Raw genomic sequence first — 110549 nt, 5'->3', positions numbered from 1 at the left:
GGCGAGGTGCCGGTCGGGTTCGTGGTGCTCAAGCAAGGGCTGCAGCCAGACCCTGCGCAACTTGAAGGCGAGCTGGTGGCGCGGGTGCGCGAGGCGGTCGGTGCCATCGCCTCACTGCGCCGGGTGTTCATCCTCAAGCGCCTGCCCAAGACCCGTTCCGGCAAGATCCTGCGCAAAACCCTGCGCAGCCTGGCGTCGAGCCCCGACGTCGCGACACCCCCGACCATCGAAGACCCGCTGGTGCTCGATGAAGTGCGCGCGGTATTCGAGCAGGCCGGTTGCTATGACCAGGAGCAAGGGCGCAAGGCGGCAACCGGGCACTGATCACGCAGGGCCTGCAAACAGAAAACCCCGCCAGGGCAAGCCCTGGCGGGGTGGCAGGAACACTACCTTTGCTAGCCCATCACAGCTGGCGCAACACGCGCTGCAGGGCACCGAGAAACTGCTCGACGTTCTCCGCAGAGAAGCACAGCTGCGGCCGGATCTTCAGTGCATTGTTCTGTGCCCCCGACACACCAATCAGCATGCCTTCATCACGCAGCAAGTTGGTGATGCGCCGGGCCGTCGGGCCATCGGCACTGCCCTCCCCGTCCACCACATCGGCACCGATGAACAACCCTGCCCCCCGCACCTGCCCCAGGCAGGCATGCTCACGGGCAAGCCCTTCAAGGCCCTCCTTGAGCTGAGCGCCCACGCGCCGGGCATTCTCCTGCAAACCCTCGTCCTCAATGACCTGCAGCACCGCAAGCCCCACTGCCGCCGACACCGGGTTGCCGCCAAAGGTGTTGAAGTAGCTGGCGTTGCGGCCAAAACGCTCGAGTATTTGTGGGCGTACCGTCAGCCCCGCCAGGGGGTGGCCATTGCCCATCGGCTTGCCCAACGTCACCAGGTCGGGCACCAGGCCATGGCGCTCGAAGCCCCACATGTGCGTGCCGGTGCGGCCGAACCCCGGCTGCACCTCGTCAGCGATGAACAGCCCACCAGCAGCGCGCACCGCCTCCACCGCCTCGCAGAGGAAGCCCGGCGGGTCGGCGAACACACCATCGCTGGTGAACAGGGTATCGACCAGCAGCGCTGCCGGGCGAATACCATGGCGCTGCATGTCGGCCAGCGCGGCACGCACCTTGGCGGCGAATACCTGGCCCACCCGCTGCGGGTCTTCTGGCACATGCAGGGGGGCATCGACCACACGGATATCGCGGCCCAACGGCACATAGTCACCCACCGAAGGCGACAGCTCGGCGATGGCCGACGTCATCCCGTGATAGGCATAACGGGTCACGATCACCCCGGTGCCACCGGTGTAGTCGCGGGCAATGCGCAGCGCCAGGTCATTGGCTTCACTGCCGGTGCAGGTGAACATCACGTTGCCCAGTGCTGCCGGCATGGTCGCCAGCAGCTTCTCGGCATAATCGAGCACCCCCTCGTGCAGGTAGCGGGTATGGGTGTTGAGCTCGCCCGCCTGCCGGGCCAGGGCCTCGACCACACGCGGGTGGCTGTGGCCGACCGAAGCGACGTTGTTGTACAGGTCGAGGTAGGCCCGGCCTGCGCGGTCGTAGAGCCAGGTGCCGGCACCCCGCACCAGGTGCAGCGGGTTGTCGTAAAACAACTGATAGGCCGGGCCAAGCAGGCGCTGGCGGCGCTCGATCAGGCTGCGCTCGGCAGCGTCCAGGGCCTCAGCCTGTTCAGGCTGGAAGGCATTCACTTTCAACATGGTCGGTCTCCTCAGGTGTCCTGGCGCGCGTCGTCCATGACGATGCTGCCGATGATGTGGTACTTGCGGCGGTCGAAGTAGCGGAAGTACAGGGCAATGGAGCCCCCCAGCGCGAAGCTGGCCGCGACGATCCAAGGGATCAGCCGGAACAGCAGCGACTCGGCCGCGCTGCCTGCGGCAAAACTGAGGTTGGCGAACAGCAGGTAGACCACGTAGAGCATGCCGATGCCGCCCAGCAGGGGCGCGAGGAAGGTCTTGAACCAGTGCGCCTGGGCACGGCGTTGAGTGCCCACATGGAAGTAGCAGACCACGGCAAAGGCGCACAGCGCCTGGACGATGAGAATCCCCATGGTGCCGAGAATGGCCAGCAGCGCGTAGAGGTCGGCGTAGGGGTCTTTACCGGTGAACAGAAACGCCAGGACGATCACCGTGGCGATCAGGCTTTGCACGGTCGAGGCTATGTGCGGTGAACCATGGCGCTCATGGGTGCGGCCCACGGTACGGCCTAGGAACACGAACAGGTTTTCCCGGCCCAGGGCATAGATGTAGCGCGCCGCGCAGTTGTGGAAGGCCATGCCGCAGGCGAACGAGCCGGTCACCACCAGCAGCTTGAACAGGCTCACCGCCCACTCACCCAAGTAGGTGCGGGTCGGCCCGTAGAACACTTCGGCGGCAGTGGCTGGGTCTTGCGCCAGGCGAATGGCCTCGGCAGGCCCGGAGCCAGCGATGGCCATCCACGACACGAACACATAGAACACCCCGATGCCGATGACCGCGATCAGCGTCGCCAGCGGGATGATCTTTTTCGGGTTGCGCGACTCCTCGCCGTACATCGCCGAGGACTCGAAACCGACCCACGACCAGAACGCGAAGAACAGGCCTATGCCCGCATTCGCGCCGATCACGCCCTCGGCGGGTTTGAACGCGTTCAGCGGGTTGATCGACTCCGCGGCCATGCCCTGCGGGCCACCGCCATGCAGCAGCACGGCAAAGGCCATCAGCCCCAGCATCAGGATCTCCAGCACCAGGCATAGCCCAAGCACCTTGGCGGTCAGGGAAATGTCAAAGTAGCTGAGCACGCCATTGGCCAGCAGCATGGCCAGGGCGAACACGATCCAAGGCACGTGCACGCCGAAGACGCTGGCCAGCAGGTCTTCGCAGAAGAAGGCGAAAATGCCCACCAGCGCCGCTTCAAACACGATGTAGGTGAGCGTGACCGCAATCCCCGAGGCCATTCCCACCACCCGCCCCAGCCCATGGGAGATAAACCCATAGAACGCGCCGGTGGCCGTGATGTACTTGGCCATTTGCGCATAGCCGATGGCAAACAGCGCCAGGATGATCGTCGCCACCAGGTAGCCTGCGGGGGCGTACTGGCCATTGCCGCTGCCGATGGCGATTGGCACGTTGCCCAGCATTGCCGTGATCGGCGCCGCCGTCGCCACCGTCATGAACAGCACACCCATCAGGCCCACCGCGTTCTTGCGCAGGCGCTGCACCTGGTGGGGCTGCGCCTGGCCATCGCGCGTGAGTTTCAGTTCACCACTGTAGATCTCGCTCATCAGGATGCACTCCGTTCTTATAGGGTTATGGTGCAAGGCGTCAGGCGAGTGCCTGCAGGGACTCAGGCAGGATCTGCCCGCCGTCGACGATCAGGCTCTGCCCGGTGATGTAGCCGGCCTCTTTCGAGGCGAAAAACAGCGCGGCGTTGGCGATGTCCTCGACGTGGCCGAGGCATTTGAGTGGAATGGACGCAGCCATGCTGGCCTGGTACGCCTCGCCCATGCCCTGCAAGCCCTCGGTGAGGATGTTGCCGGGCAGCACGGCATTGATCGTGATGCCATCGCGCGCCAGCTCGATGGCCGCCGTACGCATGAAGCCCAATTGCGCCGCCTTGCTCGCGCCGTAGTGCGCCCAACCGGGGAAGCCAGTGACTGGCCCGGTGATCGAAGAGGTGAGAATCACCCGGCCATAGGCCGCCCGGCGCAGGTGCGGCAGCGCCGCCTGCACGCACAGGAAGGTGCCTTTGGCGTTGGTATCAAGCACCAGGTCCCAATCGGCGTCGGTCATCTGTTCCAGCGGCGCCGAGGGGAACACACCCGCGTTCGCGCACAACACATCAAGCCCGCCCTGGGCCTGCACCACCTGCTCGATCAACTGCCGCACCGGCTCGCGCTGCGCCACATCGGCGACCAGCCCGATCACTGCCAGGCCTTGGTCGCGCAGGCGGCTGGCCACGGCCTCGACCTTGTCCCGCTGCCGCCCACTGATGGCCACCTTGGCGCCCTGGCGGGCAAAGCCGACGGCGATGCCCAAGCCAATGCCGCTGGTGCCGCCGGTGACCAATACGCTCTTGCCTTGTAGTGAAGTCAGCATGTTCAAGCCCTCGATCCAATGACCTAGCCGGTGATGTGGACCGATGGTGGGCTGACCGGCAGCGGCCGACTTGACCGCAGGGCACAAGTTGCGGGTCGCAAGATCAAATTCTCGATCAGGCCTGGGCGCCTTGTGGCGAGCGGTCAAGATTTCGCGGTTTGCGGTCAAGCCAGTGGCGCGGGGCTCGACTCATGCTGGCAGCCAGACCCCTGCCAACGGAGCGTGCCTGATGACCACCGATATCTCCTCCCACACCAGCCCTGCCGTGCTCGACCGCTTTGCCCAACGTGCGCTGTCGGCCTATGCCGAGGCCTACCAGGGCCAGATCGGGTTACTGGTGCATTCGGAGAACGCCACCTATCAGGTTCAGGGGCAACGGCAACGTTTTGTCATGCGGGTGCACCGCGCCGGCTACCACCAGCAGGCCGACATCGCCAGCGAGCTGGCCTGGCTCGCGGCGTTGCAAAGCGCTGGCCTGGAAGTACCTGTGCCGATTACGGGGCTGGATGGGGAGGCAATTCAGGTTGTCGAGCTGCCCGGCCACGGCCGCCGGTTTGTGGTGCTGTTCCACTGGATCGACGGGGGCGAGCCCGACCAGCAACAACTCAATGCTTCTTTTCGCCGGCTGGGCGCCATCAACGCCCACCTGCACCGGCATGCCCGCACCTGGCAACGACCGGGCAACTTCCAGCGGCTGACCTGGAACCACCAAACCATGCTGGGTGACCAGGGCCACTGGGGCAGTTGGCGTGCGGCGCCCTACCTGGATACACGCGGTAGCGCATTGATCAGCGAAGCCGTGGGCGTGATTGGCGAACGGCTGCACGGGTATGGCGAGGACCCATCGCGCTTTGGCCTGATCCACGCCGACCTGCGTCTGACCAACCTGCTGGTGCAGGGGGACCGCACGCGCATCATCGACTTCGACGACTGCGGCATGGGCTGGTACCTGCATGACCTGGCGGCAGCCCTGAGCTTTTTCGAACACCACCCCGACCTGCCGCACTGGATAGACAACTGGCTGGAGGGCTACAGCACGGTGGCCAGCCTTGACGACTGCGACATCGCCCTGCTGCCAACGCTAATCATGCAACGGCGCCTGCAGCTGCTGGCCTGGACCGGCACCCACCGCGGCACCCCACAGGTCGAGTGCCTGGGCCCGGTGTGGGTCGAACAAACGGTCGAGCTGTGCCAGCGCTACTTGCAGGAGCGCCCGGTGGGCGCACTCGCGCGGGCATGAACGAAACAGTTTTGTAACCAAAGGCTACGCACCCTGTTGGTGCGTCGCCCACGCCTGGCGTGCTCCAGCCCAGCCCGCAAAGAGGTACCCTTGAGCGGCTGAACGGTGTGATTACAGCGTTTCGCGCGGCGTGGAATGAAAATTGCTCCCACCGTTACCCAGCAGCACTCGGTAAACGATCGAGGAGGATTCTACGTGCACGTTGTCCATCCAGGTCCGCTCCACCCCACCGGCGCCCAGCCCGGCAACGCGATCGGCATTCTCGCCTCGGCGGCAACCGGCCTGGTCAGCTTCATCGGCCAGCAAGGCGGCGACGCCGAGCGCATCCTCGGGCGCGCCGGCATCGACTCCGAACGCCTGGAGCACCCGACCCTGAGCCTGGACCTGAACCAGTATTGCCAGGTGTTCGAAGAAGCCGCCCGGCAAACCGGCAACGACAACTTCGGCCTGCGCTTCGGCCAGCAGTTCAAGCCCGACGCCCTGGGTTTGCTCGGCTACGTGGGCATGTGCTCGGCCACCCTGGGCGATGCCTTGCGCAATGTGGTCGACACCTTCCCGGTGCACCAGCAGAGCAGCCTGTTGCGGCTGGAGGCGATGGGTGAGTTCTACCGCCTCGACTACCAGGTGCAGTACGGCGCCATTGTGCGCAGACGCCAGGATGCCGAACTGTCGCTGGGCATGTTCTTCAACCTCATGCGCCACGCGCTGGGCCAGAACTGGACGCCGGAAAAGGTGCTGTTCGAGCACCCGCAACCCGAGGCCTGGCACGAGCACTGCAAAGTATTCGACGCCCCGGTGCTGTTTGGCCAGCCACGCAATTCGCTGGTGTTCCGCCGCAGCGTGCTCGACCGGCCGATGCCCGGCCGCGACCCACGGCTGCTGGCCATCGTCATCGAAAGCATGCGCATGCTCGGCGGCCAGGCCGGCACGACCAACCGACCGGGCATTGTCGATGACGTCAAGACGCAGGTCAGGGCCCTGCTCGGCGACGGCTACCCGAGCCTGGAGCAGGTCGCCGAGCAGTTGCGCCTGCCCAGCTGGACAGTGCAACGCCGCCTGCAGGAGCAAGGCTTGAGTTTTTCAACCCTGATCGACACCGTGCGCCAGGAGCTGGCGACCTACTACCTGCAACAGTCCGCGCTGCCGATTTCCGAGCTGGCCTTGCTGCTTGGGTATTCGGAGATCAGCGCGTTTTCGCGCGCGTTCCGCCGCTGGTTCGATGTCAGCCCCAAGCAGTGGCGCCAGGCGCATAAGGGGCAGACGGTGACGGCGCAGTAGAAGCTGGCGTGGGGCGGCTGGCTAGACTGCCAAGCGAGCCAGACGCTGCAAGGCCAGGGTAGCCTCCGGCGGAATGGCGACCACGGTGTCGCAGTGGGTGCATACGCCTACCAAAAGGTCCTTGGCCACGCCTCGGCCATCGCTGAACGGTACATCACGGCGAGCATAGTGCGTGGGCACTACCGCCCGACAATCCTCGCAAAGTGCCCTGCCGCTATCACCTTCGGAAAAGATCTTCATTGTTTACACTTTCACTGTTGAGCGCTAACGCATCAGCGGTGCTTGCGCATGCCCATGTGCGCATCGTCCATCAGCGCCTTGGCCATTTCGCAAAGAAAGTGCGAGGCCCACACCAGCACAGGTTCGTCGTCCATCACCCCGATGAACGAGGCTCGTCTTGAGCAGTCCATCAGCACCGACGCCTGCTCGATGGCATGGTCACAGCAGTTGCCGGGCTCTACGCGAAACAGGCGCTTGCCCTGTATCACGCCGTCCAGGCACGACGCTGAACCTATGGTCAAACCCAGCGTGCCAGTGCCTTCTGGTAATACCTTGTCCATTGCATATCTCCCTGCGCTGTCGCGCTGAAAACAACGTTCGCAAGCGCGTCGACGCCCGCTGTAGGAGCGGGCTTGCCCGCGAAGGGCTGCAAAGCAGCCCCGGCATCGGTGAATGTCAATGCAGCGTCTGCATGTGCGGCCTGGCCGTGAGTTGCACCTGCGCAACCGCCGATTCCAGCAATGTGCGCACAGCTTCCATTTCGTGCATGACGGCCAGGGTCATGATTGAGGCAGGCGACTTGGGGAGCGTGGAGACGGCGTGGTGGGCGACGGCCAAGGCGCAGAGTACGTACTCCGAGGCCTGGATCAGGGTGTCTTCGAGGTGATGAGGTGTATCGGCGGAGCATGGTGGGTCGGGGACGATCTTGAGCATGGCGAGTCTCTCTAGTTGCACTATTCAGATCGCCACCTGCTCACTTGCAGATGATTGGGTGGCGGCTACATACAGGCCTGCAAGGCCGGGGGCAACTAGAGAGAATGCCCGGCTGGTCCGAGGACCACCCGTACGTAGCCACCATAAAGCGCAGCCGGATGCAAAGCATCTGTGGCTGATGGTGGACTCTTCCTAGTTGACCCTACAGGCTTGCAGACCTGGTCGTTGATTTCTCACCGACGCGGCCAGACTAGAAGGCTCTCCCCCTCACTTCAATGACGCAATGGCCTGCAAAGAGTTATTCAGAAACGCCCTACAAGGAAGAGCCAAAATCTGATGATTTCCGCTAGCTCTGTATCAATTTCGTGCCGCATTTTCCTGCTTGCCTAATACATATGGAAATCCGTATATTCGATTATCCATATGTAAAGAGCACCTCCATGATCACCCCACCCGAGGTCTTCAAGAACCTGGCCGACGAGACCCGCGCTCGCGCCACCCTGCTCATCGCCAGCCTGGGCGAGCTCTGCGTTTGCGAGCTGATGTGCGCGCTCGACGACAGCCAGCCGAAAATCAGCCGCCATCTCGCCCAACTGCGAAGCAGCGGTCTGCTGCTGGATCGCCGCCAAGGCCAATGGGTGTATTACCGCCTCAACCCAGACCTGCCCACGTGGGTGCACGACATGCTGCAGGTGACGTTGCAGGCCAATGCCACCTGGCTGCAGGCGAACACAGCCCGCCTGCAGCACATGGCCGACCGCCCCGTCCGCGCAGCCGCCTGCTGCTGAAGCCGCCACCCCGCGAGAGAGCCTTCCAATGCAAGTCCTGTTCATGTGCACCGCCAACAGCTGCCGCAGCATCCTCAGCGAAGCGCTGTTCAATCACCTGGCACCGCCAGGCTTCGCAGCCGTCAGTGCCGGCAGTTTTCCCAAAGGCCAGGTGCTGCCGCGCAGCCTCACCACCCTGCAGCAGGCCGGCATTTCCACAGACGGCCTGCACAGCAAAGGTAACGATGCCTTCGCCGCCAACCCGCCAGACATCGTCATCACCGTCTGCGACAAAGCCGCCGGTGAACCCTGCCCCGTGTACTTCGGCCCGGCCCTAAAAGCCCACTGGGGCCTGGAAGACCCTTCCGAGGTCGAGGGTGACGAGGCTGCGATTGACGCCGCGTTCAACGCCACGCTGGCCATCATCGAGCGACGCTGCAACGCCCTCTTCGCCCTCCCCTTCAATACCCTCGGCCACGACGAGCTCCAGCGCGAGCTGGACCGCATCGGCACGCTTTAAGGAGGCCCCATGTCCGAGCAACTGCCCAACCTCGACCTGTCCCTGTTCGACGCAGCCCCAGCCGCGCCCCGTGCCAGCGAGCACAAACCGCGCATCCTGCTGTTGTACGGGTCGACCCGCGAACGCTCCTTCAGCCGCTTGCTGACCGAAGAGGCCGCCCGCCTTCTGCAGCATTTCGGTGCCGAGACGCGCATCTTCGATCCCTCCGGCCTGCCGTTGCCTGACGACGTGCCGGTAGAGCACCCCAAAGTGCAAGAACTGCGTGACCTTGTGCTGTGGTCCGAAGGCCAGGTCTGGTGTTCGCCCGAACGCCACGGCGCCCTGTCGGCCGTGTTCAAGGCGCAGATCGACTGGGTCCCCTTGGCCCTCGGCGCCGTACGCCCCACCCAAGGCAAGACCCTGGCCGTGATGCAAGTGTGCGGGGGTTCGCAGTCGTTCAACGTGGTCAACCAACTGCGCGTACTGGGCCGCTGGATGCGCATGTTCACCATCCCCAACCAGTCCTCGGTGCCCAAGGCGTACCTGGAATTCGACGATGCCGGCCGCATGAAATCATCGCCCTACTACGACCGGGTGGTCGACGTGATGGAAGAGCTGGTGAAGTTCACCCTATTGCTGCGCGACCGCACCGAGTTTTTGGTGGACCGCTATTCCGAGCGCAAAGAAAGCGCCGAGCAGCTTACGGCGCGGGTAAACCAACGTTCGATCTGAGTGATTACCGGGGACGACGCGGCTTTAAAGCCGTCCCCGGCCCTTGACGCAACCTGCGGGTATCAGTACGTTTTCAGCCCCTTCCTTTTCGGCCCCCTCTGCAGTGCACCGCCCAGGCGTTAGTTCGCGAAGCGGGCATTCAAGATGCCGACACTTATACGGTCGCCTAATGGCGTGCCGCTACTCCGTTATCAAGTGAACAAGGTTGATTACATGATCATTCGTCAGGCCAACGCCGCAGACCATCCACTGCTGCTCGACATCTGGCTGCGCGCCGTTCGCGCCACTCACCATTTTTTGCAGGCATCCGACATAGACGCGCTGCTGCCGCAGTTGCGCGATGTTTACCTCCCCGCTGTCGATTTGTGGGTCGGGGTCGATGCTGAAGATTGCCCGTTAGGCTTCATCGGGCTGAATCAGGAGCATGTGGAAATGCTCTTTATCGACCCCGACCTGCGTGGGCGCGGCATTGGGCGCGCGCTGCTGGATTACGCACGCGGTTCGCGGCACACGCTGAGTGTGGATGTGAACGAGCAGAACCCGGAGGCTGTAGGGTTTTATCTGCATTATGGGTTTGTGCAGACGGGGCGCTCTAAGGTGGATGGTGAGGGGCGGCCGTTTCCGTTGTTGCATATGAGTTTGCCGAGTTAAACGGTCGAGCTTGATGGGCAGCTGGGCTCGCGGAGCTAAGGCACCCGCGGGCTTTCCATGGAGCGTTTACGCTGAGCGCTTTTAACAGCCCATCGCAGCGGTCCGGCGCCCCGACAAGCCAGCTCCTACAGGAGTAGCGTATTTCGTGTGAGTCTCGCTCACCTGTAGGAGCTGGCTTGCCGGGGCGCCGGACCGCTGCGATGGGTCGCGCAGCGGCCCCCTTGGCCCAAAGTGGCTGGCATTAGGATTTAGCCCGTCTCTCGAAGATCTGCCTCAGGGACACCCGCGAATAACGTACGCGAGACCGAACTGCCCTTCCTTCAATCAGCCCTGAGGGTTACAGGGCCGAGAAAACAGGCTCATCGCACTTTGTAGGCGTTCATACAGGCCGAGGCGCGCTGGCGGGCATCAGCCAGCTTCTCTACCGGCATCTTGTCAACGATCTCCACCAAGCTTACGCGGGCGTCGCTCGCAATCTTCTGCTCGGTGTCCGCATGCGCGTCCGCAGCTGCAGCATTGCGTGTGGCGGTATCAATGGCACAGCGCACCCATGTGTAAGACTGAACGGGATCTGGCCTCACCCCTTTGCCTTCCTGATAAGCGATGCCCAGATGCCACTGAGCCTCCGAAACACCCAGCGCTGCGCCTTTGTGCCACAGATCGACAGCCAAGGATGGGTCGGCCTGCATGCCAAGGCCATAGTAGGCCAGGTAGCCCAGGTTGTTGAGCGCAAGCCGATTCCCTTGCGCCACGGCCTGACGCCACTGCACCACCGCTTCAGGATAGTCCTCGCGCTTGTATGCATCGACACCCAGGCCATAGGCCGAGTCGCCTCGTGATCCGATACGCGTTTGATCGGTGGCAGGGGTTGAAGGGGTGGACGATGTGCAGGAGGTCATCATCAATACGGTAACGATGAACGCAGTCCTGAGGTTCTGATGCACGATGGAATCCTTGCCATGTGTCGGTCGGGGGCGGGACGTTATCGGAAATTGTGCCTGCCAACAAGGTAGCGGTATCGGGCAGGGGCGCAGCCTGTGGGACTTCGGTTATAGAGGCCTAATGTCGCGCCTGCAGCATTCGAAGGACCTGTTTCCGGACGAACCGCGATTTCTCTTGGTAAACTAGCCGTCTTCCACACTTACGCGAACATGGCCGATGTAGCGGGCTTTGCAATCCGCCTCTGCGTGTGCTGTTGCCACGGGAATTTGCTACACGTCGCCGCCCGATTGCTAAATCGCAGCCACCGCTTGCTGAAACCGCCCTGAAAACCCCGAATCCGGTACGAAACACGTTGAACGAAATGACTGCAAAATCAGGCTCTAACCCAGTTGCGACAAGGCCTGAGCCGTCGCGCCGGTTCTCCGTTGCACCCATGATGGATTGGGCCAATTCTTCCTGAAGGTCCCTAATTACGCGACCTCCGGCCCGCACAGCAAGCTCTAGTACCATTTTTGTACCATCCGCTGCCGTTCCAGCGATTCCAAGACCAATGGGAGCGTAAGCCAAGCTCGCCTGAAAAAGTGATTCCGACACGCTCGACAAGCCGCTGTAGTCCCGAAAACCGGCTATCCTCGCCTGAGCCCTTTCAATCGGCCCAGAGACCTCCATGGACGAGAAAGCCGCAATCACAGCAGACACTATGGAGCTGCTAATACTGAACCAAGCTGCTATCAGAGCAGCCCTAGAAGAGCTTTCTCTCTGGGTTAGTCAACGTGGCTCTACCCATATCCATGATAATGTCATGGCTGCTCTAATGACATTGGATACTCATGCGGAAGCTATCTTGACAGGGATCGAACGCTTACGGGAATGAGCCAGAAAGGCAGCTTCAACTGGCCAGAGCAATCTGCAGCGCATTGATTTCTTACCCGATATTTGAGGGCTGCCTTCGGCTTGCCTAACGAATGGAAATATAAATTAGAAAATAGCCTCCCGCCCATCGATGAAACCGGCCTTAAACCGTATCTATTGCTCTAGATGGCTTCCTCGCTATACTGTACATATATACAGCACGGCGAGTGCTGACCATGACGGCCGAAATCATTACCTTCCCGATACCGAGCAAAGACGAAGATATCCCAAAGGAGAGGCAAGAATTTTTTGCGGACCTTCCCTTAGGTTTCCGTTCAGAGCATTGCGAACCTTCACGCCTAGCCCTTGAGTGGAGTGTAGAAGCACTCGCATTTCGTTCGGGCGTTTCACCAGACGCAATCCGCACGGTCGAGCTCGGAAAGGAGCTGCGGCGCGTCACAATGCAGGCACTCGCTTTTGCGCTTGAAGCGGAAGGGCTCATTTTCTTCCCTGGGCACCCTCCCCTGCGTTCTGACGACTGCAGAGGCGCTACACCTGACCCCAGAACCAGAGGCGACTACCACCTGATCGAATGATAGAGCGATCGATGGCTTGGCGGGCCAACCGGACTTTAGTTGAGCTACCCGGCTCGCCTTTTCAGCCCACCCCCACGATAACCGAGTCGTGGCTGTATTGAGCCTAAAAAGCGGGATAGAGATTTGAACCCGCCCGGCGCCCTCCTTAGGCCGCTTTAGGCCAGCAAAACCTGGCGTCACAGTACGCACATTCGGTCTTACGCGGCCCTGAACGGCCCAGTATCTGCCCTAAATTTGCCCTGAGAATTTTCAGCATAACGCCCTGACCACACGCTGATGTGCGGCCTAGCCTGACGCGCTGGACTGCCTTACGACTGCACCCCACAAGCGGCAGCGCAATGCACTCACGCTGGCTCCATAGCCCGAACACACCTGTACTGGCACAATGCGTTCAGACCCTGACACGGATAGGCTTCAGGTTGGCTCACTCGGCCCCACAGGCTCTAGCTCTGTCATCGAGACCCAGGCCCCAAAATCGTATTGCAGATAGGAACGGATCCACTATGAGCAGTCTAGTCCCCAAGCCACAAATGCAGTTAGTTGACCCACAAGCGCAGATGGTCGTTGAGCTGCTGCAAGCCATTGGCTTGCCGCATGAAAATATCATTGCCTCCCAAGAGGAAAGGGCAATTATTGGGCAGGCATTACCGGCATTGATTGAATCACTCCCTCATGATGCCAAACAAGGTGCTAGATACCTTTCAAAATTTGTTGTAGGCGCAGGATTTGGACTTTTTGACTACTCCCTAAATGCGATTTGGAACGAAGTCGTTCTAGACTTACACAAGAAAGTAATAGCTTATGGGCTCGACATCTTTTACGACGCGGCAATCGGAGGAAAAAACAGGGAGTTTTATCAAACGGAAGACGACCTTCGCGCAGTAAAAGACGCAACTCTTCTGGATACATGCCGAAAGCTTGAACTGATTAGTGAGACAACAACAAAAAAACTCAAGCACATGCTCGACATGCGCAACGATATTGGGATATCCCACCCAACAAACTACACAATTAACGCTTACGAGCTTTTAGCGTGGCTTACAAACTGCATCAAAGATGTGCTGAAGGATCGACCAACTGAGTCCGCACTGCAGGTCCAGGCTTTTATCCAGAATCTCCGCACATACACGCAGCCTCTAGACGCAGCTTACCTTGCCAGCATTACTAGCAAAATAAATGAGCTCGCGTCTCATCACTGCGGGAACATCCTCAGAACTATGTTTGGGATCTATGTAGCCGCAGATACGGACCCACAAGTCAGGAAGAATATTTCCCTCCTTTCAGTTCCTGTCTGGCAAGCTAGCAATGAGGATTTCAAATATCGCCTTGGGTTAACTCTCGAAGGTTACAACACTAACCTCCACAAAGACAAATACGAGCTTGGCGTTCAGTTTCTCCAAGCCGTTAATGGCAATGCATTCCGCTCAGGTGCTGAGCGAGCGATTATCGTAGATGGACTGATAGACTCGTTACTAGAAAAACATAATGCTTGGGACAACTTCCACCACGAAGCCCCAGTAGCTGACGACATAATGTCTTACATACACAATCAGCAGGACATTCTTGCGAATTTCGCACCCAAGCTGATTAAGGTTTTCCTGATTTGTCGAATCGGTAACGGCCGGCCATATTGCAGCGGAGTTTCCCCAAGAGGGGCAATTTATTACGATAAACTTCTAGGCTTGCTAGGTGACCAATGGGCGCCTACTGCACTAGCAGCACTCACAAGCTTTGAAATCCAGGTTCAACTTAGTGACGAGCTTTGCCGTAAACAAGCCTGCAAAGCGCTGGAAAAAATCAAAGCCGGCGTGGTCAATCAGCGCCTTCAGGAGTGCATCGACTTTCTCCTGACACACCTTCCAGGTAACGGCAAAGCACCACTAGACAGTAGGTTTAAGCAGCTAACAGCTGGTTATCTGACCTGGTCATGAATCCGCTTTGATTCGACTATTACACACTCCAATTGTGCTGGAGTAGGAATAGAAAAAGGCGCCCAACCCCCAATAAATAGGGACTAGGCGCCTTTTTTGTGTCTGAGCATCTGTGGCTAGGTGAGCATGATTTGGCATGGAATGGCGCACAGCTTGCCCCATTTTTGCCCCACGGCTTCCATTCCTAAGGACACCGAGCTAGCCACTGATCGTGATTCAGAGGACAGGGATCTGCCCGGGCTATAATCCTTGAGCTGGCAAAAGGAGTTTGTCTATGAAACGCGACCGCGCAATGGAAGAACTACGTGCTCTGGTACCGGCAAGTAACCCTCACCTCACACCAGCCGAGCTCGACAAACTTACAGATCTTCAGGTTCTGGAACGGGTCACGAACTCGTTCATAGTGGATGATCAAGGCAGACAAAGTAATGACTGGGAGGTAGTCCAGATGCGGGCGCGCCTCGACAACCTCATCAAGAAACACCGTGCTAAATCCCACCTGCGCTGATCCGGTGTCATCCACCAAGGATAGGGGTTTGTACCCGCCCGGCGCTCTAGATAGCCCACCATAGGCCAGAAAAAACGGCTAATCTTGCATCATTTGCTGGCCCGTTTAGGCGTAAGGCGCCCTAGGTATTGCCCTAGATTTGCCCTAAGAATTCTGGTACCTAGAGTATGAGCATGGATGACCAAACGTCAACGACAGCCGACACACTTGAGCTGTTGCAGCCGAACCAGGTTGCCATCAGAGCGGCTCAACGCTTTCCGGCACAACTAAAAAGTTAGGTCTGAGGCGCAGGCGCGTCAAGTGTAATATTTTGTGCATTATAGAACCGTCCTGTTGTATCAGATGCGCTTACCCAATCCGCGAGCTTGACTGTAAACCCTTTGCCGGCAAAATCCCTGCCAATGAGGCGCAAGTACTCTAGATCAGGCTCGAATGAACCCAACTGAAGTACTTGCTCACCTACAGCCGTAAGCAAGAAGATTTCAAACTTGACAGTTTTTTTGGGGTCCTCATGTTCAAGTATTAGTATCTTGCCATGGGAGACAAAGCCTCGAAGAAACTTATCGTCACGAACTGATTCATATGTTGTTGCGAGTCCAATAGATTCAACACCAGAAATCACGCCCAATTCTTGCATTTGTATAAGCATGGAAAAGGAAATACCATTAGATTCCAAGTGCTCAAGCTGGTCCCGAGCAATGGAACTGGCGATGACATATCTTGCCAATTTACTGATCGTTTCGGCTTCTGTTTTGGAGAGCATTTTCAAAAATTCCAGCGTCCGGATCGAATATCGACCGGGTGCTTTAACCTCACCAGCTAAAACGCTACCCCACATCCGTTGCAGATCCTCATTAGAAACCTTGCCCGCCTGCTCGCGCCACGCGAAGAGCCAGTCATCGTCAACTGGACGATCTGGGGGGAGTTGCCCATCGGCTGCAAGTTGCTCTTCGGCAAAGAGTATGGCTTTCGAGGCATTGATTTCTGATCGAGCTGCTGCTGCAACTGAACTTCTATTACCGTACTCTACGGCTTTAGACAGACCGAGGGTTGGCTCAATCCGTTCGTCAATATCGCACGCTGTCTCTTCAGTATTAGCGAGCAGTAAAGTTCCATCTGAACGAAGTTTTTTCTTGCCAGACCGGATATCAGCGGCGTCTGCCTCTGCTTGTGCTAGCATGAGAATTTCATGTCGACGTATTTCGTTTCGGGCCCGTCCCTCTCGGCCGACTTGCCATGGTGAGAGCAGCGCACCAAGGCCTTTTTCCGTTAATGTTTCCCAAAGCTTTATCACAAGCTTCTCGCCGGGGAGGTCCATGTCATCTCCTGATGGTCTGCGTAATTTTGGCTGCCATGCGCGGGATAATATGGGCATTCGCTTCATCTCGCACTGATTTCACTGGAATGCAAGTGAAGACACGTCCGAATGCCCTTATCCAAGCTTAACTTTAGCAGCCAAAGACAGTGGGTGGGTAGGGATCAGGTTCCGTTTCAACGCTGTCCCAGGCACAAGCAGCCTGATTACATCGATGGCCTAGCGGCCATCCCTCCACGTCGGCGTCGCGGTCCGATACGGTCCTGTTTTTACCCAAACTATTCCCTAAAGATTCAGGGTCAGAACAGCTGGCCAAGCCCGTCTGGTTGCCAGCTCATGATCACCAATTCGCCGGTCACGTCCGCCTTGCCCTGTCGCTGGTTCGTATTGCTGTAGCGGATATCCAGGCACTCGAAGTGGAAACCCTCAAACGCTCGGCGGATGTCCGGGTGGTCGTTGATACTGACCATTACCTTGCCCTTGCACCGGCGCATGAAGTCGGCCATGCGCTCGTACTCCTCGAAGGGGAAGTCGACGTCATAGCCGGCGGTCTGCCAATACGGAGGGTCCATGTAGAAGAACGTATGCGCCCGATCGTAGCGCTCGGCGCAGGCGAGCCACGAAAGATTCTCGACATAGGTACCTGCGAGGCGCTGCCATGCCGCTGACAGGTTTTCTTCAATGCGCAACAGGTTGATGGCCGGCCCAGTGGTCGCGGTACCGAACGTTTGCCCAGTGACCTTGCCACCGAATGCATGCTGCTGCAGGTAGAAGAACCGGGCGGCGCGCTGGATGTCGGTCAGGGTTTCGGGACGCGTCATCTTCTGCCACTCGAAGATCTGCCGGGAACTGAGCGCCCATTTGAACTGACGCACAAACTCCTCTAAGTGGTTCTGGACAACGCGGTAGAGGGTGACCAGGTCACCGTTGAGATCGTTCAGCACCTCCACCGGGGCGGGCTGGGGACGCATGAAGAACAACGCGGCACCGCCGGCGAAGACTTCGACGTAGCATTCATGAGGGGGAAAGAGAGGGATCAAGCGGTCGGCCAGGCGGCGTTTGCCACCCATCCAGGGGATAATTGGAGAGGTCATATGTATGCAAGTCTTTACTGTATGGATAAACAGGTGCTAGGCTCGCCGCGCTTTGTGCACAAGGCAGAGGCCACGGCCGGACTTGCAGGAAGGGTCTGCGGGTTCGGCGGGCCGGGCTGGATGTTGACGCATCCTCCTGGCTCGCCTCTTTTCACTTGGTGACTTCGCGCACGTAGGCCTGGCAGGCCTGCAGTGCGATCAGTCCTCGATCACCGGTGTCGGTGATGCCGATAATTCGTTGAGCATGCGCTGGGTCAAGTTGGGCACGAATGGGTCCATGAACCATGCCTCCGGTGCCGGCGGCTTCTCGCACCCCACCGTCACAACCCGGGGCGGCAAAGGCTCCAGCGTCGACAAGGACTGACAACCGCAAGTCAGCAGTAGCCAGCCTGTCACGCAGGCGAGCTTGAATCTGTTGTGCATCGTTCATCTCCTTCCAATGTGTTTTGCCCTGCTCCTGCAGGCGATCCTCCAGGTCTTTTCGCTGAGTTTTCTGTTCTGCCAGCTGCTCCAAGGCTGCAGCTGCAGCCTCCTCACGTTCTCGACCATGTACCCGATCTCCATCCGCCAACTGCTGGACATAACCTGCGGCCTGCTCAGCCAGCTGCTTTCCGTACTCGCTGGCCTGCCACACCCAGGCGCTTCGGCCGCCGGCATAGAGCCCGACCGCAACAGCCAGAAGTGCGATGCGCCAATTCAGAGACATCACTGCAACACCTCAAGTGCACGCGTGTAGAGCGCCTGGCGATCTTTCAACCCATTCAGGCCACCATTGATGCGGCGCGTGATCGACTCGAAAACCGCGTCATCGGACTGCAGCACCTTGTCAGCCAGGGTATTAAGCCCCGCACGTTGCCAGAACCAGCCGGCCGACAGAGAGGCGTACACAGGCTGTTCGAGCAGATCAGGGGTATTGAGCAAGCGGCTGTCACCGAACAGCGCTTCGCTGCAGGCCTCGTAGTTGTCGCGCCCGGTGATCTGGATCAGCCCACGGCCACGATAGCGCTGACCATCGCCGTCAGCCGCCGGAGTGTTGCCGAGGCGCTGCGCCAGGCGCCCAGTGTCGTACTTGGCCAGGTAGGCATCGTTACCGAGCTCGCGCACATACAACAGCTGGCCAGACTCATGGCCGACTTGCGCAAGGAATGCGGCAATGCGCCGAGGCGTAATGATCGAATACTTACCCATCGTCGCATTGAGTCCAGGAACAAAAACGCCGGCTTTGCGGCCGGCGTTGGGGAGGATCTGCTGCAACTGTTGAACTGAGATAGCCATTGATTTCTCCAGGGTTGGCCATATACGGCCATGAGGGTTAGAGCTGCTCAACCTTGAGCGGCTTTTCGTCTTTCTTTTTCTTGCCCGAGGCTTTGGCCTTGCCCTTCTTGCCGCCGTTGCATTCCACAGTTGTTGTCCAACCGTTCTGGGTAAACACCTGCTCGACGCTGTCCACCAGGTACTCGCCATCGAGCCCGACCTTGAAGCCCAGCGCATTGATCGAACATTCAGCGAACAGGTCGTGTCGACCTGCCATTTCCAGGCGCACGCTGGCGGTGCTGCGGTTAAACGCGGCCAGCCGCGCCTTGGCGGCCTGCTTGGCGGCGGTTTCGTTGGGGTAGATATGGCGGTCGGTATGAACCGACGGCAGGCCATCCGGCGATTCGTCGTTGTCCAGCTGGACGACCTTCAAGGCTCCGGTTTTCGGGTCCTGGTGCTGGGTCTTAACCGCCCTTTGCGTACTGCGATCGCCCAGTCGGAACTGGTAGCGGGAGACATCTGTCTTGTTGATCGTCACGACCTGCAGCGACTTGCCGGACGTACTTTTGCCGCCCTGCCTAGGCATGACCAGCAGCTTGCCTTCAGCCACCTTGGCCGTGCTGTCGTACTGCCGCGCCAGGCGCGTGACAAAGTTGAAATCCGACTCGTTGCGCTGATCGACGCGCTCGACCTTCGTCGTGACGGGGCACACCGGTTCCCAGCCGTTGCGCTTGGCAATTTCGGTGACAATCTGCGAAAGCGGCACGCCCTCCCAGCTGCCGCTTCGAATGGTCTTGCCACTGCCACGCATGTCGCTGGCCTTACCGCGAATGGTCAACTCGTCCGGTGGGCCGGACAGCTGCACCTCGTCGACGGTGTAGGCCCCCACCCGCTTGAGAGGTTGGCCCTCATAGCCCAGCAGGACCTCGATCACCCCTCCTCGCGCCGGTAGTGCGACGACCTGATCGCGGTCGTCAATGCGCAGCTCAAACTCATCCGACGCCATGCCGGGCTTGTCCGAGATCCTCAGCAGCAGCAAGCGGTCATTGATCAGCGCGGTGATGTCCTTGCGGTCCGCGATGATTCCATAGGTTGGTTTCATGCTTACTCCAGAAACAGAAAGCCCCGCATGGGACGGGGCTTCATTACAGGTACGCGGGGTCAGTCGAACAGTTGCAGCAACTCGACCGCCGGTGCCGATAGATCGGGCAACAGGATCAGCAAGCCGGCACGATAAGGCTGCGCCTGCCTGGCCAGATCCGGGTTGGCCTCCAGCACCGCCTCGACGGTGCCGTTGAGATGCCCGTAGTGGTGCTGACAGATCACGTCGAGCAGGTCGCCGTCAGACGTTCTGCATGTCGTTGCCATAACTCACAAACTCCAGGTTAAAACCCTGTTTACGGGGGATGCCGCCTGACAGCAGGTGGCTTTGTTCCTCTTCAATACTGACCAGGCACCAATTGCCCAGCACCTCGCCGTAGCCCGTGACCAGGTTCAGCGGCTGCAGGTTACGGCCAATGGTGCGCAGCACGTTCAACTGCTGCAGGCCGCCCTTGTGATGGGGGAAAATCGCGCCCTTGAGCGTGATCTTTTCCTCACCCAAACCCACGGCCTGCTGCGCCACAGTGCGGCGAAGGCGTTCCTGACCAGCCCAGCGAAACGACGCCTGCCGGCGCAGTTCGTCAAACGCAGCCGTATCGAGGTTGAAGTAATACGGCTGCTTCTTGGGGTCATGCGGCTGGATAATCAGCAGATGCGGGAACGGCGCGACGGCCTCAGGTTGCGGCGTTGTCGTGCCCAACAGGCCGCCGGTGGGCACGATATTGGACAGCGAAGGGCTGACCAAACCCGCCACCCGGCCGGCCTCGGCCGCGACCTTGTCCGCCATCCGCTTGAACGTGCCCAGTCGCTCCTGCACCTGGGTGGCCCCGTTAACGACACGGCTATAGGTCGCGGCCACCTGTCCCACACGGGACTGCGCCACGTTGATACTGCGCACGACCCGGCCGAGCATGGCGCCGACCTCGGGCGGCACGAACGGAATACTGTCCAGCTCCGCCGCAGCGCCCGTGATGCTGCCGATAGCGCCATTAAGGGGTGACAGCATGCCATCCATACTTTTGCGTCCAGCCTCCCCTGCCGCAACCAGTCCCGTCAGGGACGACTCCAGCAGCTCCATGTAGGCCATAAGGCCCTCCTTAAACGTGTGGTTGATCGAATAGCTGAGTCGAGGACATCCGCGCCGATACTTCACGCTGCCAAGCCTCAAACAGCTGCCGCAGCGGCGATTCGATTTCACGAACGACCTGCGCCGGGTCCTTCACATCACCCTGCACATCGATCTTGATATTTGGCGAAAAGGAGAACGCCTGGTCCACCTGCGGTGCCGCTGCAGGCGCAGGCGCGGCTGCCTTGGCTGGCTGTACCAGTTCCGGCATTCGCGGCGCCGGCGGCGTTGCCTTGGCCATCATGTCGCGCACTACATCGCCAAACCCGGCAGGCAGGGTCGCCAACTGGGGGGCTGCCTGGAGTGGCACTGCCTCGCCAGCTGGCTTGGGCTCGCTACGATCGACAACTACTGGCGCCGGCGCCGACTTTGCCGGAACCTCGCGCAGCGTCTCACCCAGCTTGATCGGCGGTGTTTCCGGCGCCGGTTGCGGATGAGCTTGTGGCGGCACCAAGCCAGCGCCAGGGAAACGCACCTTGCTGGCCGTCTGCGCCGGCAGCAGGTACGGGTCCCTGAACTCAGGATCGAGCGGGTCATAGGACACCGGCGGTTCTACCGGCGCCGGCGTGGCCACCGTGCGCACCGTGTCGCCAAGCTTCGCCGGTGCTGCCGGTAGAGGCCGCGCTGGCTCAGGCTCGGCTTCTGACTCTGGCTCGGGCACCGGTTCTGGTTGAATCGGCGGCCGCACCAGGGGCGCACCTGGGAAACGCACCTTGTTGGCGGACAGCGCCGGCAGCAGGTACGGGTCCTTGGACTCAGGATCGAGTGGGTCATAGGACACCGGCGGTTCTACTGGCACCGCCGTGGCAACCACGCGCACCGTGTCGCCAAGCTTCGCCGGTGTCGCCGGCAGGGGCGGCACTGGCTCAGGCTCAGGTTCGGGCACCGGTTCAGATTGAATCGACGACCGCACCAGAGGTGCACGCGGGAAACGTACCTTGTTGGCCGTCAGCGCCGGCAGCAGGTACGGGTCATTGGAGTCAGCATTAAGCGGGGCATTGGACACCGGCGGCTCTAACGGCGCTGGCGTGGCCACCGCACGCACCGTGTCGCCCAACCTCGCAGGTGCCGGCGTTGGAAGCGGTACTGGCTCAGGCTCGGGTAACGGATCTGGCTCGAGCACAGGCTCAGGTTGAGCCGGCGGACGCACCAGCGGTGCACCTGGGAAACGCACCTTATTGGCCGTCAGCGCCGGCAGCAGATACGGGTACTTGGACTCTGGGACGAGCGGGTCATAGGACACCGGCGCCGGCGTGGCCACTGTGCGCCCCGTGTCGCCCAGCTTTGCCGGCGATGTCGGTAGCGGCTTGACGACTGGCTCGCGATTGTCGACCACCGCAGGCTCAGGCATTTGGACTGCAGGCGTCGCCACCGGCACCAACTTGGTGGCCTTGACCAGGTCACGCATCGCATCGCCTAAGGCCGGCGCGAGCGATGCCGGCACAGGCTCGCGGCTAACATCCACCAAGGGCAAAGGCACCTGGACTGCGGGGGCAGGTACCGGCTTGGTGGCATCGACCAGGCCACGCATCAGCTCACCTAGGGCCGGCGCCGGTGATGCCGGCACAGGCTTGGTAACAGGCTCGCGGTTATCAACCACCACGGGCTTAGGCACCTGGACTGCAGGCACCATGACCGGCTTTTCCACTTTCGGGAAAGGCACCGGCTTGGTGGCCTCGACCAGGTCACGCACTGCCTCACCCAAAACCGGCGCCGGCGATACAGGCACAGGCTCGGCAACAGGCCTGCGATTATCAACCACCACGGGCTTAGGCACCTGGACTGCAGGCGCCACGTCCGGCTTGTCCACTTTCGGTGAAGGCACCGGCTTGGTGGCCTCGACCAGATCACGCACCGCCTCACCCAAAGCCGGCGCCGGCGATGCCGGCACAGGCTCGGCAACAGGCCTGCGATTATCAACCACCACGGGCTTAGGCACCTGTACTGCAGGCGCCACGTCCGGCTTGTCCACTTTCGGTGAAGGCACCGGCTTGGTGGCCTCGACCAGATCACGCACCGCCTCACCCAAAGCCGGCTTGGCAACAGGCTCGCGATTATCAACCACGACGGGCTTAGGCACCTGGACTGCAGGCACCCCGACCGGCTTGTCCACCTTCGGTGAAGGCACCGGCTTGGTGGCCTCGACAAGATCACGTACCGCCTCACCCAATTCCGGCGCGGGCGATACAGGAACAGACTTGACGACAGGCTCGCGACGATCGACAAGCACTGGTGGCTGCAGTGCCGGTTCTGACGCCACAGGGAGCGGCACCGATGGCTCAGTCTTGCCCTCCACGCGCTCCTGCGCAGGTTGCAGCGTGGCGCTTAACGCTTCTCCAGGTGCCGTTGGGTTTTCCGACTCGGCCTTGCCTTCGGTTGGCTCATCACCGAACCAACGCTTGCCCAACCAACCGCCCAGCGATTCACCACCCAGGCCACCTAATACGGCCCCTACAGCCCCCCCAACAGCAGTACCGATGACGGGCACTACGGAACCAATAGCAGCGCCGGCCGCAGCACCGGCTAAGGTGCCTGCAAGACTGCCTGCAGCGCCACCGTACCCCTCAGCCTTCTCATCCTGAGATTTGGCATTGATTGCCACATCGATCGCGGCCGCACCGGCATCGACTACGTTGCCACCAGGGAGCCGCTTGGCGAGTCGAGTAATCCCTCGCACCGAGCGCGCCACTTTGCCGAGCTCATCCCCGACGGTTGGGGCCGAAGGCGCCGCGAGCAGACGTTGCGGCCTGACCACAGCAGCCTGGGGCGCCTCGACTTTCGCAACGGGCCGGACCGGAGTGCCCTGTTTCGCCGCACGCCGACGCTCCCGGCGGCGACTTCTACGACTACCGCCGCCAGGTGGCGCTGCCGGGGAACTATTTGCAACACGACTGTCGATCCCTCCGATTGCATCGGCGTTAACCACAAATACACGCTGCGTGTCGCCGCCGCCCGTTACCGGGTCATTGGCCGATGCCGGCTCACTCGCACGGGAAGAAAACACCTTGCCTAGCAGGCCAAGCCCGGTGTCGACCACCTTGCTGCCCGTCTTGGGCAGCTCAATGGGCGCACGATCACTGCGCCCCACTCGACCGGCCAGCCCCTCCAGGCCTCGACCGCGCGCGATGTTGAACACGCCTCGACCGACTTTCAATGCGCTAGATGCGGTCATGAACGCCAGGACCGCCGCCGTAACGCCTCCAACGCCGAGGACAAGCGACGGGAAGCTTTCCGACAATGAGGTGATGCCACGAGCAACCGACGTCAGCCCCTTAGCGGCTAGGTCGGTGGCCGGGCGGATGGCATCGCCAATGCTGCGCATGGCGTCGTCAGCCGCCTGGACCGTCTCAGCCCACTGCTGCGCTGAGGTTTCGCGGCGCTCAGCCAGGTTCTTGTCGAGGATGCCCGAAGCCTTCTTGGAGTCGGCTTTCAACTCCTCGTACAAACCCCGGTTTTGCCCATAGGCAGTGAGAGCCGCCTTGACCTGCATGTCAGCGAAGATATCGCCGGTGCGCAGGGTCTTCTCCAGGGCCTCCAGCGCTGCCTTGGCTTTCTCCGGGTCGACTTCCTTGTCGATCTTAGCCTGGGCATCCTTGATCTTGTTGGCCTTCGCCGGGTCGGTCGCCTCGACGTATTTCATAGCCAAGGCCATGGACGCCTCAATGACGTTCATGCCCTTCTGCAGACCAGTGTTCAGCGAGGCCTGATAATCAATGCCTACATCGCTGTAGGCTTTTTTGATATCGCCAGCGCCGATCTTCTCCATCCAGTTCTTGAAGTTATTCGCCGCCTCGTCCGAACTACCGGCGGTCTTCATCTGGACCTGCAGCATGGAGCCCAGCGAGGTCACCGCATCCAGGCCGGTGATACCGTTTTTCTCCATGCCGGCCAGCAGTTGCGGGAACCACTTGGCCATGTCGCTGGCTTCGAAGCTGCCCGCCTGGCCTTGGTAGGCAATCGCCTCCAGTGCCTGTTGCATGACCTTCGGATCACTGATCTTGGCGTTTTGCTCCAGCGCCTGGATCATTGATGCCGTATCGACACCCGAGGCACCCTGGCCAATGGCGAACTTGGCCGCCACCGGCGCATACGACAGCGCCTTGTCCAGTTCCATGCCGGCACCGACCAGCTGGTTGACCAGGTCGGCCACGTCATTGCGCGCCATGCCGGTGTCTTTGGACGTGTCGATCACCGTCCGGTTAAGCTGCTGTTCCTGCGGCTTATTGACGATATCGGCCTTGATCGCAATGTCACGAATGATCGCCTGATAGTTCGCACTGATCATCGTCGGCACAGCGGCGGCGCCGGTAGCCACTACAGCCTTGCCGATGTTCGACTTGAGCGATTCCTTGCCTGCCTGCAACTGCTGGTGACCCTTTAGCTGCAGGTCAGCCGCCCTGGCCTCTCGGCCTAGACGCTGATACTCCCGACTGAGGCGGCCGACCTCGACGCCCTGCTTGCGCAAGGCATCCAGATTACTGTCCAGCTTGCGTAGCAGCTTGTCAGCACCGGCGGTGCCACTGTCATGCGCGCGCTTCCATTCCTCGCGCAGCTTGATGGTTTCGCCAATGGTACTTTTCAGCACCTTGGCTTTGTTGCCCTTGGCCTCCAGCTTCTCGATGCCGCTTTCGACCGTTTTGAATGCGGCGCCGACCGATGAGGCGACGGCGCCCCCGATCACCAGCGATAGCGCTAGCCTGCTTGCCATCGGTGCCTCCTATTGCGAGCTCAATCTGTGAGCCACCAGACCATGTCCGCATAGGACATGGTCATGATTTCCTCAGGCGAGAAATTCAGTTCAGCAGCAAGCCGTTTGGCGGCTTGCTTCTGCACGGCAGGATCAAAACTCGTCGTCTCGCACCAGAAAGGTGTAACCCGTCGCTACCCGGTTGTAATCCTTGTACGCCAGGCCTTCCAGGTCCCTGACGCCAACCTCGGCCAGCGAGGCGAACAGGTTCAGCTCGCGCTGCTCGTCGTCGCCGTCCGCAGTCCGGGTCGAGTTGCGGATATCGCGCACGGTTGGAGCACGCAGGGTGATGTTGTCGCATTTGATGCCGTTCAGCTCGACCGGCTTGGACAAGGCAATGGTGACGCTTTCAGCGGTCAGGGTAATGAACTTCGGCAGCGGCTTGCTCATGGTTTTGTATCCTTGATTTGGAAGATTGAGTGGAGTGATTAGGAATCAAGACAGGCCAAGGTCGCGGCGCTGGCTAGCCAGCTGGTCGACGCCGTTGATCACACGGGTCATGCCAACCGGGTCGATCTCGTAAATGACCTCGCCGCCGACTTCGAGCTTGTAGTAGGTCACGGCAATGGCGTGCTTGAGTTCGGCCTTGTCGCCGGCCTTCCAGTCACCCATGTCGATCTCTTTGAGCGTGCCGCGCAAGGTAACGATGACCGGCTTGGTTTCCCCCTTCTGGATCTTGTAGGTGCCACGGAACACACCGTTGAAAGCATTACCGTCGGCCAGGCCGAAAAACTTCAGCGATTCCTTGCGCTGGCCGGTGGTGGTGAAGTTGGCTTCCATCTTCTCCATGCCCATGTCCAGCTCGATGGGGATATCCATCCCGCCGGCACGGTGCTCCTCGGTCTTGAGCGTGAGCTTGGGCAGGGTCAGGTTGGGGACGTCGCCGTTAAAGCTGATGCCATCCACGAACAGGTTCAGGTTGGCCAGTGTTTCTGGAATCATTGCCATGTGATGCGCTCCTTAGGCGGCTTGGTCGAGGACTTCGGTCAACCACTGGTTGGTGATTTCGACGCGGAAATTGGGGTTTTCAGCCGGCGGAACGTCGGTAAAGCGGATGTTCCAATACACCTTGCCCTGCTCCAGCGCGCTGACTGTGTTGAGGGCCTGGTCGGCGTAGACTTCAAAGTTGATGATTGCGCCCTGGGCTTTCAGGTCGCGCATGAAGGACTGCAGGCCCTCGGTTACGTCGCGGACGTAGGTCGAGGTGATCGCGCGGTCAACCGCCCACTTGTGGCCGTACAGAATCGCGTCCATGACCATGTCCATGGTCCGCACGCGAGTGACAAACGCCCACTTGGTATCGCTCGACAGCGTGCGGTTGCCCCACAGGCGGAAACCGTCGTCGCGGATGATGGTCGCGATATTGGCGTTGTTGAGCAGATTGGCCCGGCAGGTCTCGTCGCCGTCCAGGTACTCGATGGCGCGGCCGGTACCGGTGATGCCGACGAACTCCTTGTTCGATGGCGAGGCCCAGAAACCGTATTCGCTGTCGGTGTAGGCAAACACGCCAGCGGCCCAGGCCGACGCCGGTGCATCGACAGTCGCATTGGCCGTGCTGTCCCACTGCTGCACACCCGGATCGACCATGTACAGACGCTTGGAGCCGAACAGCTTGGCATAGGTAGTAGCCGCCTCGTCGGTGGTACCAGGCCCGTCGATGATGGCGATAGCACGCAGCTTGGCCGCAATCGAATCCATGGCAGTGGCCACCGCCTGGGTCGCACTGTGCTTGGGCGCCACGATGATGCGCGGCTGGGCGTTGAAACGGCTCTTGCCGTCGAGCAGCGCCTGCAGCCCGGTACGCCTGCCATTGGCCTGCACTCCACCAATGATCGCCGAGGTCTGTGCTGCAGCGTCGGCGCCCTTGGCCACACCGGTGGCGACAATGACCGCCTTGGAGCGAGCATAGATAGCCTGGCAGGCCTTGGTGATAGCAGCCGTTGCGCCAAAGGCGGCAATCGCCTCGTTCTCGCTGGTGATCAACACCACGTCACCGACCTTGGCCGACACGTTCGCGCCCTCGGTAAAGGTGTCCACCAAGCCAATGATCGAGGACGACGGCAGCGAGAGATTGCGCGCGCCGGCGTCGATGTTCGTTACGGTAACGCCGTGAAAGAAGTTTGCAGCCATTTGAAACTCCAGAATGCACAGGGCCGCGTCATGCGCGGCCCGAGGATGGGAGAAATGAAACCGTCAGCGCTGCAGGATCTGCAGCACCTGGACCAGCAGCGCCACGATCAGGCAGGCCACCAGGGGATAGAGGAAGTCGAGGCGCCCGTCAGGCGTCCATCGCCAGATACGCAGGCCGTCGTACCAGCGCAGATTGGCCAGGTGCACCGACTCGGCGTGCGCCAGGTTGCGCTCGCCGTGGGTGTACTCGCGGCCAGCGAAAAAGAAGATGCCGGCAGCGGCGCCGGCCCAGTGGCCAGCCGGTACGCCCAGCAGGGCCAGGCCGCCCCACAGGACAGCCATGATCAGCAAAGCCGCAAGGACATGCTCAAGGTGGGTTCGGTTCATACGTGCCCTCCAGGCACAAAAAAAGCCGCATGGCGGCCTTGGGTGGTCAGTGGATTAAGGAGGTGTCAGACGGGACCGCCGACCCCGTCAATGCTGGCTTGGATGGTGGCAATGGCCTCGTCGGCGATGGCTTCCATGGCGACATGGCTAGGCGCCTTGAGCAGGTCCTGCTTGCCCTTGAGGCGTGCGGCACGGATCGCGTACAGGGCCAACTGCCAGGCCTGCGCCTTGGCCAGAATGCTCTCGGTGGCGGCCTGGGCGTCGAGGTCGGCGGCATCCATCCAGGCCTGCACACTGGGCGGGGCCTCGCCAGTGTAGTTGGCTTGGGCAAATGCCTCGGCCTCCGTGGCGGCGGTCTGGTGCTCCAGGGCGCGCAGGGTATCGCCGGCAAGAACACGGCGCGCCGCATCCGCAGCCTGGTCGACCTGCTCGCTTGCGGCCACCCGCGCGGCGCCGAGAGGTAAGGCAGCGAAGTCGAAGCCAACATACTGCTGGCCGTTGTAGATGACGTTGATTTCAGCGGTTTTCATGAGGGGTCCTTACAGGGTGGCCAGGTTGGTGAGAATACGGGTTAGCGTCTTGACGTCAGTGCCGGCGGCGATACCGTCGATATAGCGGCCAGCGAAGTCGCTCGGGAAACTCACGGCGCCGCAGCCCAGGGCAACGCACGACGACGGCGCACTGACGAGGTAGCCCACGAAGTCGGCGGCCTTCTGCACGGTTACGGCGTTCATCTGAATACCCATCAGCGGCGGCACCGAGAAACTGCCGTAGGTACGCAGGAAGCTGTTCATGCGGTTAGACACCACGGTCGGGGTGACACCCAGCGGCGATGGCAGGGAAATGGTCAGGCCGCGCAGCTCGATGTTGGAGGCCTGCCGCTGCAGCGCGAAGCCACCAAGGCGGGTCTCCAGCGGGCTTTGAGGGTTGGCTGGGTCGGACAACTGCTGGAAATACTTGACTCGCAGGACCTCGACGCCAGTGGCGCCGCTGACCACGACCACCGCGCAGGTGCAGTTGACCTGACGGTTCAGGTCGTAGTCTTTCAGCAGGTAGATGTTGCACAAGCCCGACGACGGGGTCGCCGCAATGGCTCGCTCAATGGTCTTGAACGGCGCGGCCAGGGTGCCCGCGTTGGTGTCCAGACCGATCACCGGGTCAACGTACCAGTCGCGAGTGGTTTCAGGGACGGCGGCGATAGCGGCGTTTACAGCCGACTCGATGCCGGCTTTCTTGGTGTTGAAGTAGTTCAGCAGCGCACGGGTTTCGGTGGTCAGGTTGGCTACTTCGGATTCGAGACTCATGGGGTTTTAAGCTCCGTGGATTTGTGTAACGACTAGGGTCTGCAGCGCAACAGTGGCTGCAGCATTGGAAACGATTGCGCTTAGCAGGCCCTCGCGGTCAGAGTCTTGACGCTGCTCGGCGGCCTTCATGCGCAGCAACAGGTTGGCGATCTGCTCGCCGGCAATGCGCTGCAGCTCAGCCTCGGCGTCGGCCGCATCCTGCTGTTTCAGAGCGCGCAATTGCTCCGCGACCAAGGTGGCGCCCTGAGTGGCATTCAGCTCGGCGAACATTTCGCGGTCGGCATCCTGGCGCCGCTCGGCCGCCTTCATGCGCGGCGTCAGGTCGTTGATCTGCTCGCCGGCAATGCGCAGCTTTTCCGTCGCCTGCTCAATCGCATCACCGCGCTTCAAGCCGCGCAGTTGCTCGGCGATCAACGCCGCCGCTTCGGCCGCCAGCGGCTCGGCAAGGCTCAGACTCAAGCCCGCCTCACCGCTGACGATGGTCACGCTATTGGCCGGCAGCGCGGCCAGCGACAGGTCGTAAGCCAGTAGCACGTCGGTATTGGCCGACTTGTAGGTCAGCGCCTCGGTGGGGTGCGACCAGACCGCCAGCAACGTGCCGTCGCTCAGCAGAAAGCCGACCTCACGCACCCAAAATGCCCGTGCGCCATCGGCCAGCGCGGTCAGGTGCAACAGCGTGCTGCTCAGGCGCTCGCCACCGCTGATAGGGTATTTGGCCACCTGGTTAACCAGGCTTTTCTGCCCATCGTCGGGCGTGTAGCCCGTGCTGCCCAGGGCGATATGGGTGATCTGCGCCGCGATACCGGTGTTGTCGGCGCGCAGGATGGCCGCAAGGCCCGCCTTGGTGATCACAGGTTGTAACGGTGTACTCATTGCACAGCCTCCATCAGCACCCGCAGCACTGCCCGCACACGGGTAGCACAGGCGACCTGCAGGCCTGATTCAGCGTTGATGGGGATGCCTTGCGCCTCGACAAGATGCCGAGACAGGCACCGCGTATTGGCGGCGTTGGCCAGCAACAGGCCCTGCTCAAAGAGCGGCATGGGGACCGACTGGGCCTCGACCAAGCGCCGCTGCAGCGCCCGACCGCGCGAAGCGTTGGCCACCAATAGACCACCATCGAAGCGCGCCCCCAGGCGAAAGTCGTAGTGGCTGCGCTCGTTCTTCGCCGCGTCGATCAGGGCGCGCAAGCGCTCTCCCAACTGCGGCGAAATAATCGAGCCCTCCCCCTCGCGGTTCTCATTCGCCCAGGCCGTGACCTGGAACGTATACGGCGCCGCGTTCGGGATCTGGTGCCACTCCTTGAAATCCGCATTGACCCGCACCGCCCTCAGCACGCGCCGGATTGCGCCGACGGTGCCCTTGGTTTTGTGCACAGGAATCGCCTCGCGGATCAGCTCGCGGCGCTGGGGGTCGGTGTTGGCCGCTTCCCACCCCTCCACCTTCCAAGCCCAACCGAGCCAAGGGAGGAAGTTGGGCGGGCAGCGCGTCGAGTCGGCGACGCCCCGAATGATTTCCGGGTCAATGCCCTGCTCGCTGGCCGCCTCCAGCGAACGCTCCAGCAACGTGGCGTTCTGCGGCAACAGGCTCACATTGCCACCTGTGTGGTCAGCGAGATTGACGTGCAGTTGGGGTAATGCCGCTTATCGCACACCACCCCGTCGGCCGGGTGGGTTAGGTCCACCTTGCTGATGCCCGTTACGTGTAACGCCGCGTAGATGGCCGAAAGCGGCAGCTGACCCTCCAGACGCCTCGCTTCGGCGATCGCCGCATCCAGACCTTGCCGGGCCGAGGCTTTGACCACTGCCGGGTCCGGCCCTGCCTCCACATGCAGGACAGCCTGCACCTTGAAGTCACTGGGTGCTCCGTTCTGCACACGCGGGCGGTCTGTAATCGGCCGCACGCTCTCAGCAGAGAGCGCCGCCTGGACCGTGGCCACCAGCTGGTCGGCCGGCGTGGTACTGACCGCTGCCGCCAGAATGGCCAGTGACACGTCACCGGGCAGCGGACTGACCAAGCCGGCGTCGTAGTTGCAGACCACCACCATGGCGCCATCCGGCAGCAACGCCTTGGCCTCGGCGCTGACCGGCACCCCGGAAAACCGAGGGGAATCCACCGAGACATGCACCAGGTCAGCCGATGAACTCAGCGCGTGGTACTCGTAAGCCCCGCTGCTGCCGGCGACCGACAGCGCTTCCAGTGACAGCCGCGTGCGGTAGCGCAGCGCCTCGTCACCTTCCATCAACGCAGCCACAGGCGGCACCGCATCGGGGTCGGCGGCACGGATGGTCAGCCGCTCGACACCATAGTCAGCCGCCCGGTTGTCCAGGTCGGCCCCCTTGGCATAGGCCAGCGTGCTGGCCTTGGCCGCCGCGTTGACCCGCGCGCGCATCAGCATTTCCCGGTAGGCCATGACCTCCATCAGCTTGACCACCGGGTCGGACTCCAACAGCGCCGTCCACTGGTCGCCCATGTGAGCCCGAAAGATACTCAGCACGTCCTGATACAGCGTCTCAAACTCCAGGGTTTCCACCACGTCGGGCGGGGGCAGCAAAGAAAGATCGATCATGCGCTTACCTCCAGTACGGCAGCGTTGCCCAGGTACTCACCCGTCAGCTGCAGGGTGATCTGGCCGCCGACCACTGCCGTCACCCGGACCCGCTCAAGCTTCAAGCGCGGCTCCCAGCGGACCATCGAGCGCGCCACTTCCGCCTGCACGGCGCTTTTCCAGCCTTCGTTGACCGGCAGGTCGACAAAGCGCCGAAGGTTGCTGCCATAGTCAGGCCGCATGCGGCGACTACCCAAGGGCGTGGTCAGGATGTCCTCAATCGACTGTCGCAGGTGATCGAGGCCCGTCAGTGGCTGGCCGGTTCGCCGGTCCAGGCCAATCATGGTTAGCCGGCCAGCCGCTGCAGGTCGGCATGGCCGCCCAGGAACGCCAGCGCTTCGTCGTCGTCGCCCTGGACGGTCACGCGGTGGGCCAGCACCTTGAACTCGCGCAGGTCGTCACCGGCCTGCAGGAACAACGAGCGCGAGGCATAGGCGCTGTCGGTGAAGGTCACGCCAGCCGGCGTGACAGGCACTGTCGCGGAGCCGGCCGCATCCGTTGCCGCGTCGTCCACAGCGGTTTTCTTGGTCGCCATAAGGCAATGCTCCAGATACGAAAAAGCCCGCGATAGCGGGCTGTCAGTGTTTGTGGTTTGGCGTGTTGCCGGTGGTGTCGATGATGCTTCCCAGGCCGAGGATATTGCCCGCGACCGTCAACTGGCCACTGATCATGACGTTGCCCTGCAGGGTGATCATGGTTGCCTTGGCCGTGATGGCCTGCGCCTCGGCAATGATGGTTTGGGCCTTGGCGCTGATCGCAGTCGACTCGGCGGTGATCGCGTCGTCGGTCACCACCACCTTACTGCTGCCGACCTCGATGTTGACCGTGCCGGTGGGCAACTTGATGGTGTAGCTATTTGCCGCCCAGTCGTAGACCAGAGACCCGCCATCATCGAACCGCCAGACCTCGACATGGTCGCGGTTGTCCGGTTGGGCGCCGGCATTGCCATACAGCCCAGGAATGAACGTGCCCTGCGCCGGCTCGCCGCTCGGACTCACCAGCAAGCCCTGCTCGCCCATGCTCGGCGCACGCCAGTGGCGGGCCTTGCCGGCGGCCACGGCATGCCAGCGCACCCAGGCGCTGGTCCAGTCGCCGCCGTCAGTAACCCGCACCTTGGCGTCGACCAGGTCGACAGCCACGACGTAACAAGGGATCACCACACCAGCCAGCATGCGGTCGTGCTCGGCGCTGGCATAGCTCATGCCATGGCCTCAGGCGACTGGTACAGCCCCTCATTGCCCGGTCCGCTGTCAGGATCAAAGGCGATCACCAGCGGGCCGGGCTCTCGGGGCCACGGCCACTCCTCCTCCCCGAGATAGATCACCTGGGTCCATTCAACCACCCAGACTGCGTAACTATCCAGTTCTGGCCGGCTCCAGTCCCGCTCTGCCCTCACGAACTGAGCGAACTCAACCGCTAAGTCCCAGGACTGCATCCGTAGCAGAACGACCAGTTGGGCCGCAGCGAACGCGACCACGTGCAAGCAATTGGGTACCTCCGCCCCAACGATCACACGTGCCTCGAAGCGAGCATCAACGGCGACTTCCCCTGTACCCGGGTCCTTGTCCGCACTCTCAAGGCCTGCCAACTCCAGCACTACTGCTGGCATGGGCACGATGTCGATCCCATCCGGCATGGTGCCAACATAGGAGAGGCCGGGGATGGCTTCACTTATGTGTTGCTCAATCGCCGCGTAGATCCCAGCGAGGGGTATTGGGTCATCAACCATTGCCTGTTCTCCGCAAATACTTCTGCAGTTCAAAGTTCAGCTCTTGCTCAAGGACCACCTTCAACCGTTCGTGAGCCCGGTTAGTCCAGGCTTCGAAGTGAGGTCGAACGTCATCGAGCGAGATCTTTGCCTTCGCCAGCGGGAAGCGACTGTCGTTCTCCGAAACCCAGCCGGACCGTCGCCCACCCCCACCAGAGACTTCGCTATCCGGATAGTCGGCAGCATCGAAGTGCTTGCTGGCTGTGCGAATCCAGATATCGGGCTTGCCCCCGTATACCTGCCGGTAGAACGCTCCCTCATACCGACGCCCAGCCACCGACACACCTGTCCGGGTTTGGCGAGGACGACCAGCGCGACTGGCTTCGATTGGACGAATACCGAACCACAGCTTGCCTTGCCCATTGCTGCCCATCGGGAAAGCCTTGAGCCGCTGCCTCACAGCCGCGATGGCGATTCGCTCTTGTCGTCCCACCTCACGCGCAACCTGACCGCGAAGCCAACGAAGCGTCTTGTTAATAGCTCGTAGCTGAGCGGCAGCCATAGCCTTGGGCACCAGCTTGGCAAAGTCCTCGAAGCCTTTAACGTCTTGCGGGCTCATCTGCAGGGTCAGCAGCCCTGAACTGGCTGACAACTTATGGTAGCTGCCGACACTCATGGTGTTTTCCTCAGGACAAGCGTCACCAGGCCGTCACCGCCTGGCTCTGTGCGCGTGATGATGTAGCTGCCACCACCGTCCTCGGGCGGCAGATTGACTACCACGCTCTGCCGCGTATCGACACCTGCGTTATCGCCGACGCGGATGACCAGGTGCGGCTCACGCAGGCCGGTATTGATCTGGCCGAGCTTGGGCTGCAGCCACGGCGCCGAAAACATGCCGAGAACCTCGCGACCTTCGATATGCGCAAGATCGCCCAGGACATCGAACACCACCTCGTCGACGTCATCGATCAGGTCGCGAAAAGCCATCGTCAACGCTTCAGGCGGATGATTGCGCGGGGACGAGTGACCAGGTGCAGCGGATTCGACTGCGCCTCACCGTCTACGCCCTTCTTGAATGGCATCATTTCCAACTGGCTGTAGTAAGGCAGCCCCTCGGTATTGACCGTGTCCATGTAGTCGGCCGGCGCGAAACGGGTGATGCACAGGCCGGGTACGCCCTCTGGCACAAGACGGGCCTCGTCATCCGGCACGAAGGAAATGCCGCCCACCTTGCCGCGATAGCGTTCCCAGGTAATGCCGCCGAACTCGAATGCTTCGCGACCATCGGCACGCAGCGCAGCAGCGTATTGTGTACCTTCATAGGTCTTCTTAACGCTTTGATGCGAGATCAGCGCCCGCCAGAAGTTCTTGCCGCAGAACGCTCGCGCACCGTTGCTGGTCGTGGCCCCCAGCGCCTCCTCCTGAGCATCCAGTGCGTCCACACACTTCACCCGAACATCGGTGCCTGCGGTAGCCAACTCCATCTCGATCTCAATCGGTTCGAGTCCGAAACGATCATAGATATTGAGTAGTTCCGTACGGCCGTCCGCATCCAGAACGACGCCGTTCAGAGCGCCCATGCGATGAAACTCATGGGTTGCGTCCAGTTGGCGACGGGCCTTCGCCAAACGCTTGTTGACGACGTCCTGCACTGCCTGCAGCTCGGTTTGCTCACCGAAAGCACGAATGCCCTGGATCTCATCCGCCTTGATGGCAAAGCGCTCAGGGAGATGCACGGTATTGAAGGGCAACAGGATCCGCTTGCTGCCGTTGACCACCAGCCCCGAGGAACCACGCTCACCGGATGGCACCAACGCCAAGGTCTCGCCGTCCTTTTCTACCTGGACAGTCACCGTGGTGACGCCCTCCTCCTCGAACAGCCCCAGCTCGGCCAAGCGCCCTGGCACGAATGGTTGCTCGTTGATCGCAGCGGTCAGCGCTGGGACGGTGAATGCGTTGTCTTCAAAAATATCAATTTCGGCCATGAGCCACTCCAAAAAATGCAAAACCCCGCACAAGGCGGGGCTGGGGTGAAAGGGGTCGCTATTAGCGAACGATGATGAACTGGGCCGCCAGGGCCTTCTCACCATCAGGATCGAGGCCGGTCAGCAATGCTTCGCTCACTTCTGCCAGGCGTACGACAGCACGCCCACGGCGCACCACATCCGAGGACGCGACAGAAGCAAACAGGATGCACTTGGCCGTTTCGCTGCCGTCCTCGGCTTCAGGGCTGTACGGGGTGAACTGCCCGCTGGCAGTGAGCTGACCGAGCACCTGGCCAGCCACCAGGGCATCGCCAGGAGGCAGCTCGATCACTTCGCGGGATATCTTGCCTGCGCCCTCGGACAACAGGAATTCACCGGCATGGACCGGCTCTACGTAGGTTTTGCTCATGTTCAGGCTCCTTGGCCGGTGCGGGATTGTGTGGCCTGCCGACGGGCAGCCCAGATGCTGCTGGGATTGGGTGATTTCGCCTGGACCTTCTCGGGCAGGTCATCAGCAGGCGGCAGGCTGTTGTCGATCTCGAACCCCTTCCCGCCACCGACCAGTTTGTCGAACAACCGCGCCCGCACGGCCGTTGCGTCCAAGCCGGCCTGGACGAACTCAGCGGTCATCTCGGGCAAGCGGGCTGCAACGCAGAGATCCCGTACCGACTTGGCACGGGTCAGTGCTGCCTGCACGGTGGCTTCGTCCGCGAGCTTGGTCGATGCAATCAGCGGCTCGACTAGGTTGCTGATCCCCGCCTTGCTGCAGGCCTGGGTGATCATCAAGGCTAAAGCTGCTGAGTCGCTTGCGTTCGGCGCAGGGGGAGCAGGCTCGCTTTCGGGTTCGGGATCAACCGGCTCGGTCACCCCATCCTTACTGGCCTTGAGCTGATCCAACAGCGCTTGCGGGGTGTTGCGGTAACGCGCCATAGCCGCGCCCTGCCCAAGGCAAGCCTGAACCTTGACGCCATTACCGACCTCATCAGCCAGCCCCAGAGCCACGGCCTCCGAGGCCGTGAGCCAGCTTTCGTCATTAACCAGACGTCTCAGCTCCGCGTCATCGATGTTCGGAGCCTTGGCCTTATAGGCTGCAATCATTGCCTCGAAGGCCTGATCGAGCACGTCCGCCACCCGACGAAGATCCTCGGCATCACCACCAACCCAGGTGTACGGGTTATGGATCATCAGCATGGCATTCGATGCCATGACCACGCGGTGAGCGCCGCAGACAGCCACGCTGCCTGCACTAGCGGCCAAGGCATCGACTCGGCCGGTACAACGCTCACCCAAGCGGCTCAGCGCATTGTGGATGGCAAGACCCTCGAACAAGTCGCCGCCGTTGGTGTTGAAGGCCACTACAATCGGCGAGGTGCCATCGTCAATCGCCTTGAGGTCCTGGATGAACTGGTTGGCAGTAATGCCCCAGGCACCAATCTCGCCGTAAACATAGACCTCAATGACCTTCGCGCCGGCGTCACCCTCCGCCGCCGCTGATGTGATCGAATACCAATGCCCATCCTCGACCTGCGGGAGGGCCTTGGCCTTGTTGAAGATGCGAAACGGCATCAACGGTTTCATCTTTTCCCCTTCTCGTCGGAATCATCCGACTCGTCATCGATTGCCGACAAGCCGTTGTATTTGAGGCCCAATCCATGCGCCCGAGCGATGTCGGCGGCGTTCTCTTCGTCCACGATCTCAGCGTCGGTACCCGAGCGCAGGCACATCTCGCTGCGGGAGGTGAACCCTGCCGCAACTTCGAGCATGCGCGCCTGCACATCCTGAACTGGCTGGATATAGGCCCAGCCCTGTGGCACCCACCGCGTCCGCAGGTACTGGCGGCGGTTCAGGGTGTAATCCACCAGGTCCAGCGCGCCGGCCAGCACCGCCATGTCCATCCAGGCCGCCCGCACCGGGCGACAGAGCTGGTGGACGTAGACTGAGAACTGCAGCTGCTCCAGTCGGCGGCGAAACTCGTTCAGCACCACCCGGATGACACGGTCGTTAACGCCGCGCATATCGCCGGTCATCAGTTCGTAAGGCAGACCCGCTCCAGCGGAGGCAGCCATCAGCTGCTGCCGCATAAAGTCGGGGTAGTTGTTGCCGCCGTCGGGCGGGTCGGAGAATTCGACCTGCTCGCCCGGCCCCAGCTCCTGCATCGTGCCGGGCTCCAGTGCCACCATTGGAGTGAAGGCATCACGGTCATGAACAACCGCTCCGCCGGTGATCATGTCCATTGGCGGGCCACCCAGCCCATCGGGCGCCGGTTTGCGAACAAAGCCGGCGAACAAGTTGGCCACTTCCTGCCGGAAGAGCACCGCGTCGTCGTAGTTGTCCAGGCTGCGCAGGCGCTTGAGGATCGGCGCCAGTCGGGGAACACCACGCAATTGGCCGGGCTCCAACGGCTCGAAGATGTGCAACATCTGATCGGCCGGGACACGCACAAGTGGGTTGTAACCGGCGTTCAGCGAAGCCTTGTCGCTGGGATGGTTGCGGTAGCACCAGTAGGCCACCCTACGGCCAATACCATTGAACTCGATACCGGCACGGATGGTGTTGCCGGTGCGCGTCACCTCGAATTTGTCGTGTGGCACGAACTCCGGCGCGAGACATTGAACCTGCAGCGGCACCGCCAGGCCATCCTCCAGCCTGCGTGGCCGCAAGCGCACGAAACATTCGCCAGACTGCTCAACGGTGCGCGCCACCAGGGCTTGCTGCCCGTAGAAGTCGGTGCGATCGTCGGCGTCCGACTCGTCCACCCAGTCCTCCCACAGCTCCTGCATGGCTTTGCGCAGGGCCTTGTCGAGCAACCGTGGCTGCGGCGTGATACCGGTGCCGATCAGATTGCTGACCCGTTTATCAATAACGTTGGCCGCATACGGGTCATTGCGTACCGCAGCCCGCGAACGTGACCGCAGATTGCGAAGGGCCGGCATAATCAGGCTGTTGGGGCCAGTATCCGGGGCGTCCCAGCCAGAAGAGCGCCGACCTTCGGCGGCACCCTCATAGCTGGCCTTGATCCGCTCGGGCACCAGAAGCCCCGAACGCGTGGAGATGTAGCGGCCGCTCACAGCCCCTTACCCCCATGGTAAAGCCGAACCACGCGGGAACGCGGGCCAGCGGACTGGGACAGTTCGGTGCGGATCAGGTCACGGGCCTTGATCAGCTCGTCTACCGTCCGATACTCCACGGTGCGGTCGCTGTAACGAACAACCCGTTCGCCACGCGCAATCGCACGCTCGACGGCCGCAAGGTGTGCCTGGGTATATGCCATGTCAGCGTCTCTTCAGATAGCCGCTGCTAGAGCTGCGGCGTTGCATTGATTGAGGGGCCGGGCGAGGCGGCGGTGGAGTGGAGCGTGGAGCGGGCCGAGCTGGTGGCGATGTCGCTGAAACAGATTCTTCGTCCGGCTCATCGTCGTCATCGTGTCGGTGCTCAATGATCGGTGGCTTCGCAGGTGACGGCTCATCAAACAGACTCGCCTGAGCCAGCGCCTGGCGCAGCTTGTCCCAGTCCTGCTCGCCATAGCGATGCAGCCCGAGGTAATAGGCCATGGACAAGTTGTACACTTGGAGGTCCAGCGCTTCGTTGCGGTCGGCCTTGCCCTTGACCCACTCGATTCGCTTGTACCCTTTCACATAACGGGCGATCTTTCGTTCCGCCACGCACTGCTGGAAGAACTCGTCGGGAAGGTCCTTGGCGAAGTGCACCGCACCGGGACCCGACTCGAAGCTGTAGCGGTTGTAGATCCAGTCCTTGGCGGTATCAGTACCAATCAGCCACAACTCGGCGCCGTTGCGTTCGGTCTGACCCTTCCAGGTGACATCCACCAGCGAGGGGCGCTGGGCGATTACCGGCTTGCCCGGTTTACTCGCCCCCTTAAGCGCAAAGACGTTGCGCCAGCGGCGCACACGGCAGAACTGATACACCTCGTGAGTGTGATGACCACCGGAGTCAATGCCCGTGGCCAGAATGCCCAGGGCAACGCCGCAAGGATGGCGGTATCTAGCCTTCAGCAGCTCATCAAGCAAATCCCATGTCCGCTGGTCTGCTGGGTCACCAGGTATAACCTGGAAGTCAACAACCCAGCGCTCCATCCCGACGCCCCAGCCGATAACCATCACCTCCAAGCGATTGGCCTGGACGTCAACAGAGCAGGTCAGAACCAATACGCCAACGGTAAGGGTGCCGAGCACATAGTTTTCTTGCAGCGCTCTCGCCTGCAGAACCTCGGCTTTGGTTTGCTCGACCGCACTGTCCCAAACCTTGGCCAAGCGGGTGTTGTAGAACACCTGCATGGGCTCAAGGTCGCCTCGATCCTGAGCGCGCTTGGCCTTCTCAAATTGCTTGGCCAGATCAGCCCATGAGGTCCAACCAAGCGGGGCATACAGAGCGTTGAGGTGGAAACCAACTGTTTCCCCATCGCCCTTGGCGTGCGAACGCCACTCCCCCTGGGCGAGCATCTCACCCTTGTGGTGCTCTTCGATCAGCACATCGCAATCGGGCGAGGAGCACTTGTAGTGGACGGTCTGGAAATCAGCCGAGTACAGCAGACGCTCCCACTCCAGCACCTGCATGTGACCGCAGGCTGGACAGGGCACGTAGTAATATCGCTGGTCGCTCGTCTCGAACAGATCGGCGATGCGTGAAGCACCCTTGATAGTCGGCGAGCTGGAGAAATAAAACTTGGCATTGCGTCCAAAGGTACTGCCCCGCGTCTCCGCTAGATCGACAGGATCACCCTCTTCATCGACATCCACGTCCCAACGGTCGATCTCATCGCCGTAGATGTATCGAGCAGCCAGCTCGGCCAGGTTGGAGGCCGAGCCAGCTGTGGTCGCATACAGCGTGCCGCCCTCGAACTCTTTGGTATCCATGGTGTTGCGAGCATCCCGTGATCGGGAGGCTGCCACTCGCTCTTTCAACTCTGGAGTCGCGGCGATGGTCTTACCGATCCGCGCCGACACCCGCTTGGCCAAGGCCAGGCTAGGAAGCAGCGTCAGGATGTTGGACGGCGCCATGTGGATCAGCGCCCCAATCCAGTTGAGGGCGATCTGCGTTTTCATCAGCTGCGAAGCGACCATGGTAATGACGCGCTTGCAGGGGTGCGCTGGGGAGAGGCAGCGCATGGGTTCACGGGCATAAGGCGTCCGTGCTGTGCGGTATTTGCCGGGCTCGGCTGCGCCGGTATCACGCGGGATCCGCATGTACTCGTCAGACCATTCATCCACCCACAATTGAGGGTCAGGCTTCAGCCCACGGCCATACGCTTCGCGGTACACCTTTGCACCGTCCGCGTATCCGGAGGGCATAGGCTCAGCTCTGTGTTATGGCTTGCTTAAGATCGGCGCCGCTCATCTTCGCCGCATCTTCAAAGACTTGGCGGAACGCGCCCGTAAGGCGTTTTTCGATTTCCCAGGAGTCGCTCATACCCGCCAGTTCTGCGGCGAGCTGCGGAGCAAGGCCGAACACCAGGTCCCGAAGCGTACGGCCAGCAGCGAAGGCGGCATCCTCTACAGACTTGCGCTCGACCAAGTTGCCCTGGACCTTGTTGAACTCAGCCTCGGCGAGCTGGGCAAGGTAGTACTCGCGATGCGCCCTCGCCTTCTGGAAGTCCAGCCCCTTGCCTGGCTGCTGAACCAGTGGCTGCACCGCAGGTGTATCGCCGCCTGGTTGAAGATGGCTGCGCACATCACGCTCGACCCGGTTTTCTTCATGCCGGGCAGCGACGGCAGCCTTGCTCGGGTCGGCGGACTCTGCCAGCAGCGCCTCTGTGGCTTCGACGTCGACCTTGCCGTCGGCGGAGAGCACCAAGCGGTCCTGGCTGGCCAGTTTGGAAACGTAGGATTTCGACCACCCGCGTCGGGCGGCGAACTCCGATTTGGTCAGATGCTGCATGCTGAAATGTCCAGTTCACCCAATAAACTCAAGGGGTTAACCAGTTCACCGCAGTTCACTAAGCTGGTGAACCACCCGCTAACGAAGAAGCGCGGGTTTCCTGCCCCGTACTCAGGCCATGTCGCCAGGGTCCCCGGCATGCCCTATTCCACCTCCCCTGCTCGGGCCCTGGACATTTCACATACGCCCAAGCGTTTCGCGGCCCAACGCTCGTATAAGCCAATGGCTACATCGGCACCGGCCATTGCGGTCAGACACCCAATACCGCCGGCCGTCCAGATCGACATGCCCGCCGAGTAGAGCAGCATGATGGTCGATAGTCCGCAGACGATGCATGCCCCGGATCGCAATGCGATTCGGCGGATCAAAGGCCAGCCTCGAACTCCTGCTTTGTCAGCACGCCACATCTCACCAGAAACGCCACCCACCAACGAAATCACAATGACAAGCCATAGAGGCATATCGATCAGGGCGTGTTGCTCATTAGTCATCAGAGACTCCACTATTGGTTTTTTAAGATCTGAAAGCAGGGAAGAGGATGAACAGTATTACGTTCGTGATGAGCTTACTTGGAGCACTCGGCTCCATCGGAGGAATAGTCGGAGGGTTAGCCACTTGGGTGGCACTGCCCCCTGATAAGCGTATAGAGCTTAAGAACCACATAGCTGCATTCTGGGCTCATTCATTCAAAGCACTGGTAGTGATAGGAGCTTTGCTCACTGCTGGAGCAAACGTCCGAGAGATCTATCTTTTCACCGTCGCTGAGACAGCCCCTTCAAGAGGCGAGATCGTCTTTTTGATCATCACTTGCTGGAACGCATTGATCTATTTCGCATCGGGCGTTGCCCTGTTCACGTTGTGGCGTAAAGAAGTTCACCCGCGCGATTTCCCAATGGACTCACAGACCTAAATTCTTTAAGTGCACTTACGATGAACCCCGCCATTTGGCAGGGTTCATTCGAGCTATGCCTAAGCGCATTTTTGATATCGTGACGCCTTTGTACATGCCACCGGAAAAACCGAAAAGGGGCTATTTTCGGTTCGTCGCAATGTGGTGGCTAAGTAGCGTCGATGTTGCTCACAAGTCGCATAGTCACCCGACGAACGGTTTGCTCACGTACCCGTCCAGCCCTCGCTGCCAAGATGGCAAAGACCTGCAAGTGCATGGCCTTAATCCAGTTCCGGTAGGTTCGGTCGGCGTCCTCAGCCAGCCCAACCTCGCGCATCTGCTCCCGTACCGTTGCTCCATGCAGGTAGCGAAGGTGTGCCAGCTTGGCCAGGATTGCCCCTCGCCCATCACGCCGCTCCAGCTGGACTACCGCTGCGTCGACTTCTGCTGCTGCGTGATCAAGACCAGCACCACCGACCAAGATGCGCGACCCTGACGATCCACCACGCGGTGCGGCGCCCTTCCATTCCATGATGCTGCCCATCTGGCTACCAAGGCTGGCTTCCAGCCCAAGCTGTGCTCGGCGCTCCCCCCAATGCTTCATCAGCTCTCCGATCAGGCGCAGGCGCTCGGCTTGATCGATGAGCTGCGCCATTTCGACCTGGTGAAGCATGAGCTGCACCTGGCTTTGTGTGCGCAATTCCTGATCTTTCGTCATTGCCCGCCCTCCCCAAGCAGTACCCAACAAATATTTAGCCAACCCAACACAAGCCCAACACACTCGAAACCCAATAAATTCAATGGATTAGATCTATCCGTGTTGAGTGTGTTGGGTGTGTTGGGTTTTTCAGGGTTCACGTAGAGATTTCTTACCCCCCCGATACCGCTGTTAGAAAAAAAACGCGTGCGCGCGCGCGTGCGAAAACCCAACACACCCAACACACACTCCCGCAGCGCCAAGGAATTCGGGGCTTTGAACTGTGTTGGCTTGCCAGAACCAACCCAACAACAACCCAACACACCCAACACACTTACCGGCGTAATCATGCTGCAAGCCTCTTGATGTGGTCCCAACCGTCCACGCTCCATCCCGCTAGCTTGGCTCGAGCACGCCACTCGACGACGTTCTTGCCCAGCTCGGCCGACTTCATGGATGGGGGCAGGGAAGGATCACCGTCGCTGGGGAAGAAGAACGCCGCAAAACGCCGCGCGCTGCCATCCGTCCAGGGGATAGCGCGTGTCTTCTCCACCTTCGCACTGAGCATCAGCGAGAACTTGGTGTGGCTCATTGCGTTCTCTTTGTTGTGAGAGCACCACTCAAGGAACATGGCGTACACATCCGAAGTCAGGCAGCACCCCCATAGGCCGTGCCCGAGTTCGCCTGCTCGCCAGAGATAGAAGAAGGTTTGCCAGGCAGTGCGGCTCAGCTCAACCAACCGCTGACGGGCTTCTGTTCTGGGCGGGCGTGTGCGCTGGTTAAAGTCACCGAGGTCTACATCCAGCAGCCAGCCGTACAGGGCCGCTACCCCGCCGTTGGCCAGCTCTCTGGCAATCGCCTTCTGCCGCTCGGCAGGCAAGGTCTCCAGGGGCCACATCACCAGCATTCGGCGATCATCTTCGCTGATCGGCCACGGCATGATCTCGTTACTGAGAAACGCCGAGTTCATGTGGTTGGCCTCCTCCCAACCGTTGATGAACTTCGACTCCATTCGGACCGTCTTGCCGGTGATCATGTGCTTAATCTTGCCGACCTGGTTGTAGCGTTGGTCGCGGCTGACGACTTCTTCGAAGACGGCCCACAGCTTGCCGCTCTGCCAAGCGTTGAAGTTACCTTCCAGCTGCGTCTGCCCAACCGTGGCGCCGTAACGACCGTAGAGCTCACCCATGATGTCCGCGAACAGCAAGCTCTTGCCCGAGCCTTCCATGGTGGAATGGAACAGGATCGCGGTATCCATCTTCGCCCCCATGTTCTGCAGCGGATAGGCGAGCCAGTTCACCAGCCACTCCAGCGCCTCAGCGTCATGGTTGCAGAGGAACGAGATCAGCCAGCGCAAGTTCTCACAGGCGGCGGCGTCCCGCACCGGCTGATGGGGTAAGCCCTCGAAGGTGTTGATGTAAATAGCTGGATCCTTGGTCATCGTCGGGTCGAACACGATATGGTCGACATCAACCACTCGACGATTCGGACTGTTCAGCCAGAGTTGATAGGCATCGCCCAGCGCCATCTTGACGCTCCCCTCGGGTAGACGACGCTTCTTCTCCCGGTCCCAAGCCTCTTTGGTACCGTCGATGTAGACATAGCGATCCAGCGGGTCGAGATTCAGGGCCCCACCCTTCTTGCTCGACATCTTGCGGCCCTGTTCGAGCTCCCTGACCTGCTCGGCGGAGACCAACTTCTTGTCAGTCCTCTCCATCCATTGTTTCGCAAGGGGCTTGCCGACCAGCGCCTCAAAGCCTGATCGCTTCATCGACTGCCCTTTGTCCATGTCCCACACATTCGTGGTGCCTTCGACCAGGGCAAATCGGCGCATAGCACTCTTCAGTACCAGGCCCTCTCCCCCTGCCCCCCCATCGGCCGAGGAGCCAGCCGAGCTGGCAACGGTCGGAACGCTAGTGTCAGGCTGGACAGCTGCATCAGCAGCGGTTCCGCCGTGCCCGGCCTGCTCGACCATCGTTGGGGCACGGGGAAGTTCGCCCAGCGGCGGCGGCGCAGGCGGACGTGACTTGGCATCGATGCCGAGAATCTCCGCAGCCGCCCTAGTCGCTGCACGCTGGTCACCGTTGTGCACCAAGATGCAGAAGACGTCGAAGGCATCGTTTTTGTGTCCGTTGGCCAGCGGGTCCGAGGTATGGTGCGAATAGAGTTTGTGATCCGTGATGCTCACGCCCGGCAGCCCCGAGCTGCTTTGCGGACACAACCACTTCCCGCCCACACGCTTATAGCCATGAGCCTCAATGATCGTGGCGATGTCATGGCGGCGGTTGAACTCGGGGATCACCTCTGGCAGTGAGTCGCCCGATCGGGCGACTACAGGCCTCGGCATGGTGGCTGGTCGAGCCGACGTGACCTGCTTAGGTCGCCACGGGCAAAGCGCCTCTCCTGTCGGCTTGAAATCTTCCCACCCTTGCCAGATAGCCAGCAGCTCAGGCGGCAGCTCAGGGAGACCCTTTGCATCTGGTGCATTACGCCACGTATACGGCTTACCGGTGCCAGGGTGGATGGATGGCGGCAGCACGTCCTGCACCAGGCCGGCGCGCAACTCGAACACTGTGAGCTTCTTGAACGGTTCAGCCGCCAAGCGGAAAGCGGCCTCACGGGCCGCGTCCTTCTGTTCAATAGCGGCCCTAACTTGAACCATGAGCCCTTTATGGATAGTTCCATCGGGGTCATTTTGATTTGGCCACACCAAAGCGTGTTTCTTCAGTTCCACGCCGTCGGGGACGCGAAAGATGATGCGGAAGCGCGCGGGATTGCCCACCGAGGTCGGGTAGGCAGCAGCGAGCGCGTCGACGTCGAGGCCATGCGTCTGCTGCAAAACCAACCGCGTAAACTCGACATCATCAACATCCAGCGAGCAGACGTTACTTGGCCCAAGCACAACACCAAGGTTGTGGCTCGGGTTAGCCTTCCAGAACTGATCGGCACTCGCGGTATCAGTGAAGTAGCCACCAGGCCTGTTCCAGCCGTCACCCGTCGGCCCCTTTTTGCCCGGCTCGATGGGGACCAGGGCAAGACCGAAGGTTTCAATGTAACGCCGCGCCCAATCAGCTGTGGTAGGAGTTGGGCGCTCGCTCATCTGCGGCGCTCCCGCAACTCTTGGCAACTGATGCAAGTTTCGCAGCCCTGCACCAGTTGCTGCCGCTTCAGAGGGATAGCTTCACCACAGTCATCACAGAACTGGGCGCTTGGCTTAACGGGGCGGTTCGCATGCCGCCGAAGCGCAGCCTGCAGCAAGTACTCGGCCTGTTCGCTGGCCATGTCCAACGGATCGGGAATGTTAGCCATTGCAACGATCCTCCATCGCCTGGCGCGCACCGGCCATGATGGAAAGCACCTGGCGGATAACATCCATCCCCCGTTGCTCCAGGTCCAGAACCTCTGCCGGAGTCCAGACGTTGTCGGAGGCCCCATCGTGCAGACTACCTACGAACTCACCCGACTCCTCAAGGAGCTTGGCGACCGCCTTCAGTGCATCATTCGTTGCCGGTACCGGCTCAGGGCGATACCAAACGGCTCCTGCCGGACGGACCAAGGCGTCGAGCAGGCGCGGATCCGCGGTCCACTGCACGATCTCTTCCAGCTCATCAGGGGTTGGCCAACGGCGCTCTTCGTTGTGGTGAAGCTTCTTCTGCAGGGTATCCACCTCAAGCCCCATGTCGAAGGCCAGCTTGGTGATACCACCGCGATAATCACGACCTGCGCGATAAAGCGCCTGCCGCAAGGTGAGGACCGGGCCAGCGCCCGGCAATAGATCGATGCGACTCATAACCGTAAAACCTCGATTTACGGTGTAGTCACAGGAACAGGTAAGACCTATCCTACAACCACGACCGATGTGCTGTGCTGTGCGTCGTCGTCGCTGGACTGGGGAGGTGAGAGGCCCCGGTCCAGCACCTTAATTTCTGGCTTTTCTCAAGTAGGCCCAATCGATATCGGGCCGCATCACTTCACAACGGATCACTCCGTTCGTTTCCCGGTCCAGGCTTACAGCCAAGCCGGCGCTCGCACGACGATTCCCATAAGCCACTTGTTTCAGCTGGCCTGCAGACGTCCCGCAGCGGCGTGCAAAGGCCGCAAGCCCTTCCTTGTCCATCGTTTTCAAGTAGTCGCTAAGCGTCATACACACCTCCATTGGCGGCGAGATTAGCAATTGCTAATCAGCAAAACAATAGCATCTTGTAATTTACTGTTTGCTAACGGAAAGCAATCATCACCGGATGGATATCAACGAAAGGCGTATCGCCTCCCTCCGCAAGATCATGGGGACCATGAGCCAGAAGGAATTTGCCGAGGCTCATGACCTGGACGCGTCGTATCTGTCGCAACTGTTGAACGGCCATCGCAAGCTGGGGGAGAAGGCTGCGCTCAATCTAGAGCTCAAGATCGGGCTTACTGCAGGGACGCTAACCTCTCCACAACCGGAGGGTCCCACTCACAAAGCCCCGGATAACGTTGTTCAGCTCTCGGCGCGAGCCACCAAAGACAAGAACTTCGTCCTGATCCCGTACCTCGACATTGCGGCATCGATGGGGCATGGCAAGGCAGCCCCCTATATGCACATTGAAGTGATCCGCGACATGACCGTGCACCTCGACTGGCTGAGGATGCAGGGCCTCACGTTCTCTAAGGTCGACAACCTGGCGATCATCTCTGGCAACGGCGACAGCATGACTGGGACGTTTGCAGATGGTGACGCGCTGCTGGTTGACCGAGGAATCACCGAGGTCAAAACAGACGCCATCTACGTCTTCACACTGGACGGAGATCTATACATCAAGCGCCTGCAGCGGCTTACAGGCGGACAGCTGAGAATGATCTCGGACAACCCGATTTATCCTCCCATCACCATCGACCTATCGATGATCGACCGCATGCATATTCAGGCCCGCGTGCTGCTCGCCTGGAACGCTAAAAAGCTCTAACGCTCACCTCTTTCCGCAGGTACCGGCCATCAGGCAGGTACTGCTATGTCAAAAATATTTAGCATTTGCTATTGCCGTGTATTTTAGCTTTTGCTAATTTCGACCCGTGTCACCCTCTCACGTAAAGGACACGGACCATGAGATCAGCACAGCACAAAGGACCGGGAACGGTTCTGATCCACCCCACAGCCTGCAGCAGCTTGCAGAAAATCCTGGCATTCCAGCGCCGTACCGGCTTGCAGCTGGTCATCACCGAGGCCGGTACCATTCAGGCCGTCCCCTCGCCATGCGTAGGGGGTGCAGCATGAGCGAATACACCCTCTCCCTGAAGCGAGTGATGCTGCTGCAAAAGACACTGGAAGACGGCGGCACTACTACCTGCCCGCTGCGACGACCAGAAACGACGATGGACGCGGAGATTGAAGTCGAGAACGACAGCCAGGCCCACCGCCTGAGCGTTCGCTTTGGCCCGCTCACCAGCTCGATCACGCTCAAGCGTGGCGACTCTGCCAAGTACATGGCCCTGCGGGACTTTCTCCAAGACGTGGCGAACGGCCGAACCGAATCTGGCCAACTCTCGCAGGAAGACATCGACTTGAGGGAGGCGCTAGACAGCGTAAACACCGTCATCCGCGCCGATCAGATCGCCTACATCACCGCCACCACCAACCCTGAGCTACCGGTTGGTGCAGTAGTGACCAATGACTTGGGCGAGATCTGCGCAGCCGCCACCGGCACTTGCAAAGAGCACCTCGCTCAAATCATTCGCACCCAGCTCAGGCCCGCCCAAGAGGGGCTCGGGGAGCGCGCATGAGCAGCACGCTGGAGCAATTGCGCAGCCAGTGGAGCACGCCCTGCCCCACTTTGACGGCTGTAAGGGAGCACTACTTCTCCCACATCGGGACTGACCGCCGCTTCCGGGAGCTGATCAATAAAGGCCAGATCAAGTTGAAGCTCAAGAAGCTGCACAACTCGGCAAAGGCACAACACGTGATCTACCTCCACGACCTAGCCGAGTACCTCGACCGCCAGGCGGAAGAGACGCAGCAGTCGGCTTAAACCAGACGGCCCCGGTCTACAGGGGCAATCAGCTCGCCGTCGACCTCTCACTTATACCGATGGCGGGCAGTTCGGAGCACAGCACATGCAAACCTACCAATACGCACTCAGCGCCGGGATCGTCTTACTCTTCGTCTTGGCGATCCTGCCCTACTTGCTCGCTGCAGCTCGTCGCGGGGCACATGAAGAAGGCAAGGAAATTGCCTTGGCGGAACGCAACGCCACACATGCCCAGCGGCTCAGAACGCTGAACGAAGAACTGGCAGAACTCGCCGTACAACGCGAAGCCGATCATCGCAAGCACCTCAAGACCGTGGCAAAGCTCAAGCTCACCATCAGCGAGCTCGAGGAGCGAATCATGTCCTACACGGGCATGCCGGTGACCAGGGCCGATTACGAGCTGCTGACAAAGGTCGGCGAAACACTGCAGCTCGCTCATCGCACCATGAAAGCCTTGAAGTCGGATCAGCAGGCGAGCCTGGCTACAGCACAGGCGCTCAGTGTCGATTCGCTCGCCAAGCGCATTCACGCCCAGTTGCGCGGCACCCCAGCTACGGCATCGACTGCGGAGGCTGCAGCATGACCACCGTTATCCAACGAAGCGGCGTCGTTGATGGCCGCATAACCACGCACAAGCATCTCTGGGAAACAGTGGACCCCTACGACGGCGGTTATCACATCTGCAAGAAGTGCAAATTCGGCTCTCAAGGCGAGCGCCTTACGACACCTTGCCCCGTATCCGACGCCGAGTATCACGCCGTCGCTTGGCTCGGCCAGGCCGGGCTGTACCGAACTCGGTTTGAGGCCGTGCGCAACTTCGAGCAGTCCGTAGCGCCGGTTACCGCGGGCGAGTTGTTCAACCTTGCCAGCAAGCAGGTGCTAAGCCAGCTCAGTGAGGGTCGGCAATCCGCTCGACCCAGCAGCGCAGAGCCAAATTCGCAGCAACAGGAGGGCCTTGCGTGAACACAGCCTTTGTTTTAATGGCGCAGTACAACGGCACGGCGATCATCTCGCTCGAACAGGTATGCGCTGACTACTTCACGCACCTCACGCCGCTCGTATTCCAGCGCAAGGTGCTGGCCGGGGAGATCAAGCTGCCAATCACCCGACTTGAATCGAGTCAGAAGAGCGCCCGAGGCATACACATAGCCGATCTGGCTCTCTACTTGGACCAGCAGCGGGACGCTGCGCGCAAAGAGTGTGCGCAATTGAATAAGAGGTAACGGGCAGGTGGATACGAAGATTACACCTACTTGATCAGCATCAGCCTACGCACAGAACATCTGGGTGCAACCCAACCTTCTACTCAGTCGAATTCGCCTCAGTCACCTTGCATCGATAGCCGCGTACAGTCGGCGGCTATCGCCCCGCCTTCTCAAATCACCTGGGCCTGAAATACGGAAATGCGCAAATCCATTACGCCCAAAGCGAAGTGGAGTAAGCGCAAAGGTTTCCTTCGCAGTTTCCAATGCGGCTTTCCCGCGCATAGCCACCCCTGGCAACCGCCTACGTTTCATGTCCCGATAGCTTGCCAAGCGATTCAAAAAGCTTATATGGTTAGGAACCAGTAGCTACCCTTGCCCCCCAAATCACCAGTAGTTCCGACCATTCCATTGAGATTGCAGGGATGTAAAAATGAAAATAAAATCATTGTCAATTGAAAACTTTCGAGGAATAAGCAAGGTTGAGATCGAAAATCTTGGGGACACCATAATTATTGCAGGCCAAAATGGGTCAGGTAAATCCTGTATATTTGACGCAATAAGACTTCTCAAAAGCTGCTATGGTGGATACCAACAGAATGAATGGCAACATTTCTTTGGGGAATTTGCAATTCAACTTCATGGAGGCTCAAGAAATCTTAATGGCTTGTTCAATGATACATCCAAGCCTTTAAAGATAAAATGTGAATTTATCCTCAGGGACAATGAAAAAGAATACATCTCCAGCAATGCCGAAAGCCTTTTAGAACAAACAATATGGCAAACATTACTACCTGAAGCCTTTCAATATGGCGGCCACCACAAGGCGCTATTTTCCGCTCAATTTAGAGAGCGACAACCTGAGGTTACTAACAGGGTATCTCAAGAACTCCCCCTATTAATGGAGGCTCTTTCAAAAAACAGCACACTTGGAATTGTAACTATTGACCCTCAAGGCCACATTTATGTGGAAGATTCCCGCCTTCTTACGGTTGCATTTACCAATTACAAGCCTCGAGACATTGGCGTCATAGACTTTCATGGCGCACAGAGACACTATGGCCGAGAAACAGTTCAAGGTATCAACCTTAACCTAGAGCAAACTAATCAGCAATACAGCCAACACACCCTGTACAACTATAACAACAAATACAATAACGTAAAAAGCGAAATGGCTGGCAATTTCATCAAGGAAATTCTTGCAGAGAAAGCGTTGCCCTCCGGAGGTGACCAATCTTCTTCGCTGACGTCGACACTTAAAGAGCTTTTCGAATCATTCTTTCCGGAAAAAAAGTTTCTGGGCCCTCAACCTACGCCAGAAGGTAGCCTTTCATTTCCAGTCATCACCCCCAACGGAACTGTGCATGACTTGGATGAACTTAGCTCCGGCGAGAAAGAAATTCTATACGGCTATCTTCGCATCAGAAGCTCAGCACCACGTGACTCGATTATCCTCTTAGATGAACCTGAGCTACACCTAAACCCCAGGCTAATCCGAGGACTTCCAGAGTTTTATAGAAAGCACCTTGGCGAGGCACTTAAAAATCAGTTGTGGCTGGTGACGCATTCTGATGCCTTGATTAGAGAGGCAGTAGGGAAACCGGGCTTCAATGTTTTCCATATGAGTCCATGTGGATCAGAACAACCGGGATCATCTCAGCTGAAAGCCTTAACCGTCGGCAAAGATCTCGAGATGGCCACTGCGGACTTAGTGGGGGACTTAGCAGCATATAGGCCGGGCGGCAAAGGATTGATTTTTGAAGGTGGGGGTGATTCTGATTTTGACAAGTCTATCGCCGCCTCTCTTTTCCCCGAAGAGCTTCGAGGAATAAACTTAATTTCAGGGACAAATAAAAATCGGGTTAAGGCGTTACATGAAATCCTTGCTCGCGCCTATGAACGCGGCCACCAGCCTACCAAATATTACGCAATAGTAGATCGCGACTCAGAAACAAGCCCAGATTCGGGCGGAGGGGTAAACCGATTTGAATGGGATGTATACCACATCGAAAACTACCTACTCCACCCAGAGTTTATTTCCGAGGTCATTAACACCCTCAATATGGGAGAGACTCAGTGTAACAAAGACTCTGTGCGGGATAAGCTAAATCAAGCCGCACGCAAAGTAGTGCCGCAAATGATCATACGAAAAATGCGCTCACATGCCAACTCTAAGATCGTACAATCCATTGATCTAGGCTTTTCCCCAGAGACTTCTAATGTCTCTGAAGATTTACACAAAGCCATTACCCGCTCAATGGAGAGGATCAAAAACCAAGCAAACACATCTCTTCTTGAGTCAGAACTCAAAACCTTGGAGAATGATATTCGCACCGAAATGGATGAAAGTTTTACCAATGGGGCTTGGCTGCAAAACATTCCGGGGCGAGACATACTAAAACAATATATATCTATTGAAGGCATCTCTATAAACTACGAGATCTTCAGAAATCTGATCGTAGCTAAGATGGTAGAGAAAGGCTACAAGCCCGAAGGGATGAGCCGAATAATAAATCAAATAGCTAACGACTAGCTTACACATATTAGCCATGAGATACACGGCCAACCTTACGCATCTGACGCGAAGTGAGCCATGATATTCTGGGGAGTGCGCTTCTAACCGAAACTACATTTCGTTTAGGCGAGCCAATGGCGGATCGAGAATGGCCACTCCTGAAATACCCATTGGACCGAGGCGTCTGAATGCTTGTAGCAGATAATGCCGCCTCGTGCCGATCAAACCATACAATGCACTGACGAGATCAGGCCCAACTGACTAATCAATGCAAGTACAAGTTATGGTCAAATTTGCGTCCCCAATCAACTACTCAACCCGGGCGCCTAAGGTTACTGGAGCCTGGATAATCCGCTCTAACCAACTCCATTCCATATATCGATCGCCACGCCCCCTCAGATGGGTATAACGCCGCAGCGAGTTCCAGTCACGATGGCCGGAAACACTTGATACGCGCGGAATATCCCAATCCATTTCGAACAACCGGCTCACACCTTCGTGGCGCAGATCGTGAAAATGCAGGTCCTCCACGCCAACCATCTTGCATGCCCTGGACCAGGCCGTGCCGATTGAGTCGGTGTTGTACGGGAAGATCTCAGCGCACTGACGTGGCATGCTCTGCACAATGGCCCACGCCTCATCCGGCAGATGGCACCACACATCGTTGCCGATCTTCTGACCAGGGTTCTTCATGTCCCGCACCTTCACCGCTTGGCGGTGCTCATCCAGATCTTCCCACAAGATGCGCGCAATCTCGTCCATACGGCGCGTGGAGAAGACGGCAAACGCCACGACCTTCGGCATGTGAATGACAGTCGGACGCCGTGCAAGCATCTCGAAAAAGTGCTCAAGCACCTTGTCGAGTTCTTCAAGCGTTGGCCTGCGATCCCGCTCCCGGCTCTTCATGTTGTAGCCGAGGCGTTTCAGGACAAGGCGTGCGTCGGGCATAGCTTGGGGGTTGATCTCGTACTCCCACGCTGCCCTAGCAAGCGACAACACGGAACCCAGATGAGCCAGATCATTGCCGGCTGTCTGCGGTTTGATGCCACCACCTGCGGGGCTCATACGCCATAGGGCATAGTCCACCAGCACCTGCTGGCTGATGTCGGAGTCGACCATCTCACCCAGGTAGCTGTTCTTAATGGCGTTCAACGTGCGTCGCTTGGTCTCGCCCAGAGGCCGGGCTTTCTCTGCCTCGACCAGGTAACGGTCGATCATCTGCTTGACCGTGTGCCCTACCCGGTTGGCGCGCTCGATAGCACCAGGCTCAGACAGCTCGGTTTCCCGTCGCTTCGCCCAGGCCACTGCAGCCTGTTTGCGGGCGAACGTTTGGCTCTCTTGGTAGACTGTCACCTTGTCGCGATTAATGCGGATCTGGACGAGGTAGCTGCTGCTGCCATCGGCCTTTTTACGCGTTCTGATCGTTGCCATCTGAGATTGGTACACGTCGTCTATCGGTTGGTACATTGTACCAAGCGCTTGGTAAAAACGCCCAAAAACCCCGAAAATTGGTACAAAACACGTTGAACGAAATGACCGCAAAATCAGGCTACAAGCCAGAAATCACGTGCCCTGAGCCGTCACGCCGCTTCAGCGTTGCACCTATGATGGACTGGACAGACCGCCACTGCCGCTTCTTCCTGCGCCTGCTCTCCAAGCACACCCTGCTCTACACCGAAATGGTCACCACCGGCGCCCTACTCCACAACGACGCCCACCGTTTCCTGCGCCACGACGTGTCCGAGCACCCGCTGGCCCTGCAACTGGGCGGCAGCGTGCCGGCCGACCTGGCGGCCTGTGCGCGCCTGGCCGAGGAGGCGGGCTACGACGAGGTCAACCTTAACGTTGGCTGCCCGAGCGACCGGGTGCAGAACAACATGATCGGTGCGTGCCTGATGGCCCACCCGGCGCTGGTGGCGGATTGCGTCAAGGCAATGCGCGATGCGGTGTCGACGCCGGTGACGGTGAAGCACCGTATCGGCATCAATGGCCGTGACAGCTATGCCGAGCTGTGCGATTTCGTCGGCCAGGTGCGCGAGGCTGGGTGCCGGAGTTTTACCGTGCATGCGCGGATTGCGATTCTTGAAGGGCTGTCGCCCAAGGAGAACCGTGAGGTGCCACCTTTGCGCTACGACGTGGCGGCGCAGCTGAAAGCGGACTTCCCGGACCTTGAGATCGTGCTTAACGGCGGGATCAAGACGCTGGCGGAATGCCAGGCGCACCTTGAAACGTTCGATGGGGTGATGCTGGGGCGTGAGGCGTATCACAACCCTTACCTGCTGGCCGAGGTGGACCAGCAGTTGTTTGGCAGCGAGGCGCCGGTGATCAGCCGCAGTGAGGCGCTGGCGTTGTTGCGGCCTTATATCGTGGCGCACATCGAGAGCGGTGGGGCCATGCATCACGTCACCCGGCATATTCTGGGGCTGGCCCAGGGCTTCAAGGGGGCGCGGCGGTTCCGGCAGTTGTTGTCGGCGGATATTCACAAGGCGCCAGAGCCGTTGGTGGTGTTTGATCAGGCAGCGGAGTTAATGCAGGGTCATTGATGAATGAACCAGGGATGGATTGGCAATGAAGAAAAGGCGCACGCGTTCGCAAGGCAGCTTGGGTGTGGCAGTGGCGATCTTTGCCCCGGTGGGCATCATTCTGGCGGTCGCCTCGCAATACCCGACAATGATCGAGCGCAGGGTTGAGGCGAGAAAGGCGCAGGCGCGTGCGGCACAGCCGGCGCCTCGCCCTGAGGGGACCACGCTGGAAATTATCATGCCCGACGGCCAACGGCTCCAGGAAGGGCAATCGGGCACCTTGGGCGAAGCCCTGAAAAGCAGGTAGTCGGCAGCCTTGGGAACCTCGGGGCTGTGGGTGAATCGAATCATCACCTTGCGTAGAACTTCAGGGGCTTGCCTGCTGAGCTGGGCTGAGACCTTGGGGCTGCTGCGTAACCCATTCGCGACGCATGGCCGCGCCCACACGCGGTTTGCCCGAGCGGCTTCGACGGGCCTTGAGCGGCCGCCGGGGCTCGGGTAATGTCGAGCCATTGCACAGGACAGAGCACGCCCATGACCTCCAAGCTGGAACAACTCAAGCAGTTCACCACCGTGGTCGCCGACACCGGGGACCTGGACGCCATCACCCGCCTGAAACCGGTCGATGCCACCACCAACCCGTCGCTGCTGCTCAAAGCCGCCGCCATCCCCGGCTATGCCGACCTGCTCAAGCAGGTAAAAGGTGATGCCAAGGGCGATGTGGACCTGGCCTGCGACAAGTTCGCGGTCGCGGTCGGTTCTGGGATCCTCAAAGTCATCCCTGGCCGTATCTCCACCGAAGTGGATGCGCGCTTGTCGTTCGATGAGCCGGCCCTGCTGGCCAAGGCCCGCCAGTTGATCGCGCTGTACGACGCCGCCGGGGTCAGTAAAGACCGCGTGCTGATCAAGCTGGCCTCGACGTGGGAAGGCATCCGCGCCGCCGAGAAGCTGGAGAAGGAAGGCATCCAGACCAACCTGACCCTGCTGTTCTCCTTCGCCCAGGCCCAAGCCTGCGCCGATGCCGGGGTGTTCCTGATCTCGCCGTTCGTGGGCCGTATCTACGACTGGTACAAGAAGAGCACCGGCAAGGAATACGTCGGTGCCGAGGACCCGGGCGTGCAGTCGGTCACGCGCATCTACGACTACTACAAGACCAATGGCTACGACACCGTGGTCATGGGTGCCAGCTTCCGCAACATCGGCCAAATCGAGCAACTGGCAGGCTGCGACCGCCTGACCATCAGCCCCGAACTGCTGCAGCAGTTGAGCGATGACCAAGGCGAACTGCCGCGCGTGCTCAAGCCGGGCAACACGGGCGAGGCCAAGCAGGTATTGAGCGAGAGCCAGTTCCGCTGGGCGATGAACGAAGATGCCATGGGCACCGAGAAGCTGGCCGAGGGTATTCGCCAGTTCGCGCGGGATCAGGAGAAGCTGGAGAAGTTGATGGCTGAAAAGGCCTGATACATTTTGGGTTTGCCTGACGGGCGGGAAATGTTCAGCATTTTCCGCCCGTTTTTGGTTTGGCGCTAAGGTGCGCCAGGCTTCCGAGGTATTTTGAATTCGATGGCCTATTCGCGGGCAAGCCCGCTCCCACCGGTACCGTGCTGCGTGAATGGGCTGTCTAGCCACCAGAGCTGTTGATGACCTCTTCCCTACCCCTCGTTCTCGCCGGCCCGGTACTGCGCCGCCTGGAGCCACAGCGCCTGGCCATTTGGCTGGTCGCAACGCAACCCTTGCAACCTGAATTTGCCCTTGATGGCGTAGAACACTCGGCCAAGGTCACTTGCCAGGTGATCCCGATAGGCCAGCACGCGTTTATTCATTTGCTGGACATCCACGTTGCCCAGCCGCTCCCCTGCAACCAGACGCTGGGCTACGACCTGCGCATCAATGGCCAGGGCATCGCAGACTGGGCACCCCACATGCTCTACCCCGGCGAAACGCGCCCACACTTCGTGTTGCGTGATCGCCTGAACCATTTGCTGCACGGTTCTTGCCGCAAGCCGCACCACCCCGCCGCCGACGGCCTGCTCTGCGCCGACCGTTTGCTGCAACAGTGCCAACACCCCGAACAACGCCCCGCGGTGCTGCTGATGACCGGCGACCAGGTGTATGCCGATGATGTCGCCGGGCCCATGCTGCGCGCGATCCACGTGCTGATCGAACGCCTGGGGCTGTTCGACGAACAGCTGGACGGTGCAGTCGTCGCCGACAGCGCGGCGCTCTATCGCCACCCGGCCAGTTACTACCACCGCGCCGACTTGCTGCCCGCGCAGGAACGTAACGACAGCCTGCGCGAGCGCTTTTTTGGGGGTAAACGCAAGCCGATCTTCTCGTCCAGCAACGCCGACAACCACTTGGTAACCTTCGCCGAGGTCATGGCCATGTACCTGCTGGTGTGGTCACCTGAACCCTGGCGGCTGGTCAACCTGGACATGCCCGCAGGGCTCACCGATGAACGCCAGGCGCGTTATCGGCAGGAGGTGCCACTGATCGAGGCCTTCGCCGACAACCTCGGCCAGGTGGCGCGGGTAATGGCACACCTACCGTGCCTGATGATCTTCGACGACCATGACATCACCGACGACTGGAACCTCTCGGCCCAGTGGGAAGAAACCGCCTATGGCCACCCGTTCTCGCGGCGGATCATCGGCAATGCGCTGCTGGGCTACCTGCTGTGCCAGGCCTGGGGCAACGACCCGGATGGCTGCGGGCCATTGGTCGAACGCTACCAGGCGCTGACGGGTGCGCCATTGGCCAGCCAGGCACAGGATGAACTGATCGGCGAGCTGCTGCGCTTCCAAGGCTGGCAGTTCAGCCTGCCCAGCAACCCACCCTTGCTGGTACTCGACACCCGCACCCGGCGTTGGCGCAGCGAAACCAGCCTGGCCAAGCCTTCGGGCCTGCTCGACTGGGAGGCGCTGAGCGAATTGCAGCAGGCACTGCTCGATCATCCTTCAGCGATTATCGTGTCGCCGGCACCGATCTTCGGGGTAAAGCTGATAGAAACCGTGCAAAAGGTATTCAGCTGGATGGGCTACCCGTTGCTGGTGGATGCCGAGAACTGGATGGCCCACCGGGGTGCGGCACAGGTGATTCTGAATATCTTCCGCCACTCGCGCACGCCCGGGCATTACGTGGTGCTCTCAGGGGATGTGCATTATTCGTTCGTCTATGAAGTGCTGATTCGACACCGCCAACGCAGCCCGCACTTGTGGCAGATCACCAGCAGCGGGATCAAGAACGAATTCCCCAGGCGTTTGCTGGATGTGCTCGACCGGCTTAACCGCTGGCTGTATTCACCGCGCTCGCCGCTGAACTGGTTTACCAAGCGGCGGGAGATGGAAGTGGTGCCGCGTACGCCCAGCGGTAGCAAGGCGGGTGAGCGGTTGTGGAATGGTGCGGGGTTGGGGCAGGTGTTTTTTGATGAGCAGGGGCGGCCGGCACGGGTGTATCAGCTGGATGCCGGTGGGCGGGATGTGACGGAGTTTATTGGGCCGGAATGAGGGAGTTTTTAGCCTGTAGCGGCCTCTTCGCGGGGCAAGCCCGCTCCCACAGTTGAGATTTAGCGAAGAACCTGTGGGAGCGGGCTTGCCCGCGAAGAGGCCGCTACAGGCAATAAATCAGGACCGCTCCAGCGCATTCACCAGGTCATGAAACGCTTCGCGGTTGGAGTCATTGAGCCCCATGAGGATCTTGTGGGCCTCCAGCACCTTGGAGCGCACCACTTCTTCGTTCTGGTCCTGCGACGGCAAGTCGGTCAGGCACTCTGGGCACGGTATTGGGCGATCGACGATGTTGAACACCTGATCGAAGCCCATGGACTGCAACAACCGGGAAATGTCCGGGTTGGTGGTGACCACAGTCGGCAGCAGCCCCACTTTCTGGCGCGACAGGATCGACAACTTGGCCAGCAGGCCCAAGGTGGTGCTGTCGATGCTCTCGGTTTCAGTCAAATCGATGACGATGGCCGAGAAGTTCAGCGCGGTGAAAATCTTCTCGATCGTCGCATCCAGCGCCGAACACAGGGTCAGGCGCACTTCACCGACGAATTTCAGTACAAAGGTACCGCTTTGCTCGGCGAACTGAATTCTACCGGTACTCATTGAAGGTTCCTGCTCAACACCAATAGGGCGATATCATCCGGCATCTCCCCAAGCGTAGCCAATCCAAATCGTTGCCGCAGCCCATCCAGGCTGCCACCCGCTGCCTTGACGATTTCTGGCAAGGCGGCTTCTTTATCTTTGAGCGTGTCACCTGGCAAAAGGTCCAGAATGCCGTCGGACATCAAGCTGAGGCTGAACACCGGCGGCAGCTCCACCACCAAGTCCTGGTAACTGGCCTCGTCGAACAACCCCACCGGCAGGCCGCGGCCTTCCAGGTAGCGGGTATTGCCCGGGGTGTACAGCACCGGCAGCGGCAGGTGGCCGCCCACGGCATAGGTCAACAGCCCGGTGTCTTCATCGATCACGCCGCCCACCATGGTCACATGCTTGCCCAACTTGCAGTTGATCAGCCCGCGGTTGATGTGGCTGAGCACTTGCGAGGGCTTGAACTCACGCATCTTGCTCCCGCGCTTGAATTCGAACAACAGGCGCGTGGTCATGAACTTCAGCAACACCGTGACGAACGCCGACGAGGCGCCGTGCCCGGAGACATCGGCGAGGTAGAAGGCAATGCGCCGATCATCCACGCGGAAGTAGTCGGCAAAATCACCCGACAGGTACAGCGACGGGATGATCTGGTGCTCGAAGGCAAACTCGCCGGCCACCCAGGGGCTTTCCGGGAGCATGTTCATCTGCACCTGCCGGCCGGCGGTCTGGTCTTCCTGCAACAGGTGCAGGCTGGCCTCCAGCTCGCGGTTGGCGGCTTCGAGCTTGTCGCGGTAGCGCTGGTTTTCCAGCACCAGGCGCGAACGGTCAAGGGCTCGGCGCACCGAGTGCTCGAGCACGGCAAGGTCTTCCAGCGGCTTGATCAGGTAGTCGGCGGCGCCCAGGCGCAAGGCCTCGACCGCATCGCTCATCACGCCGGCACCCGACACCACGATCACCGGCAGCTGCGGCGCGCGCTCGCTGATCTGGCGGATCAGTTCGAGCCCGCCCATCTGCGGCATGCGCAGATCGCAGATCACGAGGTCGGGCTGGTGTTCTTCGAAGACCTGAAGCCCCTGCTGGCCATTACCGGCCTGGAGGACGCTGAAACCACTGTCTTCAAGATAGGCGGCGAGGCTCGCACGGACCACGTCGTCGTCATCGATGATCAGCAGCGTTGCACTGGTTTTCTGCATGTGGGCGAACGGCGCCGATTTAGGTTGGTGCAGCGGTGTCGGCAAGGCTGACGGCCAGCTACGGGAATACTCTGTGGTAACACTCTACTTGAGTTGTAGGACAAGAAGACCCGCCCGGCAACTGTCAGAGGTACCCTGTAAGGCGCAGACGGTACTCCCATCCGCCAGGCGTTTCAAGCGTGCAAGGGTCGACCTCGCTGCTCTTTACAGGGCAAATCACCGAGAGTTATAAGAAAGGCGACCCGCGCAACCTAAAGGGAAGGATGCAGCATGCCTCAGACACCCTCCAGCCACAGCGAAAAACGCGATTTCATCCGCATGCGCATCGACACCGACATCAGCCTGTTGCACCAAGGCCAGGTGATTGCAGCGGTGTGCCTGGACCTGTCCAGCGGGGGCATGCAAGTGCAGGCGCCGCAGCGTTTTCAGGTAGGGGATACGCTTGAGGTGAGGATCGATTCCGATCACAAGGCGCTGAAAGGCCTGCATGCCAGCACCGAGGTGGTGTGGATCGCCGACCAGCCCGACGGGCAGCAGAAATTCGGCCTGCGCATCCTGGCGATGCATTAACGCTGGGGCTGCTTGGCAGCCCCGATGGCTTAAATCAGAAACAATCAGAAATCATCTTCGACTTCGCCGTCCTTTACCTTGAACTCGCGGTTCTGCAGGTAGGCGTTGCGAATGAAGATGTACTTGTCGCCCTGCATCAGCTTCTCAGCCGACAACAGGCTGGCACGGGTATCGACGACATCAACCGCGAGGCTCGTGTTACGCGTCGGTACGTGGTTGATGTAGCGGTAGGGCTCGGTGTAGCTGTCCGGGTACTTGGCCAGGCCGTCACGCACGGTGCTTGGGCCCAGCAACGGGATAACCACGTAAGGGCCACTGCCCACGCCCCAGTAACCCAAGGTCTGGCCGAAATCTTCGTCGTTGCGCTGCAGGCCCATCTTGGTGCCGACGTCGAAGAAGCCACCCAGGCCAAAGGTGGTGTTGACGATCAGCCGCGCCGTGTCCACGCCCGCCGCATGCGGCTTGAGCTGCAGAATATTGTTGGCCAGGTTGGTGACATCGCCCAGGTTGCGGAAGATGTTGTGGATGCCATCTTCGAGGAACTGCGGCGTCACTGCCTGGTAGCCCTTGGCCAATGGCTTGAGGGCATAGGTGTCGACCGTATCGTTGAACCTGAAGATCGGGCGGTTGACCGCCTCCCAAGGGTCTTCCTCGGTGGCCGCTTGGGTGGCCGCCACGGGCGCCAGCAACAAGCTGGCGCAGACACAGGCCTGGGTGACTCGTTCGATCACACCGGCACCGATCCTACGCATAGATGTCTCTCCATCGAATTTCTTGGCCGCAGCCGCACCGGGCGTGCTGCTGATAAGGCGCAAGTATAAGGGCTTGCGGGCTGATCACCAGCATTACACATTTTTGCTCAAGATTTTGTGAACGTATGTTGCCTCGTCATCGGCTGGTAACAATAGCGGCATAGCCTGCGGACTATTTCAGGGAAGTTGCCATGCACGATGCGTCCGCCTTCACTGCTGTGCTGTTTGGCCTGCGTGGCTGCCTGGTCCAGGGTGCTAACGGCAACCCCCTGCCCGCGCCCGGCGCCCTGGCAACGCTCACCAGCCTGCGCCAGCGCCAGGTGCCCTGCATCTGGCTGGACGACCTGACTGCCACACAGGGCAAACGCCTGGCCACTGTGCTGCCCGACTGGCTGCCGGGGCACGCGGTCAACGGCGTGCGCTGGCCCGCGCCAAACGCCTGCTGGCAGGCGCTGATGGCACTGGAAAGCGCGCGCCTGGATGGCTGCGTACTGGTTAGCGGTGACCCTGCGCTGCTGCAATCGGGCCTAAACGCCGGCTTGTGGACCGTGGGCCTGGCGGCCTGCAGCCCGCACTGCGACCTCAGCTCCCGGCATTGGCAAGCCATGAGCCAACAGGAACAAGACCTGGCCCGTGGCAAGGCCACCCTCGCGCTGTTCAGCCTGGGCGTACACTCGGTGATCGATCACCTCGAAGCCCTGGACACCTGCCTGCAGGACATCGCCCAGCGTCGGCGCAAGGGCGAAAAACCCTGATACAGCACCTTTGACGCGGATCATGCAAAGCGGCTGCGAGTGGATTACATTGAAAGCAGGCCAGAACCTTTGCCGCTTCGCTGAGGTCCATGGCTTGCCAAGCCATTGATGGAGAAAAGCCAATGCCTGCCCGCGAATTGCAAGAGCGACTGAACAGCTTGCGCGAGCAACTGGACCGTAACGTACCGCTTTCGGAAGAGGAACTGGCCGCGCTGCATGAGGAAGCCAGACAAATTGAAGCGCAGCTGAAGCTTGAGGAAGCCACACCTGACAACAACCTGGTGGATGGCGTGAACCTGGCGATCGAGCGCTTCGAAGCCGATCACCCGGACCTGACCGCTACCCTGCGCAGCATTGCCAACTCGCTGCACAGTATGGGTATCTGAACAGCTGGGGGCGCTTCGCACCCCTTTCGCGGGCAAGCCCGCTCCTACAGGACAGCGCGGTCTAAGGACTGCACTAAAACCTGTGGGAGCGGGCTTGCCCGCGAATGGGGCGCGAAGCGCCCCCAACGGCGGTGATTTTACTGCCGAACCAGCCGCCCATTCACCGGGCTGATCGCCCCCATGCTGCGGTACGGGTTGATATCCAGCCCACCCCGGCGCACATACCGCGCATACACCGTCAAATGCTCCGGCTGCAGCAGCTTCTTCAAGTCCAGGTAAATCCGCTCCACACACTGCTCATGGAAGTCGGCATGCTGCCGGAAGCTGATCAGGTAAGTCAGCAGGCTGGCAGGGTCCAGCGCCCTGCCCTTGTACTCGACCACCACACTGCCCCAATCCGGCTGGCCGGTGACGGGGCAGTTGGACTTGAGCAAATGGCTGTGCAGGGTCTCTTCAACCACACGCTGCGCATCACAACGCAGCAACTCCGGCTGCGGCTGCTCATAGTTGCTGATGGCCACATCCAGCGCGTCGATGCACTGCCCCGGCAATGCCACAACGCCCTGAGCCTCCACCTCGGCCAACGTGCGAACCTTGACGCCGACCGGCTTGCCAGCCGCCGCAGACAAGTCTTTCTCCAGGCAGGCCTGCAGCTCGCCAATCGAGGCAAAAACCGTTTGGTTCAGCGAGTTCAGGTACAACTTGAACGACTTGGACTCGATGATATTCGGCGAGTCTGCAGGAATGGCGAACTCGCCGATCGCCACCACCGGCTTGCCCGACGGCAGCAGCCACGACAGCTCGAAGCAGTTCCAATAATCCACGCCCTGCCACGGCAGGGTCTGGGCAGTAACGCCCAGCTCGGCCCACTTGGCGGTACGCGGGATCGGGAACAGCAGCTCAGGGGAGTAGGTAGCGATGTATTCGCTGGACTTGCCCAGCGGGGAGTGTTCGGCGGCGGGATGCATGGAAACTGACCTGAAGGTTCGAAATGCCCCTAGTTTACCGTTTTTGCGCCCCGCCTTGGGCCTGATGTCACTCGATGGTCAATGGCCCGACCATCCCCGCCTGGTAATGCCCAGGTACGTTGCAGGCAAACTCGATGGGTGCCGACTTGCGGAACGTCCACGTCAGTTCGGCACGCTGGCCAGCCGGTACCAGCACGGTGTTGCCCCCGCCGTGGCCGTGGCCTTCGCCGTGGTTCATCTGGCCGTGGTCCATGCCTTCATGGTTCATGCCTGCGGTGAACAGCTTGCCTTGCATCGCAATCATTTCTTTCTGGTGCTCGGCATGCATGGCCTTGTCGCCCAGGTTGAATTCGTGGGGCAACTTGCCCTCATTGATCAACACGAAGCGCACCGTCTCGCCCGCCTTGACTTCCAGGCTTTTTGGTTCGAAGGCAATGTCCTTGAGCACCACCTCGACCGTACGGGTGGCCTTGCCAGCCGGGGCAGGCTCGCCAAAGGCGAAACTGTCGGCACTGCCCGCAAACGTGGGCAGGCTTGCCATGGCAAGGGCGGCGGCGATGAACAGGCGTTTCATGATGACTCCAAAATACACAACGTGATGAGAGCACCTTAATCAGGTGGGGCTGGCGGCTACCTGACGGGAAGATTACAACTTTGTCAGTTTGGGCGAGCGCCGACATCGTCACGTATCATTTCCCGGTAGACGCTGCGCCCCCTCCAGAACTGTGGACACTGCATGAAACTGTTGATCGTTGAAGACCAGGCCCGCACCGGCCAGTACCTGAGCCAGGGCCTCAGCGAGGCAGGCTTCGCCACCGAACTGGCGGCCGATGGCGAAACAGGCCAACACCTGGCACTGACCGGCGACCATGACTTGCTGATCCTCGACGTGATGCTGCCAGGCCGCGACGGCTGGCAGATTTTGCACGCAGTGCGCCAGGCCGGCCTGGACACCCCCGTGCTGTTCCTGACCGCCCGCGATGCGGTAGAAGACCGTGTGCACGGCCTGGAGCTGGGCGCCGACGATTACCTGGTCAAGCCGTTTGCCTTTTCCGAACTGCTGGCCCGTGTACGCAGCCTGCTGCGCCGTGGCGCCAGCCCGAGCCAGGACACCACCTTGAGCCTGGCCGACCTGCGCCTGGACCTGATCCGCCGCCGCGCCGAGCGCGCCGGCCAGCGCATCGACCTGACCGCCAAAGAGTTTGCCCTGCTCGAATTACTGCTGCGGCGCCAGGGCGAGGTGCTGCCCAAATCGCTGATTGCCTCGCAGGTCTGGGACATGAATTTCGACAGTGACACCAACGTCATCGAAGTGGCCATCCGCCGCCTGCGCCTGAAAATCGACGACCCACACGCCAGCAAGCTGATCCACACCGTGCGGGGCATGGGCTATGTGCTGGAGGAGCGTCAGGATTGATGCGCCGACTTTCCCTCGGCAGCCGCCTGGCGCTGCTGTTCGCGGCCTGCACCGCTGCCGTTTCGCTGGGGGCCGGCGTGCTGTTCAGCCGTGCCAGCGAGCAGCACTTCATCGAACTCGACCAACAGTTGCTGGAATCTCGCCTGTCGCTGTTTCGCACGCAGCTGGCCGGCGTCGTCGGGCCCGCCGAACTGGGCGCCCGCCTCCCCGCCCTGCGCGATGAACTCAGCCACCAGGCCGACTTGGCCCTGCGCATCAGCGGCCATGACGGTACGCCGTGGTTCGACAGCCGCACGCAATTGCCCGACACCACGCCACCCTCTGGGCTTGCCACTCTGCACACCGACGGCGCCGACTACCGCAGCCTGGCCATGCCCCTGAACCCGGCCGACCCGCAGTCTGCGCAGCTGACCCTGTACCTCGACATCACCCACCATCAGCACTTCCTGCAGGGCATGCAGCGCCTGATCTGGCTAACGGTCGGCCTCTCGGCCCTGGCCACCGCTCTGCTCGGTGCCTGGGCCGTACGCCGGGGGCTGAGGCCGCTGCGGCAGATGGGCCAGGTTGCGGCCAGCGTGTCGGCCCGCTCGCTGACCACCCGGCTGCCAGTGGCGCAGATGCCGGAAGAGCTGGCCGAACTGGCCACCACCGTGAACGCCATGCTGCAGCGCCTGGACGATGCCTTCCAGCGCCTGTCGGCATTCTCCGCCGACATCGCCCACGAACTGCGCACACCACTGTCCAACCTGCTGACCCACACCCAGGTCACCCTCACCCGCCCGCGCAGCCTTGAGGAATACCGCGAGGCCTTGCATGGCAACCTGGAGGAGCTGCAGTGGATGGCGCAGATGATCAACGACATGCTGTACCTGGCCAAGGCCGACCATGGCCTGCTGGTGCCTGGCCAAGCCACGCTGGCACTGCATGAAGATGTCGATGCATTGCTGGAGTACTACGCGCCGCTGGCCGAGGACCGCGACGTGACGCTGCTGCGCGAAGGCCAGCTGCTGTTGCAGGGCGACCGCCCCATGCTGCGACGCGCATTGTCGAACCTGCTCGACAATGCCTTGCGCTTCACCCCACCCGGTGGGCAGGTACGCGTGACGCTGGAGCCTGGGTTACGGGTTTGCGTGGCCAATACCGGGGCGGCAATCGCACCGACTGCATTGCCCCGCTTGTTTGACCGGTTCTACCGGGTGGACCCGGCGCGGCGCGAAGGCAGCACGGAGCACGCCGGGTTAGGGCTGGCGATCACCCGGTCGATCGTGCAGGCACATGGTGGGAGTATTCGGGCAGAGTGCGAGGGTGGCTGGACGCGGTTTGTGATCGAGTTACCTGGCAATCAATAGAACTGCAGCTCCTGCATCGGCGTGTAGGAGCAGCCTTGTGCTGCGAAGAGGCCGGTGCAGGCTGCAGCAATCTGCTTTGCCTGCACCGGCCTCTTCGCAGCACGAGGCTGCTCCTACAATGAACGCGAATCAGCGTTTCAAACCGCCAGACCAATCGCCGGCTGCACCTGGGATGCCCGATACGCCGGGTAAATGGTCGCCAAGAAGCTCATCACCAACCCCGCCGCACAGATGATCACCACATCGCCCCACTGCAGTTCCGACGGCAGGCTGCTGATGAAGTACACGTCCGACGTGAAGATATGCTGGCCGCTGACCCGCTCCAGCCAGCCAACGATCTGGCTGACGTTGAACGCGGCAATCACCCCCAGCACACCGCCGATCAAGGTCCCGACAATACCGATCAAGCTGCCCTGGACCATGAACGTACCCATGATCTGCGCAGGCGTGGCACCCAGGGTGCGCAGGATGGCGATATCCGGCCCTTTGTCGTTCACCACCATCACCAGCGTGGCAATGATGTTGAACGCCGCCACTGCGATGATCATCATCAGCAGCAGGCCGATCATGGTCTTTTCCATCTTCATGGCGCTGAACAGGCTGCCCTGGGTGTGCGACCAGTCATCGGCACGGTAGGCATCGCCTAGGCCGGCCGCGATGGCTTTGGACACCTGCGGCGCCGCATACAGGTCATGCAGCTTGAGCCGCACGCCTTGTACCTGGCCCGGCGCCCAACGCTGCATTTCGCCCGCATCGGCGACGTGAATGTACGCCTGGGAGCCATCCAGCTCTGCACCGACTTTGAAGATACCGACCACGGTCAGGCGCTGCATGCGCGGGGTGATGCCACCCGGCGCCTTGCTGATTTCCGGCACGATCAGGGTCAGCTTGTCGCCCGTGTTCAAGCGAAAACGCCGCGCGCTCAGTTCACCGAGCACCACGCCAAACTCACCTGGTTTCAGGTCCTGCAGGCGGCCCTGGACAATATGCTGGCCGACAATGGAAACCTTGCCTTCCTCTGCCGGGTCGATGCCGCTGACCTGGATCGGCTGCATCGCGCCCTTGTACGAGAGCATGCCTTCCATTTCGGTGATTGGCGCCGCGGCCATCACCGCCGGGTCCTTCAGCGCGGCATCGGCGACGGTGCGCCAGTCATCCAGCGGCTGCACGCCAAGGATACTGGCATGGGGCACCAGGCCGAGGATGCGCGAGCTCATCTCGCGCTGGAAGCCGTTCATTACCGACAGCACCACGATCATCGCCAGCACGCCCAGCGACAGGCCGATCATCGAGGTCATCGAGATGAACGAGATGAAATGGTTGCGGCGCTTGGCACGGGTGTAGCGAGCACCAATGAACAAGGGCAAGGGTCTGAACATGTAAAACACCCAATGAAAGAGTTGCGGGGCGGCTCAGGCCACCCCGTGCAAGCGGCTCAGATCGCCACCAGGTGACCGTCGTCGAGTTTCAACACACGGTCCATCTGGCGCGCCAGGTTGAGGTCGTGGGTCACCACCAGGAACGCGGTACGCGAAGCGCTGGACAGCTCCTGCATCAGTTCCTGGATGCCTTGGGCGGTGTGGTGGTCGAGGTTGCCGGTCGGTTCGTCGAGCATCACCAGGCCTGGGCGGTTGACCAGGGCGCGGGCGATCGCCACACGCTGGCGCTCACCGCCGGACAACTCGGCAGGCTTGTGGTGCAGGCGGTGGCCAAGGCCGACGCGCTTGAGCAGAGCCTCGGCGCGCTCACGCGCCTCGGGGATGGCGGTGCGGCCGATCAACAGCGGCATGCACACGTTCTCCATGGCGGTGAACTCAGGCAGCAGGTGGTGGAACTGGTAGACGAAACCCAGTGCCCGGTTGCGCAACAGGCCACGCGCCCGCTCACCCAGGGCCGACAGCTCCTCGCCCGCCAGCCAGACACTGCCCTGGGTAGGCGTGTCGAGGCCGCCAAGCAGGTTGAGCAAGGTGCTCTTGCCAGAGCCCGAGCTGCCGACGATGGCCACGCGTTCACCCGGGTGCAACTCCAGCTGCAAGCCAGACAGCACCTGCACCGACTCCGGGCCCTCGTCGTAGGACTTGCCCAGGTTGCGGCAACTCAGAACGGCTTTATCACTCATGCGCGACTCACTCATAACGTAGCGCCTCTGCAGGCTGGGTGCGGGCCGCACGCCAGGCCGGGTACAGGGTGGCGAAGAAACTCAGGACCAGTGCCGCGGCACAGACCATGTACACGTCATTGGCCATGATCTGCGACGGCAGGTAATCAATGAAATACACGTCGGCGTTGAGGAACTTGTGCCCGATCAGCTTCTCGATGCCGGCAATCGCTGCACTCACGTTGAGCGCGGCAAGAATGCCAACGCCGGCGCCGATCAAGGTGCCGATCACCCCGATCACCGTACCCTGCACCATGAAGATGGCCATGATCTGCCCAGGCGTGGCGCCGAGGGTGCGCAGGATCGCGATGTCGCCGCGCTTGTCATTGACCACCATCACCAGGGTGGAAATGATGTTGAACGCCGCCACCGCCACGATCAGCAGCAACAGCAGGCCGATCATGGCCTTTTCCATGCGGATCGCCTGGTAAAGGTTGCCATGGGTGCGGGTCCAGTCACGGCTGTAGAACTCCTGCTCGCCCAGCTGCTGGGCAATAGTCCAGGCCACGCGCGGCGCCTGGAACAGGTCGTCGAACTTCAGCCGCAGGCCTTGCACCTGGTTCGGTTTCCAGCGGTGCAGGCGGGACAGGTCGCTGATGTTGGTCAGGCCCAGGTAACCGTCGATTTCGCCGGCGCCCACGTGGAAGGTACCGACCACGGTAAAGCGCTTCATGCGCGGGAACATGCCGGCCGGGGTCACGCTGACCTCGGGGGCGACGAAGGTCAGCTTGTCGCCGATGGCCACACCCAGCTTGGCGGCGGCCTTGTCGCCGATCATGATGCCCCACTCGCCCGGTGCCAGCTGGTCGAGACGGCCTTGCTGGACGAAGTTGTCGATGATCGACACCTCGCGCTCGCGGGCCGGGTCGATGCCATTGAGCAGCACCTTCTGCACCTTGCCTTCATGGGTCAGCAGGCCCTGCATCTGGGTGAAGGGCGCTACCGCCACCACCTGCGGATTCTGCTTTACTTGTTGGGCAAGCGCAGGCCAGTCGTCAAGCGGCTGGCCGCTCTCGAGCGTGGCATGGGGAATCATGCCGAGCACGCGGGTACGCATCTCGTGGTCGAAACCGTTCATGACCGAGAGCACCACGATCATGACCACCACGCCCAGGGCGAGGCCGATCATCGAGGTCAGGGAAATGAACGAGACGAAGTGATTGCGACGTTTGGCACGGGTATAACGCGTGCCGATGAATGCGAAAAGAGGTCTGAACATGTCGGGGCTTGTTCGGATGAAAGGGAACGTCCTTGTGGCGGGGCGCTTACGGCGGCTTTACACTCGGACCACCGCCGCTACCATGGGTTCGCCATGACGACATTAGACGAAGAAGATCGCCGCGAATACTACCGCATCGCAGATCGGATCGCACTTCAAATCAACCCCTTGAGCGCGGCTGAAGCCCTTGACCCAGAAGTGTTGCAGGATGATTCGCCGCTGTTCAACCTGCTCAGCGAGCTGCACCTGTCCGACTTCGAAGCCCAGCACCTGCTGCGCCAGCTGAGTGACAAGGACCGCACCCTGGCGGCGTTTTTGCGCGCGCAAAGCAAACGCCTCGACCTGCTCAGCGCCGTGGTCGCGCAAACCCTCATCGGTGAGGTCGGCCAGCCGCAGGCAGTGGTCATCTCCGAAGGCGGCATCGAGTTCACCCAGGCCCAGGCCATCGACCCCGACACCCGCGTGAAGGTGAAGATGGTGCTGATGCCCCGCGCCCACGGCCTGCTGCTGCGCGGCAAGGTCACCCACTGCGACCCACGCCCTGACGGCGGCTTTGAGGTCGGCACCGAATTCATCGACATGACCGACGCCCAGCGCCAACTGCTGGCCCGATACATCCTGCAGCGCCAGCAACAACAACGGCGCCAGCAGTTGGAGCAGAATGACCCTGCCTCCTGAGCCTCTTCCCCTTGAATTGAAGGAACGAACGTGACCCTGATCTACGGCCATCGCGGCGCCAAGGGCGAAGCGCCCGAGAATACCCTGAACAGCTTCCGCCAGTGCCTGTCCCACGGCGTCAATCGCTGTGAACTGGACTTGCACCTGTCGGCCGACAACGAACTGATGGTGATCCACGACTCGACGCTCAAGCGCACCACCGGCCGACGCGGCAAGGTGGTCGAGCACCCGGCAGCCGACCTGGTCACCTACGACGCACGCAAAGGCGGCCCGGGCCATGTGCAGCCCTGCCCTATCCCGAAACTGGAAGAACTCTTCGAAAAATGCGCCTTCGAGCATTGGCAGCTGGAGGTCAAGAGTGCCTCGCGCACCCGCGCCGCCACCACGGTGCTGGCCATTCGTGAACTGGCCCAGCAGTACGGCCTGCTGGACAAGGTCACCATCACCTCGAGCTCACGCGACGTGCTAGGCGCCGCACAAGAGCTGGTACCCGACGTGTCTCGCGGGCTGGTGGCCGAATACGCCTGGCTCGACCCACTGAAGGTCGCGCAAAACTACGGCTGCGAGTTGCTGGCTTTGAACTGGACACTGTGCACCCCAGAGCGCCTGCTCAAAGCCCAGGGCCAGGGGTTGCATGTGTCGGTGTGGACAGTCAACGAACCGGCACTGATGCGCCGGCTCGCTGATTTTGGCGTGGACAGCCTGATTACAGACTTTCCCGGTTTGGCCAAGACCACCCTCGGGTAGGGCTGAAATCGGTATCCCCGACCGGCTCAGGCCACCGGTCGGAGCCGCTTAAAAAAGCCGGTTCAGGCCGTCGTAGGCAGCTACCCGATAGGCTTCGGCCATGGTCGGGTAGTTGAACGTGGTGTTGACGAAGTACTTCAGGTTATTCAGCTCGCCCGGCTGGTTCATGATCGCCTGGCCGATATGGACGATTTCCGAAGCCTGGTAGCCGAAGCAGTGCACGCCGAGGATTTCCAGGGTTTCGCGGTGGAACAGGATCTTCAGCATGCCCTGTGGCTCGCCGGCGATCTGCGCGCGGGCCATGCCCTTGAAGAAGGCCTTGCCCACTTCGTACGGCACTTTGGCCTGGGTCAGTTCCTGCTCGTTCTTGCCGATCGAGCTGATCTCCGGAATGGTGTAGATACCGGTCGGCACGTCATTGACGAAGCGCCAGCTGCCATTGTCGACGATGCTGCCCGCTGCCGAACGGCCCTGGTCATGGGCGGCACTGGCCAGGCTCGGCCAACCGATCACGTCACCGGCACCGTAGATGTTCGACACGGTGGTGCGGTAGGCCTCGTCGACCTCGATCTGGCCACGGCTGTTGACCTTGATGCCGATGTTTTCCAGGCCCAGCTTGTCGGTGTTGCCGGTACGGCCGTTGCACCACAGCAAGGCGTCGGCCTTGATCTTCTTGCCCGATTTCAGGTGCAGGATCACACCGTTGTCCAAGCCTTCGACCCGGTCGTACTCCTCGTTGTGGCGCACGGTGATGTTGTTGTTGCTGAAGTGGTAGCTCAGCGCCTGGGAAATTTCCGAATCCAGGAAGCTCAGCAACTGGCCACGGTTATCGACCAGTTCGACCAGCACACCCAGGCCGCTGAAGATCGAGGCGTATTCGCAACCGATCACACCGGCGCCGTAAACGATCAGTTTGCGCGGGGTGTGGCTGAGGCTGAGGATGGTGTCGCTGTCATAGACGCGCGGGTGGTGGAAGTCGATGTCGGCCGGGCGATACGGGCGCGAGCCGGTGGCGATGATGATCTGCTTGGCGTTGAGCTTTTCGACCACTCCGTTGGGGCAGACCACTTCGATGGTCTGCTCGTCGGCGAAGCTGCCGGTGCCGAAGAACAGGTCGACACGGTTGCGAGCGTAGTAGCCGGTGCGCGAAGCGACCTGCTTGGCAATGACCTTTTCGGCGCTCTTGAGCACGTCCGGGAAGGAGAACCAGCGCGGCTCGCCGATGGCGCGGAACATCGGGTTGGTGTTGAACTGCATGATCTGCCGCACCGAGTGACGCAGTGCCTTGGACGGGATGGTGCCCAAGTGGGTGCAGTTGCCGCCGACCTGGCGACGGCTGTCGACCATCGCCACCTTGCGCCCTGCTTTGGCGGCGTTCATTGCCGCGCCTTCTCCGGCCGGGCCGGAACCCAGCACCACTACGTCGTAGTTGTAGACAGCCATGCGTACTCCTTCAGAACTGGCCCGCGAGTCACGGTGGCTCGCGGGGCGCGATCATGTCGCCGGGGCGCCATGAGAAAATTCGGTTGCAGTCTAATCAAGCGTGAACGCCGCGCACATTAACCCTTGGTCGCGTCGTAGGCCAATTTTGCCTGCACTACATGTGGTTCACCGATTCCCTGGCGATCATCCATCCTTGCGCTTTCACTCGCCTTTCATTGCCCGCGCAAACGCTGGGGTCGCTCGGGAGACGAAGCCACCCTCGGCCCGAGTCACCAATACGGCGGCAAGGTTATGGCTGACGGCGAAATCCCAGCCGCGCTCGGGGCCGAGAATCAGCAGCAGGGTCGAGAACCCGTCAGCCTTCAGCGCCGAGGCGTCGAGCACAGTGGCCGCAGCCAGGTCGTGCGCGACCGGGCGCCCGAGACGGGCATCGAAGGTGTGCGAATAGCGCCGGCCATTCTGCTCGAAATAGTGGCGATAGTCACCCGAGGTCGATACCGAAAGGCCATCCACCGGGATGACTTGGCGGGCGATCTGGCGGTCTTCACGGGGCAGCTCGAGGGCGATGCGCCACGGGCTGCCATCGGGTTTGCGGCCAACCGCCTTGAGCTCGCCGGTGGCTTCGGCGATGAAACTGCTGATGCCCATGGCCTGCAGGCGCTGGGCGATCAGGTCAACCGCGTGGCCGGCAGCGATGCTGTTGAAATCCAGCTCCACCGGGGCATCCTTGCACAATGCCTGGCCTTCGATGCGCAGGTGCTGGTAGCCCACGCGCAGGCGCGCCTGGGCCAGGGCTCGCGGGTCGGGCACCTGCTCGTGACGGGCCTGGGGGCCGAAGCCCCAGAGGTCGAGTAGCGGCTCAATAGTGAGGTCGAAGGCGCCGGCACTTTGCGCCGCCAACTGCTGGCCGAAGCGGACCAGGTCGAGCATGTCTGATGGCAAAGCCAGGCATTGATTGGTCGGCAGCTGGTTGAACTGGCTGACAGTGGAATCGCTGCGGTAGGTGGAATAGTGCTGGTCGATGTCCTGGAGGATGGTTTCGACGGCTGCCTGTACCTGGGCTGGGGCCGGGCCACCGGGGGCGCGGACGTACTGGATGCTGTAGCTGCTGCCCATGGTCGGGCCGCCCAGGCGCTCCAGGGTCGGGCCCTGGTTGCAGGCGGTGAGGAGCATCAGGATGAACAGGAGGGCTGTGCGCAAATTCGGGCTCTCGGTCGCCGACACTGGCCTCTTCGCGGGTAAACCCGCTCCCACAAGGTAGTGCACCGCCCTCAAGGACGCAGGCGAACCTGTGGGAGCGGGTTTACCCGCGAAGAGGCCAGTAGAGACAACATAAATGCTAGGCAAAAAAAACGGGAACCCGAAGGTTCCCGTTTTTTCATTGCCTTACAAGCGAATCAGCGTGGAAACGCTGGCGGGTTCACACCGGCCATGTCTTCCATCACACGAACCACCTGGCAGCTGTAACCGAATTCGTTGTCGTACCAAACGTACAGCACAACGCGGTTGTCGTTGGCGATGGTCGCCTCTGCGTCAACCACACCGGCGTGGCGCGAGCCGACGAAGTCGGTCGAAACCACTTCCTGCGAGCTGACGAAGTCGATCTGCTTGTGCAGCTCCGAGTGCATGGCCGTCTGGCGCAGGTACTCGTTGATCTCTTCGCGGGTGGTGGGCTTTTCCAGGTTCAGGTTCAGGATAGCCATCGAGACGTTCGGCGTCGGTACGCGAATCGCGTTGCCGGTCAGCTTGCCCTTCAGCACAGGCAGTGCCTTGGCGGCTGCAGTGGCGGCACCGGTCTCGGTGATAACCATGTTCAGCGGCGCGGCACGGCCACGGCGGCTGCCCTTGTGGAAGTTGTCGATCAGGTTCTGGTCGTTGGTGAACGAGTGAACGGTTTCGACGTGGCCGTTGACGATGCCGTACTTGTCGTTGACAGCCTTCAGCACCGGCACGATGGCGTTGGTGGTGCAGGAAGCAGCCGAGATGATCTTGTCATCGGCGGTGATTTCACCGTGGTTGATGCCGTGCACGATGTTCTTCAGCGCGCCCTTGCCAGGTGCGGTGAGGATCACGCGGGCAGCGCCCGGGCAGGCCAGGTGCTGGCCCAGGCCGTCGGCGTCACGCCATACACCGGTGTTGTCGACGATCAGCGCGTTGTCGATGCCGTACTGGGTGTAGTCGACTTCGCTCGGGTTCTTGGCGTAGATAACCTGGATCAGGTTGCCATTGGCGGTGATGGTGTTGTTGGCTTCGTCGATGGTGATGGTGCCATCGAACGGGCCGTGCACCGAGTCACGGCGCAGCAGGCTGGCACGCTTGACCAGGTCGTTCTCGGCGCCTTTGCGCACGACGATGGCACGCAGGCGCAGGCCGTCGCCACCACCGGTCTTCTCGATCAGGATGCGCGCCAGCAGGCGGCCGATGCGGCCGAAACCGTACAGGACGACGTCAGTGCCTTTACGGGCCGAAGCGTTCTGTTGGCCAACTACGTCAGCCAGCTCTTCACGCACGAACTGCTCGGCGCTGCGGCCGTTGCCTTCCTGCTTGAACTTGTTGGCCAGCTTGCCCAGGTCGACCGAAGCGGCGCCCAGTTTCAGCTCGCTCATGGCCTTGAGCAGAGGGAACGTCTCGTGGACAGACAGTTCGGTCTCGTCGGTCTGACGATGACGCGCAAAGCGGTGGGCTTTGAGGATCGAGATAACCGAACGGTTGATCAGGCTGCGGCCATAAATCGAGCTCACCACGTTGTTGTTGCGGTAGAGCTGACCGATAAGCGGGATCATCGCTTCAGCCAATGCTTCACGATCAATCCACTCACCAAGACACTGGTCGGGCTTCTGAGTCACGGGAACCTTCCACATGTAGGGACAGAAAAAAGGGGCTACATTATGACGCCCCAACGCGGAACGGGCAATGAGCGCCTGTCGCGGCAGCCAGAGCCAGTGTTCATGGCCTTTGGAGCCTGACAGCAGGCACCGGCACCGGTACAATCGGTGTCTTTGCCGCAACGCTTGGAGTGCAATCTCCCGTGTCAGTTCTGCGCCTACCGCAACTGTCGGCCACGGCCGGCAAACAAACCTGGGGCAACCTGCCCGGTGCCGCCCTCAGCCTTGCCATTGCCGAAGCCGCCAGCAGCGCTGGCCGCTTTACCCTGCTGCTGACCGCCGACAGCCAGGCCGCCGACCGTCTGGAACAGGAGCTGCGCTTCTTTGCCCCAGACCTGCCGGTGCTGCCCTTCCCCGACTGGGAAACCCTGCCCTACGACCTGTTCTCGCCGCACCAGGACATCATCTCCCAGCGCATTGCCAGCCTGTACCGGCTGCCGGAGCTGAGCCACGGCATTCTCGTCGTGCCGATCACCACCGCCCTGCACCGCCTGGCGCCAACCCGCTTCCTGCTGGGCAGCAGCCTGGTGCTGGACATCGGCCAGACCATCGACGTCGAGCAAATGCGCACGCGCCTCGAAGCCAGCGGCTACCGCTGCGTCGACACCGTTTATGAACATGGCGAATTCGCCGTGCGCGGCGCGCTGATCGACCTGTACCCCATGGGCAGCAAGCTGCCCTACCGCATCGACCTGTTCGATGACGAAATCGAGACGCTGCGCACCTTCGACCCCGAGACCCAGCGCTCGATCGACAAGGTCGACTCGGTGCGCCTGCTGCCGGCGCGCGAATTTCCGATGCAAAAAGAGGAAGTGACCCGCTTCAAGGCGCGCTTCCGCGAACGCTTTGACGTCGACTTCCGCCGCAGCGCGATCTTCCAGGACCTGGCCAGCGGCATCATTCCCGCCGGCATCGAGTACTACCTGCCGCTGTTCTTCGAAGACACCTCGACGCTGTTCGACTACCTGCCCAGCGACACCCAGGTGTTTTCCCTGCCGGGCGTCGAGCAGGCCGCCGAGCACTTCTGGAACGACGTGCGCGGGCGCTACGAAGACCGCCGTGGCGACCTGAGCCGCCCGCTGCTGCCGCCTGCAGAGCTGTTCCTGCCGGTGGAAGACTGTTTCGCCCGGCTCAAGCAATGGCCGCGGGTGGTGGTCAGCGCCGAAGACGTCGAGGCTGGCGCCGGCCGTGAACGCTTCCCGGCACGCCCCCTGCCCGAACTTGCCATCGAGGCCAAGGCCAACCAGCCACTGGCGGCGCTGTCCAGCTTCCTTGACCAGTTCCCTGGCCGCGTACTGTTTACCGCCGAGTCTGCGGGCCGTCGCGAAGTGCTGCTGGAACTGCTCGAACGCCTGAAACTGCGCCCGCACACCGTCGAAGGCTGGACCGACTTCATCACCGGCTCCGAGCGGCTGGCGATCACCATTGCCCCGCTTGACGAAGGCCTGGTGCTGGACGACCCGGCCCTGGCCCTGATCGCCGAGAGCCCGCTGTTCGGCCAGCGCGTGATGCAGCGCCGGCGGCGCGACAAGCGCGGCGAGACCGCCAACGATGCGGTGATCAAGAACCTCACCGAACTGCGCGAAGGCGCACCGGTGGTGCACATCGACCATGGCGTGGGCCGCTACCTGGGCCTGGCTACCCTGGAAATCGACGGCCAGGCCGCCGAGTTCCTCACCCTGGAATACGCCGAGGGCGCCAAGCTGTACGTGCCGGTGGCCAACCTGCACCTGATCGCCCGCTACACCGGCAGCGATGACGCCCTGGCACCGCTGCACCGGCTCGGCTCCGAGGCCTGGCAGAAGGCCAAGCGCAAGGCCGCCGAACAGGTGCGCGATGTCGCCGCTGAGCTGCTCGACATCTATGCCCGCCGTGCCGCGCGCAAGGGCTACGCCTTTGCCGACCCTGCTGCCGACTACGCCACCTTCAGTGCCGGGTTCCCCTTCGAAGAAACCCCCGACCAGCAGAACGCCATCGAAGCCGTACGCGCCGACATGCTCGCGGCCAAGCCGATGGACCGCCTGGTGTGCGGCGACGTGGGCTTCGGCAAGACCGAAGTGGCCATGCGCGCGGCCTTCATCGCCGTGCACAGCGGCCGCCAGGTGGCGGTGCTGGTGCCCACTACCCTGCTGGCCCAACAGCACTACAACAGCTTCCGCGACCGCTTCGCCGACTGGCCGGTAACCGTCGAAGTGATGAGCCGTTTCAAATCGGCCAAGGAAGTCGCCAGCGCCGCTGCGGACCTGGCTGAAGGCAAGATCGACATCCTCATCGGCACCCACAAGCTGCTGCAGGACGATGTGCGCTTCAAGGACCTGGGCCTGGTAGTGATCGACGAAGAGCACCGCTTTGGCGTACGCCAGAAGGAACAGCTCAAAGCCCTGCGCAGCGAGGTGGACATTCTCACCCTGACCGCCACGCCGATTCCGCGCACCCTGAACATGGCCGTGGCCGGCATGCGCGACCTGTCGATCATCGCCACGCCGCCCGCCCGACGCCTGTCGGTGCGCACCTTCGTCATGGAACACAACAACAGCACGGTCAAAGAAGCCCTGCTGCGTGAACTGCTGCGCGGCGGCCAGGTGTATTACCTGCACAACGACGTGAAAACCATCGAGAAGTGCGCTGCAGACCTTGCCGAACTGGTCCCGGAAGCGCGTATCGGCATCGGCCACGGCCAGATGCGCGAGCGCGAGTTGGAACAGGTGATGAGCGACTTCTACCACAAGCGCTTCAACGTGCTGATCGCTTCGACCATCATCGAGACCGGCATCGACGTGCCAAGCGCCAACACCATTGTCATCGAGCGCGCCGACAAGTTTGGCCTGGCCCAGCTGCACCAGCTGCGTGGCCGGGTCGGCCGCAGCCACCACCAGGCCTACGCCTACCTGCTGACGCCAGCGCGGCAAAAAGTCAGCAGCGATGCCGAGAAGCGTCTGGAAGCCATCGCCAACACCCAGGACCTGGGGGCAGGCTTCGTGCTGGCCACCAACGACCTGGAAATCCGCGGCGCTGGCGAACTGCTGGGCGAAGGCCAAAGCGGGCAGATCCAGGCGGTCGGTTTCACCCTCTACATGGAAATGCTCGAACGCGCGGTCAAGGCCATCCGCAAGGGTGCCCAGCCAAACCTCGAACAGCCACTGGGTGGCGGCCCGGAGATCAACCTGCGCCTGCCGGCCCTGATCCCCGAGGGCTACCTGCCCGATGTGCATGCACGCCTGATCCTCTACAAGCGCATCGCCTCGGCCGCCGACGAAGAAGGCCTCAAGGACTTGCAAGTCGAGATGATCGACCGCTTCGGCCTGCTGCCGGAGCCAACCAAAAACTTGATGCGCCTGACCTCGCTCAAGCTGCAGGCGGAAAAGCTCGGCATCAAGAAAGTCGATGCTGGCCCCAACGGCGGCAAGCTTGAGTTCGAGGCCGAGACACCGGTCGACCCGCTGACCCTGATCAAGCTGATCCAGGGCCAGCCCAAACGCTACAAGTTCGAAGGCGCCACCCAGTTCCGCTTCCTGGTACCGATGGAACGCCCCGACGAACGTTTCAACACCCTTGAGGCGCTGTTCGAGCGCCTGACCCCACAGTCTGCCTAAGGAAGATCCATGCGTGCCATCCGTTGCCTGACCCTGCTGCTGGCGCTGTTCGCGCCAGCCGCCTTCGCCGAAGGCCTGTATCAGGTAGAAATGATCCTGGTGCGGCAAAACAGCGTCCCCGCCTTCACCAGCCCGTTCGCCCCCGAAGACTGGAGCGCCGGTGCGCCGCGCCTGGACAAGGCCGCCGAACGCCCACTGGGGCTGGACGATGAAACCACCCGCCTGCAAGCCACCGCCGACTACACCGTGCTGATGCACAAGGCCTGGCAGCAGCAGGTCGGCAGCGAACCCAGCCGCATCGCCCTGGGCGAAGGCGAAGAGCAGTTCGGCCACTTCCCCATCGAAGGCAACCTGAGCATCGCCGAAGGCCGCTTCATCGCGGTGGAGGCCAACTTCTGGGTCAACCAGCTCGACGGCAACGGTAGCGTGCTGCGCAGCGAGCAATTCAAGCAGAGCAACAGCAACGTGAAGGGCGGCCAGCTGACGTTCCTCGACGGCGGGCACCTTGCGGTGCTGTTGAAGGTGACGCCGGCCGGGATGCGCAAGCTGCCAGAGATGGACCCGGAGATGATGGAGCAGTGATGTGAGCGAGACCGATGCGCAGTTCTTTATCCGGGGGCTTGACACCTGGAGGTTCGCGTTTGACCGCACTACGCTGCAACGCGGCTTCGACTATGCAGAGGAAGGCAGGAGTGAAATCGTATCGATCCTGGACCTGACCATCCGCGCGCAGTGCATAGGCTCTGGCGGCCGCGCCTACTATCAACGCATCACGCTGGACTTGAGCGATGATAGCTTTGAGTGCGAGGGCACTTGCTCGTGCCCGGTCGGTAACAATTGCAAGCACTGTGCAGCGGCGCTCTATCTGCTTGAACGTGGCCCGGACTGGGTCGAAGGCACACCTGACGAACCCCTTGCCGTTACGCCAGCAGCGCAGCAGTCCCTAGAACTGCCCCCCGAACTCGCACATTGGGTCGAGGCCTTGGAAGTACCGGCAGCCCTTGCCACAGAACCCGCCAAGCGCAAAGGCCCTGCACTCTACTACGTGGTGAGCAACGACCATGGCCAGTGCATGCTCAGCGTGTTCAAAGGTACCCGGCAGCCCGATGACAGCTTGAAGCTGGGCCGGCCCAGTTCGATGCCCGAGCTCATCTACTACACACCCAAGTACGTGACCGATGAAGACTTGCGTGCGCTGCGGCTGATCGATGCCCTCAGCAAGGATTACAGCCTGCCCGTCGCACGCCTGGAAGGCAAAAAGGGCGCCGAACTCTACGAGTATGCCCTCGCCACCGGCCGCTTGCTGTATGGCCAACAGCAGAAACCCCTGGCCCAAGGCCCCGACCTGCACGCCGAATTTCGTTGGGTTCGGCTGGACAACGGCAGCTACCGCGGCGCCTGGCACCATGCTGAAAATACCCACATGCTGGCACTGCCGGTCGACCCCCTCTATTACGTCGACCCACACAGCGGGCAGACCGGCAAACTGCTGCATGACCTTGACCCGTTCATTGCCAGCCAACTGGCCAGCGCCCCGACGGTTCCCGAGCACCTGATCATCCCCCTGAGCCATCGCTTGAACGCATTGAACCGCCAGGTTCCGACCCCCACCAAGGTCCGTAGCGAGCAGATCGACACGATCGAGCCTCGCCCTCACCTGACCCTGGGCAGCCTCGAGTACAGCGCCTACATGCCCAAGACCGGCCGCATGCAGCGCCAGATGCAGCACCGCGCCGCGCTGTCGTTCGACTACGATGGCCTGCGCGCCAGCGGCAACGACGACAAACCGTTGACCCGCCTGGTGGATGCCACCAGCCAGCGCATTCGCCGCCAGCCCAAGGCCGAACAGGCGCTGCGCAAGACGCTACGCGACCTCGGCTTCAAGGCCGCCACCCGGCAGAGCAAGGCCCTGCCCGACAGTGCGGGCGAGATGCACCAACTGCCTGATGACGAGGCCTGGCTGCACTTCGCCCGCAACGGCTTGGCACAACTGCGTGAAGCCGGCTGGGTGATCGACATCCACCGCGATTTTTCCTTCAACCTGCACGAGGTGGACGACTGGTACGCCAGCATCGACGAAGCCCCCGGGCATGAATGGTTCGATCTGGAACTGGGCATCGTGGTCGATGGCCAGCGCCACAGCCTGCTGCCGATCGTGCTGCAGTTGCTGCGCAGCAACCCGGAGCTGCTGCGCGCCAGCGAACTGGCCCGGCGCAGTGACGACGAACACTTGCTGATCGACCTTAACCGCGGCCGCCTCGACAGCCCCGCGCTGCGCGTCGCCCTGCCCTACGGCCGGATCAAGGCGGTGATGGGCACCCTTGGCGAGCTCTACCTGCATGAAGACGCCGCCGGCCCTTCACTGCGCCTGGACCGGGCCGATGCCGCGCGCCTGAACGAGCTCGATCACCTGCCGCTGCACTGGGAAGGCGGCGCGCACGTGCGCGACCTGGGCAAGCGCCTGCGTGACGCACGCGACCTGCAGGTCGAACCGCCCGCACAACTGAACGCGGCCCTGCGCCCTTATCAGCAACAAGGCCTGAACTGGTTACAAGCCCTGCGCGAAATGGGCACGGGCGGCATCCTCGGCGACGACATGGGCCTGGGCAAGACGCTGCAAACCCTGGCTCACCTGTTGCTGGAGAAACAGTCCGGCCGCCTGACCACTCCCGCCCTAGCGGTGATGCCGACCAGCCTGATACCCAACTGGCTCGACGAGGCCAAACGCTTTGCCCCCGACCTGCGCGTGGTGGCACTGCAGGGCCCAGGGCGCAGCAAGCATTTCGCCACGCTGCACGACTACGACCTGGTGCTCACCACCTATGCCCTCGTGCCCCGCGACCTCGAACACTTGCGTACGCAGCACTGGCACGTGCTGGTGCTCGACGAGGCGCAGAACATCAAAAGCAGCACCAGCAAAGCCGCCCTCGCCGTCTGCGAGTTGCAGGCCGAGCAGCGCCTGTGCCTGACCGGTACGCCGATGGAAAACAACCTCGGCGAGCTGTGGTCGATCTTCCACTTCCTGATGCCGGGCTGGCTGGGCGACCTCAAGCGCTTCAACCAGGATTACCGCACCCCGATCGAACGCCGCGGCGACGCCGAACGCATGGCCCACCTGGTCAGCCGCATCCGCCCATTCCTGCTGCGCCGCACCAAGGAACAGGTGGCCACCGAACTGCCCGCCAAGACCGAGATGGTGCACTGGGTCGAGCTCAGCGATGCCCAGCGCGATACCTACGAGGCAGTGCGGGTGGCAATGGACAAGAAAGTGCGCGACGAAATCGCCCGCAACGGCGCCTCGCGCAGCCAGATTGTCATCCTTGACGCCCTGCTCAAGTTACGCCAGGTGTGCTGCGACCTGCGCCTGGTGAAGGGCGTCGAGACCAAGGGCAACCAGGCCGATAAAGGCAAGCTCGGCGCCCTGCTGGAAATGCTCGAAGAGCTGCTCAGTGAAGGCCGGCGGGTACTGTTGTTCTCCCAATTCACCTCGATGCTGGCACTGATCGAGCAAGAACTGCAAAAGCGCAAGGTGCGTTACAGCCTGCTGACCGGCGACACCCGCGACCGCCGCACGCCGGTGCAAGCGTTCCAGCAGGGTGACAGCGAAGTGTTCCTGATCAGCCTCAAGGCGGGTGGCACCGGGTTGAACCTAACGGCTGCGGACACGGTGATCCACTTCGACCCTTGGTGGAACCCGGCCAGCGAAAACCAGGCCACCGACCGCGCCTACCGCATCGGCCAGGACAAACCGGTGTTCGTGTTCAAGCTGATTACCCGCGGCACGGTGGAAGAGAAGATTCAGCTGTTGCAGCAAGAGAAGGCGGCCCTGGCGGCAAGCCTGCTCGATGGCGGGCAGGCCGGGCAGTGGCGGCTGGGAGATGATGAGATCGAGGCGCTGTTTGCCCCCTTGCCAGGGAAGCGCGGCCGTTAAGCGCTTGTGAGCACTCTCTGTAGGAGCAGCCTTGCGCTGCGAAGAGGCCGGTGACAACACCCTTGATCTTCGCTGTTGTTACCGCCGCCTTCGCAGCACAAGGCTGCTCCTACCGGGAAGTGGGTAAATCCGGCCTACCGTCAAATACGGCCGGATCAGTCAATCGACCAGCTGCGCCTCGCGCAACGCCCCCAACGCCTCCAGCCAACGCGGCTGCTGGCGATAATCGGTGCGCGCAAAGCCCTGCCCCTGCATCCGCGCAATGCGCGGCGAAGGCTTGACCTTCAGCCGCTGCGCCGCACTCAGTGCCAGCTCTGCCGCCGCCCGGTCGTTGCACACCAGGCCCATGTCGCAGCCAGCACTCAAAGCTGCTTCGATGCGGTTGGCGGCATCCCCGACCACGTGCGCACCGGCCATGGACAGGTCGTCACTGAAAATCACCCCATCAAAGCCCAGCTCACCGCGCAGGATGTCCTGCAGCCAACGCCGCGAGAAGCCGGCGGGCTGGTTGTCGACCTGCGGGTAGATCACGTGGGCCGGCATCACCGCTGCCAGCTGGCCGCTGAGCCGGGTGAACGGCACCAGGTCCGCCTGGCGCAACTGTTCAAGGCTGCGCTCGTCCGTGGGGATGGCCACGTGCGAGTCGGCCTCGGCCCAACCGTGCCCCGGGAAGTGCTTGCCGCAGGCCGCCATGCCCGCAGCGTTCATGCCGCGAATGAAGGCCGCCGCCAGCTGCGTGGCGCGCTGTGGGTCACCCTCGAAGGCGCGGCTGCCGACCACCGCACTGCGCTGGTGGTCCAGGTCGAGCACCGGGGCGAAGCTCAGGTCCAGGCCTACCGCCAGCACCTCGGTGGCCATCAACCATCCGCACTGCTCCGCCAGGTAATCGGCGTTGTCGTTGTCGGCCAGCGCACGCATGGCCGGCAGGCGCACGAAGCCTTGGCGCAGGCGCTGCACACGGCCGCCTTCCTGGTCGACGGCCAGGATCAAGTCGGGGCGAATCGCGCGAATGGACGCGCACAGTTCGCGCACCTGGCGCGGGCTGTCGATATTGCGGGCAAAGATGATCAGGCCGGCCACTTCATGTTGGCGCAGCAGGTGACGGTCTTCGGCGGTCAGCCATTTACCGGCGATGTCCACCATCAAGGAGCCTTGCAGGCTGACGGTCATGGGAAATCCTTCATTGAAGACTTAAAGAAGCCCACTGGGGGCAAGCCGCCTCTTCGATGCGCACCCGGCAATGGGCCGGCACGCGGTCGAACAGGCCAAGCAAATCGGTGTTGTGCAGGCGTATGCAGCCATGGGACAGCGGCACGCCCAAAGGTTCGGTCTCAGGTGTGCCATGCAAGTAGATATAGCGGCGGAACGTGTCGACGGCGCCGAGGCGGTTGACGCCCGGCTCGCAGCCGCTGAGCCAGAGGATACGGGTGAGGACCCAGTCCCGCCCGGGAAACCGCTCATGTAACTCAGGCGACCAGACCTCACCGGTCCAGCGCCGGCTACGCAACACCGCGTTCAGCGGCAGGCCCGCGCCAATTTTCGCCCGTACCTGATGCAGGCCACGCGGCGTGCAGCCCGATCCATTGCGCTCGCCGGCGCCGTTACGCGCCGTGGACACCGCCAGGCGCAGGCACAAGCGGCCCTGGGCGAACCCATAGAGGCATTGGTCGGCAAGGGAGATGTGCAATAGATCGAGATCGGGCATGGGCGCTAGCTTAGCCGAAGCGCCCTGCCCCGCCCAGCCTTCAGGCCTTGGCGGTGGCTGTGCTGCTGGTCTTGCTGCGCGGGCGCAGTTGGGCGGCTGCCATGGCTTCGTCGGTGACCCCGCTGTCAGCGCGCATGCCTGCTGCCAGGAACGGCACCATCAGGCGCATGACCTGTTCGATCGAGGTATTGATGCCAAAATCGGTTTCGGCGATGGCGCGCAACGCCTTGATGCCGGACATGCTGAACGCTGCAGCGCCGAGCATGAAGTGCACGCGCCAGAACAGCTCCAGCGGCGGAACCCGTGGCGCGGCTTCGTTGACCAGCAGCATGTAGCGGCGGAACACCTTGCCGTACATGTCTTCCAGGTAACGCCGCAGGTGCCCCTGGCTCTGGCTGAAAGCCAGCCCCAGCAGGCGCATGAAGATAGACAGGTCATTGTTGCTGCGCGGCTGCACGGCCAGGGCCTGCTCGACGAGCATTTCGAGCAGCTCTTCGAGGCTGGGCTTTTGCTCCGGGCGCGCCTGGCGACGCTCGAGTTCACGTTCGAGGCTGGCACAGAAAGGGCCGAGGAAACGCGAGAAGACCGCCTGGATAAGGGCCTTTTTGGAACCGAAGTGGTAGTTGACCGCAGCCAGGTTCACCCCGGCCTTGCTGGTGATCAACCGCAACGAGGTTTCAGCGAAGCCTCTTTCCGCGAACAGCTGCTCGGCAGCATCGAGAATGCGTTCAACGGTTTCCGATTGGGCCATGATTATTCCGCCAGACAAACAGGTGTTTGAAACATACGTTTCAGGCCTGCGTCTGTCAAGGCTCGGTGACTGGGCGGTCGCCATTTAAAAACGCCAATGACCGCGCTGCAAGCGCCATTCTCGCTGTTTCTTCGTACAGGGTGCTTGCAGCTCATCCAGTACTGTATATAATCCCAGTCACTGTATAAAAAGACAGAGCGCTCACCATGTTGAAACTGACGCCACGCCAAGCTGAAATTCTCGCGTTCATCAAACGTTGCCTTGAAGACAACGGCTTTCCACCGACACGCGCTGAAATCGCTCAGGAGCTGGGCTTCAAATCGCCCAACGCCGCCGAAGAGCACCTGAAGGCCCTTGCTCGCAAAGGCGCCATCGAGATGACCCCCGGCGCATCCCGCGGCATCCGTATCCCCGGGTTCGAGGCCAAGGCCGACGAAAGCGGCCTGCCGATCATCGGCCGGGTCGCAGCGGGCGCACCGATCCTCGCTGAGCAGCACATCGAGCAATCCTGCAACATCAACCCTGCCTTCTTCCACCCTCGCGCCGACTATCTGCTCCGCGTGCACGGCATGAGCATGAAGGATGTCGGCATCTTCGACGGTGACCTGCTGGCAGTGCACACCTGCCGCGAAGCCCGCAATGGCCAGATCGTCGTCGCCCGCATCGGTGACGAAGTGACCGTCAAGCGCTTCAAGCGCGAAGGCACCAAGGTCTGGCTGGTTGCCGAAAACCCCGAATTCGCCCCCATCGAAGTCGACCTGAAAGAACAGGAGCTGGTGATCGAGGGCTTGAGCGTCGGCGTCATACGCCGCTGATCCAGGAGGCGCCATGCAGCAGTTCATTCACGCACCCGAGCAAGCCCAGTTGCCATTGTTCGAAGCATTCCTTGCCCAGCCCATTCTGCCGGGCCTGAAGGCCAGCGAGCAGACGCGCAAGAGCAGCCACCCCGAGCTGTTCAGCGAGCTGTCACTGCGCGGCGCTGCCGAGCATTGCCAGAGCCTGTTGGCCCCGGTCCTGCGCGAACTGAGCGAAGAGGAAGACGCCCGCTGGCTGACCCTGATCGCCCCACCCTCGAGCCTGACCCAGGCCTGGTTGCGCGATGCCGGCCTCAACCGCGAACGCATCCTGCTGCTGCACCCTCGTGGCAATCAGAGCCCGCTGCAACTGACCTGCGAAGCGCTGCGCCTTGGCCGCAGCCACACCGTGGTCAGCTGGCTTGGCAGCGTCAATGCCAGTGCACGTCAACTGCTGCTGCGCTCAGCCAGCACCGGAAACGCACAAAGCCTGAACATCCGCCTCGGCTGATGTTCAGGCTTTGCCTGTTACTTCAAAAGCACTGATACCACGCAACGCGATCAATGCAGAACGCGAGGGCCTTCGTCGCGTTCGAGCTCGCCGTCCATCAGGCGACCGGCCATCTGCACGCCGACACTGAGCATGGCCTTGGCCACTTCTACATGCTGACCCTGCAGGAACGCCTTGGCGTCTTCCGAGAAATCCAGGGTTACCAGAGAGCCCTCATCCTCCGCACGACGCAGTTCGATCCGGCCATCAGGCAACTCGACAATTTCCAGAAAAGACGTAGACATATAAGGCTGTTCTCCACGAAAGGCCAGTATTGTATCAGCCGCAGCGGCTATCAGCACTCACTCAACGCGTCACGGAAACGTCTCACCAAGCTTTTAAGGTTGCTGCGCCAGCTTTCCAGTTCTTCACGCGACAGCGCAGGCTGCTCGGGCTCATCGAGGTTGACGGCCTGAATCAGCGGCTGGGTGACATCGGTTTTAGGCGTTTTTTTCGCGACCGGTGGTCGGAACAAATCGGCATAAGCACTCAGCATTTGCGCCAGCCAGGTTTCGCGCTGACGGGCCAATTCCAGCAGCTCGGCCACCTCGGGGATAGCGATGCCATTCAGCGCATCGCCTTCAAGCAGTTGTTCGACACTCGACGCCGTTGGTAGGCGGTAGTAGCCACCAATTTCATGGCACAGGCCCAGAAGCGCGCCGTACAAGTGGAACAGCGCCGATTCGCGTTCGGCCTGGACCAAGCCCTGAGCGTTCATGGCTTGGCCCTGTTCGGCTTTGGCCATGGACTCGAGGGCGAGGCCGGCGAAGAACAGTTTCTGGTTGGTGCGGGTGTAGAGTTCCTGGGCCATCTCGAGTGACCTCCCTAAAGGCTGGTAAGCGATTAGGATCAGTTTCAGGGATGGCCTGGCTGGCCGCAAGCTGAATGTCGCATAAACAACTGGGGCCGCTTTGCGCCCCATCGCCGGCAAGCAGGCTCCTACAGGGGGAGCGCCACCGTTGAAATGGCGCTGCACCTGTGGGAGCCGGCTTGCCGGCGATGGGGCGCAAAGCGGCCCCCGTTCAATGCCAATCAGCGCTTGTCTTCAACCTTCCACGCATTGCCGTCGTAGAACGCCTTCCACCCCGTCGGCTTGCCATCGACCTCGGACTGCACGTACTGCTCCTTGGTCTTGCGGCTGTAGCGAATCACCGCTGGGCGGCCTTCCGGGTCCTTCTGCGGGGCATCGCAGAGGAAGTGGTACTTCGGATCGATCTCATGCTTGTGCGGGACGATCTCCAGCACCAGCGGCGCACGGGTCTCGCGGTTTTTCGGGAACTGGCTGGCCGCCAGGAACAACCCCGAAGCACCGTCGCGCAACACATAGGTGTCATCGACCTTCTCGCACTTCAGCTCTGGCATTTCCACCTTGTCCATCTTCGGTGGCGCCGCCTCACCGCTTTTGAGCAGCTTGCGGGTGTTCTTGCAGGCAGGGTTGGTGCAACCGAAGAACTTGCCGAAACGGCCAGTCTTGAGCTGCATCTCGCTGCCACACTTGTCGCACTCCAGGCTCGGCCCTTCGTAGCCCTTGATGCGGTAGCTGCCCTCTTCGATCTCGTAGCCCGCACAATCCGGGTTGTTACCACAGATGTGCAGCTTGTGCTTCTCGTCCAGCAGGTAAGCGTCCATCGCCGTGGCGCAGATCGGGCAACGGTGCTTGCCCAACAGCACGCGGGATTCCGATTCACCCTCGTCATCCGCGGCAATCTCGTCACCTGGCACCAGGTTGACGGTTGCCTTGCAACGTTCCTTGGGCGGCAGGCTGTAGCCCGAGCAACCGAGGAACACGCCGGTGGAGGCGGTACGAATCATCATCGGGCGGCCACATTCCTTGCACGGAATGTTGGTCATGGTCGGCTGGTTGGCACGCATGCCGTTTTCGGCCGACTCGGCCGTCTGCAGCTTTTTGCTGAAGTCGCCGTAGAACTCGTCGAGCACGTTCTTCCAGTCACGCTCGCCCTGGGCCACGTCGTCGAGGTTCTCTTCCATGCCGGCGGTGAAGCCGTAGTCCATCAGGTTGGAGAAGCTCTCGGACAGGCGCTCGGTGACGATGTCGCCCATCTTCTCGGAATAGAAGCGGCGGTTGTGCAACGTCACATAGCCACGGTCCTGGATGGTCGAGATGATCGCCGCGTAGGTCGACGGGCGACCGATGCCGCGCTTTTCCATTTCCTTGACCAGGCTGGCTTCAGTGAAGCGCGCTGGCGGCTTGGTGAAGTGCTGGCTCGGGTCGATCTGGATCAGCTTGAGCGCTTCACCCTGGACCATTTCCGGCAGCACATCGTCTTCGCCAGGCTTGCTCTGTTGCGGCAGCACGCGGGTGTAACCGTCGAACTTGAGGATACGGCCCTTGGCACGCAGCTCGAAGTCGCCAGCCGCCACCGTGACGCTGGTGGACAGGTACTGCGCCGGCGGCATCTGGCAGGCGAGGAACTGGCGCCAGATCAGCTCGTACAGGCGCTCTGCATCGCGCTCCATGCCGCTGAGCTTGGTCGGATGGGTGTTGACGTCAGAAGGACGAATCGCTTCGTGCGCCTCCTGGGCGCCTTCCTTGCTGCCATACACCAGCGGGTTTTCCGGCAGGTACTGCTTGCCGAACTCGCGCTCGATGTAGCTGCGCGCCATGTCCAGGGCATCGGCCGACAGGTTGGTGGAGTCGGTACGCATGTAGGTGATGTAACCCGCTTCGTACAGACGCTGGGCCATCATCATGGTTTTCTTCACGCCAAAGCCCAGGCGGTTGCTCGCGGCCTGCTGCAAGGTGGACGTGATGAACGGCGCCGAAGGCTTGCTGCTGGTCGGGCGGTCTTCACGCTTGACCACGCTGTAGCTGGAAGCCTTGAGCTTCTCCAGCGCTGCCATGGCCTGTGCTTCGTTGAGTGGCTTGAAGGCCTCGCCTTTCTCGCGCGCCACTTCGAAACGCACCTTGGCGTTCTTGGCGGTGCCCAGGTCGGCGTGGATCTCCCAGTACTCTTCGGGGATGAAGGCACGGATCTCGCGCTCGCGCTCGACCACCAGCTTCACCGCGACCGACTGTACACGGCCTGCAGACAGGCCACGGGCGATCTTGGCCCACAGCAGTGGCGAAACCATGTAGCCCACCACGCGATCGAGGAAGCGCCGCGCCTGCTGGGCGTTGACGCGGTCGATGTCCAGCTCGCCCGGTTGCGAGAAGGCCTCTTGAATGGCCTTCTTGGTAATTTCGTTGAACACCACGCGCTTGTAGCGGGTGTCGTCACCACCGATGGCTTCGCGCAGGTGCCATGCAATGGCCTCCCCTTCGCGGTCCAAGTCGGTTGCGAGGTAGATGGTGTCAGCATCCTTGGCCAGGCGGCGCAGCTCTTCGATCACCTTTTCCTTGCCAGGCAGGATCTCGTACTTGGCCTTCCAGCCGTGGTCGGGGTCGACACCCATGCGTGCCACCAGCTGGCGGCGTGCCTTTTCTTTCGGCGAAAGGGCCGGCGCCTCACCCGCAGCCTTACCACGCTTGGCGGCCGGCTCTTTGCTAGCGCTGGCCGAACCGCTGGTGGGGAGGTCTCGGATATGGCCGATACTCGACTTCACCACGTACTGGTTGCCCAGGTACTTGTTGATGGTCTTGGCCTTGGCCGGGGATTCCACAATGACCAGCGATTTGCCCATGGATCGGAGTATTCCTGAATCTGAAGATGAAAAACGCGTCAGGTGCCAGACGCGGCACCGCTATATATAGTGGCAAAACAGTGAGGTCAAGCGCGGTCGATCACTCGTGCGACTTGGCCAGCAGCCCAGGCAACCCTTCTTCGGCCTTGACCAAAGCAAAGCGTGGCACCTGCTCGCCGTCAACCTCGACGGACTCCTGGAACATCGAAAGAGGCCGTACCCAGAACCCGTATTCACCATACAGGCATTGGTAGAAGACCATCCACTCTTCAGTTTCGGAGTGCTGCGCAACACTGAAGACACGGTACTCAGGCCCCTTGTAGTGCCGGTATACGCCTGGCTGTATCTGCATGTCGCTCACCCTTTTTAATAAAACCTTTAAAAAACAAAACCGGGGCACAAGGCCCCGGCTGCTGTCCCGCGACGCGATCAGACGCGTTCGAAGACAGTGGTGATGCCCTGGCCGAGGCCGACGCACATGGTCGCCACCCCCAGAGTACCGCCATTCTGCTTCATGACGTTGAGCAGGGTGCCGGAAATACGTGCACCCGAGCAACCGAACGGGTGGCCCAAAGCAATGGCGCCGCCGTGCAGGTTAACCTTCTCATCCATCTTGTCGAGCACTTTCAAGTCTTTCAACACAGGCAAGGCTTGTGCGGCGAAGGCTTCGTTGAGCTCGATGAAGTCGATATCGGCCATGCTCAGGCCGGCACGCTTGAGGGCTTTCTGGGTCGATGGCACCGGGCCGTAGCCCATGATTGCCGGGTCGACACCGGCCACGGCCATGGCGCGAATCACCGCCAATGGCTGGATGCCCAGGTCCATGGCGCGCTGGCCAGACATGACGATCATGCACGAAGCACCGTCGGTGATCTGCGACGAAGTACCCGCGGTGACGGTGCCACCTTTCGGGTTGAACGCAGGCTTCAGCGACGCCAGCCCTTCGAGGGTGGTTTCCGGGCGAATGGTCTCGTCGAAATCGAAGACCTTCAGGAAGCCATTCTCGTCATAGCCCTGCATCGGGATGATCTCGTCCTTGAACTTGCCTTCGACCGTCGCCTTGTGAGCAAGCTGGTGCGAACGCAGGCCGAACAGATCCTGCTGTTCACGGCTGATACCGTGCATTTTGCCGAGCATCTCTGCAGTCAGGCCCATCATCCCGGAAGCCTTGGCAGCATGCAAGGACAGGTGCGGGTTAGGGTCGACGCCATGCATCATGCTGACGTGGCCCATGTGCTCGACGCCGCCAACCACGAATACATCGCCGTTGCCGGTCATGATCGCCTGGGCGGCGGTGTGCAGCGCACTCATCGACGAGCCGCACAGGCGGCTGACGGTCTGCGCCGCCGAGGTGTGCGGGATCGGTGTCATCAGCGACGCCATGCGGGCAATGTTCCAGCCCTGCTCCAGGGTCTGGTTGACGCAGCCCCAGATCACGTCCTCGACTTCTTTTGGGTCGACCTTGCCGTTGCGTTCCAGCAGTTTGGTGATCAGGTGCGCAGACATGTCTTCGGCGCGGGTGTTGCGGTGCATGCCACCCTTGGAGCGGCCCATTGGCGTGCGACCGAAGTCGACAATCACCACGTCTCTTGGATTCAGGCTCATATCAAATCTCTCGCTCTACGCTCAGTTGAAGAAGCGCTGGCCATTTTTGGCCATTTCGCGCAGCTTCGCGGTCGGGTGGTACAGCGGCCCCAGGTCAGCGTACTGATCGGCCAGGGCGACGAATTCGGCGACACCGATCGCGTCGATGTAGCGCAATGCACCGCCACGGAAGGGAGGGAAACCAATGCCGTAGACCAGGCCCATGTCGGCTTCGGCGGCGGTTTCGACGATGCCGTCTTCCAGGCAACGCACGGTCTCCAGGCACAGCGGGACCATCATCCAGTTGATGATGTCTTCGTCAGTGACTTCACGCTGCTCGAACACGATCGGCTTGAGCACGTCGAGCACGGCGGCGTCGAACACCTTCTTCGGCTTGCCACGCTTGTCGGTCTCGTAGGCGTAGAAGCCCTTGCCGTTCTTCTGGCCCAGGCGGTTGGCCTCGTACAGGGCGTCTACCGCCGAACGGCGCTCGTCCTTCATGCGGTCCGGGAAGCCTTCGGCCATGACGTCGCGGCCATGGTGGCCGGTGTCGATGCCGACCACGTCCATCAGGTAGGCAGGGCCCATGGGCCAGCCGAACTTCTCCATGACCTTGTCGATGCGCACGAAGTCGACGCCAGCGCTGACCAGCTTGGCGAAACCGCCGAAGTACGGGAACAGCACGCGGTTGACCAGGAAGCCCGGGCAGTCGTTGACCACGATTGGGTTCTTGCCCATTTTCTTGGCGTACGCCACGGTGGTGGCAACCGCCACTTCACTGGACTTCTCGCCGCGAATGACTTCGACCAGCGGCATCATGTGCACCGGGTTGAAGAAGTGCATGCCGACGAAGTTTTCTGGGCGCTTGAGCGCTTTGGCCAGCAGGTTGATGGAGATGGTCGAGGTGTTGGAGGCGAGGATGGCATCCTCTTTCACCTGGCCTTCGACTTCTGCCAACACGGCTTGCTTGACCTTCGGATTCTCGACCACGGCCTCGACGACGATGTCGACGTGGGCGAAATCGCCGTAGGACAGGGTCGGGCGGATGGCGTTGAGCGCTTCAGCCATCTTGGCGGGGGTCAGGCGGCCTTTCTCGACGCGATTGCCCAGCAGCTTGGAAGCTTCGTTAAGGCCCAGCTGAATGGCGTCTTCGCGGATGTCCTTCATCAGGATCGGCGTACCTTTGACCGCCGACTGGTAGGCGATGCCGCCACCCATGATGCCGGCGCCGAGCACGGCAGCCTGCTTCACGTCACGGGCGATCTCGTCATGGGCCTTGGCCTTGCGCTTGAGCTCCTGGTCGTTCAGGAACAGGCCGATCAGGCTCTGGGCAACCGACGTCTTGGCCAGCTTGGCAAAGCCTGCGGCTTCGATTTCCAGGGCTTTGTCACGGCCGAAGTTGGCGGCCTTCTGAATGGTCTTGATGGCTTCGACCGGCGCTGGGTAGTTCGGCCCAGCCTGGCCGGCGACAAAGCCTTTGGCCGTCTCGAACGCCATCATCTGCTCGATGGCATTGAGCTTGAGCTTTTCCAGTTTCGGCTGGCGCTTGGCCTTGTAGTCCAGCTCGCCGCTGATGGCGCGCTTGATCAGGTCCAGGGCACCGGCTTGCAGCAGCTCAGGGGCGACCACGGCGTCAACGGCACCGACCTTGAGGGCGTCTTCGGCACGGTTTTCCTTGCCGGCGGCAATCCACTCGACCGCGTTGTCCGAACCGATCAGTCGCGGCAGGCGCACGGTACCGCCGAAGCCTGGGTAGATGCCCAGTTTGACTTCAGGCAGGCCAATCTTGGCAGTGCTGGCCATGACCCGGTAATCGGCCGCCAGGCACATTTCCAGGCCACCGCCCAGGGCGATGCCATTGATGGCGGCAACGGTCGGCACTTCGAGGTCTTCGAAGGCATTGAAGATGCGGTTGGCTTCCAGGCTGCCGGCTACCAGCTCGGCCTCGGGCAGCTTGAAGTTGTCGACGAACTCGGTGATGTCGGCGCCGACGATGAACACGTCCTTGCCGCTGCTGACGATTACGCCCTTGACCGAAGCGTCGGCCTTGATGGCATCGACCGCTTCGCGAAGCTCGTTCAGGGTCAGGCGATTGAATTTGTTGACGGACTCACCCTTGAGATCGAACTTGAGTTCGACGATGCCACTTTCAAGAGCCTTAACCGTGATGGCTTTACCTTCGTAAATCATCAACTGATCTCCACGATATGGAAGCTAACTGTACACGCCGGTCGCTGCTGCATCAGGCAGGCCATGCCGCCCTGCCCCAGGCACACCCGTCAGCGCGCTAGTCGGGACTATGAACGAGCCGTGTGACATACAAACGCTCAATTCATACGCCCGTTTGATTTGGGTGTGCACACATTCTCCGAAAAGATCAGCGTTGTCAAATGCTCACGCACTGAGTGAAAACACGACTTTCCGGTCATTTTGTAGGGTCTGGGTACAAAGCATGACGTCAGTGATCGCTGCACATTCATGTCAGCAATTGACCATGGGAAAATAGGCACGTGCCTGCCAAGGGAAGATTTTTCAGCAGATTGCTGGCAGCCGGCTACACTGCCAATGGCTTCAAGCATTCCCGGCCTGCCTGGCCTTTTCTGCGCAGCAGAACGCAAAGCGGCGACTTGGCACCCCACCCCTTCAGGGGCTCTGCCAAGCCGCCGCTTTGTCGTTTAACGCCGCTTTTTAATTGCCGAGGGGTCAGGCGAGGGTTTCGAGGACGTGCGCAATATCCTGCAATACAGATTTATCGCCCCGCTCGGTCCAGTACAAAGCGATCATGCGGGGGTCGGCTTCAACCTTGTAGACACTGGCCGGCAAGCGCGCAAAAGCCTCGGCAAGGCGTGGGTCCTCACACGGCTCGCGCCATTGGTTCCACCACACGCCTGGCGAGACCTGCCAGAAGCAGAAGCTGTCCTCACGCCCCTTGCGCCGCCCACGGTGGTACTGCGGGCAGGGGCTTGGCGGCTCCTTTTCCAGCCAGTGCGGCCATTGCTGAGGCGCTAGCTGCATGGCCAGGCCCATGCGCCGCGCTTCCAGGCGCAGGTTCATCTGCTCGCCCTGCTTGCGCGACGTGCGCAACCAGGAAAGCGGGCTGAGAATTAGCGCAAGGATTGACACCACCAGCAATACCGTCATATCAGTAGACCCCATAAAGCGTTGCAAATGAGCTGGTTAGCCATTTTTCACGGAAGACCCGCCCGAAAGCGACCATACTTCTTCTATCGCGATTGTCAGGAGTACCGCTCATGCAATACGAACATTTGTTGGTCGCCGTCGACCTGACCGAAGAATGCGACCCGGTGATCAAGCGCGCTATGAAGCTCGCGGAACCCTCAGGCGCCAAGGTCTCGCTGGTGCACATCGTCGAACCCATGGCCATGGCATTTGGCGGCGACGTGCCCATGGACCTGTCGCAGCTGCAACAGCAGCAGTTCGACCAGGCCAAGGAGCGCATGGAGCGCTTGTACAACAAATACCCGGGTATCAACCGCGGCGATTCCCACCTGACCTACGGCCAGCCACGCCAGGAAATCCACCAACTGGCCAAGGACCAGAAGTGCGACTTGATCGTGGTCGGCAGCCATGGCCGACATGGCCTGGCTTTGCTGCTGGGCTCCACTGCCAACGACGTGCTGCATGGCGCGCCATGTGACGTGCTGGCGGTGCGGCTACAGAAGAAGGAATGATTTGACCTGTACCGGCCTCTTCGCGGGGCAAGCCCGCTCCCACAGGTACGCCACAAGCCTTGAGACATGTGGCGTACCTGTGGGAGCGGGCTTGCCCCGCGAAGGGGCCGGCTCAGGTTAACCGCTGATCAGCCTTCCAGCTCAGCCCAGCGCTCTACCAGCACATCCAGCTCGCCTTGCAGCTTCTCGATCTGTGCCAGCACCGCCGAAGTCTCGGCGATTGGCCGCTGATAGAAGCCCGCCGCATTCACTTCTTCCTGCGCCTCAGCCATGCGCTGTTCGATCGCGTCGATCTGCCCAGGCAACATCTCCAGCTCACGCTGCAGTTTGTAGCTGAGTTTCTTCTTCGAGGCGTCGGCCACAGCCGCCGCTGGCGCCGGTGCGGCTTGCACGTCCTGCTTCTCCACCACCGCGCTATTGAGCTCGGACTTGCCGCCCTTGCTTTCGGTCACGCCCAGCAGCTTCGGCGAACCGCCCTGACGGATCCAGTCCTCATAGCCACCGACATACTCGCGCACCTTGCCCTCGCCTTCGAACACCAGGGTGCTGGTGACGACGTTATCGAGGAAGGCCCGGTCGTGGCTGACCATCAGCACGGTGCCCTTGTAGTTGGACAGCACCTCTTCAAGCAGCTCAAGGGTTTCCACGTCCAAGTCGTTGGTCGGTTCGTCGAGCACCAGCAGGTTGGCCGGTTTGCTGAACAGCTTGGCCAACAGCAGGCGCGCACGCTCGCCACCCGACAGTGCCTTGACCGGCGTACGGGCACGCTGGGGGCTGAACAGGAAGTCGCCCAGGTAGCTGAGCACGTGGCGGTTCTGGCCATCGATCTCGATGAAATCGCGGCCTTCGGCCAGGTTGTCGATCACGGTCTTTTCCAGATCGAGCTGATGGCGCATCTGGTCGAAGTAGGCCACTTCCAGCTTGGTGCCACGCTCGACCTTGCCCGAGATAGGCTCCAGGTCACCGAGCATCATCTTGAGCAAGGTGGTCTTGCCGGTACCGTTGGCACCCAGCAGGCCGATACGGTCCTGACGCTGCAGGACCATGGAGAAGTCCTTGACCAGCATCGGGCCGTCGGCATGGGCGAAGCTGATATTTTCCAGCACCATGACCTGCTTGCCGGACTTGTCCGCCGCCTCGATCTGGATGTTCGCCTTGCCCTGACGCTCACGGCGCTCGCCGCGCTCGACGCGCAAGGCCTTGAGGGCACGTACGCGCCCTTCGTTACGGGTGCGCCGGGCCTTGATGCCCTGGCGGATCCACACTTCTTCCTGGGCCAGGCGCTTGTCGAACAGCGCGTTGGCGGTTTCCTCGGCGGCCAGCGCCGCTTCTTTGTGCACCAGGAAGCTGGCGTAATCACCGTTCCAGTCGATCAGCCCACCGCGGTCCAGTTCGAGGATGCGAGTGGCCAGATTCTGCAGGAAGGACCGGTCGTGGGTGATGAACAGTACCGCGCCATTGAACCCGCGCAGCGCCTCTTCAAGCCAGGCGATCGCACCGATGTCCAAGTGGTTGGTCGGCTCGTCGAGCAGCAGCAGGTCAGGCTCCGACACCAGCGCCTGGGCCAGCAGCACGCGGCGGCGCCAGCCACCGGACAGCTCGGCCAGGGTCTTGTCGGCAGGCAGCTGCAGACGGCTCAGGGTGCTTTCCACCACCTGCTGCAGGCGCCAGCCGTCACGGGCTTCGAGCTCGTGCTGAACGTGCATGAGTTTTTCCAGGTCTTCGTCGCCCTGGATGTTCTGGCTCAGGTGATGGAACTCGGCCAGCAACGCGCCAACGCCATCAAGGCCCTCGGCCACCACATCGAACACGCTGCGCTCGTCGGCCAGCGGCAATTCCTGCGGCAGCTCGCCGATCTTCAGGCCCGGAGCGCGCCAGATCTCGCCGTCGTCGCCCTTCTGCTCGCCCTTGACCAGGCGCAGCATGCTCGACTTGCCGGTGCCGTTGCGGCCGATGATGCACACCCGCTCGCCACGAGCGATCTGCCAGGACACTTTGTCCAGCAGCGGCATGGCGCCGAATGCGAGGGACACATCGCTGAATTTGAGCAGGGTCATGTTGGTCTCCATAAATCGGGCGCGCATTCTACCTGACTTGGGCCCCCACGGCATTAAGTTGACCACCCGGTGAGGGCTTTACGACATCTGGTCGAACATAATGTCTTGATACAAGCGCTGTGCTTTCATCTGCCGCCGGCAAACGGCTAAGCTAAGGCATAGCTTCCAACAGTGCTGGCTTCGCCGTCACTTCCCCATGGTTCAACTGCCCGGACGTATCATGCGCAGCCGCCTGTTACAGATTGCATCCTGCTTGCTGCTTACCGCCGCCACCGCCAGCGCGGCGCAGGCCCTCGACCTCACTCAACAGCGCCAGTACTACGACGAGGCCAAGCGCGCCCTGGCCAAGGGCGACAAAGGCCCGTACCTGCGCTATGCCCAGCAATTGCGTGATTACCCGCTGACGCCCTACCTGACCTACGACGAGCTGACCGCACGCCTGAAGAGCGCGAGCAACGAAGAAATCGAAGGGTTCCTGGCCAAACACGGCGACCTGCCCCAGGCCAACTGGATGAAACTGCGCTGGTTGCGCTGGCTGGCCGAGCGCGGCGAATGGAACACCTTCGTCAAGTACTACGACCCCAAGCTCAATTTCACCGAACTGGACTGCCTCAACGGCCAGTACCAGCTCAGCCACGGCCTGCGCGCCGAAGGCTATGCCACGGCCGATAAACTGTGGAATGTCGGCAAGTCGCAACCGGCGGCCTGTGACACGCTGTTCGGCATGTGGGCCGCCGAGGGCCAGTTGACCGAGGCCAAGCGCTGGAACCGCACCAAGCTGGCGGCCCAGGCGCGCAACTACGGCCTGGCCAACAACCTGGTCAAAACCCTGACCACCCTCGGCCCGCAAGGGCGCCTGCTGATCGATGTGGCACAGAAGCCCGAGCTGCTCAACCAGCCGTCGCGCTTCACCCCGGTCAACGAGGCCATGTCCGACGTGGTCAGCCTCGGCTTGCGCCGACTGGCCCGGCAGGACCCGGAGCGGGCCATGGCCCTGCTCGACGACTATGCCCAGCGCATGCACTTCTCGCGCGACGAGAAAGTCGCCATCGCCCGCGAGATCGGCCTGACCCTGGCGCGCCGCTACGACCCACGCGCGCTCGACCTGATGACCCGCTACGACCCCGAGCTGCGCGACAACACCGTCAGCGAATGGCGCCTGCGCCTGTTGCTGCGCCTGGGCCGCTGGGAAGATGCCTACGAGCTGACCAAGCGCCTGCCCCAGGACCTGGCCAGCAGCAACCGCTGGAAGTACTGGCAGGCACGCAGCCTCGAACTGGCCCAACCGAACAACCCGCAAATTCCACTGCTGTACAAGACCGTGGCGCGCGAGCGTGACTTCTATGGTTTCCTCGCTGCCGACCGTGCACAAACCCCCTACCAGCTGAACAACAAGCCCCTGGTGCTGAGCCAGCAGTTGGTCACTAAGGTGCGCAATACCCCGGGCATTCAACGTGCACTGGAATTCCATGCCCGCGGGCAGATCGTCGAAGGGCGCCGCGAGTGGTACCACGTCAGCCGCCACTTCACCCGTGACGAGATGGTCGCCCAGGCACGCCTGGCCTATGAACTGCGCTGGTACTTCCCGGCCATTCGGACCATCAGCCAGGCCCAGTACTGGGATGACCTGGACATCCGCTTCCCGATGGCCCACCGCGACACCCTGGTGCGCGAGGCCAAGGTCCGCGGCCTGCATTCAAGCTGGGTGTTCGCCATTACCCGTCAGGAAAGTGCCTTCATGGAAGATGCGCGCTCCAGCGTGGGTGCCAGCGGCTTGATGCAGCTGATGCCGGCCACCGCCAAGGAAACCGCGCGCAAGTTCAGCATCCCGCTGGCCTCGCCGGCGCAGGTGTTCAACCCCGACAAGAACATTCAGCTGGGGGCCGCGTACCTGAGCCAGGTGCACAGCCAATTCAATGGCAACCGGGTACTCGCTTCAGCGGCCTATAACGCCGGCCCCGGGCGGGTACGCCAGTGGCTCAAGGGCGCTAAACACCTGAGCTTCGATGTGTGGGTGGAATCGATCCCGTTCGACGAGACGCGCCAGTACGTACAGAACGTGCTGTCGTATTCGGTGATCTACGGGCAGAAGCTCAACTCGCCGCAGCCGCTGGTGGATTGGCACGAGCGCTACTTCGACGATATGTAAGCCACCCCTTGTAGGAGCAGCCTTGCGCTGCGAAGAGGCCGGTAAAAGCACCGAGGATCCAGGGTGTTTTTACCGGCCTCTTCGCAGCGCAAGGCTGCTCCTACAAGACTTCGACCTTCATCCCCACTTCCAGCACACCACTGCCATCCACCGCCAGGTTCTGCCCGAACAACACATCCCCTTCTTTCTCGCGGAACGTTTTGAGCGTGGTCATGGGCTCGCGGTCCGGGCCGCGTTCGCCGGTCCGTGGATCGATGGTGGTGAAAATGCACCGTACGCTGGGCTTGAGCACGCGAAACTCGAGGGTACCGATACGAATCCGCTTCCAGCCGTCCTCGGCGAACGGTTCTGCGCCCTGTACCACCAGGTTGGGCCTGAACCGCAGCATTTCCATGGGCCGACCAACACGCCGACTGAGCTCGTCCAACGACCCCTGGCCGATCAACAGCAGCGGAAAACCATCCGGAAACGCCGCACGGTCACTGTTCAAGCCATAACCATTGGGCAGGTAACGCGCCCGTTGCTCCGGGCAATACACCAACCGCACGTCCTTGCCCAGCAGCGCCGACAGCCAGCTCGCCGCCGCCTCGCCAGCATCGGGCACCCGCAGGGTGTCGCGCCAGATAGTCACGCCCCGCAAGTCATCGTCGGCAAGCGGTACAGGCACCCGCAACGGCACCTGCCCTGGGGCCTCCAGCAGCAACTGCCCAGCATCGTCATCGCTCGCCCTGAGCTGGCCGAGCTGTGGCCAGGCACGCTGGGTGAGGAAGCGGCCGTTTTCTGCCTCCACCACCATCCAGCGGCGGTCACCCAACAACCCCAACTGGCCGACCGGCGAAGCCTGCAGGCTTTGCGCCTGCCCCGACTTCACCGGGTATCGATACAACTCACTCAGAAACATCCCTGCCGCCTCGCGTCATTCGAAACGCCAAGCTTATACCCGGCAGGGCCAGGGATCACGCAGTAGCCGTATCCAGCAGCAGGCGCTGCTTGACCACCTCGACCAGGCGATCCGGCTGGAACTTGGACAGGAAGTTATCGCAGCCCACCTTCTTGACCATGGATTCGTTGAAACTGCCCGACAACGAGGTGTGCAGCACCACGTAGAGCTGACGCAAGCGGGCATCGCTACGGATCTCGGTGGTCAACCGGTAACCGTCCATCTCCGGCATTTCGGCGTCGGTGAACACCATCAGCAGCTTCTCGCACACATCCTCACCGGCGTCAGCCCAGCTTTTGAGCAGGCGCAGCGCCTTCAAGCCATCACTGGCCACGTGCAGCTTCATGCCCAGTTGCGACAGGGTGTCACGCAGCTGCGCCAAGGCAACGCTGGAGTCGTCCACCAGCAATACTTCACGGCCTCTGGCGCGGGCCAGCACCGGGTCGGCAAGCCGTTCGCCGGAGACCTTGGCGTTGTACGGCACGATTTCCGCCAGGACCTTCTCCACATCGATCACTTCGACCAGTTTCTCGTCGACCTTGGTGATGGCGGTCAGGTAGTGCTGGCGCCCGGCACTGGTCGGCGGCGGCATGATCGCTTCCCAGTTCATGTTGACGATGCGGTCGACGCCCCCCACCAGGAAGGCCTGCACCGAGCGGTTGTATTCCGTCACGATGATGGTGCTGTCCGGCCCGGGTTGCAGGGGCCGCATGCCGATCGCCTGGGACAGGTCGATCACCGGCAGGGTCTGCCCACGCAGGTTGACCACGCCGCAGACAAAGGCATGGCGCTGCGGCATCAAGGTCAGCTTGGGCAGTTGGAGCACCTCCTGCACCTTGAACACGTTGATCGCGAACAGCTGCCGACCTGCCAGGCGGAACATCAGAATTTCCAGGCGGTTCTCGCCCACCAATTGCGTGCGTTGGTCTACTGTGTCGAGAATGCCAGCCATTGGAAACCCCCAGGCTTGAGTCGGAAAAGTGTATTCATCCACCCTGTATCGGCGGGTTCACGCGCACCTTGACCCTTGCGGGAAAATGCCGCGAAGGTAATTGATATCACTTTACCATCATGTTTTACTGCGGGCACATCCAGGCTGGCCTGTGCCCGTTAGCACCTTGTTGCACCCTGGCCTCTCATCAGGGAAACCCTTAGATGCAATCGGGTGCAACCTGATGTTCGCGATATCCATTAGCCATTAATGTGACGCCATTCTCATTGCATGAATGGAGTCAGGCTTTTGTTCGCTACCGTATCGCCGTGCCCGCCCCTTGCCCGCGCCCAACGCGCCCGAGCGTCCTGATGGACAGTGCCTTATCGTTTGAAGGTGCGTTGCAAGACTTTCTGCTGGATGCGCAAGTCTTGCTGAGCCAGTCCCAGGAATGCCTGCAGCACCTGGAACTGATCGACAACGACGCAGACGCCTGCGGTTGCCTGAACACCGCCCTCGACACGCTCGCGAGGCGCGCCACCCGCCTGGACCTGCTCGAAGTTGCCCACTACGCCACCGTTCTGCAGCAATTGCTCGCACCGGCCTGCCAGCAGCAGCGCCTGCAACGTGAAGCCCTGCCCGCAACCGACGCTTGCCTGACCCTGCTGGCCTGGCAACTGGAGCTGATCGACCCGCGCACCGGGCAGCTGAACCTGGATACCGGCGAACAAATCACATTGCTCAATGAGCTGGCCAGCGTGCTCGATCAACCATTACCGCAAGCCTGTGCCGCCTGCGATGAGCGCGGCAGCCACTGCACTCACCCGCATACCGCCACGACGGCCGCCCAAGGCACGCACCCCCGCGTTTCACATTAACTAACAAAAGAGCAACTAAGGGCGTTGTTGGCCAAACTTGGAAGTTTCGCCAACTGTCGCCAGCACTGCGCGCGTGATTATTGCCCTAGTTACACTCGGCATGATTGACAGCCGAATAGCGGCTGGCACTTTGCTATTGACTTGAGTCGGACGAACGTGCCGAAACAGCCCGTAAACATGAGGTTTCAAAGCATTGCCCAACAGCGACCAACGCCGTGTGAAGTGTTACCATGCTCGCCAGCGACCGCCTGCAGCCGGCATCAAGGCTGATTGAGGACGTGCCCCGCAAAACATATAAAGTACTGCGCCAAAGCCTCTGCTAAGACTTGTGCAAGGCCTCCATCAGCAATACTTCAGTGGCTTTTCTATCTATGCTCCCACGCTTGAAGACTCTTCTGCGCTGCTGCTCCCGCACTGCCCTGCTGCGCTGGATGACGATCGTGCTGTGCGTGGCCTCCGTGGTCGCCAACCTGCTGCTGTACATGGCCGGCCAAGCGATACCGGCCAGCCTGTTGCTGCTGCAGGTCGCGGCGATGCTTGGCGTAGGCCTGCACGTGGGCCTGGGGGCCGGGTCGATCCGCCTGCACCCGGCGGAACTGGCCAAGCGCATGCTGATGGTGCAGGAAAGCGAGCGCCAGCACCTGGGCCGCGAATTGCATGACGACATCGGGCAACTGCTCACCGCAGCCAAGCTTCAGTTGCAATGGCTGCAACGGCGTATGCCCGATGAATTGCACAGCCACTGCGACACGCTGCGCACCACGCTCGACAACGCGCTGAGCAACGTGCGCGATGTCTGTGCCCTGCTCAACCCTCGGCAACTGGCCAGCCTGGGCCTTGAGGCCAGCCTGCGCGCGCACCTGCTGCGCACGCTGGAAAAAACCGATGTGCACTGGAGCCTGGTCTGCAATCAACGCCTGGGCGGCATTGACGAAGCCGTCGCCATGGCGGTGTTTCGCATCACCCAGGAAGCCGTGACCAACATGCTGCGCCATGCCCAGGCGCGCAATCTGTCGATCCGCCTGCAACGCAGCCCCGCAGGGCTTGCCTTGACCATTCAGGACGATGGCCGCGGCTTTGTTCCCGCCAGGCACCCGGCCGAAGCAGGGCAACGCGGTTTGGCCGGCATGCAGGAACGGGTGACGGCCTTGCAGGGGCGTCTCGACATCACCAGCCAGCTTGGCGTGGGCACACAGATCGAAGCGCTGTTCCCGTGGCCGCCACGCACCCAGGAACGCGCCAGGAGCTTTACCGCCCATGACCTGTAGACTGCTGTTGGTGGACGACCACTCGCTGATCCGCGCCGGGGTACGTGCACTGGTCTCCGACATCCCGGGCTACTGCGTGGCCGGTGAAGCCGATGACGGCAACCTGCTGCTCGAGCACGTGCGCAACCTGGCACCCGATATCGTCCTGCTGGACATTTCCATGCGCTCGACCAGCGGCCTCGATGCCCTGACACAGCTGCGCGCAAGCGGCAGCACCTGTAAGGTGCTGATCCTGTCGATGCACACCGACCCGGACTTGATCATGCGGGCCCTGGAAAGCGGCGCCCATGGCTACCTGCTCAAAGACACCAGCGCGACTGAACTGGAGCAGGCCCTGAGCGCCCTGCGCAACGGCGAGCGCTACCTCAGCCCGGCGATCGCCCACACCGTCATCAACCAGGCGCTGCTGCATACCCAGCACCGCAAGCAACCGAACCGCGACCGCCACAACCTGACCGCACGCCAGCTGGAAATCCTGCGCCTGATCGTGCGCGGCAAATCCACCCGGGAGATCGCCAGTGGCTTGGGGCTCTCAATCAAGACCGTGGAAACCCACCGTTCGCAAATCATGAAACGCCTGCAAATTCACGATGTGGCGGGCCTGGTGCTGTACGCGGTGCGCGAAAAAATCATCAGCCTGGACGACTGAGCAACGGCGAGTCGACCGGCAAGTGCACCTGCAACGCGGCGGGCTTTGCCTCGAAGCGCAGGCTGTCGACCTGCAGCGGCTCACCGTCGAGGTTGATGTCCAGCCCCTGCGAGCTCTTGATCTCAACCCAGGGCAGCCTGGCCCGGACAAACAACCCATCCCCGGCCAGCAGGTCGCGCAACGCCCCCACCACTTCCTGCGGCGCTGGCAGTATGGCGACATCCAGCAGGCCATCGTCTGCCAGCGCCTCCGGGCACAGTGCCTGCCCGCCGCCGGCTTGCCGGCCATTGCCAATGCCCAGCGCCAGCAGATCACCCTGCCAGTGGAAGTCGGGCCCCTGCAGCTCCACTGAGGCCGCCTGCAACTCGCTGAAGCGCGACAACCCAGTGAACAGGTAGGCCGCAGCCCCCAGGACCTTTTTCAGGTCCTCCGAGGTGTTGGCCGTGACCTGGCTGCCGAAGCCGCCGGTGGCCATGTTGAGGAACAGCTGATCACCGACCTGACCCAGGTCGATAGGCCGCGCCGGGGTGTTCAGCAGTGCCAGTGCGGCGTCCGGCTCCAGTGGCACGCCCGCAGCCTTGGCGAAATCATTGGCGGTGCCCAAAGGCAACAGCGCCAGGCTGGCCTGGGCCGCTGCCAAGCCCATGGCTTCAGCGACATCGCGCAACGTACCATCGCCGCCGCCCGCGACAATATGGGTGTAGCCAGCGGCCAGCGCCTCGCCCACCAGGCGCTGAGCGTCCCCGGCTTCCCAGGTGACCCGCACATCCAGCACCCAGCCGCTCTCGCGCATCGCCAGCACGGCACTGCGCAGCGCCTCGTTCATCGCCTGCTTGCCGTGCAGGATCAACATTGCCTTGCGCCCTTGCATCGCGCTTCTCCATGAAAAAATAGCTAACCCAGATCTCGACCACCGGCACACACCGATCGTTGCATGCCCAGCACAATAACACTGGATTTCACCCATTTTTTACACGCCCGCGAATGCACGGCTATGCTCAGGAAAGCCACCTTTGACAAGTATTTGACCCAGGTGAATAAATTTACCAAAAAGTCAAACTATTGACTTTTTATCACCTGATGTCTGCTCCACCGACAGCCATGGACGCGCCCCGGCAGCAGTGATCGGCTGACTGCCGACGGGCGCGTCTTTTTATCCGCGATCTGTTACGAGGGTTCCGGGTCATGCGCATTCTCTGGACACTGCCCTACTTACCCTGGCCGACCACCAGCGGCGGCAAGACTCGGCAATATCACCTGCTGCGCGAACTCGCCCAGCGTGGGCACCGGATCACCCTGTTGGTGCAGTCCAAGATCCCCCTGAACGATGCGGCCCGTGAAGCCCTTGAACCCTGGGTCGAGCGCCTGATCGTGTTGCCCAGGCGCGCCCTGCACAGCCCACTCAACCTGCTGGCTTCACCGATCATCGACTATCCCATGCGGGCGATCATCAATGGTTTGGCGCCCTGCCTGAGGCACCGCTTCGAGCAACTGCTGGACGAACCCTGGGACGTCATCCAGATCGAGCACAGCTACAGTTTCCAGCCGTTCGAAAAAGCCCTGCAGGCGCGCGGGCTGCCCTTCATGCTCAGCGAGCACACCCTGGAATCGGTGATGGGCGGCGCCTGCCATGACCGCCTGCCGCTGTGGCTGCGCCCGCTCAATGCATTCGACCGCTGGCGCTATCGGCGCTGGGAGCAACGGGTGCTGCGTCAACCCAGCGAAGTGGTGGCGGTCAGCAGCCACGACGCCGAACTGATCGCCCAGATCAGTGGGCGCCCGGTGAACGTGGTGGTCAGTGGCGTGGACTGCGACTTCTACCAGCACGTGCAACCGGCGTTGCACAGCCAGCGCCTGCTGTTTGTCGGCAACTTCGAATATGGCTCGAACCTTGAAGCCATCGAATGGGCGCTGGAAGAGATCATGCCGCAGGTGTGGATGAGTAACCCGGCCGTGCGCCTGGCCATAGCCGGCCACGCCCTGCCGGCCAGCTGGAAGCTGCATTGGAACGACCCACGCATCGAGTGGGTCGGCTACCGCCCCGACCTGCGCGAGCTGCAACGTCGCTCGGCACTGTTCTTCGCCCCGCTGCTGTATGGCGGAGGGTCCAAGGTGAAGCTGCTCGAGGCGATGGCTGCGGGGCTGCCGGTCATCACCACCAGCAAGGGTGTATCAGGGCTGGCCGTGAACAACGGCGAACACTACCTGGGCAGTGACGATGGTGACCAACTGGCCCTGCTGATCACCCAACTGCTCAACCAGCCTTGGCGCATGGCCCAATTGAGCGAAGCCGGCCGGCAATTCGCCCGCCAGCGTCACGATTGGAGTATTGCCGCCCAGCAATTGGAAAACGTGCACATGCGCCTCAACCAGGTGCAACCCGCCAGCGACACACCACTGGCGGGCGGCTGGCTTGGGCGATCAACCAAGTAGCTCGCTGAAAGGGATGAACGGCACACTGTCGCCCTGCTTCGGCGTACTGCCTTCACGCACCTCGACCAAGCCCTCGGCCCAGGCCGCGCTGCGCAGCACGCCAGAGCTCTGGTTTTTGTAGATACGCACCTGGCCCTGCTCGATGCGTGCGCGCAGGTACTCGCGGCGCGTACCTGGCTTGGGCCAGTCGAAGCCCGCTGGCATGTCGAAGCGCAGCGGCGTGACATCAGCCACGCCCTGACGGCGCAACAGATACGGCCGGGTCAGCAACCCGAACGTGACCAGCGTGGACGCCGGGTTGCCCGGCAAACCGATCACCGGGACGCCACGAAAGTGCCCGAAGGTCAGCGGCTTGCCCGGTTTGATCGCCAGCTTCCACAAGGCCAACTCGCCGGCCTCGCGCAGAGCGGCACCCAGGTAATCAGCCTCACCCACGGAAACGCCACCGGTGGACAGAATCAGGTCGACATCACCCAATGCCGCCAGGCATTCACGGGTGCGCGCCAGGTCATCGGGCAAAATCCCCGCATCCCGCACCTCACAACCCAAGCGTTGCAGCCAGCTGACCAGCAAGCGGCGGTTGCTGTTGTAGATTTGCCCTGGCCCCAGGGGCAGGCCAGGCTCGATCAGCTCGTCACCGGTCGACAGCACCGCCACGCGCACTTTACGCACCACATCCAGACGGGCCTGGCCAAGGGTCGCGGCCAAGCCCAGCTCGATCGGGCCCAAGCGTGTGCCGGCGCTCATCACCTGCTCACCCTGGCGTGTTTCCTGGCCTTGCGGACGAATGTTCTGGTCGACCTTCAGCGGTTCGAGGAAGCGCACTCGGCCGTCGTCAGCCACTTCGGCGTTTTCCTGCATTTCGACGCAGTCAGCGCCAGCCGGCACCGGCGCGCCGGTGAAGATGCGGGCACAGGTACCCGGCTGCAGCGGCTGCGGCGCATGGCCGGCGAAGATGCGCTGGCTGACCGGCAAGGGCTCACCCTGCCAGTCCGCCAGGCGCAGGGCATAGCCGTCCATGGCGCTGTTCGGCCAGGGCGGCAGGTCGAGCGAAGCCACCAGGTCACGCGCCAGCACGCGCCCCTCGGCGTCGGCCAGCGACACATTTTCGGTCTCCTGGATGGGTGCGGCCTCTGCCAAGGCCAGCAGCCGCGCCAGTGCGTCTTCCACCGGCATCAGGGGCCGGGCTTGGGCAGACTCAACCACGGCTTTCACAGGCCGCTGCCTGCTTTAGGTGGGGCACGAAATTGCACGGGCGGTGGCGGGCATCGAGCTGCTCGGCCAGGATGCCGTCCCAACCGGTGCGTACCGCATTGGTCGAGCCCGGCAGGCAGCACACCAGCGTGCCATTGGCCAGGCCAGCCAGGGCCCGCGATTGCACGGTGGAGGTGCCGATGTCGGCCACGGAAATCTGCCGGAACAGCTCACCGAAACCGTCCACCTGCTTGTCCAGCAGGCAGGCCACGGCCTCCGGGGTGCTGTCGCGGCCGGTGAACCCAGTACCGCCGGTGATCAATACCACTTGCACTGCGTCATCGGCGATCCAGGTCGCGACCTGGGCGCGGATCTTGTACAGGTCGTCCTTGAGCAATACCCGCGATGCCAGCTGGTGGCCGGCCGCAGTCAGGCGATCGACGAACAGCTGACCGGAGGTGTCATTGTCGAAGGTGCGCGTGTCGCTGACCGTCAACACGGCGATGTTCAGGGGCACGAAGGGGGTATCTGCCTTGGCTTTCATGGGGGTCCGTCACAAGAAGATGGGATGGCGCATTTATAACACAGCACCCCCTGATACAACCTCGTGCCCCTATGGCTTGCCCTTGGTCAATACCCTGGCTTTACCGCTATGCTGCACTGGAAAGGAACTTGCGTGGACGCCCTGCGTCTTAAAGTCATCTAGCACTGTCGCACTGGAGAAACACGATGATTCAACGGACCCTTCCCGCCTTCCTGCTTGCCTTGGGCCTGGGCGCCCTCGCCGGCTGCGCATCGCCGACCGTCATTACCCTGAACGATGGCCGCGAGATCCAGGCAGTGGACACCCCGTCCTTTGACGAGGACTCTGGTTTCTACGAATTCGAGCAACTCGACGGCAAGCGTACGCGCCTGAACAAAGACCAGATTCGTACCGTCAAAGAGCTGTGATTCAGCCGCCCTTTTTGGCAAACGCCCTTTTAACAACAAGGGCTTGCGTGCGAAAAAGGGATGCAGTAGGATTTCGTTCATCGGAGTGTAGCGCAGCCAGGTAGCGCGTCTCGTTCGGGACGAGAAGGCCGCAGGTTCGAATCCTGTCTCTCCGACCAAATCCTATTCAAAAAGCCCGCCTTGCGCGGGCTTTTTGTTGTGCGCGAAAAAATCCCCCTGACCTGTAGGAGCAGCCTTGTGCTGCGAAGAGGCCGGCGCAGGCCTACCCATCAGTGGGTGCCTGTACCGGCCTCTTCGCAGCACGAGGCTGCTCCTACAGTCAGTGGCGCGCAACGCTACTTATTGCTCGGCTTGTACCGGCACATACAGCAGTTGCAGGCGCTCGCTGCTCCACGCTCGGGTCTGGTTGATAGCTGGGCACGATCTGCTTCAGCTTGGCCTGCCATTCAGTTGTGCGTAAGAAATACCGCCGACCTGTAGGAGCAGCCTTGCGCTGCGAAGAGGCCGGCGCAGGCCTACCCATTAGCGGGCGTCTGTACCTGCCTCTTCGCAGCACAAGGCTGCTCCTACAGTCAGTGACGCGCAACGCTACTTATTGCTCGGCTTGTACCGGCACATACAGCAGTTACAGGCGCTCGCTGCTCCACGCCCGGGTCTGGTTGATAGCTGGGCACGATCTGCTTCAGCTTGGCCTGCCATTCAGTTGTGCGTAAGAAATACCGCCGACCTGTAGGAGCAGC

Annotated in this window: 112 protein-coding genes, 1 tRNA gene and 2 pseudogenes (1 of these 115 running past the window's edge); 42 read left to right on the top strand and 73 right to left on the bottom strand. The window is 61.4% G+C overall.

Annotation, left to right across the window (positions count from 1 at the left end; translation table 11 throughout):
- Positions 1-324, top strand: the final stretch of a protein-coding gene (locus AC5PZ0_RS25020) for an AMP-binding protein (RefSeq protein ID WP_493855949.1). Its footprint begins 1602 nt before the window's first position; 324 of the gene's 1926 nt are visible here — the last part of the coding sequence; the start codon falls outside the window, past its left edge; its stop codon occupies positions 322-324.
- 79 nt (positions 325-403) lie between these two features.
- Here the strand turns inward: AC5PZ0_RS25020 and AC5PZ0_RS25015 are convergent, their stop codons facing one another.
- From AC5PZ0_RS25015 to fabG, 3 genes are read right to left on the bottom strand one after another with little or no spacing between them, the layout of a single operon-like run.
- Positions 404-1714 (bottom strand): aspartate aminotransferase family protein, encoded by a 1311-nt coding sequence (locus tag AC5PZ0_RS25015; protein ID WP_493855948.1) that lies wholly within the window; start codon positions 1712-1714, stop codon positions 404-406.
- A gap of 11 nt (positions 1715-1725) precedes the next feature.
- Positions 1726-3276: an APC family permease gene (locus AC5PZ0_RS25010; RefSeq protein ID WP_099430005.1), complete on the bottom strand. Its 1551-nt coding sequence runs from the start codon at positions 3274-3276 to the stop codon at positions 1726-1728.
- A 40-nt stretch (positions 3277-3316) separates the two neighbouring features.
- Complete coding sequence (fabG, locus tag AC5PZ0_RS25005; protein WP_099430006.1) at positions 3317-4090, bottom strand: 3-oxoacyl-ACP reductase FabG; 774 nt, start codon at positions 4088-4090, stop codon at positions 3317-3319.
- Positions 4091-4319: 229 nt separating this feature from the next.
- On the opposite strand from fabG, the gene AC5PZ0_RS25000 reads away from it, so the two are divergent.
- Together AC5PZ0_RS25000 and qhpR are read left to right on the top strand one after the other, a co-directional pair.
- The gene (locus AC5PZ0_RS25000) at positions 4320-5330 is read left to right on the top strand and encodes a phosphotransferase enzyme family protein (RefSeq protein WP_493855947.1); all 1011 of its coding nucleotides are present in this window, start codon (positions 4320-4322) and stop codon (positions 5328-5330) included.
- Positions 5331-5525: 195 nt separating this feature from the next.
- On the top strand, positions 5526-6608 hold the full coding sequence (qhpR, locus tag AC5PZ0_RS24995) for an AraC-like transcriptional regulator QhpR (protein WP_493855946.1): 1083 nt from the start codon (positions 5526-5528) through the stop codon (positions 6606-6608).
- 21 nt (positions 6609-6629) lie between these two features.
- Here the strand turns inward: qhpR and AC5PZ0_RS24990 are convergent, their stop codons facing one another.
- The 3 genes from AC5PZ0_RS24990 to AC5PZ0_RS24980 all read right to left on the bottom strand — a co-directional run bounded on the left by AC5PZ0_RS24990 (position 6630) and on the right by AC5PZ0_RS24980 (position 7541).
- The gene (locus AC5PZ0_RS24990; RefSeq protein WP_493855945.1) at positions 6630-6788 is read right to left on the bottom strand and encodes a hypothetical protein; all 159 of its coding nucleotides are present in this window, start codon (positions 6786-6788) and stop codon (positions 6630-6632) included.
- 92 nt (positions 6789-6880) lie between these two features.
- Positions 6881-7168 carry a DUF3077 domain-containing protein gene (locus AC5PZ0_RS24985; protein ID WP_493855944.1) on the bottom strand — a complete coding sequence of 96 codons (288 nt, stop codon included), beginning with the start codon at positions 7166-7168 and terminating at the stop codon, positions 6881-6883.
- A gap of 115 nt (positions 7169-7283) precedes the next feature.
- A complete protein-coding gene (locus tag AC5PZ0_RS24980) occupies positions 7284-7541 on the bottom strand; it encodes a hypothetical protein (protein ID WP_258703842.1) in 258 nt (85 codons plus the stop codon).
- A gap of 440 nt (positions 7542-7981) precedes the next feature.
- On the opposite strand from AC5PZ0_RS24980, the gene AC5PZ0_RS24975 reads away from it, so the two are divergent.
- From AC5PZ0_RS24975 to AC5PZ0_RS24960, 4 genes are all read left to right on the top strand, one after another.
- Positions 7982-8329: a metalloregulator ArsR/SmtB family transcription factor gene (locus tag AC5PZ0_RS24975; protein ID WP_238216282.1), complete on the top strand. Its 348-nt coding sequence runs from the start codon at positions 7982-7984 to the stop codon at positions 8327-8329.
- Between the two features lie 28 nt (positions 8330-8357).
- Positions 8358-8828 (top strand): arsenate reductase ArsC, encoded by a 471-nt coding sequence (locus AC5PZ0_RS24970; protein ID WP_493855943.1) that lies wholly within the window; start codon positions 8358-8360, stop codon positions 8826-8828.
- A gap of 9 nt (positions 8829-8837) precedes the next feature.
- On the top strand, positions 8838-9539 hold the full coding sequence (arsH, locus tag AC5PZ0_RS24965; protein ID WP_493855942.1) for an arsenical resistance protein ArsH: 702 nt from the start codon (positions 8838-8840) through the stop codon (positions 9537-9539).
- Between the two features lie 213 nt (positions 9540-9752).
- The gene (locus AC5PZ0_RS24960) at positions 9753-10190 is read left to right on the top strand and encodes an acetyltransferase (RefSeq protein WP_493855941.1); all 438 of its coding nucleotides are present in this window, start codon (positions 9753-9755) and stop codon (positions 10188-10190) included.
- Positions 10191-10549: 359 nt separating this feature from the next.
- Here AC5PZ0_RS24960 and AC5PZ0_RS24955 read toward each other — a convergent pair whose 3' ends face one another.
- A complete protein-coding gene (locus tag AC5PZ0_RS24955) occupies positions 10550-11134 on the bottom strand; it encodes a tetratricopeptide repeat protein (protein ID WP_493855940.1) in 585 nt (194 codons plus the stop codon).
- A gap of 665 nt (positions 11135-11799) precedes the next feature.
- Between AC5PZ0_RS24955 and AC5PZ0_RS24950 the strand changes: the two genes are divergently transcribed.
- From AC5PZ0_RS24950 to AC5PZ0_RS24940, 3 genes are all read left to right on the top strand, one after another.
- Positions 11800-12006 (top strand): hypothetical protein, encoded by a 207-nt coding sequence (locus tag AC5PZ0_RS24950; RefSeq protein ID WP_493855939.1) that lies wholly within the window; start codon positions 11800-11802, stop codon positions 12004-12006.
- A gap of 1077 nt (positions 12007-13083) precedes the next feature.
- Positions 13084-14511 carry a hypothetical protein gene (locus AC5PZ0_RS24945; RefSeq protein WP_493855938.1) on the top strand — a complete coding sequence of 476 codons (1428 nt, stop codon included), beginning with the start codon at positions 13084-13086 and terminating at the stop codon, positions 14509-14511.
- Between the two features lie 274 nt (positions 14512-14785).
- Positions 14786-15019: a hypothetical protein gene (locus AC5PZ0_RS24940; RefSeq protein WP_493855937.1), complete on the top strand. Its 234-nt coding sequence runs from the start codon at positions 14786-14788 to the stop codon at positions 15017-15019.
- A gap of 274 nt (positions 15020-15293) precedes the next feature.
- On the opposite strand, the gene AC5PZ0_RS24935 is transcribed toward AC5PZ0_RS24940, so the two are convergent.
- From AC5PZ0_RS24935 to AC5PZ0_RS24785, 31 genes are all read right to left on the bottom strand, one after another.
- Positions 15294-16337, bottom strand: coding sequence for a DUF2806 domain-containing protein (locus AC5PZ0_RS24935; RefSeq protein ID WP_493855936.1), 1044 nt, complete (start codon positions 16335-16337; stop codon positions 15294-15296).
- Positions 16338-16633: 296 nt separating this feature from the next.
- Positions 16634-17428: a DNA adenine methylase gene (locus tag AC5PZ0_RS24930; protein ID WP_493855935.1), complete on the bottom strand. Its 795-nt coding sequence runs from the start codon at positions 17426-17428 to the stop codon at positions 16634-16636.
- Positions 17429-17579: 151 nt separating this feature from the next.
- A complete protein-coding gene (locus AC5PZ0_RS24925) occupies positions 17580-18134 on the bottom strand; it encodes a lysis system spanin subunit (RefSeq protein ID WP_493855934.1) in 555 nt (184 codons plus the stop codon).
- Positions 18134-18703, bottom strand: coding sequence for a glycoside hydrolase family 19 protein (locus AC5PZ0_RS24920; RefSeq protein WP_493855933.1), 570 nt, complete (start codon positions 18701-18703; stop codon positions 18134-18136). Before AC5PZ0_RS24920 ends, AC5PZ0_RS24925 begins: the two co-directional genes overlap by 1 nt.
- A 37-nt stretch (positions 18704-18740) precedes the next feature.
- A complete protein-coding gene (locus AC5PZ0_RS24915) occupies positions 18741-19784 on the bottom strand; it encodes a phage late control D family protein (RefSeq protein ID WP_493855932.1) in 1044 nt (347 codons plus the stop codon).
- 59 nt (positions 19785-19843) lie between these two features.
- Positions 19844-20050, bottom strand: a complete 207-nt coding sequence (locus tag AC5PZ0_RS24910; protein WP_132846538.1) for a tail protein X — start codon at positions 20048-20050, stop codon at positions 19844-19846.
- Positions 20025-20870 (bottom strand): phage tail protein, encoded by an 846-nt coding sequence (locus AC5PZ0_RS24905; protein ID WP_493855931.1) that lies wholly within the window; start codon positions 20868-20870, stop codon positions 20025-20027. The genes AC5PZ0_RS24910 and AC5PZ0_RS24905 overlap by 26 nt, the downstream gene beginning before the upstream one ends.
- Positions 20871-20880: 10 nt before the next feature.
- Entirely contained in the window at positions 20881-25617 is a 4737-nt protein-coding gene (locus tag AC5PZ0_RS24900) for a phage tail tape measure protein (protein ID WP_493855930.1), read from the bottom strand.
- Between the two features lie 132 nt (positions 25618-25749).
- The gene (locus tag AC5PZ0_RS24895; protein WP_493855929.1) at positions 25750-26046 is read right to left on the bottom strand and encodes a phage tail assembly protein; all 297 of its coding nucleotides are present in this window, start codon (positions 26044-26046) and stop codon (positions 25750-25752) included.
- Between the two features lie 45 nt (positions 26047-26091).
- Positions 26092-26604, bottom strand: coding sequence for a phage major tail tube protein (locus tag AC5PZ0_RS24890; RefSeq protein ID WP_493855928.1), 513 nt, complete (start codon positions 26602-26604; stop codon positions 26092-26094).
- Positions 26605-26616: 12 nt separating this feature from the next.
- On the bottom strand, positions 26617-27786 hold the full coding sequence (locus AC5PZ0_RS24885; RefSeq protein ID WP_493855927.1) for a phage tail sheath subtilisin-like domain-containing protein: 1170 nt from the start codon (positions 27784-27786) through the stop codon (positions 26617-26619).
- Positions 27787-27849: 63 nt separating this feature from the next.
- The gene (locus AC5PZ0_RS24880; RefSeq protein WP_493855926.1) at positions 27850-28173 is read right to left on the bottom strand and encodes a hypothetical protein; all 324 of its coding nucleotides are present in this window, start codon (positions 28171-28173) and stop codon (positions 27850-27852) included.
- Between the two features lie 65 nt (positions 28174-28238).
- Complete coding sequence (locus AC5PZ0_RS24875; RefSeq protein ID WP_493855925.1) at positions 28239-28703, bottom strand: hypothetical protein; 465 nt, start codon at positions 28701-28703, stop codon at positions 28239-28241.
- A 9-nt stretch (positions 28704-28712) separates the two neighbouring features.
- Complete coding sequence (locus tag AC5PZ0_RS24870; protein ID WP_493855924.1) at positions 28713-29477, bottom strand: hypothetical protein; 765 nt, start codon at positions 29475-29477, stop codon at positions 28713-28715.
- Positions 29478-29483: 6 nt separating this feature from the next.
- Positions 29484-30350: a phage tail-collar fiber domain-containing protein gene (locus AC5PZ0_RS24865; RefSeq protein ID WP_493855923.1), complete on the bottom strand. Its 867-nt coding sequence runs from the start codon at positions 30348-30350 to the stop codon at positions 29484-29486.
- The gene (locus AC5PZ0_RS24860) at positions 30347-31069 is read right to left on the bottom strand and encodes a phage tail protein I (protein WP_493855922.1); all 723 of its coding nucleotides are present in this window, start codon (positions 31067-31069) and stop codon (positions 30347-30349) included. The genes AC5PZ0_RS24865 and AC5PZ0_RS24860 overlap by 4 nt, the downstream gene beginning before the upstream one ends.
- A complete protein-coding gene (locus AC5PZ0_RS24855) occupies positions 31066-32046 on the bottom strand; it encodes a baseplate assembly protein (RefSeq protein WP_493855921.1) in 981 nt (326 codons plus the stop codon). The genes AC5PZ0_RS24860 and AC5PZ0_RS24855 overlap by 4 nt, the downstream gene beginning before the upstream one ends.
- On the bottom strand, positions 32043-32369 hold the full coding sequence (locus tag AC5PZ0_RS24850) for a GPW/gp25 family protein (RefSeq protein ID WP_493855920.1): 327 nt from the start codon (positions 32367-32369) through the stop codon (positions 32043-32045). Before AC5PZ0_RS24850 ends, AC5PZ0_RS24855 begins: the two co-directional genes overlap by 4 nt.
- Positions 32370-32371: 2 nt before the next feature.
- On the bottom strand, positions 32372-32620 hold the full coding sequence (locus AC5PZ0_RS24845; protein WP_493855919.1) for a hypothetical protein: 249 nt from the start codon (positions 32618-32620) through the stop codon (positions 32372-32374).
- Between the two features lie 43 nt (positions 32621-32663).
- Entirely contained in the window at positions 32664-33287 is a 624-nt protein-coding gene (locus AC5PZ0_RS24840) for a phage baseplate assembly protein V (RefSeq protein ID WP_493855918.1), read from the bottom strand.
- Positions 33284-33814, bottom strand: coding sequence for a hypothetical protein (locus AC5PZ0_RS24835; protein ID WP_493855917.1), 531 nt, complete (start codon positions 33812-33814; stop codon positions 33284-33286). The genes AC5PZ0_RS24840 and AC5PZ0_RS24835 overlap by 4 nt, the downstream gene beginning before the upstream one ends.
- Positions 33807-34469 carry a hypothetical protein gene (locus tag AC5PZ0_RS24830; protein ID WP_493855916.1) on the bottom strand — a complete coding sequence of 221 codons (663 nt, stop codon included), beginning with the start codon at positions 34467-34469 and terminating at the stop codon, positions 33807-33809. Before AC5PZ0_RS24830 ends, AC5PZ0_RS24835 begins: the two co-directional genes overlap by 8 nt.
- Positions 34466-34780, bottom strand: a complete 315-nt coding sequence (locus AC5PZ0_RS24825) for a head-tail joining protein (RefSeq protein ID WP_493855915.1) — start codon at positions 34778-34780, stop codon at positions 34466-34468. Before AC5PZ0_RS24825 ends, AC5PZ0_RS24830 begins: the two co-directional genes overlap by 4 nt.
- Positions 34781-34782: 2 nt before the next feature.
- Positions 34783-35778, bottom strand: coding sequence for a major capsid protein (locus AC5PZ0_RS24820; protein ID WP_232860920.1), 996 nt, complete (start codon positions 35776-35778; stop codon positions 34783-34785).
- A 61-nt stretch (positions 35779-35839) separates the two neighbouring features.
- On the bottom strand, positions 35840-36187 hold the full coding sequence (locus AC5PZ0_RS24815; RefSeq protein ID WP_493855914.1) for a head decoration protein: 348 nt from the start codon (positions 36185-36187) through the stop codon (positions 35840-35842).
- A gap of 2 nt (positions 36188-36189) precedes the next feature.
- Positions 36190-37356, bottom strand: coding sequence for a head maturation protease, ClpP-related (locus tag AC5PZ0_RS24810; protein WP_493855913.1), 1167 nt, complete (start codon positions 37354-37356; stop codon positions 36190-36192).
- On the bottom strand, positions 37353-38846 hold the full coding sequence (locus AC5PZ0_RS24805; RefSeq protein WP_493855912.1) for a phage portal protein: 1494 nt from the start codon (positions 38844-38846) through the stop codon (positions 37353-37355). Before AC5PZ0_RS24805 ends, AC5PZ0_RS24810 begins: the two co-directional genes overlap by 4 nt.
- On the bottom strand, positions 38843-39049 hold the full coding sequence (locus AC5PZ0_RS24800) for a phage head-tail joining protein (protein ID WP_010953942.1): 207 nt from the start codon (positions 39047-39049) through the stop codon (positions 38843-38845). Before AC5PZ0_RS24800 ends, AC5PZ0_RS24805 begins: the two co-directional genes overlap by 4 nt.
- Position 39050: 1 nt before the next feature.
- Positions 39051-41087, bottom strand: coding sequence for a phage terminase large subunit family protein (locus AC5PZ0_RS24795; RefSeq protein WP_493855911.1), 2037 nt, complete (start codon positions 41085-41087; stop codon positions 39051-39053).
- A 4-nt stretch (positions 41088-41091) separates the two neighbouring features.
- Positions 41092-41673 carry a terminase small subunit gene (locus AC5PZ0_RS24790; RefSeq protein WP_104835227.1) on the bottom strand — a complete coding sequence of 194 codons (582 nt, stop codon included), beginning with the start codon at positions 41671-41673 and terminating at the stop codon, positions 41092-41094.
- A 143-nt stretch (positions 41674-41816) separates the two neighbouring features.
- Positions 41817-42164: a phage holin family protein gene (locus tag AC5PZ0_RS24785; RefSeq protein WP_493855910.1), complete on the bottom strand. Its 348-nt coding sequence runs from the start codon at positions 42162-42164 to the stop codon at positions 41817-41819.
- A 47-nt stretch (positions 42165-42211) separates the two neighbouring features.
- On the opposite strand from AC5PZ0_RS24785, the gene AC5PZ0_RS24780 reads away from it, so the two are divergent.
- Positions 42212-42583, top strand: a complete 372-nt coding sequence (locus tag AC5PZ0_RS24780) for a hypothetical protein (RefSeq protein WP_209964667.1) — start codon at positions 42212-42214, stop codon at positions 42581-42583.
- Between the two features lie 148 nt (positions 42584-42731).
- Here the strand turns inward: AC5PZ0_RS24780 and AC5PZ0_RS24775 are convergent, their stop codons facing one another.
- The 5 genes from AC5PZ0_RS24775 to AC5PZ0_RS24755 all read right to left on the bottom strand — a co-directional run bounded on the left by AC5PZ0_RS24775 (position 42732) and on the right by AC5PZ0_RS24755 (position 47403).
- Positions 42732-43280 (bottom strand): hypothetical protein, encoded by a 549-nt coding sequence (locus tag AC5PZ0_RS24775; RefSeq protein WP_493855909.1) that lies wholly within the window; start codon positions 43278-43280, stop codon positions 42732-42734.
- A gap of 325 nt (positions 43281-43605) precedes the next feature.
- Entirely contained in the window at positions 43606-46359 is a 2754-nt protein-coding gene (locus AC5PZ0_RS24770; RefSeq protein WP_493855908.1) for a bifunctional DNA primase/polymerase, read from the bottom strand.
- Positions 46356-46541 carry a TraR/DksA C4-type zinc finger protein gene (locus tag AC5PZ0_RS24765; RefSeq protein WP_371920890.1) on the bottom strand — a complete coding sequence of 62 codons (186 nt, stop codon included), beginning with the start codon at positions 46539-46541 and terminating at the stop codon, positions 46356-46358. The genes AC5PZ0_RS24770 and AC5PZ0_RS24765 overlap by 4 nt, the downstream gene beginning before the upstream one ends.
- A gap of 19 nt (positions 46542-46560) precedes the next feature.
- Positions 46561-47049, bottom strand: a complete 489-nt coding sequence (locus AC5PZ0_RS24760; protein WP_061203477.1) for a phage regulatory CII family protein — start codon at positions 47047-47049, stop codon at positions 46561-46563.
- A 129-nt stretch (positions 47050-47178) separates the two neighbouring features.
- Positions 47179-47403, bottom strand: a complete 225-nt coding sequence (locus AC5PZ0_RS24755; protein ID WP_016485750.1) for a transcriptional regulator — start codon at positions 47401-47403, stop codon at positions 47179-47181.
- Between the two features lie 97 nt (positions 47404-47500).
- On the opposite strand from AC5PZ0_RS24755, the gene AC5PZ0_RS24750 reads away from it, so the two are divergent.
- The 7 genes from AC5PZ0_RS24750 to AC5PZ0_RS24720 all read left to right on the top strand — a co-directional run bounded on the left by AC5PZ0_RS24750 (position 47501) and on the right by AC5PZ0_RS24720 (position 52999).
- On the top strand, positions 47501-48205 hold the full coding sequence (locus AC5PZ0_RS24750) for a LexA family transcriptional regulator (RefSeq protein ID WP_016485749.1): 705 nt from the start codon (positions 47501-47503) through the stop codon (positions 48203-48205).
- A gap of 304 nt (positions 48206-48509) precedes the next feature.
- Positions 48510-49019, top strand: a complete 510-nt coding sequence (locus AC5PZ0_RS24745) for a hypothetical protein (protein ID WP_493855907.1) — start codon at positions 48510-48512, stop codon at positions 49017-49019.
- A complete protein-coding gene (locus tag AC5PZ0_RS24740; RefSeq protein WP_493855906.1) occupies positions 49016-49264 on the top strand; it encodes a pyocin activator PrtN family protein in 249 nt (82 codons plus the stop codon). Before AC5PZ0_RS24745 ends, AC5PZ0_RS24740 begins: the two co-directional genes overlap by 4 nt.
- 85 nt (positions 49265-49349) lie before the next feature.
- Complete coding sequence (locus tag AC5PZ0_RS24735) at positions 49350-49847, top strand: hypothetical protein (protein WP_493855905.1); 498 nt, start codon at positions 49350-49352, stop codon at positions 49845-49847.
- The gene (locus tag AC5PZ0_RS24730) at positions 49844-50227 is read left to right on the top strand and encodes a hypothetical protein (protein ID WP_284397050.1); all 384 of its coding nucleotides are present in this window, start codon (positions 49844-49846) and stop codon (positions 50225-50227) included. Before AC5PZ0_RS24735 ends, AC5PZ0_RS24730 begins: the two co-directional genes overlap by 4 nt.
- A complete protein-coding gene (locus AC5PZ0_RS24725; protein WP_284397048.1) occupies positions 50224-50487 on the top strand; it encodes a pyocin activator PrtN family protein in 264 nt (87 codons plus the stop codon). The genes AC5PZ0_RS24730 and AC5PZ0_RS24725 overlap by 4 nt, the downstream gene beginning before the upstream one ends.
- Positions 50488-50899: 412 nt before the next feature.
- Positions 50900-52999: an AAA family ATPase gene (locus AC5PZ0_RS24720; protein WP_493855904.1), complete on the top strand. Its 2100-nt coding sequence runs from the start codon at positions 50900-50902 to the stop codon at positions 52997-52999.
- A 291-nt stretch (positions 53000-53290) separates the two neighbouring features.
- Here AC5PZ0_RS24720 and AC5PZ0_RS24715 read toward each other — a convergent pair whose 3' ends face one another.
- On the bottom strand, positions 53291-54412 hold the full coding sequence (locus AC5PZ0_RS24715; protein ID WP_493855963.1) for a tyrosine-type recombinase/integrase: 1122 nt from the start codon (positions 54410-54412) through the stop codon (positions 53291-53293).
- Between the two features lie 101 nt (positions 54413-54513).
- Between AC5PZ0_RS24715 and dusA the strand changes: the two genes are divergently transcribed.
- The 4 genes from dusA to AC5PZ0_RS24695 all read left to right on the top strand — a co-directional run bounded on the left by dusA (position 54514) and on the right by AC5PZ0_RS24695 (position 59009).
- Positions 54514-55524 carry a tRNA dihydrouridine(20/20a) synthase DusA gene (gene dusA, locus AC5PZ0_RS24710; protein WP_493855903.1) on the top strand — a complete coding sequence of 337 codons (1011 nt, stop codon included), beginning with the start codon at positions 54514-54516 and terminating at the stop codon, positions 55522-55524.
- A gap of 25 nt (positions 55525-55549) precedes the next feature.
- Positions 55550-55810 (top strand): hypothetical protein, encoded by a 261-nt coding sequence (locus tag AC5PZ0_RS24705; RefSeq protein ID WP_265970312.1) that lies wholly within the window; start codon positions 55550-55552, stop codon positions 55808-55810.
- Between the two features lie 227 nt (positions 55811-56037).
- Positions 56038-56964 carry a transaldolase gene (tal, locus tag AC5PZ0_RS24700; RefSeq protein WP_493855902.1) on the top strand — a complete coding sequence of 309 codons (927 nt, stop codon included), beginning with the start codon at positions 56038-56040 and terminating at the stop codon, positions 56962-56964.
- A 179-nt stretch (positions 56965-57143) separates the two neighbouring features.
- Positions 57144-59009, top strand: coding sequence for an alkaline phosphatase D family protein (locus AC5PZ0_RS24695; protein WP_493855901.1), 1866 nt, complete (start codon positions 57144-57146; stop codon positions 59007-59009).
- Between the two features lie 117 nt (positions 59010-59126).
- Here AC5PZ0_RS24695 and rssC read toward each other — a convergent pair whose 3' ends face one another.
- Both rssC and rssB read right to left on the bottom strand, forming a co-directional pair.
- Positions 59127-59609, bottom strand: a complete 483-nt coding sequence (gene rssC, locus AC5PZ0_RS24690; RefSeq protein WP_027596601.1) for an anti-sigma factor antagonist RssC — start codon at positions 59607-59609, stop codon at positions 59127-59129.
- Positions 59606-60790 (bottom strand): two-component system response regulator RssB, encoded by a 1185-nt coding sequence (gene rssB, locus AC5PZ0_RS24685; protein ID WP_027596602.1) that lies wholly within the window; start codon positions 60788-60790, stop codon positions 59606-59608. Before rssB ends, rssC begins: the two co-directional genes overlap by 4 nt.
- Before the next feature lie 270 nt (positions 60791-61060).
- On the opposite strand from rssB, the gene AC5PZ0_RS24680 reads away from it, so the two are divergent.
- Entirely contained in the window at positions 61061-61360 is a 300-nt protein-coding gene (locus AC5PZ0_RS24680) for a PilZ domain-containing protein (RefSeq protein WP_099430026.1), read from the top strand.
- A gap of 44 nt (positions 61361-61404) precedes the next feature.
- Here AC5PZ0_RS24680 and AC5PZ0_RS24675 read toward each other — a convergent pair whose 3' ends face one another.
- Positions 61405-62112 carry an MlaA family lipoprotein gene (locus AC5PZ0_RS24675; RefSeq protein WP_085274220.1) on the bottom strand — a complete coding sequence of 236 codons (708 nt, stop codon included), beginning with the start codon at positions 62110-62112 and terminating at the stop codon, positions 61405-61407.
- A gap of 191 nt (positions 62113-62303) precedes the next feature.
- Between AC5PZ0_RS24675 and pcrP the strand changes: the two genes are divergently transcribed.
- Positions 62304-62867 (top strand): HAD superfamily inactivated hydrolase PcrP, encoded by a 564-nt coding sequence (pcrP, locus tag AC5PZ0_RS24670; RefSeq protein WP_265970347.1) that lies wholly within the window; start codon positions 62304-62306, stop codon positions 62865-62867.
- A gap of 122 nt (positions 62868-62989) precedes the next feature.
- A complete protein-coding gene (locus AC5PZ0_RS24665) occupies positions 62990-63253 on the top strand; it encodes a DUF4404 family protein (RefSeq protein ID WP_003248815.1) in 264 nt (87 codons plus the stop codon).
- Between the two features lie 137 nt (positions 63254-63390).
- Here AC5PZ0_RS24665 and queF read toward each other — a convergent pair whose 3' ends face one another.
- Together queF and AC5PZ0_RS24655 are read right to left on the bottom strand one after the other, a co-directional pair.
- Positions 63391-64221 carry an NADPH-dependent 7-cyano-7-deazaguanine reductase QueF gene (queF, locus tag AC5PZ0_RS24660; RefSeq protein WP_493855900.1) on the bottom strand — a complete coding sequence of 277 codons (831 nt, stop codon included), beginning with the start codon at positions 64219-64221 and terminating at the stop codon, positions 63391-63393.
- Between the two features lie 67 nt (positions 64222-64288).
- Positions 64289-64795, bottom strand: coding sequence for a cupredoxin domain-containing protein (locus tag AC5PZ0_RS24655; RefSeq protein ID WP_493855899.1), 507 nt, complete (start codon positions 64793-64795; stop codon positions 64289-64291).
- 162 nt (positions 64796-64957) lie between these two features.
- On the opposite strand from AC5PZ0_RS24655, the gene cinR reads away from it, so the two are divergent.
- Complete coding sequence (gene cinR, locus AC5PZ0_RS24650; RefSeq protein WP_099430029.1) at positions 64958-65638, top strand: two-component system response regulator CinR; 681 nt, start codon at positions 64958-64960, stop codon at positions 65636-65638.
- On the top strand, positions 65635-66987 hold the full coding sequence (locus AC5PZ0_RS24645) for a heavy metal sensor histidine kinase (RefSeq protein ID WP_493855898.1): 1353 nt from the start codon (positions 65635-65637) through the stop codon (positions 66985-66987). The genes cinR and AC5PZ0_RS24645 overlap by 4 nt, the downstream gene beginning before the upstream one ends.
- A 137-nt stretch (positions 66988-67124) precedes the next feature.
- Here AC5PZ0_RS24645 and AC5PZ0_RS24640 read toward each other — a convergent pair whose 3' ends face one another.
- Genes AC5PZ0_RS24640 through AC5PZ0_RS24630 form a run of 3 tightly spaced genes read right to left on the bottom strand, consistent with a single transcriptional unit; the run spans position 67125 to position 70364 of the window.
- The gene (locus AC5PZ0_RS24640; protein ID WP_027596610.1) at positions 67125-68366 is read right to left on the bottom strand and encodes a lipoprotein-releasing ABC transporter permease subunit; all 1242 of its coding nucleotides are present in this window, start codon (positions 68364-68366) and stop codon (positions 67125-67127) included.
- A gap of 56 nt (positions 68367-68422) precedes the next feature.
- Complete coding sequence (gene lolD / locus AC5PZ0_RS24635) at positions 68423-69106, bottom strand: lipoprotein-releasing ABC transporter ATP-binding protein LolD (RefSeq protein ID WP_172960376.1); 684 nt, start codon at positions 69104-69106, stop codon at positions 68423-68425.
- Positions 69107-69113: 7 nt separating this feature from the next.
- Positions 69114-70364 (bottom strand): lipoprotein-releasing ABC transporter permease subunit, encoded by a 1251-nt coding sequence (locus AC5PZ0_RS24630; protein WP_493855897.1) that lies wholly within the window; start codon positions 70362-70364, stop codon positions 69114-69116.
- Positions 70365-70457: 93 nt separating this feature from the next.
- Between AC5PZ0_RS24630 and AC5PZ0_RS24625 the strand changes: the two genes are divergently transcribed.
- A complete protein-coding gene (locus AC5PZ0_RS24625; protein WP_493855896.1) occupies positions 70458-71042 on the top strand; it encodes a PilZ domain-containing protein in 585 nt (194 codons plus the stop codon).
- A gap of 30 nt (positions 71043-71072) precedes the next feature.
- Positions 71073-71789, top strand: a complete 717-nt coding sequence (locus AC5PZ0_RS24620; RefSeq protein ID WP_027596614.1) for a glycerophosphodiester phosphodiesterase — start codon at positions 71073-71075, stop codon at positions 71787-71789.
- Positions 71790-71837: 48 nt separating this feature from the next.
- Here the strand turns inward: AC5PZ0_RS24620 and sthA are convergent, their stop codons facing one another.
- The 3 genes from sthA to AC5PZ0_RS24605 form a co-directional block, all read right to left on the bottom strand.
- Positions 71838-73232 (bottom strand): Si-specific NAD(P)(+) transhydrogenase, encoded by a 1395-nt coding sequence (sthA, locus tag AC5PZ0_RS24615; RefSeq protein WP_027596615.1) that lies wholly within the window; start codon positions 73230-73232, stop codon positions 71838-71840.
- Between the two features lie 201 nt (positions 73233-73433).
- Positions 73434-74432: an FAD:protein FMN transferase gene (locus AC5PZ0_RS24610; RefSeq protein ID WP_493855895.1), complete on the bottom strand. Its 999-nt coding sequence runs from the start codon at positions 74430-74432 to the stop codon at positions 73434-73436.
- A gap of 197 nt (positions 74433-74629) precedes the next feature.
- On the bottom strand, positions 74630-76093 hold the full coding sequence (locus tag AC5PZ0_RS24605; RefSeq protein WP_274887724.1) for a glyceraldehyde-3-phosphate dehydrogenase: 1464 nt from the start codon (positions 76091-76093) through the stop codon (positions 74630-74632).
- Positions 76094-76260: 167 nt separating this feature from the next.
- Between AC5PZ0_RS24605 and mfd the strand changes: the two genes are divergently transcribed.
- Genes mfd through AC5PZ0_RS24590 form a run of 3 tightly spaced genes read left to right on the top strand, consistent with a single transcriptional unit; the run spans position 76261 to position 83641 of the window.
- Complete coding sequence (gene mfd / locus AC5PZ0_RS24600; protein ID WP_493855894.1) at positions 76261-79710, top strand: transcription-repair coupling factor; 3450 nt, start codon at positions 76261-76263, stop codon at positions 79708-79710.
- 9 nt (positions 79711-79719) lie between these two features.
- Positions 79720-80292 (top strand): CsiV family protein, encoded by a 573-nt coding sequence (locus tag AC5PZ0_RS24595; protein WP_099453388.1) that lies wholly within the window; start codon positions 79720-79722, stop codon positions 80290-80292.
- Between the two features lies 1 nt (position 80293).
- Positions 80294-83641, top strand: coding sequence for a DEAD/DEAH box helicase (locus AC5PZ0_RS24590; protein WP_493855893.1), 3348 nt, complete (start codon positions 80294-80296; stop codon positions 83639-83641).
- A 159-nt stretch (positions 83642-83800) separates the two neighbouring features.
- On the opposite strand, the gene nagZ is transcribed toward AC5PZ0_RS24590, so the two are convergent.
- From nagZ to AC5PZ0_RS24575, 3 genes are read right to left on the bottom strand one after another with little or no spacing between them, the layout of a single operon-like run.
- Complete coding sequence (gene nagZ, locus AC5PZ0_RS24585) at positions 83801-84799, bottom strand: beta-N-acetylhexosaminidase (protein ID WP_493855962.1); 999 nt, start codon at positions 84797-84799, stop codon at positions 83801-83803.
- A 22-nt stretch (positions 84800-84821) separates the two neighbouring features.
- Complete coding sequence (locus tag AC5PZ0_RS24580; RefSeq protein WP_493855892.1) at positions 84822-85346, bottom strand: L,D-transpeptidase family protein; 525 nt, start codon at positions 85344-85346, stop codon at positions 84822-84824.
- 40 nt (positions 85347-85386) lie between these two features.
- Positions 85387-86097: a TetR/AcrR family transcriptional regulator gene (locus tag AC5PZ0_RS24575; protein WP_027596622.1), complete on the bottom strand. Its 711-nt coding sequence runs from the start codon at positions 86095-86097 to the stop codon at positions 85387-85389.
- Between the two features lie 206 nt (positions 86098-86303).
- Between AC5PZ0_RS24575 and lexA the strand changes: the two genes are divergently transcribed.
- Positions 86304-86912 carry a transcriptional repressor LexA gene (gene lexA / locus AC5PZ0_RS24570; RefSeq protein WP_027596623.1) on the top strand — a complete coding sequence of 203 codons (609 nt, stop codon included), beginning with the start codon at positions 86304-86306 and terminating at the stop codon, positions 86910-86912.
- Between the two features lie 13 nt (positions 86913-86925).
- Entirely contained in the window at positions 86926-87402 is a 477-nt protein-coding gene (gene sulA / locus AC5PZ0_RS24565) for an SOS-induced cell division inhibitor SulA (RefSeq protein ID WP_027596624.1), read from the top strand.
- A 50-nt stretch (positions 87403-87452) separates the two neighbouring features.
- On the opposite strand, the gene AC5PZ0_RS24560 is transcribed toward sulA, so the two are convergent.
- The 7 genes from AC5PZ0_RS24560 to AC5PZ0_RS24530 all read right to left on the bottom strand — a co-directional run bounded on the left by AC5PZ0_RS24560 (position 87453) and on the right by AC5PZ0_RS24530 (position 95808).
- The gene (locus AC5PZ0_RS24560; protein ID WP_004376430.1) at positions 87453-87686 is read right to left on the bottom strand and encodes a hypothetical protein; all 234 of its coding nucleotides are present in this window, start codon (positions 87684-87686) and stop codon (positions 87453-87455) included.
- A 50-nt stretch (positions 87687-87736) separates the two neighbouring features.
- Entirely contained in the window at positions 87737-88252 is a 516-nt protein-coding gene (locus AC5PZ0_RS24555) for a DUF6586 family protein (RefSeq protein ID WP_027596625.1), read from the bottom strand.
- Between the two features lie 221 nt (positions 88253-88473).
- Positions 88474-91083: a type I DNA topoisomerase gene (topA, locus tag AC5PZ0_RS24550; RefSeq protein WP_027596626.1), complete on the bottom strand. Its 2610-nt coding sequence runs from the start codon at positions 91081-91083 to the stop codon at positions 88474-88476.
- A 100-nt stretch (positions 91084-91183) separates the two neighbouring features.
- Positions 91184-91435 (bottom strand): DUF1653 domain-containing protein, encoded by a 252-nt coding sequence (locus AC5PZ0_RS24545; protein WP_027596627.1) that lies wholly within the window; start codon positions 91433-91435, stop codon positions 91184-91186.
- A gap of 77 nt (positions 91436-91512) precedes the next feature.
- Complete coding sequence (gene fadA / locus AC5PZ0_RS24540) at positions 91513-92688, bottom strand: acetyl-CoA C-acyltransferase FadA (protein ID WP_027596628.1); 1176 nt, start codon at positions 92686-92688, stop codon at positions 91513-91515.
- Positions 92689-92709: 21 nt separating this feature from the next.
- Entirely contained in the window at positions 92710-94857 is a 2148-nt protein-coding gene (fadB, locus tag AC5PZ0_RS24535; protein ID WP_186703866.1) for a fatty acid oxidation complex subunit alpha FadB, read from the bottom strand.
- Positions 94858-95370: 513 nt separating this feature from the next.
- Positions 95371-95808 (bottom strand): hypothetical protein, encoded by a 438-nt coding sequence (locus tag AC5PZ0_RS24530; RefSeq protein ID WP_454242267.1) that lies wholly within the window; start codon positions 95806-95808, stop codon positions 95371-95373.
- 110 nt (positions 95809-95918) lie between these two features.
- Here AC5PZ0_RS24530 and AC5PZ0_RS24525 point away from each other — a divergent pair, with 110 nt between their 5' ends.
- Positions 95919-96359, top strand: coding sequence for a universal stress protein (locus AC5PZ0_RS24525; protein ID WP_085274209.1), 441 nt, complete (start codon positions 95919-95921; stop codon positions 96357-96359).
- Positions 96360-96487: 128 nt separating this feature from the next.
- Here AC5PZ0_RS24525 and AC5PZ0_RS24520 read toward each other — a convergent pair whose 3' ends face one another.
- The gene (locus tag AC5PZ0_RS24520) at positions 96488-98416 is read right to left on the bottom strand and encodes an ATP-binding cassette domain-containing protein (protein WP_027596632.1); all 1929 of its coding nucleotides are present in this window, start codon (positions 98414-98416) and stop codon (positions 96488-96490) included.
- 220 nt (positions 98417-98636) lie between these two features.
- Here AC5PZ0_RS24520 and AC5PZ0_RS24515 point away from each other — a divergent pair, with 220 nt between their 5' ends.
- The gene (locus tag AC5PZ0_RS24515) at positions 98637-100565 is read left to right on the top strand and encodes a transglycosylase SLT domain-containing protein (RefSeq protein WP_027596633.1); all 1929 of its coding nucleotides are present in this window, start codon (positions 98637-98639) and stop codon (positions 100563-100565) included.
- 100 nt (positions 100566-100665) lie between these two features.
- Here AC5PZ0_RS24515 and AC5PZ0_RS24510 read toward each other — a convergent pair whose 3' ends face one another.
- The gene (locus AC5PZ0_RS24510; protein WP_493855891.1) at positions 100666-101466 is read right to left on the bottom strand and encodes an MOSC domain-containing protein; all 801 of its coding nucleotides are present in this window, start codon (positions 101464-101466) and stop codon (positions 100666-100668) included.
- Positions 101467-101521: 55 nt separating this feature from the next.
- A complete protein-coding gene (locus AC5PZ0_RS24505; RefSeq protein WP_099453380.1) occupies positions 101522-102457 on the bottom strand; it encodes a chemotaxis protein CheV in 936 nt (311 codons plus the stop codon).
- A gap of 350 nt (positions 102458-102807) precedes the next feature.
- On the opposite strand from AC5PZ0_RS24505, the gene AC5PZ0_RS24500 reads away from it, so the two are divergent.
- The 3 genes from AC5PZ0_RS24500 to AC5PZ0_RS24490 all read left to right on the top strand — a co-directional run bounded on the left by AC5PZ0_RS24500 (position 102808) and on the right by AC5PZ0_RS24490 (position 105231).
- Complete coding sequence (locus AC5PZ0_RS24500; protein WP_265970328.1) at positions 102808-103314, top strand: histidine kinase; 507 nt, start codon at positions 102808-102810, stop codon at positions 103312-103314.
- 371 nt (positions 103315-103685) lie between these two features.
- Entirely contained in the window at positions 103686-104582 is an 897-nt protein-coding gene (locus AC5PZ0_RS24495; protein ID WP_454242270.1) for a sensor histidine kinase, read from the top strand.
- A complete protein-coding gene (locus AC5PZ0_RS24490) occupies positions 104572-105231 on the top strand; it encodes a response regulator (protein ID WP_027596637.1) in 660 nt (219 codons plus the stop codon). The genes AC5PZ0_RS24495 and AC5PZ0_RS24490 overlap by 11 nt, the downstream gene beginning before the upstream one ends.
- Here AC5PZ0_RS24490 and yegS read toward each other — a convergent pair.
- Positions 105215-106102 carry a lipid kinase YegS gene (gene yegS / locus AC5PZ0_RS24485; RefSeq protein ID WP_099430046.1) on the bottom strand — a complete coding sequence of 296 codons (888 nt, stop codon included), beginning with the start codon at positions 106100-106102 and terminating at the stop codon, positions 105215-105217. The genes AC5PZ0_RS24490 and yegS overlap by 17 nt on opposite strands.
- 314 nt (positions 106103-106416) lie before the next feature.
- Here yegS and AC5PZ0_RS24480 point away from each other — a divergent pair, with 314 nt between their 5' ends.
- Complete coding sequence (locus tag AC5PZ0_RS24480) at positions 106417-107664, top strand: glycosyltransferase family 4 protein (protein WP_027596639.1); 1248 nt, start codon at positions 106417-106419, stop codon at positions 107662-107664.
- Here the strand turns inward: AC5PZ0_RS24480 and AC5PZ0_RS24475 are convergent.
- Both AC5PZ0_RS24475 and moaB read right to left on the bottom strand, forming a co-directional pair.
- Entirely contained in the window at positions 107653-108840 is a 1188-nt protein-coding gene (locus tag AC5PZ0_RS24475) for a molybdopterin molybdotransferase MoeA (RefSeq protein ID WP_172960421.1), read from the bottom strand. The genes AC5PZ0_RS24480 and AC5PZ0_RS24475 overlap by 12 nt on opposite strands.
- 22 nt (positions 108841-108862) lie before the next feature.
- Positions 108863-109402, bottom strand: coding sequence for a molybdenum cofactor biosynthesis protein B (gene moaB, locus AC5PZ0_RS24470; RefSeq protein ID WP_027596641.1), 540 nt, complete (start codon positions 109400-109402; stop codon positions 108863-108865).
- Positions 109403-109587: 185 nt separating this feature from the next.
- Between moaB and AC5PZ0_RS24465 the strand changes: the two genes are divergently transcribed.
- Complete coding sequence (locus tag AC5PZ0_RS24465) at positions 109588-109809, top strand: YgdI/YgdR family lipoprotein (protein WP_027596642.1); 222 nt, start codon at positions 109588-109590, stop codon at positions 109807-109809.
- 81 nt (positions 109810-109890) lie between these two features.
- Positions 109891-109967, top strand: a tRNA-Pro gene (locus AC5PZ0_RS24460).
- 181 nt (positions 109968-110148) lie between these two features.
- On the opposite strand, the pseudogene AC5PZ0_RS24455 reads toward AC5PZ0_RS24460, so the two are convergent.
- Positions 110149-110263: pseudogene (locus AC5PZ0_RS24455) on the bottom strand (hypothetical protein); the annotation flags it as partial.
- A 171-nt stretch (positions 110264-110434) separates the two neighbouring features.
- Positions 110435-110549: pseudogene (locus tag AC5PZ0_RS24450) on the bottom strand (hypothetical protein); the annotation flags it as partial.

The organism is Pseudomonas sp. 5.2, from assembly GCF_059025405.1.
Note: the sequence above shows the minus strand (reverse complement) of the source record. Positions and strands in the feature narration are given on the sequence as shown.

What these genes read in the sequence shown, in the direction of transcription:
- AC5PZ0_RS24720 (WP_493855904.1), top strand. Translation starts at nt 50,900, where the DNA reads ATGAAAATAAAATCATTGTCAATTGAAAACTTTCGAGGAATAAGCAAG.
- AC5PZ0_RS24820 (WP_232860920.1), bottom strand. Translation starts at nt 35,778, where the DNA reads ATGGCCGAAATTGATATTTTTGAAGACAACGCATTCACCGTCCCAGCG.
- queF (WP_493855900.1), bottom strand. Translation starts at nt 64,221, where the DNA reads ATGCATCCCGCCGCCGAACACTCCCCGCTGGGCAAGTCCAGCGAATAC.
- AC5PZ0_RS24950 (WP_493855939.1), top strand. Translation starts at nt 11,800, where the DNA reads ATGGACGAGAAAGCCGCAATCACAGCAGACACTATGGAGCTGCTAATA.
- AC5PZ0_RS24465 (WP_027596642.1), top strand. Translation starts at nt 109,588, where the DNA reads ATGATTCAACGGACCCTTCCCGCCTTCCTGCTTGCCTTGGGCCTGGGC.
- AC5PZ0_RS24740 (WP_493855906.1), top strand. Translation starts at nt 49,016, where the DNA reads ATGAGCAGCACGCTGGAGCAATTGCGCAGCCAGTGGAGCACGCCCTGC.
- AC5PZ0_RS24520 (WP_027596632.1), bottom strand. Translation starts at nt 98,416, where the DNA reads ATGACCCTGCTCAAATTCAGCGATGTGTCCCTCGCATTCGGCGCCATG.
- yegS (WP_099430046.1), bottom strand. Translation starts at nt 106,102, where the DNA reads ATGCAAGGGCGCAAGGCAATGTTGATCCTGCACGGCAAGCAGGCGATG.
- AC5PZ0_RS24915 (WP_493855932.1), bottom strand. Translation starts at nt 19,784, where the DNA reads ATGAAACCAACCTATGGAATCATCGCGGACCGCAAGGACATCACCGCG.
- AC5PZ0_RS24605 (WP_274887724.1), bottom strand. Translation starts at nt 76,093, where the DNA reads ATGTGGAAGGTTCCCGTGACTCAGAAGCCCGACCAGTGTCTTGGTGAG.
- AC5PZ0_RS24545 (WP_027596627.1), bottom strand. Translation starts at nt 91,435, where the DNA reads ATGCAGATACAGCCAGGCGTATACCGGCACTACAAGGGGCCTGAGTAC.
- lexA (WP_027596623.1), top strand. Translation starts at nt 86,304, where the DNA reads ATGTTGAAACTGACGCCACGCCAAGCTGAAATTCTCGCGTTCATCAAA.
- tal (WP_493855902.1), top strand. Translation starts at nt 56,038, where the DNA reads ATGACCTCCAAGCTGGAACAACTCAAGCAGTTCACCACCGTGGTCGCC.
- AC5PZ0_RS24780 (WP_209964667.1), top strand. Translation starts at nt 42,212, where the DNA reads ATGAACAGTATTACGTTCGTGATGAGCTTACTTGGAGCACTCGGCTCC.
- fadB (WP_186703866.1), bottom strand. Translation starts at nt 94,857, where the DNA reads ATGATTTACGAAGGTAAAGCCATCACGGTTAAGGCTCTTGAAAGTGGC.
- AC5PZ0_RS24920 (WP_493855933.1), bottom strand. Translation starts at nt 18,703, where the DNA reads ATGGCTATCTCAGTTCAACAGTTGCAGCAGATCCTCCCCAACGCCGGC.
- AC5PZ0_RS24890 (WP_493855928.1), bottom strand. Translation starts at nt 26,604, where the DNA reads ATGGCAATGATTCCAGAAACACTGGCCAACCTGAACCTGTTCGTGGAT.
- AC5PZ0_RS24785 (WP_493855910.1), bottom strand. Translation starts at nt 42,164, where the DNA reads ATGACTAATGAGCAACACGCCCTGATCGATATGCCTCTATGGCTTGTC.
- AC5PZ0_RS24730 (WP_284397050.1), top strand. Translation starts at nt 49,844, where the DNA reads ATGACCACCGTTATCCAACGAAGCGGCGTCGTTGATGGCCGCATAACC.
- AC5PZ0_RS24840 (WP_493855918.1), bottom strand. Translation starts at nt 33,287, where the DNA reads ATGAGCTATGCCAGCGCCGAGCACGACCGCATGCTGGCTGGTGTGGTG.
- AC5PZ0_RS24675 (WP_085274220.1), bottom strand. Translation starts at nt 62,112, where the DNA reads ATGCGTAGGATCGGTGCCGGTGTGATCGAACGAGTCACCCAGGCCTGT.
- AC5PZ0_RS24480 (WP_027596639.1), top strand. Translation starts at nt 106,417, where the DNA reads ATGCGCATTCTCTGGACACTGCCCTACTTACCCTGGCCGACCACCAGC.
- topA (WP_027596626.1), bottom strand. Translation starts at nt 91,083, where the DNA reads ATGGGCAAATCGCTGGTCATTGTGGAATCCCCGGCCAAGGCCAAGACC.
- fadA (WP_027596628.1), bottom strand. Translation starts at nt 92,688, where the DNA reads ATGAGCCTGAATCCAAGAGACGTGGTGATTGTCGACTTCGGTCGCACG.
- cinR (WP_099430029.1), top strand. Translation starts at nt 64,958, where the DNA reads ATGAAACTGTTGATCGTTGAAGACCAGGCCCGCACCGGCCAGTACCTG.
- AC5PZ0_RS24810 (WP_493855913.1), bottom strand. Translation starts at nt 37,356, where the DNA reads ATGAAACCGTTGATGCCGTTTCGCATCTTCAACAAGGCCAAGGCCCTC.
- dusA (WP_493855903.1), top strand. Translation starts at nt 54,514, where the DNA reads ATGACCGCAAAATCAGGCTACAAGCCAGAAATCACGTGCCCTGAGCCG.
- AC5PZ0_RS24580 (WP_493855892.1), bottom strand. Translation starts at nt 85,346, where the DNA reads ATGCCCGATCTCGATCTATTGCACATCTCCCTTGCCGACCAATGCCTC.
- AC5PZ0_RS24705 (WP_265970312.1), top strand. Translation starts at nt 55,550, where the DNA reads ATGAAGAAAAGGCGCACGCGTTCGCAAGGCAGCTTGGGTGTGGCAGTG.
- AC5PZ0_RS24900 (WP_493855930.1), bottom strand. Translation starts at nt 25,617, where the DNA reads ATGGCAAGCAGGCTAGCGCTATCGCTGGTGATCGGGGGCGCCGTCGCC.
- AC5PZ0_RS24475 (WP_172960421.1), bottom strand. Translation starts at nt 108,840, where the DNA reads ATGCCGGTGGAAGACGCACTGGCGCGGCTGCTGGCCTTGGCAGAGGCC.
- AC5PZ0_RS24885 (WP_493855927.1), bottom strand. Translation starts at nt 27,786, where the DNA reads ATGGCTGCAAACTTCTTTCACGGCGTTACCGTAACGAACATCGACGCC.
- AC5PZ0_RS24970 (WP_493855943.1), top strand. Translation starts at nt 8,358, where the DNA reads ATGCAAGTCCTGTTCATGTGCACCGCCAACAGCTGCCGCAGCATCCTC.
- AC5PZ0_RS24795 (WP_493855911.1), bottom strand. Translation starts at nt 41,087, where the DNA reads ATGCCCTCCGGATACGCGGACGGTGCAAAGGTGTACCGCGAAGCGTAT.
- AC5PZ0_RS24815 (WP_493855914.1), bottom strand. Translation starts at nt 36,187, where the DNA reads ATGAGCAAAACCTACGTAGAGCCGGTCCATGCCGGTGAATTCCTGTTG.
- sulA (WP_027596624.1), top strand. Translation starts at nt 86,926, where the DNA reads ATGCAGCAGTTCATTCACGCACCCGAGCAAGCCCAGTTGCCATTGTTC.
- AC5PZ0_RS24755 (WP_016485750.1), bottom strand. Translation starts at nt 47,403, where the DNA reads ATGACGCTTAGCGACTACTTGAAAACGATGGACAAGGAAGGGCTTGCG.
- AC5PZ0_RS24870 (WP_493855924.1), bottom strand. Translation starts at nt 29,477, where the DNA reads ATGAGTCTCGAATCCGAAGTAGCCAACCTGACCACCGAAACCCGTGCG.
- AC5PZ0_RS24775 (WP_493855909.1), bottom strand. Translation starts at nt 43,280, where the DNA reads ATGACGAAAGATCAGGAATTGCGCACACAAAGCCAGGTGCAGCTCATG.
- AC5PZ0_RS24695 (WP_493855901.1), top strand. Translation starts at nt 57,144, where the DNA reads ATGACCTCTTCCCTACCCCTCGTTCTCGCCGGCCCGGTACTGCGCCGC.
- rssB (WP_027596602.1), bottom strand. Translation starts at nt 60,790, where the DNA reads ATGCAGAAAACCAGTGCAACGCTGCTGATCATCGATGACGACGACGTG.
- AC5PZ0_RS24655 (WP_493855899.1), bottom strand. Translation starts at nt 64,795, where the DNA reads ATGAAACGCCTGTTCATCGCCGCCGCCCTTGCCATGGCAAGCCTGCCC.
- AC5PZ0_RS24825 (WP_493855915.1), bottom strand. Translation starts at nt 34,780, where the DNA reads ATGGCTTTTCGCGACCTGATCGATGACGTCGACGAGGTGGTGTTCGAT.
- AC5PZ0_RS24530 (WP_454242267.1), bottom strand. Translation starts at nt 95,808, where the DNA reads ATGACGGTATTGCTGGTGGTGTCAATCCTTGCGCTAATTCTCAGCCCG.
- AC5PZ0_RS24595 (WP_099453388.1), top strand. Translation starts at nt 79,720, where the DNA reads ATGCGTGCCATCCGTTGCCTGACCCTGCTGCTGGCGCTGTTCGCGCCA.
- arsH (WP_493855942.1), top strand. Translation starts at nt 8,838, where the DNA reads ATGTCCGAGCAACTGCCCAACCTCGACCTGTCCCTGTTCGACGCAGCC.
- AC5PZ0_RS24735 (WP_493855905.1), top strand. Translation starts at nt 49,350, where the DNA reads ATGCAAACCTACCAATACGCACTCAGCGCCGGGATCGTCTTACTCTTC.
- AC5PZ0_RS24875 (WP_493855925.1), bottom strand. Translation starts at nt 28,703, where the DNA reads ATGAAAACCGCTGAAATCAACGTCATCTACAACGGCCAGCAGTATGTT.
- fabG (WP_099430006.1), bottom strand. Translation starts at nt 4,090, where the DNA reads ATGCTGACTTCACTACAAGGCAAGAGCGTATTGGTCACCGGCGGCACC.
- AC5PZ0_RS24630 (WP_493855897.1), bottom strand. Translation starts at nt 70,364, where the DNA reads ATGTTCAGACCTCTTTTCGCATTCATCGGCACGCGTTATACCCGTGCC.
- AC5PZ0_RS24575 (WP_027596622.1), bottom strand. Translation starts at nt 86,097, where the DNA reads ATGGCCCAATCGGAAACCGTTGAACGCATTCTCGATGCTGCCGAGCAG.
- AC5PZ0_RS24975 (WP_238216282.1), top strand. Translation starts at nt 7,982, where the DNA reads ATGATCACCCCACCCGAGGTCTTCAAGAACCTGGCCGACGAGACCCGC.
- AC5PZ0_RS24925 (WP_493855934.1), bottom strand. Translation starts at nt 18,134, where the DNA reads ATGTCTCTGAATTGGCGCATCGCACTTCTGGCTGTTGCGGTCGGGCTC.
- AC5PZ0_RS24980 (WP_258703842.1), bottom strand. Translation starts at nt 7,541, where the DNA reads ATGCTCAAGATCGTCCCCGACCCACCATGCTCCGCCGATACACCTCAT.
- AC5PZ0_RS24560 (WP_004376430.1), bottom strand. Translation starts at nt 87,686, where the DNA reads ATGTCTACGTCTTTTCTGGAAATTGTCGAGTTGCCTGATGGCCGGATC.
- AC5PZ0_RS24495 (WP_454242270.1), top strand. Translation starts at nt 103,686, where the DNA reads ATGCTCCCACGCTTGAAGACTCTTCTGCGCTGCTGCTCCCGCACTGCC.
- AC5PZ0_RS24765 (WP_371920890.1), bottom strand. Translation starts at nt 46,541, where the DNA reads ATGGCCAGCGAACAGGCCGAGTACTTGCTGCAGGCTGCGCTTCGGCGG.
- AC5PZ0_RS24790 (WP_104835227.1), bottom strand. Translation starts at nt 41,673, where the DNA reads ATGCAGCATCTGACCAAATCGGAGTTCGCCGCCCGACGCGGGTGGTCG.
- AC5PZ0_RS24800 (WP_010953942.1), bottom strand. Translation starts at nt 39,049, where the DNA reads ATGGCATATACCCAGGCACACCTTGCGGCCGTCGAGCGTGCGATTGCG.
- AC5PZ0_RS24510 (WP_493855891.1), bottom strand. Translation starts at nt 101,466, where the DNA reads ATGTTTCTGAGTGAGTTGTATCGATACCCGGTGAAGTCGGGGCAGGCG.
- AC5PZ0_RS24505 (WP_099453380.1), bottom strand. Translation starts at nt 102,457, where the DNA reads ATGGCTGGCATTCTCGACACAGTAGACCAACGCACGCAATTGGTGGGC.
- sthA (WP_027596615.1), bottom strand. Translation starts at nt 73,232, where the DNA reads ATGGCTGTCTACAACTACGACGTAGTGGTGCTGGGTTCCGGCCCGGCC.
- AC5PZ0_RS24905 (WP_493855931.1), bottom strand. Translation starts at nt 20,870, where the DNA reads ATGGCCTACATGGAGCTGCTGGAGTCGTCCCTGACGGGACTGGTTGCG.
- AC5PZ0_RS25000 (WP_493855947.1), top strand. Translation starts at nt 4,320, where the DNA reads ATGACCACCGATATCTCCTCCCACACCAGCCCTGCCGTGCTCGACCGC.
- AC5PZ0_RS24500 (WP_265970328.1), top strand. Translation starts at nt 102,808, where the DNA reads ATGGACAGTGCCTTATCGTTTGAAGGTGCGTTGCAAGACTTTCTGCTG.
- AC5PZ0_RS24960 (WP_493855941.1), top strand. Translation starts at nt 9,753, where the DNA reads ATGATCATTCGTCAGGCCAACGCCGCAGACCATCCACTGCTGCTCGAC.
- lolD (WP_172960376.1), bottom strand. Translation starts at nt 69,106, where the DNA reads ATGAGTGATAAAGCCGTTCTGAGTTGCCGCAACCTGGGCAAGTCCTAC.
- moaB (WP_027596641.1), bottom strand. Translation starts at nt 109,402, where the DNA reads ATGAAAGCCAAGGCAGATACCCCCTTCGTGCCCCTGAACATCGCCGTG.
- AC5PZ0_RS24895 (WP_493855929.1), bottom strand. Translation starts at nt 26,046, where the DNA reads ATGAGCAAGCCGCTGCCGAAGTTCATTACCCTGACCGCTGAAAGCGTC.
- AC5PZ0_RS24945 (WP_493855938.1), top strand. Translation starts at nt 13,084, where the DNA reads ATGAGCAGTCTAGTCCCCAAGCCACAAATGCAGTTAGTTGACCCACAA.
- AC5PZ0_RS24525 (WP_085274209.1), top strand. Translation starts at nt 95,919, where the DNA reads ATGCAATACGAACATTTGTTGGTCGCCGTCGACCTGACCGAAGAATGC.
- AC5PZ0_RS24680 (WP_099430026.1), top strand. Translation starts at nt 61,061, where the DNA reads ATGCCTCAGACACCCTCCAGCCACAGCGAAAAACGCGATTTCATCCGC.
- AC5PZ0_RS25015 (WP_493855948.1), bottom strand. Translation starts at nt 1,714, where the DNA reads ATGTTGAAAGTGAATGCCTTCCAGCCTGAACAGGCTGAGGCCCTGGAC.
- AC5PZ0_RS25010 (WP_099430005.1), bottom strand. Translation starts at nt 3,276, where the DNA reads ATGAGCGAGATCTACAGTGGTGAACTGAAACTCACGCGCGATGGCCAG.
- AC5PZ0_RS24910 (WP_132846538.1), bottom strand. Translation starts at nt 20,050, where the DNA reads ATGGCAACGACATGCAGAACGTCTGACGGCGACCTGCTCGACGTGATC.
- AC5PZ0_RS24940 (WP_493855937.1), top strand. Translation starts at nt 14,786, where the DNA reads ATGAAACGCGACCGCGCAATGGAAGAACTACGTGCTCTGGTACCGGCA.
- AC5PZ0_RS24865 (WP_493855923.1), bottom strand. Translation starts at nt 30,350, where the DNA reads ATGAGTACACCGTTACAACCTGTGATCACCAAGGCGGGCCTTGCGGCC.
- AC5PZ0_RS24640 (WP_027596610.1), bottom strand. Translation starts at nt 68,366, where the DNA reads ATGTTCAGACCCTTGCCCTTGTTCATTGGTGCTCGCTACACCCGTGCC.
- AC5PZ0_RS24985 (WP_493855944.1), bottom strand. Translation starts at nt 7,168, where the DNA reads ATGGACAAGGTATTACCAGAAGGCACTGGCACGCTGGGTTTGACCATA.
- AC5PZ0_RS24880 (WP_493855926.1), bottom strand. Translation starts at nt 28,173, where the DNA reads ATGAACCGAACCCACCTTGAGCATGTCCTTGCGGCTTTGCTGATCATG.
- AC5PZ0_RS24770 (WP_493855908.1), bottom strand. Translation starts at nt 46,359, where the DNA reads ATGAGCGAGCGCCCAACTCCTACCACAGCTGATTGGGCGCGGCGTTAC.
- AC5PZ0_RS24715 (WP_493855963.1), bottom strand. Translation starts at nt 54,412, where the DNA reads ATGGCAACGATCAGAACGCGTAAAAAGGCCGATGGCAGCAGCAGCTAC.
- AC5PZ0_RS24850 (WP_493855920.1), bottom strand. Translation starts at nt 32,369, where the DNA reads ATGATTGGCCTGGACCGGCGAACCGGCCAGCCACTGACGGGCCTCGAT.
- AC5PZ0_RS24625 (WP_493855896.1), top strand. Translation starts at nt 70,458, where the DNA reads ATGACGACATTAGACGAAGAAGATCGCCGCGAATACTACCGCATCGCA.
- rssC (WP_027596601.1), bottom strand. Translation starts at nt 59,609, where the DNA reads ATGAGTACCGGTAGAATTCAGTTCGCCGAGCAAAGCGGTACCTTTGTA.
- AC5PZ0_RS24665 (WP_003248815.1), top strand. Translation starts at nt 62,990, where the DNA reads ATGCCTGCCCGCGAATTGCAAGAGCGACTGAACAGCTTGCGCGAGCAA.
- AC5PZ0_RS24935 (WP_493855936.1), bottom strand. Translation starts at nt 16,337, where the DNA reads ATGGACCTCCCCGGCGAGAAGCTTGTGATAAAGCTTTGGGAAACATTA.
- pcrP (WP_265970347.1), top strand. Translation starts at nt 62,304, where the DNA reads ATGCACGATGCGTCCGCCTTCACTGCTGTGCTGTTTGGCCTGCGTGGC.
- AC5PZ0_RS24490 (WP_027596637.1), top strand. Translation starts at nt 104,572, where the DNA reads ATGACCTGTAGACTGCTGTTGGTGGACGACCACTCGCTGATCCGCGCC.
- AC5PZ0_RS24930 (WP_493855935.1), bottom strand. Translation starts at nt 17,428, where the DNA reads ATGACCTCTCCAATTATCCCCTGGATGGGTGGCAAACGCCGCCTGGCC.
- AC5PZ0_RS24835 (WP_493855917.1), bottom strand. Translation starts at nt 33,814, where the DNA reads ATGGTTGATGACCCAATACCCCTCGCTGGGATCTACGCGGCGATTGAG.
- AC5PZ0_RS24845 (WP_493855919.1), bottom strand. Translation starts at nt 32,620, where the DNA reads ATGGCGACCAAGAAAACCGCTGTGGACGACGCGGCAACGGATGCGGCC.
- AC5PZ0_RS24555 (WP_027596625.1), bottom strand. Translation starts at nt 88,252, where the DNA reads ATGGCCCAGGAACTCTACACCCGCACCAACCAGAAACTGTTCTTCGCC.
- AC5PZ0_RS24515 (WP_027596633.1), top strand. Translation starts at nt 98,637, where the DNA reads ATGCGCAGCCGCCTGTTACAGATTGCATCCTGCTTGCTGCTTACCGCC.
- AC5PZ0_RS24830 (WP_493855916.1), bottom strand. Translation starts at nt 34,469, where the DNA reads ATGAGTGTCGGCAGCTACCATAAGTTGTCAGCCAGTTCAGGGCTGCTG.
- AC5PZ0_RS24750 (WP_016485749.1), top strand. Translation starts at nt 47,501, where the DNA reads ATGGATATCAACGAAAGGCGTATCGCCTCCCTCCGCAAGATCATGGGG.
- AC5PZ0_RS24855 (WP_493855921.1), bottom strand. Translation starts at nt 32,046, where the DNA reads ATGATCGATCTTTCTTTGCTGCCCCCGCCCGACGTGGTGGAAACCCTG.
- AC5PZ0_RS24760 (WP_061203477.1), bottom strand. Translation starts at nt 47,049, where the DNA reads ATGAGTCGCATCGATCTATTGCCGGGCGCTGGCCCGGTCCTCACCTTG.
- AC5PZ0_RS24745 (WP_493855907.1), top strand. Translation starts at nt 48,510, where the DNA reads ATGAGCGAATACACCCTCTCCCTGAAGCGAGTGATGCTGCTGCAAAAG.